The following is an 84,469-nucleotide window of genomic DNA, read 5'->3' as shown; positions in this document are numbered from 1 at the left end:
GCTTGACGCATCGGCAGTCGCCGCTTGAGAGATCGGCCGGTCGGCGTTCGCCACACCGGTTGAGCCGGAGCTGCAAGAGGGGAGCAGATGGTAGGATCGATCGATCCGAGGTGCGAGACAGTCCGTGGGACCCATTGGCCGAAGAAAGGTCGTGAGGCTGTTTGGAGCTCGCGTCGCGGAAACCATCTTGGCCAGCGGTCTAAAACACACCGCATCAACAGGCCGGACATATGGATGCAAGCGATCCGATCAGACCCTGAAGAACTCTTGTGGCACGGGGGCCGTCCACATATGGGTCCCGGCTCGGTGGCCGGGACGACCTGTTGAGAGATTCGTGCTTCGCTTTCGCCAGGACGACGAGAAAGAAAAACTACTCCTCCTTCTTCGTCTCTTTCGACATTCGCTCGAGGCGGTCCTGCATTTCCTTCATCTGACGGCGAAGGTCGTCGATATTGTCTTCAGGTGCCGGCTCAGGTGTCTTTTCCGGCTCGGCCGCAGCAGGAGTCCCGCTGCGCGGCGGCACGAACGGCTTGAACATCGAGAATGTCTGCTGAAACAATTCCATGTTGCGGCGAACATGTTCTTCCAGCGGCGCAAACGGCGTTCCGCTGAAGGTGTTTGTCAACTGCTTGCGGAATTTTTCCTGCTCGCGCGTCAGCGTGTCGATCGATTGTTCGAGATATTTCGGCACCACCATCTGCATGCTGTCGCCGTAGAATCGGATCAACTGCCGCAGGAAGGTGGTCGGCAGCAGGTTCTGGCCGGCCTTGTTTTCCTGTTCGAAAATGATCTGCGCCAGCACCGAGCGGGTGATGTCGTCGCCGGTTTTGGCGTCATAGACGAGGAAGTCCTCGCCCTCTTTCACCATCGCCGCGAGGTCCTCGAGCGTCACATAGGTGCTGGTACCGGTATTATAGAGCCGCCGGTTTGCATATTTCTTGATCGTGGTGGGTTGGTCTGATTTCGCCATGGGGCTCACACATGCACACCGAGGACAAGGAACCCGACGGCATCCGCGACGGGCTGACGAGCAACGCAACGCAGCAAAGTAAGCATTTTCAATGAGGTTCGGCTACCGTTTTGTGAGGCACGGTTAATTGCAAAGCATAGGCACTGCTCAGGAATGTGCCAATACCGTCATTCTGAATGCGCTGCCGCGTAACTTTCGTCCCATGACCGATTGACATGCCTCAACGACGTTAACAGGATGAGACGAGAGACTGGCCTGCCAATCCGGCGCCCGCCATCCAAGACCCTCAAGCCCAGGAGATGTCCATGTCAGACGATGTCGTCATCGTCAGCGCCGCCCGCACCCCGGTCGGAAGTTTCAACGGTGCGTTCGCCACCACGCCGGCCCACGATCTCGGCGCCGTCGCCATCAAGGCCGCGCTGGAGCGCGCGGGCATCGAACCAGGCCGCGTCTCCGAGGTGATCATGGGCCAGATCCTGACCGCGGCCCAGGGCCAGAACCCCGCCCGTCAGGCCTCGATCGCCGCCGGCATTCCGGTGGAGAGCCCGGCCTGGGGCGTCAATCAGCTGTGCGGCTCCGGCCTGCGCACCGTCGCGCTCGGCTATCAGGCGCTGCTCAATGGCGATTCCGAGATCGTCGTCGCCGGCGGCCAGGAATCCATGAGCATGGCCCCGCACGCGCAATATCTCCGCGGCGGCGTGAAGATGGGCGGTCTTGAGTTGGTCGACACCATGATCAAGGACGGCCTGTGGGATGCCTTCAACGGCTATCACATGGGAAATACCGCCGAGAACGTCGCCCGGCAGTATCAGATCACGCGCGCCCATCAGGACGAATTCGCCGTCCGGTCGCAGAACAAGGCCGAGGCCGCGCAGAAGGCCGGCAGGTTCAAGGACGAGATCGTCCCGGTCACCATCAAGACCCGCAAGGGCGACATCGTCGTCGACACCGACGAATATCCGCGCCACGGTGCGACGCTCGATGCGATGGCCAAGCTCAAGCCGGCGTTCGAGAAGGAAGGCACCGTCACCGCCGGCAGTGCGTCGGGCATCAATGACGGTGCGGCCGCGGTAGTGCTGATGAGCGCGAAGCAGGCAGCCAAGGAAGGCAAGAAGGTGCTGGCCCGTATCGTGTCGTGGGGCCAGGCCGGCGTGGATCCCAAGATTATGGGTACCGGACCGATCCCGGCGTCGCGCGCCGCGCTGAAGAAGGCCGGCTGGAACATCGCCGATCTCGATCTGATCGAGGCCAATGAAGCCTTCGCCGCACAGGCCTGCGCGGTCAACAAGGACCTCGGCTGGGATACCTCCAAGGTCAACGTCAATGGCGGCGCGATCGCGCTCGGCCATCCGGTCGGCGCCTCCGGGGCGCGCGTGCTGGTGACGTTGCTGCACGAGATGCAGAAGCGCGACGCCAAGAAAGGCCTCGCCACTTTGTGCATCGGCGGCGGTATGGGGATCGCGATGTGCATTGCACGCGACTAATTGCGCCGCTGCATGGCGCAAAGATCATCTCGCAACCGCAACGATTATTGCTAAATAAGAAGCGCCCGGCTAACGCCGGGCGTTTTATTCTTGATGTTCGTCAAACCGCCCGCTTTATTCGAAGCTATACAATTCGAAGCTACATAAAAATTGTAGTTCAAAAAAGCCAAGGGAAGGATTCGATATGGCACGTGTTGCATTGGTGACGGGGGGGACGCGGGGCATTGGCGCAGCGATCAGCAAAGCCCTGAAAGCTGCAGGCTACAAGGTTGCGGCTACCTACGCGGGCAATGATGCGGCGGCGGAAAGCTTCAAGGCCGAGACCGGCATCCCCGTCTATAAATGGGATGTCAGTTCGTTCGAGGCTTGCGTTGCGGGTGTCAAGAAGGTCGAGGCCGACCTTGGCCCGGTCGACGTGCTTGTCAACAATGCCGGTATCACCAAGGATACCGCCTTCCACAAGATGACGCTCGATCAGTGGAACGCCGTCATCAACACCAACCTCGGCTCGCTGTTCAACATGACCCGTCAGGTGATCGAAGGCATGCGCGCGCGCAAGTTCGGCCGCATCATCAATATCTCGTCGGTCAACGGCCAAAAAGGCCAGTTCGGTCAGGTGAATTACTCGGCGGCCAAGGCCGGCGATATCGGCTTCACCAAGGCGCTGGCGCTGGAGAATGCCAAGGGCGGCATCACCGTGAACGTAATCTGCCCCGGCTATATCAACACCGAAATGGTCCAGGCGGTACCGAAGGACGTTCTCGACAAGACCATCCTGCCGCAGATTCCGGTCAATCGGCTCGGCGAACCGCAGGAGATCGCGCGAAGCGTGGTGTTCCTCGCCGCCGACGACGCCGGCTTCATTACGGGATCGACGCTCACGGTGAACGGCGGCCAGTATCACGCGTGATTGTTGCTTTCTGTCATTGCGAAGAGCGCCTGAGACGAGCCATCCAGCAGTCGGTATGCCCGATGGATGGATTGCTTCGAGGAGCCGGTCATCGGGCGGCGGTTTTGCGCCGACCCGTTGGCTGGCAATGACGAACCAATGCCCCCCCGCACCGCCACGCTGATCGGACTGACCGCGATCCTGATGTGGTCGCTGCTCGCCGTGCTGACGGTGGCGACCGGAAAAATTCCCGCATTCCAACTGGCGGCGATGACGTTTGCGGTCGGCGCGCTGACGGGATTTCTGACATGGATCGGGCGCCCGAATGCGGTTCGGGCCGTGCGGCAGCCGCCACTGGCATGGATCGTCGGCGTCGGCGGGCTGTTCGGGTACCACGCGCTGTATTTCCTGGCGCTGCGCTTTGCGCCTCCGGCCGAAGCCGGCTTATTGAATTATCTCTGGCCGCTGTTGATCGTGCTGTTCTCGTCGCTGCTGCCGGGCGAACGGCTGGCGCCGCATCATATCATCGGGGCCGTGCTCGGGCTCGCCGGCACGGTGCTGTTGTTTGCAGGCAATAGCGGCGGCGGTTTCGCGCCCGGTCAGGTGCCCGGATTGATCGCGGCGTTCGTCGCGGCGTTCGTGTGGGCGGCTTATTCGGTGATGTCGCGCAAGCTCAAATCGATTCCGACCGATGCCGTGGCAGGCTTTTGCCTTGCGACCGCGGTGCTCGCCGCCATCGTGCATGGGACGATCGAGGTCACGGTCTGGCCGGATAGCGCGGCGCAGTGGCTCGCGATCCTTGCGCTCGGCATCGGACCCGTGGGGGCTGCATTTTACGCCTGGGATATCGGCATGAAGCGCGGCGACATCCGCGTGCTCGGTGCTGCGTCCTACGCGACGCCGCTGCTTTCGACCGCGTTCCTGATGATGGCGGGATTTGCCAAACCCAGCGTGAGCATCGCGGTCGCCGCCGTGCTGATCGCCGGCGGCGGCTTGATCGCGGCGAAGGATATGCTTCGGAAGAAATCTTCGTAGATAGCGGAGGCAAAGCGGAGCGTGCCCACCCCGCCGATCTACGAATTACTTGCCGGCGCCCATCCGTCAGGTGCCATTTCGAATTTGGCAAAATCAAAACCGGGTGCGACGGTGCAGCCCACCAGCGTCCAGTCCCCGGTGCTTTCGGCGGCCTGCCATGCCTGCGCGGGTACGATCGCCTGCGGCACTTCGCCCGCGGCGAGATCGGGACCGAGCCTGACGCTGTGCTGGCCGCTATCATCGGCGATTTGCAGGCTCAGCGCATGGCCTGCGTAATAATGCCAGATCTCCACCGCATCGATGCGATGCCAATGTGAGCGCTCATTGCGCGCCAGCAGGAAATAGATCGCAGTCGACAGCGCGCGTCCGTTGGCATCAAGCCGTGGGTCGCGAAACGTCTCGCGATAGTGCCCGCCTTCCGGATGCGGCTGCAATTCGAGCCGCGCGATGATCTCGGCGGCGGTCGACCCGAAACCCATCAGGATTTGTTCTTGCGTTCGCGCAATTCGCCGAACACTTCGTCGGCGCTCCTGCCTTTCATCCGTACGCTGGCCGCGACCGAGGGTTCGTCGGCGCGCAGGAACACATTGGCCTTCTTTTCTTCGCCAAGCAGCGTTGGGATCGTCGGCTTGTTGTCGGCGCGCAGCCGCTTGACTTCCTCGGCGCGCGCTTTCAGCGCGGCATTATCGGGCTCGATGGTAAGCGCGAATTTGACGTTGGCGGCGGTATATTCATGGCCGCAGTAGAGCTTGAAATCGTCGGGCAGGGCGCGCAGCTTGAGCAGCGAGTTCCACATCATTGGATAGGTTCCCTCGAACACGCGTCCGCATCCGATCGAGAACAGGGTGTCGGCGGCGAACAGCGCCTTCTCGCTGTCGAACACGTAGCTGATGTGGTCGAGGGTGTGGCCCGGTGTTTCCAGCACCCGCGCCAAAAGGCTCCCGACCTTGACGACGTCGCCTTGGCCGACGCGCAGGTCGACGTTTGCGATCTTTGCCGACTTATCGTGCGGCCCGACCACCCGACAGCCGTATTTCTGCTTCAGCTCGGCGATGCCGCCGACATGGTCGCCATGATGATGGGTGACTAGAATATCGGTCAGGGTCCAACCCTCCCGCTCCAGCGCGCTGATGATCGGCGCAGCTTCCGGCGCGTCGATCGAGGCGGTCGCCTTGGTCGCGGGGTCGTGAATCAGGTAGCCGACATTGTCGGTGAGGCAGGGGAACAGGCGAATTTCGGCGGCCATGATATCTCCGTGGTCAAGGCTAGGCGGCAGCCCCAGCAACGCGTCATATAGCTATGAAATATGGCGTTAACGCTTGATACGCAATGCGATATTCAGGGCCCATGGAAGCCTGTCAGCGTGTTACATTAAGCCCATGACCATCGATGTCATCGACCTCCGCGATTTTTATTCGCAGCGCCTCGGCATCGTGGCGCGGCGGCTGATCAATCGCGGCATTCACGCGCGCTGGCCGAGCGCGCAGGGTCAGCGGGTGCTCGGCCTCGGCTATCCTACGCCCTATCTCGGCTTGTTTCGCGAGGACTCGGAGCGCTGTATCGCCTTCATGCCGGCGGCGCAGGGCGTGCTGAAATGGCCGACCGCGCGGCCGACGCTTGCAACCCTGGTCGATGAATTTTCGCTGCCGCTGCCGGACGCGGCCGTCGACCGCATCCTCTTGGTTCATGCGCTGGAAATGTCGGACGATCCCGAAGGCTTGCTGCGCGAAGTGTGGCGGGTGCTGGCGCCGTCCGGCCGCGTGATGGCGGTTATCCCGAACCGGCGCGGGGTGTGGACGCGCACCGACACCACGCCGTTCGGTCACGGCCGGCCGTATTCGCGCTCACAGATCACGCAGCTGCTGCGGCAGACCTGGTTCACGCCGACGGGATGGGGGGAAGCACTGTTCATGCCGCCGGTCGCCGGCGGCTGGTTCCTGCGCTCCGCAATGGCGTGGGAGCGCGTCGGCGCGGCGTTGTCGCTGCCGTTCGCCGGCGTGCATATCGTGGAAGCTACCAAGCAGGTCTATCGTGCGATCCCCGCGCACCGCGAACGCACGCGGCTGATTCCGGCGCTGGAGCCGGCGCTGGTGCCCTCGCCCCTGCAGCGGGATGATGCTTCGTAGTTTGCAGTTTCATAGGGTGTGCAAAGGCGGGTGGGCAAAGGCGTTCTTGGGCCGTGCTCACTACTTTCGTCGATGACAATATCAACTCGGTGGGTGGGCACGCTTCGCTTTGCCCATCCCGGGCAGGTTACTCGTTCCCCGGATTGAAATCGTCGCTCGGCGCGGCCGGTGCGGCCATGCCTTCGGGACGCGGGCCATGCGGCCGGCGCCGACGCCGTGGGAAGCGCTCGCGCTCGCCGCCATTGCCCTCGAAGCCGGCCTGGCCGCCATTGATCTGTGGCTGCGGTCCGGTGATGAAGGACGGCAGGCGATCGACGCTAACGTTATCCGGGACTACCGGCTGGGGCTGGGGCTGGGGCTGCGGTTGAAACTGCGGCTGCGGGCGATGCTCGCGATGGTTGGAATGCTCGCGAGACTGATGCTGGTCGCGGGGGGGCTGGTAGGGTTGGCCGTCACGCTGACTGTTATCGCGCGGTACGAACGGCTGCGGCTGCGCCGGCACGAAGCCGGGCTCCTGACCGAAATTCGAAAAGCTTTCGCTGTCGTCGTCGCCGTCTTCCGTGGCCATTTCATTGTCGGTGCGCGGCTGCGGCTGGTTCTGACGGAACTGCTCCTGGGCGGCGGCGATCAGGCGGAAATAGTGTTCGGCATGCTGGTAGTAGTTCTCGGCGGCTACCGGGTCGCCGGAAGAGCGCGCGTCGCGCGCGAGCTGCACATACTTTTCCGCAACGTGGGATGCGGTGCCGCGGATCTTGATGTCGGGTCCGTTGGACTCAAACACCCGGGTCATCGGGTTCTGGCCGCGCCGGTTGTTGTTGTTATTGTTATTGTTATTGTTTCGGTTACGCATCCGCTTGTTGTTGTTCTGACCGTTTCTCATGTCTCGCCTTTATTCCAGCCCTGAAGTTACCAACTTTGAGTTTTCAGCCTTGAGTTACCAGCCTTGATGGTCGTCTTCGTAGTCACTTAATCCGATCCGGCACGCGTCACGCGCACCAAATCCCAGTGCAGTCCGAATCCACACAGATTTTGCCGTACCTCGCGGTCAACAAAGACGCGCTCCCCTACAGTCCAGCGGACGGCGCTGGCTGTACCAAATCATTCCGCCTGCCGAAACAAGCACAGGTTTTTCGCGTGATCTTTCAAGCGCAATATCAGGCTTTCGTTCGCTTTGCGGTCGGAAGCAGCTCAGCTCTCTATAGCCATCGCGCTCAACCAGACCTGCGTTCAGGAACCTTTCGCTCGGGGCGGGCTCTCGCTTTGAGACCTCTGGCCTCCACCCGTAGCATCTACGGGGCCACCAACCCTGCACCGACGTTGTGACGGGAACGTAGTCGCTCCGGGGGAATATTCCAAGTGGTTTTTTGCATTCTAATCCGGCTTTATGGGGGCATTTTTCGGCCCGCGACGGCGCGCCGGATACCGGCCAGATCGGCTTTGGGAGGCCGTTGAAGCTTCAGCCCCGCCGCCGTCATCAAACGTTCAATATCGCCGCTTTGGCCGTGCCCGACCTCCACGACGAGCGCGCCCCGCTGCGCAAGCAGCCGCGCGGCTTGTGCAATGAGGACGCGATAGGCGTCAAGTCCGTCCGCGCCGCCGTCCAGGGCCTGAAGCGGATCGTGATTGCGGACCTCGGTTGCGAGACCGGCGATCTCCGCCGAGCGGATATAGGGCGGGTTCGACACAACCAGATCGAATGGACCTGAAAGCGCCGCCGCATAGTTGCAGGCGACGAACGTCGCACGCGGCGCGAACCCCAAATGCGCGGCATTGCTGCTTGCCGTTTGTAACGCCGCCACGCTGATGTCGGTGCCGATTCCCTCCGCGTCAGGCAGTTCGGATAATAGCGCCAACAGAATCGCGCCTGAGCCGGTGCCGATGTCGACGACGCGTAACCGGCGAGCAGGATCAGGCTCGGCACGCAGCATTTCCAGAGCCAGCTCGACTACCGTTTCGGTATCAGGCCTCGGCACCAGCGTCGCGGCGGAGAGTTGCAATGACAGCCCCCAGAATTCCTTGAGCCCGAGAATGCGGGCGACCGGCTCGCCTGCAAGGCGGCGGCGCGCGAAATCTTCGAGGCGGATCGATTCATCTGATGTGAGAAGCCGGCGCGCCGCCGCGATCATGCCGGTAAGATCGAGACCCAGCACCGCGCCGACCAGCATCCGCGCGTCGAGTTCGGCGGAGTCGATGCCGTTCGATTTGAACCGCGCCGTGAGCGCTCGTCGCGCCGCTTCAACGGTTTGTCCGGCGAGGGATTCGGTCACGCGGTGTGCTCGCCACGAACGAGGCGCTTCAACAATTTCAGCGTCGTCCCTGCGAAAGCAGGGACCCATACGCCGTGACTTCTCGATTTAAGCGATGGAGGTTGGCACCTTCCGCAACAACGAGCGCCTGTGGTGATGGGTCCCTGCTTTCGCAGGGACGACGAGCGGGGATCGCTCACGCTGCGGCACCCTGGGCGGCGAGTTGGGCTGCCTGGTGCTCCGTCGTCAGCGCGTCGACCAGTTCGCCAAGCGCTTCGCCGGACATCACCTGCGGAAGCTTGTAGAGCGTCAGGTTGATGCGGTGATCGGTGACGCGACCTTGCGGAAAATTATAGGTGCGGATGCGCTCGGAGCGATCCCCGGATCCGACCTTTTCGCGGCGATCCGCCGAGCGTGCCGCATCGATGCGCTGACGCTCGGCGTCGTAGATGCGGGAGCGCAGGATGTTCATGGCCGACGCCCGGTTTTTGTGCTGCGAACGGCTGTCCTGCATATTCACCACGATGCCGGTCGGAATGTGGGTAATGCGGATCGCGGATTCCGTCTTGTTGACGTGCTGGCCGCCGGCGCCCTGCGAGCGCATGGTCTCGATCCGCAGATCATCGTTCTTGATCTCGACGTCGACGTCCTCGACCTCCGGCAGCACAGCGACCGTCGCTGCAGAGGTGTGGATGCGGCCTTGCGTTTCGGTGTCGGGCACGCGCTGCACCCGGTGCACGCCGGATTCGAACTTCAGTTTGGCGAACGCGCCGCGGCCCTTCACCTCGACGATGATTTCCTTGAAGCCGCCCATGGTGCCTTCGCTGGCGGAGATCACCTCGACCTTCCAGCCCTGCAAGCTCGCGAAGCGCTCGTACATCCGGAACAGGTCACCCGCAAAGAGTGAAGCCTCGTCGCCGCCGGTGCCGGCGCGGATTTCCAGCACCACGTTGCGCTCGTCCATGGCGTCCTTGGGCAACAGCGCCACGCGGATCTGCTGCGCCAGGTCGACGCCGCGCGCAGCGAGCGTTTCGCGCTCGGACTCCGCCATGCCGCGCATCTCCGGCTCGGTTGCGGGATCGGCGATCAGCGCATCGATATCCGCGATCTCCTTCTCGGTGGCGCGGTAGGCCTTGATGGCATCGATCAGCGGGTTGAGCTCGGAGAGTTCGCGGGTGATCCGCACGTAGTTCTCGGAGTTCACCTGGCCGAGCAACTCCGCCTCGAGCGAGGCATGGTGCGCCAGCAGAATATCAAGTTTGGCCTCAGGGAGCATCGACATGATTACGTCTCGAATTGCGAAGTGGGAGCGGGCGCTGTGCGGACAGAGCGCCGCTACAACGCCAGCCCCTCGGCTTCGGCAAATTCCGTCAGCTTCTGCCGGATCGACACGCTGCCGGACGGCGCGTCGAGCAGCGGCGCCATCATCGCTTCGGCTTTCTTGGCGTCGAGGTCGAGGATCATCGCCTTGACCGGCCCGTGCCCGGTCGCCGACAGCGATAGCGATCGGTAACCGAGTGCGATCAGCGCCAGGGCGCCAATCGGTTTTGACGCCATCTCGCCGCATAGCGAGGCGGATTTCTTCGCCGCACTGGCCTTCTGAACGATGTCGCGCAACGCCCTTAAAATGGGCGCCGACATGGTATCGAACCGTTCCGACACCTTGGCATTGCCGCGATCCACCGCAAACAGAAACTGAAACAGGTCGTTGGATCCGACCGAAAGAAAATCGACTTTTCTCAAGAGCTCGTCGAGCTGATAGAGCAGCGCCGGCACTTCAACCATGGTTCCGACGTCGATGCGTTCCGGCAGCGCATGGCCATGCTGACGCAGATAGGTCAGTTCGCGCTCGACCATCCCCTTGGCGGCATCGAATTCGGCAACTTCGGTAATCATCGGGAACATGATGCGCAACGCACGGCCGCCGCCGGCGCGCAGCAGCGCGCGGATCTGGCCGCGCAATAGCCCGGGCCGATCGAGGCCGAGCCGGATCGCGCGCCAGCCGAGCGCGGGATTTTCCTCGATCACGGTTTCCATATAGGGCAGCGCCTTGTCGCCGCCGATATCGAGCGTCCGGAAACACACGGGCTTGGAGCCGGCGGCATCCAGCACCGCGCGATAGAGCGCGAGTTGGTCGCTGGTGCGCGGCAGGCTCTGGCCGACCATGAACTGCAGTTCGGTCCGAAACAGGCCGATGCCGGCGCTGCCGGTGTCGTCGATATGCGGCAGATCGATGGCGAGGCCGGCATTGATCATCAGTTCGATCGGCTGGCCGTCCTTGGTCACGCAGGGCCTGTCGCGCAGCGCCGAATACTGCGCCTGCCGCCGAGCCCGAAATCGCACCCGTTCCGCATAGGCCGATTCGATTTCAGCGGATGGGCGGACGTAGATCGAGCCCGAGGTGCCATCAACGATGATGGCATCGCCGGGATCGGCAATGCCCGGCGCGTTCGGTACTTCGCCGACCGCAGGGATGCCGAGCGCGCGCGCCACGATCGAGACGTGGGAGTTGGCGGTGCCTTCCTCCAGCACCAGCCCGCGCAGGCGCTTGCGATCATAGTCGAGCAGCGCGGCGGGCCCCATCGCGCGCGCGATCAGGATGGCGTTGTCGGGCAGCTGCTCCCGGGAAGGCGCGTGGTCCTGCCCCACCAATTGCCGCATCAGCCGATGACCCAGGTCTTCGAGGTCGTGCAGGCGGTCGCGGAGATAGGGGTCGGTGGAACGCAGCATGCGCGCGCGGGTGTCCGACTGCACGCGCTCGACGGCGGCCTCCGCGGTGAGGCCGGTGGCAACCGCCTCGTGCAGCTTGTGCGACCAGCCGTGATCGTTGGCGAACATCCGGTAGGCTTCCAGCACGTCGCGGTGCTCGCCGCCGTCGGCGACGTCGCCGCGCTCCAGCATGCGGTCGAGGTCGCCGCGCAGTTTCGCCAACGCCATGTCGAGCCGTTTGAGCTCCTTGGGCAGGTCCTCGGCGATGTAATTGGTGATGACGACGCGCGGCTCGTGCAGCACCACATGGCCCAGCGCGATGCCGTCGGACAGGATCGCGCCGGTCTTGTGCAGCGAATGCCGCGCGGCGGGCTCGGCGCCGGGCTGCGCCAGCGAGGACAATTCGCCTGAGGCGATCATCTCCGCCAGCACCATCGCGGTGGTCTGCAGCGCCTCGACCTCTTCCTCGACATAGGTGCGCTTGGCGCGGTTCTGCACCACCAGAACGCCAAGCGTATTGCCGGCGCGCAGAATCGGAACGCCGAGGAATGAGTGATAGATTTCTTCGCCGGTCTCCGGGCGGAACGAGAACGCCGGATGGTTTTGCGCGTCGCTCAGGTTGAGCGGGGTCGCCTCGCTCGCCACCAAGCCGACCAGGCCCTCATGCGCGCTGAGGACGGTCCTGTGCACGGCATCGCGGTTAAGACCCTCGGTGGCGTAGAGTTCGAGCGTGTTATCGACGCGCAGCACATAGGTCGAGCAGACCTCTGCCACCATATTGGCAGCGATCAGCACCACGATCTTGTCCAATCGTTCCTGAGCGCTGACCTGCTCCGCCATGGTTTCGCGAAGCCGTCTCAGCAAGACGCGGGGGCCTCCCGACGCGCTCCGCATGTGCTGGTATCCTCCTCCGTGAAGCCAGCGTGCCGGGTGGCCGGCAGCTGGCGCTAAGCTCAAGAAAACCTACAATTTTATTCATTCGGCGCCGTCGCCAGCCCTGGTACGGGCCGAATCAGGATAGCCAAAACTGTGGCACAGTTTGCGGCAGCCCACCCATCAGGCCGTATAGCGAATCAGGGCTTGTTTTGCCAAGCAAAACGCCTGCCAGAGACGATAACGTCTCCGCCAGCCTGATGCTGCGGGTGCTAAGAAAAAATCTTTTTTAAACCTGATCGAGCCCATAGAGCGTGTGCAGCGTACGCACCGCCAGTTCGGTATAGGCGGCGTCGATCAGTACCGAAAATTTGATTTCGGAGGTGGTGATGGCGCGGATGTTGATATTGCGCCCGGCCAGCGCTGCAAACGCTTGCGCAGCCACACCGGCATGGCTGCGCATGCCGCTGCCGATCACCGAGACTTTCGCGACGTCGGTGGCGCTATCGAGCCGCGCATAGCCGATTCTGGCCTTGGCGCCGGTGATGGTATCGCGGGCGCGGGTGTAGTCCGAGGCCGGCACGGTGAAGGTGAGGTCGGTGGTGGCGCCGTCCTCCGAGACGTTCTGCACGATCATGTCGACGTTGATATTGGCGTCCGCCAACGGGCCGAAGATCGCGGCGGCGACGCCCGGCTTGTCCTGGATCTGGCGGACGGAAATCTGGGCTTCATCCTTGGAAAAGGCGATGCCGGTGACCACGTGGTTTTCCATGATTTCCTCCTCGCTGCAGATCAGCGTGCCCGGCGGCGTGCCGCGCGGATCGATGTCTTCGGGCTTGTCGAAGCTGGAACGGACGAACACCGGCATGTTGTGCACCATGCCGAGTTCCACGGAGCGCACCTGCAGCACCTTGGCACCCTGCGAGGCCAGTTCCAGCATGTCCTCGAACGCGATCTTGTCGAGCCTGCGCGCCTTCGGAACCACGCGCGGATCAGTAGTATAGACGCCGTCAACGTCGGTGTAGATATCACAGCGGTCGGCATGAATGGCAGCCGCAATCGCCACCGCCGAGGTGTCGGAACCACCGCGCCCGAGCGTGGTGATTCGCCCGGTGTGCGGATAGATGCCCTGGAAGCCGGCGACGACAGCGACTTCCTTGCGCTCCTTGAACCGGTTGATCAGCTCCGAGCCGTCGATCTCGAGAATCCGCGCCGAGGCGTGGGCGTCGCTGGTCCTGATCGGGATCTGCCAGCCCTGCCAGGAGCGCGCCTGAATGCCGAGCCCTTGCAGCACAATCGCCAGCAGCCCGGCGGTGATCTGTTCGCCGGAGGCCACCACGGCATCATATTCGCGCGCATCATGCATCGGCGAGGCGTCGCGGCACCATTCCACCAGTTCATTGGTCTTGCCGGCCATCGCGGACACCACCACGGCGACGTCATGGCCGGCATCGACCTCGCGCTTTACATGCCGCGCGACGTTGCGGATACGGTCGATATTGGCGACGGATGTGCCGCCGAATTTCATCACGAGGCGGCCCATGACGACTGGTGCATTCCCTGACAGGTTAAGTAATGTGGCCCACACCGAAACGGGAAGCGTGCGGGCCAAAAGGCGCGTATACATAGCGGCGCCGTTTCGGGCAAGCAACCGGCTTCCCGGCTATCCCCCACGCGTTGCGGGACTGTGCGGTGTTGGCGGTGTTGGGTAGTTGAGGCTGAATGTATGGGGCGCTATATCGACGACATCCTGCAGCCCGGCGAGAAGGTGCTGTATTCGACCAACGCACACTGGATATTTTACTTGCCGGCGATTGCGGCCTGGATCGTGGCCATCCTCCTGTTCATCCTGTCGCGGTTAACCACCACCGAGGGTGTCGTCCTGTTGTGCCTGTCGGCCGCGGCGGTGGTCGCGATCGTGGCGCTTTACTGGACCGCGAAGGCCTGGTTCCACCGCTGGACCACCGAGACCGACGTCACCAATCTGCGCGTTGTCCACAAGACCGGGTTCATCAAGCGCCGCACCTTCGAAATGAGTCTCGACAAGGTCGAGAGCGTCGATGTCAACCAGAGCATTCTCGGCCGCATCCTCAACTACGGCGATGTGACCATCCTCGGCGTCGGCGAGGGCAAGGAAACCATCCGCACCATTGCCTCGCCGCTCGATTTCCGCAACTACATCACCGCGCGATAGGAGCGGCGCGCAATCCATGGCCATGCAGCAAAATTCTTCCGCAAACTTTTCTGGTGCCCCGGCGTCCACGGTCGACCCCGCTGAGGTCGCGAAGTTCTCGAAACTGTCGGACGAATGGTGGGACCCCCATGGCAAGATGGCGCCGCTGCACAAGATCAATCCGCTGCGCCTGACCTATATTCGTGACGCCGCCTGCCGCAAGTTCGAGCGCAACGTCAAAAGCCTGAATTGCCTTTCCGGCCTGCGCATCCTCGATATCGGCTGCGGCGCCGGCCTGTTGTGCGAGCCGTTCACGCGGCTCGGCGCGCAGGTGATCGGCATCGATCCCTCCGCCAGCAATATCGCGGCGGCGCGGCTGCATGCCGACAAGGGGCACCTGTCGATCGACTATCGCTGCACCACCGTCGAGCAGATGGACGGGCGGGAACGCTTCGACGTTGTGCTGGCGATGGAAGTGATCGAGCACGTCACCGATGTCGGCATGTTCCTCAATCGCTGCGCCGCGATGCTGAAGCCGGGCGGACTGATGGTGATCTCGACGATCAACCGCAATTGGAAGAGCTTTGCGCTCGCCATCGTCGGCGCGGAATATGTCTTGCGCTGGCTGCCGCGCGGCACCCATCAATGGGACAAGTTCGTTACCCCCGACGAACTTGCGCATCATCTGCACAACAACGAGCTCGCCATCACCGAACAGGCCGGCGTGGTCTACAGCCCGTTCGCGGACCACTGGAGCCTCTCCGCCGACATGGACGTGAACTACATGGTGGTGGCGGAGGGGGTCTAACTAAATTGACTCTCGTCGTCTTTGCGAACGCATGGACCCATAACCACCAATGTCGATGATGAAAGAGAAGGCCTTTGCCTGGGTGCCCCGAACGTCGGCCGCGGCGTAGGGGTCCCTGCGTTCGCAGGGACGACGATGGGGTGGATGTCGCATGCAATAACTTAGGTTGACCGCTTGGGACGCGCCCGGCACGGTGCCGCCGATCTCACCCGCCAGCCGATTCCCCACACATGTTCACCCTCGCCACGCTCTGGATTCCCTTCACCATCGTCGCGGCGCTGGGGCAGGTGGCGCGCAACGCCATGCAGCGGCAATTGACGGGACCGCTCGGCACCTGGGGCGCCACCAATATCCGGTTCCTGTTCGGCTTTCCGTTCTCGCTGATTTTCCTCGCTGTGGTGATTGCCGTGACCGGTGATGCCTTGCCCTGGCCCACGGCCGCGTTCTGGCCGTGGCTGCTGCTCGGCGCGCTCAGCCAGATCGTCGCCACCGGCTTGATGCTGCTCGCGATGAACGACCGCTCGTTCGTGGTGACGACGGCGTATCTGAAGACCGAAGCGATCCAGACCGCGATGTTCGGCTTTGTGTTCCTCGGTGACCATCTGACAGTGCTGAAGGTGATTGCGATCCTGATCGCGACCATCGGCGTGGTCATCACCGCGTTGCGGCCGGGAGGAGAAAAAAGCTTCGCCGAACTGAAGCCGACCATGATCGGCCTGGTCGCCGCGGCGGCCTTCGCGCTGTCCGCGGTCGGTTTTCGCGGCGCGATCATCACGGTGCCGGGTGTGTCGTTCGTGACGGCGGCGTCCTACACGCTGGTGTTCGGGCTGTTCGTGCAGACGCTGGTGCTGACGGTCTATCTGCTGGCGCGTGCGCCGGATGTGCTCAGGAAAATTCTCGGGATGTGGAAGCCCTCAATGTTCGCGGGCTTCATGGGCGCGTTCGCCTCGCAGTTCTGGTTTTTGGCGTTTGCGCTCACCGCCGCCGCCAATGTCCGCACGCTGGCGCTGGTCGAGGTGCTGTTCGCGCAAGGCGTGGCGTATTATTCGTTCAAGCAGTCGCTGTCGGCGCGCGAACTTTCCGGCATCGCGCTGATCGTGGTCGGTGTCGCGCTGCTGGTGGCGGTCTAGCGCTTGATGACAATGAGCACGGCACCCGCGGCGATCAGCGCGATTCCGAGCCAGCCGTTGAGCGAGGGCCGCTCACCGAGAAACACGACGCCGAACAGCGCCACCAGCACGACACTGAATTTGTCGATCGGCGCCACCAGCGTTGCCGGGCCGAGCTTCAGCGCGCGAAAATAGCACAGCCACGACGCGCCGGTGGCGAGCCCGGAAAGCACCAGAAAGATCCAGCTCTTTGATGAGATCGGTCCGGGACGGGTGAATTGGCCGGTCGTGAAGAGAATCAGTGACAAACTGATCAGCACGATGATGGTGCGAATGAAGGTCGCGAGGTCGGGATTGATATCCTCGACGCCGGCCTTCGCGAAGATCGCGGTCAGCGCCGCAAACACCGCCGATAAAACGGCCCAGAGTTGCCATGACGACAACGTTACCGGGTTCATGCATTGTCCTTTGAATAAACACGAGCCGTCATGGCGAGGGGCGAGGCGACGAAGCAACCGCGGTCTTCGGGAAGTCTATGGATCGCTTCGCGGAGCCTGTCATCGGGCGCGCATTCGCTTAACCGATTGGTTCGCGATGACGTGGATGCTTCCCGCTAATTTCGGTCCTCCGGCAGTACCGGCAGCGGCGATACTTCGACGCCTTCCTCGATCAAAGAGCGCGCTTCGTCCGGCGAAGCCTCACCGTAAATCGGGCGATGCTCGATATCGCCGTAATGCATCTTGCGGGCCTCGTTGGGAAAGCGCTCGCCGACATTGTCGGCGTTCTGGACGATATGATCGCGCAGTTCCTTGAGCTTGGCGCGCAGCTCGCGCTCCTGCGCCATCATCAGCGGCGTCGACGCGGGTGCGGCGACTTCCGCAGGTGCGGCAGGTGCCGGCACCGCGCTCTCGCGCCCCTTCTTGCTCACGATCTGCGGGGCCATGATGGCCTTTTCCACCTTGACCGAGCCGCAGGCCGGACACGTCACCAGCTTGCGCTTGATCTGGGAATCGTAGGTCGATGAGGATTGAAACCAGCTTTCGAACGCATGGCCGTGGTCGCAGCGTAGCGAATACCGGATCATGCCGATCCCCGCACCAGATGCAGATGTTCGGGGCCGGCCTTGGGATCGGCAACGCTGAAGCGCCGGCCGTGCTGCAGGGACGGCACCGCCCTGCGCGCGGTCTCGACCTTGGCGGGGTCGATCTTCGCCATGAAAACGCCGGGCTCGACGCCGCCTTCGGCGAGCACGACACCCCAGGGGTCGATGATCAGCGAATGCCCATAGGTCTCGCGCTTGTTCTCGTGCATGCCTGCTTGCGCTGCGGCGAACACGAAGCAGCCGGTCTCGATGGCGCGGGCGCGCAGCAGCGTGTGCCAATGCGCCTCGCCGGTCTTTCGCGTGAAGGCGGAAGGCACGGTCAGGAACGACGCGCCACTCTCGGCGAGCGCGCGATACAGCGCCGGAAAGCGCAAATCGTAGCAGATCGTCAGTCCGATGCGGCCCCACGGCAGGTCGGCGATAACGGCGGATTCGCCCGGCTGATAGTTGGCGGATTCGCGGTAGCTCTCGCCGTCGGGCAGATCGATATCGAACATATGGATCTTGTCGTAGCTTGCGATCACCGCGCCATCCGGTCCAATCAGGAACGAACGGTTGACGGCTTTCTCGGGCGAAGCGCGCAACGCCAGCGAGCCGATATGAAGGTGGATTTTCAGTTCCGCCGCGAGCGCGCGATAGGCTTTCAGCGAAACGTCGTCCTCCTCGGCGGCGAGATGTTCGAACAGCGCCTTGCGGTTAAGCTGCATCATGTTGCTCACCTCGGGGGTAAGCACATACTCGGCGCCTTGGGCTGCGGCTTCGCGAATAAGCTTTGTTCCCTGCGCAAGACTTGGCTCGGGCAATAGCCCGGTGCGCATCTGCACCATGGCGGCGGTGAAGGTGAGGTCGGCGCTCATGAATTGGCCTTTTCGCCCGCGAGCAACGAATCGAGCTTGCCTGCGCGGTCGAGCGCGTAGAGCTCGTCACAACCGCCGACATGGGCCTCGCCGATAAAAATCTGCGGAAAGGTCGAGCCCGGGCCGGCGCGATCCCACATTTCTTGGCGAAGCGCGGGATCAGTGGCGACGTCGAATTCGGTGAAGGCGGCTTTCTTGCGCATCAGCAACGACTTGGCAGCGCTGCAATAGCCGCAGCCCGGGCGGGTGTAGATTTTGATAGCAGCGGTCATGACGCGCTCTGTTGTACGAAGATACCCGATTATATGGGTCCTTTATGGGTGTCCACAACCCGGGCAAACACCAGCACGTCGACGTGAGCTGCCTTGGCGCGCAATAGCGCCCGCGCGCAGGCATCGACGGTGGCGCCGGAGGTCAGGACATCATCGATCAGAACCACGCGGCGGCCCTGAATCTCGGACTGCCGGTCCGGCGCAACCTTGAACGCGCCCTGCACGTTGGTCGCGCGCTGCATCCGGGACAGGCCGATTTGCTGCTGGGTCGGCCTGACGCGCCGGAGCACTTCCGATACCACCTTCACGTCGCTTTGCCGCTCGATCGAACGCGCCAATGCGCCGGATTGGTTGTAGCGGCGGCTCCAGCCGCGCCGCCAGTGCAGCGGCACCGGCACCAGCACGTCAGCGTCGTCAAGCAGCTCGCGTCCGGCCCGCGCCATCCAGCGGCCCATGGCGGGGGCCAAATCGGTGCGGTCGTGGTATTTCAGCGCATGTACCAACGTGCGCGCGACGTCATCATAGCGCACCGCGGCGCGGGCGCGCGCATAGGCCGGCGGATCGGCGATCGCTTCCATCGACAACAGCCCGGGACCGGGATCGTAGACAAAGGGAATGCCGAGCCTGGGGCAAAACGGCGGGGCGATGAACGACAGCTTTGCCCAGCACTCCGCGCAGACGCCTTCGCCGTCGACGGGTTCGCGGCAGGCGACGCAGAGCGTCGGCAGCGCGATGTCAAGCGCAAGCCGCGCGGCATGCACCCAGGCGCCGCGGCAGGCGTTCAGCGCGCCGCGCAAGTGGCCGGAGATGGAACGGGACGGTGATGCCTCGGCGCCCATGTGCGGAGGCTAACGCCGGCTTGCGCAGTGCTCAAGCTGGGATTGCCAGATATGCCGAGCTACGGGGTTAGCTCCCGGATACTCATCTCCGTGCGACGCGCAGGTGAGAGCCCGGCCGGTAGGCGAGCCGGCTGTGGCCCGCGCAGTAGGGCAGGCCTTCGACCGGCGTGTTGCCGCAAAAACAGAAATCCGCGGCGCCCGGGGTGCTGATCGGCCAGCGGCATCGCTCGTCGCTCAACTCGAGCAACGAGCAGCAATGTCCGTTGTGGATCGGCCCGTCGTCGGCCGTCGCCCGGCGTAGGTGATATTGGCGACTTGGCACCGTTCTCGAGCGGTGTCCCTTGACGGCAACCTTTCGCGCCGGGCGGCGTGCATCGCCGGGTTCGTCGCGCGTCAGATTGAGGCGGGAGAGCTTGCCGATCACGGCGTTTCGGCTCACCCCGATATCGCCGGCAATTTCGCGGCAGGACAGCCCGGCTTCAAAGCGGCTTTTCAGGAGTTCGACGCGTTCGGCAGTCCAGGTGGGTTCGTTGGCGAGCATGTTGATGGCCCCAAAGCTGCGAGTAATGACTCCGAATCCGCTGGCCTTGTTGTCGTCCGAACCGCCGCGCTTCCTTTATGGCGTCTTGCCATTGTCGCGGATCGCAAGCAGCCCGTCCTTGATGGCGAGCCGAATGCCTTCCTCGATCAGGGTCCTTGCGACGCCGGGAACGCTGGTGCCGTGGGTGCCCTGTCTCACCAGCTTTTCCAGGTAGGTGATGGTAGAGAGCGCCAACGTAATCGGAACCCGGTCGGTTTCGGCTTTTTCTGTGGCCATGCCCAAAATCTAGTCCTTAACCGATGTACTGAAAAGTACCTTTTTAGAGTCTATTTGGATTCATTCCAGCGAATTAGGAATTTTGTCCGCAGTTCTTGCGCACGTCGCGTGCGGCGCTCAAGAGCGCTGGATTGCCAGATATTGGGGGATCGGCGTACCAAGCCGGGCATGGCCAAGAGCAGCGAAAATACCGCCGCGCCCATCCTGTTCGACCGCGCCTTGCTGCGGATGCGGCAGGCGCGCGCGTTGCGCTCTGGGCCTGCCACCTTCCTGCTCGACCGCGTGGTCGAAGACATGGAAGATCGGTTGCACGCGGTCTTACGGAATTTTGCTGACGTCGCGGACATCGGGACGCCGGGGGAAGTACTGCGACAGCCGGCGCGCGATCGTTTCAAGTCCCTGGTCCACATAGGCCTGGAAAAATTCGAGCAAGAGACACTTCCATTTCAGCCGGAATCGCTGGACCTCGTTCTCTCCGCGCTCGCGTTTCAGTTCGTCAACGATCTGCCCGGCGTGCTGGCGCAGATCCGCCGCGTGCTGAAACCCGACGGACTGCTGCTGGCGGCGATGATCGGTGGCGACACATTGACGGAGTTGCGGCAATCATTCGCGTCAGCGGAAGCCGAATGCGAAGGCGGGATCTCGCCCCGCGTCGCGCCATTTGCCGATCTGCGCGACGTCGGGGCGTTACTGCAGCGCGCGGGCTTCGCACTGCCGGTCACCGACGTCGATCGCATCGTGGTGCGCTACGACAGCGCATTCGCGCTGATGCAGGATCTGCGGCGCATGGGCGCGACCAACATTCTGGTGGAGCGGCGGCGAACACCGACTCGCCGCGCCACCATGCTGCGGATGGCGCAGATCTACGGCGAACGCTTTGCCGATCCCGATGGCCGCATCCGCGCCACCTTCGACGTGATCTGGCTGTCCGGCTGGACGCCGCATGCGAGCCAGCAGCAACCGCTGAAGCCGGGTTCGGCGAAAGCGAGCCTGGCGGAAGCGGTGAGGGGGAAGCGCGACTGATTGTGTCCGGAGGCGGCATGCGTTGATCAGTCGTCATTGCCGGGCTTGACCCGGCAATCCATCCGTTTGGCAAGATTCTGACGAAGATGGATGGATGCGCGGGTCAAGCCCACGCATGACGACACGCGGGTGTCGCGCGCCCTACCTCACGACAACAAATCAATCAAATGCGGGATCAACGGAATGTCCGCCGCCGGCATCGGGTAGTCGCGTAATTTGTTGGCACGAACCCAGGCCAGCCTCTGGGCTTCGCGCGCGATCACCTCGCCGTCCCAGCGCCGGCAGATGTAGAGCGGCATCAACAGATGAAAATCATCGTATGCGTGGCTCGCAAAGGTGAGCGGCGCGAGGCAGGCCTCGCTCACGGTGATGCCGATTTCCTCATGCAGTTCGCGGATCAGCGTCTGTTCCGGCCGCTCGCCAGGCTCGACTTTGCCGCCGGGAAATTCCCATAACCCTGCGAGCGGTTTGCCATCCGGCCGCTGCGCGATCAGCACCCGCTTGTCGGCGTCAACCAGCGCGCAGGCGACCACGAGGGTGAGTTTCACGACCGGTAGTCGCCGTTGATCGCGACGTATTCCTTGGTGAGATCGCAGGTCAGCACGCGGTCGCGGCCCTTGCCCAGGCCCAGCGCGATCTTGATCTGGATCTTCGGATTCTTCATCGCCGCCGAGACTTCCGCCTCGTCATAGGACGGATCGCGCGCGCCACGGCTGGCGACGCGGATGCCGTTGAACGAGATCGCGAGCTTGTCGCGGTTGGCGGGCTCACCGGCCTTGCCGACCGCCATCACCACGCGGCCCCAATTGGCGTCCTCGCCGGCGATCGCGGTCTTCACCAGCGGCGAATTCGCCACCGACATCGCGATCCTGCGCGCCGATGCTTTCGACGTCGCGCCGTCGACGATGATCTCGACCAGCTTGCGCGCGCCTTCGCCGTCCCGCGCCACCTGCTCGGCGAGGTCGGCGAGCACGGCGCGGAATGCTTTGGTGAAGGCCTTCAGGCGCGGATCGCTGGCACGGCTGATTTTCGGCGCGCCGTTGGCGGCCGCCGCGCCGGTGGCGAAGGCGAGCAACGTATCTGATGTAGACGTGTCGCCGTCGATGGTGACGGCATTGAAGGTATCTTCGACGCCGCTTTTGAGCAGCGACTGCAGCGCGCCCGCCGCGATCGGCGCATCGGTGAACACGAACGCCAGCATGGTCGCCATGTCGGGCGCGATCATTCCGGCGCCCTTGGCCATGCCATTGATCGTGACTTTTGCCTTGCCGAGCTTCACCGTTGATGTCGCGACCTTGGAAAAAGTGTCGGTGGTCATGATGGCTTTGGCTGCACCCATCCATTCACCCGGCGCGGCGCGCTCCGCCAGCGCACCCAGCACGCCGTTGAATTTGGTGGCGTCGAGCGGTTCGCCGATGACCCCGGTGGAAGCGAGAAACACCTCGTTTGGGCTGCACGCGAGCGCCTTGGCGGCAATCGACGCGGTCAGCGCGGTTGCCTGGCGCCCGGTCTTGCCGGTGAAGGCATTGGCGTTGCCGGAATTCACCACCAGCGCGCGGGCCCGACCGCGTTTCAGCTTGGCGCGGCACCACTCCACCGGCGCGGACGGGCACTTCGATTGAGTGAAGACGCCGGCGACCGTGGTCCCCTTGTCCATCACCGCGAGCAGCACGTCGGTGCGGCCCTGATAGCGGATGCCCGCAGCCGCCGCGGCGAGCTTCACGCCCGAAATCATGGGCATGTCGGGGACATCGGTCGGGGCGAGCGGGGAAACGGCGGTGGACATGGATGCTTCCGGCTTCGAGGCAAAGGAAGCGCTCTCTATCACCTCAATCGTCAGGACGGGAGAGGGGGCGCGACGTAATCACCACCCATGGGTCGTCCCCGCGAAAGCGGGGACCCATAGCCACCGGCATCGTTGATAGTAGCAGGTATCTGCCACACCGCTCAAACGCGAGGCGTGCCGTATGGGTCCCGGCGTTCGCCGGGACGACGCAGTCTTACTTCTTGGCAGGCGCCATCTTGGATTCAGCGGGCTTCGCGGCTTCCGGCTTGGCTTCGGTCTTTGCCGTGTCTTCCGGCTTGTCCATGCGCTCGACCTTCGCGACTTCGCGCAGCTTCGCCACGTAGTCCGCCTGCGCTTTGCGTGTCACATAGGTCTCGATCTGTCCCTTGACCTGCTCGAATTCCGGGGCCTTGCGGTTGCGCTTTTCCTCGACCTTGATGATGTGCCAGCCGAACTGCGACTTCACGGGATCGGAAATCTTGCCGGGCTCCAGCGCGAAGGCGACAGCCGAGAATTCCGGCACCATCTGGTCCTTGGTGAAGAAACCGAGATCGCCGCCATCCGACGCGCCCGGATCCTTGGATTTCTTCTTGGCGAGCTCGGCAAAATCGGCGCCCTTCTTGAGTTCGTCCTCGATCGCCTTGGCCTCGGCCTCGGTCTCGACCAGGATATGGCGGGCGTGAACTTCCTGTTCGCCGGTAATCTGCTTGGATGCCTCCTCATAGACCTTCTTCATGGCGTCGTCGGTGGTCGCGGCCTTCCCTTCGGTCGCCAGCAGGCTGTCCATCAATAGCCGGTTGCGGGTAAATGCCAGCCGCTTTTTGAAGTCCTCGTTGTTTTCGATTTTCTTGTCCTCGGCGGCCTTGGCGACGATCTTCATGTCGATCAGGAACGCCAACACGTTTTCCTTCTTGGTCGCCGGATCCATCTGCGCGAGGCTGGGGCCGAGCTCCTCCTCGGCGAGTGTGACGTCGCTCTGGCGGATCTCCGCGCCGTTAACCTTGGCCAGCACGGGGTTAGCGTCTTGGGCGCGCAGCGAGGGAGCGGCGAGCAGAGCGACCGCGAGACAGCCCGTCACGGCGGCGGAGGCGAGGCCAAGGCGCAGGCCGGTTTTCGTTTCCGGGAACGAGGTGGTCATGGAAAATCCTTATCCAAAGATGGGGCTGTTTGGGGCGGCCGGACACTCGCCCAATCATGTGGCCTTGGCAACGCGAAAAGGGTGTCAAAATGATGAAATCCTTGACAGCTTCGCGCCGTTGACAAGCCTCTGGCCCAGCCATATCTCTGCCAATCCGGGTCAATGGTGATAGCGCGTATTGGCTGCGTTTTTGGCCATTGAACCCTGGATTGCTGAATTCCCACTCATTTGGCGGATGCTCCCCAAATCGGGGCCAGTGCCGCGACGCGTCACGATGAGTTGATAGGCAACCGGGTAGACCATTTCACGGCTGCAACGCCGAACCGCAGAAACAGGAATTTGGCATGATCGGCGCGCTCGCCCGCAAGTTTTTCGGCTCCGCCAATGATCGGCGGATCAAGGGATATCAATCCCGCATCGACGCCATCAACGCGCTAGAGCCGGAAGTCGCCGCGCTGTCGGACGAAGCGCTGAAAGCGCGTACCGCCGAATTCCGCAAACAAGTCGCCGACGGCAAGACACTCGACGACATTCTGATTCCAGCCTTCGCCACCGTGCGCGAGGCCGCCAAGCGCACCCTCGGCCAGCGGCATTTTGACGTGCAGCTGATCGGCGGCATGGTGCTGCACGAGGGCGACATCGCCGAGATGAAGACCGGTGAAGGCAAGACGCTGGTTGCGACGCTTGCGGTCTACCTCAACGCGCTGGCCGGCAAGGGCGTCCACGTCGTCACCGTCAACGATTACCTCGCCCGGCGCGACTCCGAATGGATGGGGCAGATCTACAACTTTCTCGGCCTCACCGTCGGTGTGATCGTCCATGGCCTCGACGATGCCGAGCGCAAGCAAGCCTATTCCCGCGACATCACCTACGGCACCAACAACGAATACGGCTTCGACTATTTGCGCGACAACATGAAGTACCGGCTGGAGGACATGGTCCAGCGCGGCCACTCCTACGCCATCGTCGACGAGGTCGACTCGATCCTGATCGACGAGGCGCGCACGCCGCTGATCATCTCCGGACCGCTCGACGATCGCTCGGAATTCTACAACACCATCGACACGTTCTTTCCGAAGCTCGACAAGACCGACTACGAAGTCGACGAGAAGCAGCGCACGGTGACACTGACCGAAGCCGGTATGGAAAAGATCGAAACGCTGTTGCGCGACGCCGGTCAGCTCAAGGGCGATTCACTCTACGACGTCGAGAACGTCTCGGTCGTTCACCACATCAATCAGGCGCTGCGCGCGCACACGCTGTTCCAGCGCGACAAGGACTACATCGTCCGCGGCGGCGAAGTGATCATCATCGACGAATTCACCGGCCGCATGATGCCGGGTCGACGCTATTCGGAAGGCCTGCACCAGGCGCTGGAAGCCAAAGAGCATCAGCCGGTGCAGCCGGAAAACCAGACGCTGGCCTCGATCACGTTCCAGAATTATTTCCGGATGTACGAAAAGCTCTCCGGCATGACCGGCACCGCCGCGACCGAAGCCGACGAACTGTTCGATATCTACAAGCTGGAGGTTGTGGAAATCCCGACCAACGTGGCGGTGGCGCGGCTCGATGAAGACGACGAGGTCTATCGCACCCAGACCGAGAAATATGCCGCGATCCTGGCCGAGGTGGAGCGCGCCAATGCGCGGCTGCAGCCGGTGCTGGTCGGCACCGCGTCGATCGAGAAATCCGAAGTCTTGGCCGACTACCTGAAAAAGCACGGCTACAAGCAAATCGATTTCGGCAACGAAAACGCGATGGAGAAGCTTTACGCCGCGGCGCGTGCGGGCAAACCGGCAAAACTGTTCGCAGTATTGAACGCGCGCTTCCACGAGCAGGAAGCCTATATCGTGGCGGAAGCCGGCGTGCCCGGCGCGATCACCATTGCGACCAACATGGCGGGACGCGGCACCGACATCAAGCTCGGCGGCTCGCTCGAAATGCGGATCATGCACGAAACTGCCGGGATTACCGACGAGGCCGCGAAGGCCGCCAAGATCGAGCAGATCAAGGCCGACCTCGATCGCTTCCGCGAGATCGTGCTCAAGGCGGAAGATGTCGTCGAGCTCGAGCCTGCGAAGGGTGACAGGCTGGCAAAGACCGCGACCAAGCCGGGCGGGCTCTATATCATCGGATCGGAACGGCACGAATCGCGGCGTATCGACAACCAGCTGCGCGGCCGCTCCGGACGCCAGGGCGATCCCGGACGCTCGAAATTCTTCCTGTCGCTGGAAGACGATTTGATGCGGATTTTCGGGTCGGACCGGCTCGATAGCATGCTGACGCGGCTCGGGCTGAAGGAAGGCGAGGCCATCATCCATCCCTGGATCAACAAGGCGCTGGAGAAGGCGCAGCAGAAAGTCGAGGCTCGCAACTTCGACATCCGCAAGAATCTGTTGAAATACGACAACGTCCAGAACGATCAGCGCAAGGTGATCTTCGACCAGCGCGTCGATCTGATGAAGGACGAAAGCGTCGCCGAGACGGTGGCCGACATGCGCCGCGCCTTCGTCGAAGATGTCGTGACCAAGCACGTGCCGGAACACGCCTATGCCGAGCAGTGGGACGTCGCGGGCCTGAAGGAAGAATTGAAGCGCGTGCTCGACATCGACCTGCCGGTCGATGAGTGGGCCAAGGAAGAGGGCATCGCCGACGAGGAATTGCTGTCGCGCATCGAGCAGCGCGTCGATGAGCACATGGCGGCCAAGGTAGCGCAGTGGGGTCCCGACGTGATGCGTTACGTCGAAAAGACCATCCTGCTGCAGACGCTGGATCATCTGTGGCGCGAGCATCTGATCATGCTCGATCATCTGCGCCAGGTGATCGGCCTGCGCGGCTACGGCCAGCGCGATCCGCTGCAAGAATACAAGTCGGAAGCCTTCAGCCTGTTCGAGGCGATGATCGCGCATCTGCGCGAAGCGGTGACCGCGCAGCTGATGCGCGTCGAAATCATCCCGCCGGAGGATCAGCAGCCGGTACTGCCGGCCATGGAGGCCCACAAGTTCGATCCGAATACCGGCGAGGACGCGCTGGCGTTCGCCAATGCCTCGCTGGTGCCGGCCGCCACCGCCCACCGCGATCCCAAGAATCCGGCGAGCTGGGGCAAGGTCGGCCGCAACGAAGACTGTCCCTGCGGCTCAGGCAAGAAGTACAAGCACTGCCACGGCAAATATGCGTGAGCGGAGCGGGGCAGCTTCGTAGGGTTGGCTGAGCGAAGCGAGCGCGCTGTAGCGTTGAAAAGGCAGTAGGGCGGGCAAAGGCGCTCTTTGCGCCTTGCCCATCATTTGTTCGATGACAATATCAACCTGATTGGTGGGCACGCTTCGCTTTGCCGACCGTAAGGTCCCCTGCGTTGCGCTTACTTCACCGCCGAGAAGCGGCTCTCGAACGAGTGGGCCTGCATGATCGGCTGTGAGCCGGCGACCTGGCCGTCCTTCGCCGGCGAAGCAGCTGCCGTATCGGAGGGCGATGGATTCAGCGGCAGGCGGGCGGCCGCCTGTTTGGTTTCCGGCTTGCTATCCGCAGCCTTCGGGGTCGCCGCGGCGGCCTTCGACGTCGAGGCCTCGGGGCGCGGCGGCTCGTTCCGCTTGGCCTCGATCACTTTCGGCTTCGCCGGGCCGGGCTGCGCGCTCGCGGTGGTGTCGGCCGAGCCGCCAAACCCCATCTTGCGGGCGAGGCTGCTGAACAGTCCGTCGGACTGCGCGTTCGGCGCGGCGGACGCGACCCGCGTCGCGGGAGCGGGTGTTTCAGCCGGCGTCATCGAGGCCACAAGCGGCTCTTGCGGGGACGTAACGGGCCCTCGCGGCGGATTGACGTGGGATGGAATGGTGCCGGGCGCGCGGGAGAGAGAGGCCAGCGACAGGCCCTGACCTTCGCCGCCTTCCGACAGTCCGGTGCTGCCTTCCGGCAGTTTGGCGGCGAACACCCTGTTCATGCCGCCATCGATGCCGGTGTTCATGCGGGCGACCGGCGTTCCCTTTGCAATCAGCTTGGCGGTCTCGGCCTGATCCTGTTGCTGCTTTTCGCGCACCGCGTCGGCGATTTCATCCGGGACGACGTAAGCGGGGCATTTGGCTGAGGCGTCGAACACCAGATCGCGCTTGGCGTCCGGCGGCTTCGCGGCATCGAACACGTATTTCTTCTCGCAGAAATCGACCTTCGGCTCGTGCCGCGTCACCTCGAAATGATCGTAGCCTTCCTTGATCATTTTCCAGAACGGCATGTTCGGGTTGTTGCGATGCTTGGCCATGTTCACCGGCGTCATCCGGAACGGATAGGCCTGCAGCTGGAAGGCGCGCTGGCCGCCAAAAAAAGATTCCCGCCCAAGCGAATAGATTTCCGCGATCTGCTCATCGGTCATGGCGTAGCAGCCGCGCGACGAGCAGTCGCCGTGCACCATCAGCTGCGAGCCGGTGCGTCCCAGGGCCTTATCGAAGGCGTTCGGATAGCCGGTGTTGAAGGAGAGATAATAGGCCGATTGCGGGTTCATCTGCGCCGGCGAGATCGAATAAAAGCCCTCCGGGGCCTGGCGGTCGCCCTCGCGGACCTTGGGTCCGAGATCCCCCGACCAGCGGCAAATCGGATAGGTTTTCAAGAGCGCAAAGCGGCCGGCGCGGTCCTGCTTCCAGACCTCGAGTTCGGCTTCCTGCTTGAACAGCCGGACCAGGATCGGCGATTGCAGGTCCATGTCCTTGACCGTCATGTCGGCGACGAGTTTCACCGGGACGGGCTGGTTGGCCTTGGCGTTATTGGCGAGCGAGATATCGTCGCCCTTGCAGCCGGCCAACAGCGCAGCTGCCGCGAGCGCGACTGACGTGATGAGCGCGCGGACCACCGAGCGATAGGTCAATGCAAAGCTCCACACCCACCGGGCAATTTTCGCACCCCGATCATAGCGTTCATGCCCTGAAGCCATTGACTAAAATACTACCCTTTGGCCCCCGGGGTCGCAAGCCGATCAAGGCATCGCGGCGCCGTCCGGGATAGGCATGGCCAAAAGGGGTTAAATAACGGTGTCGGGGCCTAATTGGGGCCGAAACGGCGGATTGGTGAAAAAGTCGGGGGTTGACGGTTGGGCTGCCATTTTGGCGGTCGTTTTCCGCAAAAATGCAGATTCAACCCAGCTTTCGGCCGATATCGAGGAATTTCTGCCGCCGCTGCTTGCGAACCGCATCGGGATCGAGATTGCGCAGGTCGTCCAGGGCTTGCGCGATGGCATCGCCGGTCGTCGCGATCATGGCAGCGGAATCGCGATGCGCGCCGCCGGAAGGCTCCCTCAGAATGAAATCGATCACCCCAAAACGCAGCATATCCTGCGCCGTGATTTTCATGCTGGTGGCGGCTTCCTGGGCCTTGGTGCCGTCACGCCACAGGATCGAGGACGCCGCCTCCGGCGAGATCACGCTGTAGATCGCGTGCTCGAACATCAGCACGCGGTTTGCGGTGGTGATCGCGATGGCACCGCCGGACATGCCCTCACCGGTGATGATCGCAACATTGGGCACGCCGAGCGATAGACAAGCGTCGGTGGAGCGCGCGATCGCTTCGGCCTGTCCGCGTTCTTCGGCCCCTATGCCCGGATAGGCGCCGGCGGAATCCACGATTGACAGCACGGGAATGCCAAACCGGTCCGCCATCTCCATCAGGCGAACCGCCTTGCGATAGCCCTCGGGACGCGCCATGCCGAAATTGTGCTTGATGCGGGATTCGGTGGTGGCGCCCTTTTCCTGGCCGATCACGCAGATGCTCTCGCCGCGGAAGCGGCCGAACCCGCCCATCAGCGCCTCGTCCTCGCCGAACTTGCGGTCGCCCGCCAGCGGCGTGAACTCAGTGATCAGCGCGTTGATGAAATCGCTGAAATGCGGCCGCTGCGGATGGCGGGCCACCAACGTTTTCTGCCACGGCGTCAGGCCGGCATACAGCTCGCTCAGCGCCTGCGCAGCCTTCTCCTCGATGCGCGAAATCTCATCGCCGATGTCGCTGCCGGTCGCCGCCAGCGCGCGCAGTTCATCGACTTTAGATTCGAGTTCGGCGACGGGTTTTTCGAAATCGAGGTAGGAGCGCATGTGATCCGGCATCAAATCAATATAGGTGCGAACGCCTTATGGCGAAGCGGATTTCGGTTCGGCTGAAGAAGCTACGCCATTTCAGTTATTTAGCGCGCATTCGGACCGTTTGGCCGTTTGAACGCTAAAGGGTCGCGGGCGGGACGAGGCTCTTTCAGGTGAGAAGCCGCCGAAGTCAAGGCGGCACCAAAACTCCTTACTTTTCAGCCAGCGGGTGCAGGTCGCGTACCAGGCTTTTCAGGCGTTCCTCGACCACATGGGTGTAGATCTGCGTGGTCGAGATATCGGTATGGCCCAGCAGCGTCTGCACAATCCGCAGATCGGCTCCGTTGTGCAGGAGATGGCTGGCGAAGGCATGGCGCAGCACGTGCGGGCTGACCAGCCGCGGCGCCAGGCCGGCTGCTGCCGCGAGTTCCTTCAACTCGCGCGCAAAATGCTGCCGCGTCAGATGTCCGCTCTCGCCGAACGAGGGAAACAGCCATTTCGAGCTTGCCGCGTTTTTCTGAGCGTCGGGCTTGAGCGCCTCTATCGCTGCGATGTAGTCGGCCATCGCCTGCCGTGAGGCCTCGTTGAGCGGCACCAGGCGTTCCTTGTCGCCCTTGCCGCGCACCACGATCATGCGGGCGTCGCGCCGCGCCGCCGAGCGCGGCAGCGCCACCAGTTCCGAGACCCGTAAGCCCGTCGCGTAGAGTACTTCCAGCAGGCAATATAACCGCATCGCGCGAAGCCGCTGCAGCTTCAATGTTTCCGGCGCTTCGCTAAGCGCCTTGGCGCGGGTCAGCAGACGATCGACATCGGATATCGACAGCACCTTCGGCAGGCCGCGGCCGCGCTTCGGCCCCGACAGGATCGCCGCCGGATCGTCGCCGCGAATCCGCTCGTTGAGCAGGAAGCGAAACAGGTGCCGCATCGCCGACAGCCGGCGCGCCACGCTCGAGGACTTGAAGCCGCGGGCGTCAAGATCGGCGAGATAATCCCGCAGCGCCTGGGTTTCGACGCCGGCAAATCCTCGGCCGGCAGAGGCAAGAAATTCGGAAAAATCCGTGAGGTCGCGACGATAGGCGTCGAGCGTGTTGGCGCCGGCGCCTTGTTCCGCCGCGAGCATGTCGAGGAACAGGTTGATCAGTTTGGCATCTGAGGTGTTGGAGCGCATCCGCCGACCCTAGCGCCTATTTCTTGAGGAACTTGTCTGCGGGGATGGTAACGATCATTTCCCGCGACTTCGGGTTAACGAAATTCGCCAGCACGAAAATCACGCCATAGACGATGACGCCAATGACCGCGACGACCGTCAGAAAGCGGAACAGGCTGGGCATCAGCGAGCCTCAGGCGACAAATTAAGCATTGAAATCATCGGGGATAGCCGGGCTTGACTACCAACATGTTCGCCCCGGCGTTGCAAGAGTCTCTGGCAACGATGTCGGCGGCGGTAGTATAGGTGGCGTGGAACGCCGCAATCCGCGGGCAACTGAGCTATTTGGATGACTGAAACTGCCTCACCGGCCACATCCCGAGACGCCGCGATCGCCTCCGTGCTGGGAACGCGTTCGGTCGTGCTGGTGGGCATGATGGGCGCCGGCAAGTCCACCATCGGGCGGCGGCTGTCCTCGCGACTGCGGCTGCCGTTTTTCGACGCCGATACCGAGATCGAGGCCGCCGCCGGCATGTCGATACCGGACATTTTCGAGACCCATGGCGAGGCACATTTCAGGGATGGCGAGGCGCGGGTGATCGCGCGGCTGCTCGACAGCGGCCCGGCCGTGCTCGCCACCGGTGGCGGTGCCTTCCTGCGCGAGGAGACCCGCGGCAATATCCGGAGCAAGGCGGTCTCGATATGGCTCAAGGCGGATGCGGATATCATCATGCGCCGGGTGAAGCGCCGTGCCGACCGTCCGCTGCTGCAGACCGCCGATCCCGCCGCGACCATCGGGCGCCTGATCGCGGAACGCGAGCCGGTCTATCAGCACGCCGATATTACGATCTGGTCGCGCGACGTGCCGCACGAAAAGATCGTCGATGAGTGTATCGACGCCCTGCACGCCCGGCTGTGCGGCAACAGTACAGATGCAACGTCGGACAGCGTGGGCGTAACACCATGACCGTGCCCTTGAAACATTCTGATCCGGTCATTGTCGATGTTGCGCTCGGCGAGCGCGCCTATGACATCGTCATCGGCCGCGATGTGCTGCAATCGCTGGGCGCCCGCGTCGCCGCATTGCGGCCCGGCGCGCGCACCGCCATCGTTACCGATCGCAACGTCGCAAGGCATTGGCTGGAGAAAACCGAGGCCTCGCTGGCGCAGGCCGGCATTGCCACATCGCGCATCGTCGTCGATGAAGGCGAGGGCTCGAAAACCTATGATGGTTTGGAGCAGGTCAGCGAAGCGCTGATCGCGGCGAAGATCGAGCGCAACGATCTGGTGGTCGCGCTCGGCGGCGGCGTGGTCGGCGACCTCGCGGGCTTCGCGGCGGCGATCCTGCGCCGCGGCGTCGATTTCGTGCAGGTGCCGACCTCACTGTTGGCGCAGGTGGATTCGTCCGTCGGCGGCAAGACCGGAATCAATTCGCCGCAAGGAAAAAATCTGCTCGGCGCGTTTCACCAGCCCCTTCTGGTGGTTGCCGACACCGCGGTGCTCGACACGTTGTCGCCGCGGCAGTTTCGCGCCGGTTACGCCGAAGTCGCCAAGTATGGCGTGCTCGGCGACGAAGCGTTCTTCGCCTGGCTCGAGGCCAACCACGCCGACATTTTCTCAGGCGGCGCCGGCCGCGAACACGCCATCGCGACTTCTTGCCGCGCCAAGGCGGCGATCGTGGCGCGCGACGAGCGCGAGACCGGGGAGCGTGCGCTGCTCAATCTCGGTCATACCTTCGGCCACGCGCTGGAGGCCGCGACCGGGTTTTCCGACCGCCTGTTCCATGGTGAAGGTGTTGCGGTCGGCATGGTGCTGGCGGCGGAATTTTCAGCGCAGCTCGGGATGATCGCACAATCCGACGCGGCGCGGGTTCGACACCATCTTGCCGAGGTCGGTCTGCCGACCCATTTGCAGGATATCGCAGGATTTGCGCAAGAGGGGCTTGCGGATGCCGACGCATTGATGGCGCTGATGGCACAGGACAAGAAGGTCAAGCGCGGCCGCCTCACCTTCATCCTGCTTGAGGCAGTCGGACGCGCCGTGATTGCTAACGATGTCGAGCCTTCGCTGGTTCGCGATTTTCTGGCCGAAAGACTTGCGCATAAACCTTGAACTTCAGCTGATCGTACCCGGATTGATTGAAACGCCATGGATTGGTTGAGCTTCGTCATCGTCGCAGCATGCCTGCCGGTCTCGGCTTTCTTGTCGGCGCCCCGAACCCCGGAGCATCAGGAAAAGCGGATGTAGGCTTTCCGCAAAGGACGAAGCTCCAGCATAGAAATTGGCGCACGGATCGGGTTTCAGCGCGACCGAACTGACTCTGGCCACCATGGGACCGCAATGACCGAGACCATCGTCAATCTGCTGATTGCAATCTTCCTCCTCGCCGCTAACGCATTCTACGTTGCCGCGGAGTTCGCGCTGGTGAAGAGCAGGGGCTTTCGCATCAACGCGATGGCGCAGCAGAATCGCTTCGGCGCGCGCCGCCTGCAGCAAATGCTCGGGAACATTGAAGCGTATCTCGCGTGTTGCCAGCTGGGCATCACTATGGCCTCGCTCGGCCTCGGTTGGGTTGGCGAACCGACAGTTTCGGCGCTACTGAAGCCGGTTTTGACCCCGCTCGGGATGTCTGACTCGGCCCTTCATTTCACATCGTTCTTGGTCGGTTTCCTTGTGTTCTCCTCGCTGCATATTGTTATCGGAGAACAAGTACCGAAGACCCTGGCAATCCGGGAACCGGTGCCCGTCTCGCAATGGATCGCATATCCTCTCTATGTCTCCTTCCTTCTCTTTTACCCATTGAACTGGATGCTCAATGCAGCGTCCCGCGCGATCCTGCGGGGGCTCGGCGTCAGGGAGAACTCGCAACAGGAAATCCTGACCGATCTCGAGATCAGGGGGCTGGTGGAGGTATCGGCCGAGCATGGCGAGATGGAAGAGGGCGAGGCGGAATACATCCAGAACGTATTCCGCTTTGGCGAGTTGCAGGTTTCCGACGTGATGGTTCATCGCACCGAGATGGTGATGCTGAACGCCGATCTTCCGCCGGAAGAGCTGGTGAGCGAGGTGCTGGCGACCGAATACACAAGGATCCCGCTCTGGCGCGATAAGCCCGAAAACATCATCGGCGTGCTGCACGCCAAGGATCTGCTGCGCGCGATTCGCGCCGCCGAAGGCGATACATCGAGAATCGATGTCTCGGCTATCGCGCTGCCGCCATGGTTCGTGCCGGAGATGCGCCCGGTTTCCGAACAGCTGAAAGCCTTCCGCCGCCGCAAGACCCACTTCGCGCTGGTGGTCGACGAATACGGCGAAGTCGAAGGCATGGTGACGCTGGAGGACATTCTGGAAGAGATCGTCGGCGACATTTCCGACGAGCACGACGTGGTGGTGGCCGGCGTCCGCACGCAGCCCGACGGCTCGGTGGTGGTCGACGGCTCGGTGCCGATCCGCGACCTCAATCGCGCGATGAACTGGCACCTTCCCGATGAAGAAGCGACCACGGTCGCCGGCCTCGTGATTCACGAAGCGCGCTCGATTCCGGAACGCGGTCAGAGCTTCACGTTCCACGGCTTCCGGTTTCGCGTGCTGCGCCGCGAGCGCAACCGGATCACCGCGCTGCGGATCGTCGCGGTGCCGCGCGAGGCCGAGTTCGAGGAGACAAAGCCGAAGCGGGCCGGCACCGCGTTTTGAAATGCTGCAGTGTCCAGGTCGTCATCGTGCGCCAACGGGTCGCGTGAATGCGTGCCGATGACCGGCTGCAGCGGACGATCCGGTACCCTGTGCGGTCTGCGCTCCGGCCGTGAACCCTGGGATTATCGGATTCCCCCGCTTGCGCAGGGCATGACGGCCAAAACGGGGTGGGAAACTCAGCCAGCTTCCCCGGGGGCATGCGCCTTGATCGCCAGCGCGTGCACCGAGCCGGCGAGTTCCCCGGCGAGAGTTGCATTAATCATGCGGTGGCGTTCGATCCGGCTCTTCCCCTGGAATGCCGGCGATACGATATAGACCCTGAAATGCGTTTCGCCGCCCGGCCTGTGGCCGGCATGGCCCTCATGCAGATGTGATTCATCTGACACGTCGAGGCTTTCGGGAGCGAAAGCTTCACGCAACTTGTTTGTGATAATGTCTCTGGTGTTCATGGCGGCGGCAATACGTCCGTGGTCGGCCATTCGTCAATGGCGCATCGAGAGTGAGGTATTCGCAATGTCAAGACTTGAAGCTTTTCGCATTGCGTTGTCATAGTCAGCTATGCCGATTGATTCATCAAAATTCTTCGATTCCATTCGCATCAAGCCCAACAAGCTGAGCGCGAAGCAGCAGGCGCAGGCGCGCGAAGCCTCCGCGATGTGCGAATGGCCGGACTGCAAGAACAAGGGGCCGCACCGCGCGCCCAAGGGCCGGACCAACGACAAGGAGTACTGGCACTTCTGCATCAATCACGTCCGCGAATACAACCAGTCCTACAATTTCTTCTCCGGCATGAATGCGGATGCCGTGGCGCGTTACCAGAAGGATGCGCTGACCGGCCATCGTCCGACCTGGAAGATGGGCGCCAATACCAGCGCCAAGAGAGGCAAGGGCAGCCCCGAGGCCGACCTGGAAGGCGCCTCCGATCCATTCAGCATGTTCAGCGAACTCAATGGCCGCGGCCGCTGGCGCCCAGGCCCGGGTGCCGAAGCCAAGGTCGAAACCCGGAAAGTGTTCAACGCCGAGCGCAAGGCGCTGCAGGTGATGGGGCTCAGTGTGGAGGCGACGCTTGAGGACGTCAAGGCGAAGTACAAGGCGCTGGTGAAGCAGCATCATCCCGACGCCAATGGTGGCGACCGCTCCACCGAAGACCGCCTGATCGAGATCATCAAGGCGTATAACTATCTCAAGACCGTGGTGCGCGGCGCGAGCTGAAGTCCCTCACGTCTTCTTCCCGGCATCGGCCGGACGACGGTGGAAAGAGCTATCAGTCATTCTTACGAACCGGCTTCGCCGCGGACTCGATCGTGCTTCTGCCGCGCCTGCGGCGGATCGCCCAGGTCGCCAGCGTGACAATCAACGCGCCCCCGATCACTGACAGCATCCAGTAATGCTTGCCGACCCCGGTATGGTGCGGAATCCCGGCGTATTGGTGCAGAGCGGTTATCGCAAGAACCCCCGGCAGCACATGCGCCGGCGCCCACAGCAGGATCGCCGGGATGTTAACGGCGTAGAAGCGCGGCGGCGGCATCCCGAGCGCGCCTGCCGTAACCGGCACAAAGGCACGAATGGGCGGCACGAAACGCCCAAAGAATACCGCCAGCGCGCCCCAGCGATTGAAGAACGCTTCGCTCTGCGCGATCAGGCGTGGGTAATTTGCCAGCGGCCAGGTGCTGAGGATTTCGCGCTGGGCGCGATGTCCGATCCAGAACGCCGATCCGTCGCCGAGCAGCGCGCCGGCGCTCGCCGCCGCCAGCACCCATTCAAGCCGCAAATCGCCGCCGGGCACCAGCGCGCTCAGCGCAAGGATGATTGTCGAGCCGGGAATCACCGCGCCTACGACCGGAACGGCTTCCAGCAAGGCGGCGAGAAATAGCACGAGATAGCCGAGCCACGCATGTGCCGAGACGAATGCAATCAATGGATCGAGGAAAGAGGCCACAAAATTCCCGTGCTGGCATTGCTGTCTGGTGCAGACCGGACCTAACATAGCTACTGACGAGGCTGGAAAGTAGCGTCGAAGCCGCAGGGAATCGGGGGCGCGCCAGATGGAGCGGGCGAAAGTACGGCATGATTCGCAGGGCAGCCTTCCAAAAACCGCGGCCAGTGCCTATCTTGATGATAACGCAGTGGAACTTTGATTGGGCGGCGGGCTTCTGCCAGCCGGTGCTCTCTGATAGGTTCGCTTAAGCCCCCATCCGCAGCCATATCGCAAATCTGGTTTCGGGAGCCGCCCGAGACCTCGGAGGATTGATGACGACCGCCGCCATGACCAAAGTGCAAGATCCTGCCGGAGTGCCCGCCGGTTTGCCGGATATGAAGGTGTCGGTCCGGCAGGTATTCGGTATCGACAGCGACCTCGAGGTTCCGGCCTATTCCGGGGTCGATCCGCACGTGCCCGATGTCGATGCGGATTACCGGTTCGATCGCGCCACCACGCTCGCCATTCTCGCCGGCTTCGCCAAGAACCGCCGCGTCATGGTCACGGGCTATCACGGCACCGGCAAGTCGACCCACATCGAGCAGGTTGCGGCGCGGCTGAACTGGCCGTGCGTGCGCGTCAATCTCGACAGCCACATCAGCCGCATCGATCTGGTGGGAAAGGATTCCATCGTCGTCAGGGACGGCAAGCAGGTCACGGAATTCCGCGACGGCATTCTGCCCTGGGCGCTGCAGCACAATATCGCGTTGGTGTTCGACGAATACGACGCCGGCCGACCTGATGTGATGTTCGTGATCCAGCGTGTGCTGGAGGTTTCCGGCCGCCTGACGCTGCTCGACCAGAACAAGGTGATCAAGCCGCATCCGGCGTTCCGGCTGTTCTCCACCGCCAACACGGTCGGCCTCGGCGATACCTCCGGGCTCTATCACGGCACCCAGCAGATCAACCAGGGTCAGATGGACCGCTGGTCGATCGTCACCACGCTGAACTATCTCGCCCATGACGAGGAAGTCGAGATCGTGCTCGCCAAGGCGCACCATTATCGCACGCAAGAAGGCCGCGACATCGTCAACAAGATGGTGCGGCTCGCCGATCTCACCCGCAACGCGTTTGCCAATGGCGACTTGTCGACGGTGATGAGCCCGCGCACGGTGATCACCTGGGCGGAGAACGCCGAGATCTTCGGCGACATCGGCTTTGCGTTCCGCGTCACCTTCCTCAACAAGTGCGACGAACTGGAACGGCCGCTGGTCGCTGAATTCTATCAGCGCTGCTTCAACGCGGAGCTCGCGGAGTCGTCGGTGAACGTGGCGCTTTCGTAAGCGTCGTCCCGGCGAACGCCGGGACCCACACGCCGGGAAGTTGATAGGGCCACGATGACGACGTCGAACACCAAATTCCGCACCGGATCGAAGGAAGCGCCGACCGAGCCGTTCAAGCGCGCAGTGACCGCCTGCCTGCGCGCGATCGCGAAAAGGCCGGAGCTTGAAGTGACGTTCGCGGCCGAACGCCCCGGCCTGTCGCCGGGCAAGGCGCGGCTGCCGGAGCCGGCGCGCAAGATGACGCGGCGAGATGCGGCGATCGTGCGCGGCCACGCCGATTCGGTTGCGCTGAAACTCGCCTGCCACGATCCGAAAGTTCACCGCAAGTTGATGCCGGGAAATCCGCAGGCGCGCGGCGTGTTCGAGGCGGTCGAGCAGGCCCGGGTCGAGGCGCTCGGTTCGCGGCGCATGGCCGGCGTCGCGAAAAACCTCACCGCGATGCTCGACGATCACTTCCATCGCGGCAAGTTCGACGAGATCACCGACCGCGCCGATGCGCCCTTGTCGGACGCGCTGGCGATGCTGGTGCGCGAGCGCCTGACCGGGCTCGCGCCACCGGCAGCCGCCCGCAAGATGGTCGACCTGTGGCGTCCGCTGCTGGAAGACAAGATCGGGACCCGGCTCGACCGGCTGGATCGGCTGGCCGAGGATCAGGTGAGATTCGGCGACGCGGTGCATGATCTGTTGTCCGCGCTCGAGCTGGGCGACGACCGCAATGCCGAGGCCGATGAAGACGAAAACCAGGACGACAACCGCGACGGCGAGAACGACCAGTCCGGTGCTGAAGGCTCGCCTGACAGCGACGCGGCGCAGGAAATGAGTGCCGACCAGGCGCAGGCCTCGACCGACGAAATATCGGAAAGCGCGATGGAGAGCGCGCAGGCCTCCACCAGCGACACCTTCGACGACGGCGAACTCGGCGACGACGAGACGCCGGGCGAGGCGACGCGGCCGAATGCGCGCGGCGCCAACGAGCCGCGCGGGCCGGAATATCATGCCTTCGCGCCGAAATTCGACGAGGTGATCGCGGCGGAAGATCTTTGCGACCACGACGAGCTGGAGCGCCTGCGCAGCTATCTCGACAAGCAGCTCGCGCATCTGCAAGGCATTGTCGCGCGGCTGGCCAACCGCTTGCAGCGCCGGTTGATGGCGCAGCAAAACCGCGCCTGGGAGTTCGATCTCGAGGAAGGCATTCTCGATCCGGCGCGGCTGTCGCGCGTGGTGACTGATCCCTATCACCCGCTGTCGTTCATGCACGAGAAGGAGGCCACCTTCCGCGATACCGTGGTGACGCTGCTTCTGGACAATTCCGGCTCGATGCGCGGGCGACCGATTACGGTTGCCGCCACCTGCGCCGATATTCTGGCGCGGACGCTGGAGCGCTGCGGCGTCAAGGTGGAAATCCTCGGCTTCACCACGCGGGCGTGGAAGGGCGGGCAATCTCGCGAGGCGTGGCTTGCCGCGGGCAAGCCGGCGAATCCCGGCCGTCTCAACGACCTGCGCCACATCATCTACAAGTCCGCCGACGCGCCGTGGCGGCGGTCGCGCAAGAATCTCGGGCTGATGATGCGCGAGGGCCTGCTCAAGGAAAATATCGACGGCGAGGCGCTCGACTGGGCGCACAAGCGGTTGCTCGGGCGCTCCGAGCAGCGCAAGATCCTGATGATGATTTCCGACGGCGCGCCGGTCGATGACTCCACGCTGTCGGTCAATCCCGGCAATTACCTGGAGCGCCACCTGCGCCACATCATCGAGGAAATCGAGACCCGCTCGCCGGTCGAGCTGATCGCGATCGGCATCGGTCACGACGTCACGCGCTACTATCGCCGCGCGGTCACGATCGTCGACGCCGAAGAACTCGGCGGCGCCATCACCGAGAAGCTCGCCGAGCTGTTCAGCGAGACCCACGGCGCGCCGCCTGCCGCGTCCGGCCGCCGACGCAGGCTGCATTCCTAAAGTATTTTTGCCTAGAGCATTTTTGAAAACCAAATGACCGACAGCGGCCACGGATTACCTCACCCTGAGGAGCGGCGTCTTCGCCGCGTCTCGAAGGATGAGCGGCGTGGCCTCGCGGTTCGCGACGGCGCAAGCGCGCCTGCTCACCATGAGGAATGAGCCGCCGCATCTCAGCCGCAGGAATTTCCTGAAATCCACGGCGGCGGGACTTTCGGCGATGGCGCTGCCGGATATCGCGCGGGCGCAGCTTGCAACCCAGGCGCCGCCGAAGACGATCCCGTCGGACGAATTCTCGGCCGCCGTGCCGGTCTCGATCGAGGTCAATGCCCGGCCGATTCCCTCCTTTGAGCCGCGCGACCGCGCGCAGGTGCGGTTCGGGTCGCTGGAATATCGCAGCGGCCTGGTTCTGACCTCGCGCTTTCCGGGCTTCGGCGGCCTGTCCGGATTGCGGCTCGACGCCAAAGGCGAGCGCTTCATCTCGATCAGCGACAAGGGCAGCTGGTTCACCGGCCGCATCCGCTATCAGGGACGCGAGATGACCGGGCTTGACGACGTCGAGGCCGCCCCCTTGCTCGGGCCCGACGGCAAGCCGATCATCGCGCGCGGCTGGTACGATTCCGAATCGATCGCGCTCGACGGTTCGCTGGTCTATATTGGCCTTGAGCGCGTCAATCAGGTGCTTCGCTTCGACTTCAGCAAGGGCTTTACGCGCTCGCGCGGCGAGGTGATCCCGGTGCCGCCGGCGTTGCGCAAGCTGCCGCGCAACAAGGGCATTGAGGCGCTGGTGATGGTGCCCAAGGGCCTGCCGCTCGCCGGCACGCTGGTCGCGCTTTCGGAGCGCGGCCTCGATGCCAACGGCAACCTGATCGGATTTCTGATCGGCGGTCCATCGCCCGGTGAGTTCAGTATCCGCCGCAGCAAAAATTTCGACATCAGCGACGCGGTGCTGCTGCCCTCGGGCGAACTCCTGGTGCTGGAGCGGAAGTTTTCGTGGGTCTCGGGCGTCGGCATCCGCATCCGAAGCATCCCGCTCAGATCGCTGGCGCCGGGTGCCGTGGTCGATGGCGCCGCGATCTTCGATGCGGATTTGGGCCACGAGATCGACAACATGGAAGGCATCGACGCGCACATTACGCCGGAGGGCGATACCGTGCTGACGTTGGTTTCCGACGACAATTTCTCGATGCTCCAGCGCACGCTCTTGCTGCAGTTCACGGTGGTGGAATAGCTTGTCGTCCCGGCCAGGCCAACGGGTCCGGCCTTCGGCCGGCCCACGGCGCCGCCATCGCATCGTTGCTCGATATCGGCGAAATTCGCTGACCCGGGAGTTGGTAATCGCCGCAGCGGCACATAAATTATTCCGACCGCGAGCTTCCCTCCCACCCGGAAATCCCCATGAGCGCCCTGTTTTCTCCGATCAAGCTGCGCGGCCTCGCGCTCCCCAACCGCATCATGGTGGCGCCGATGTGCCAGTATTCGGCCGAGAACGGCGAGGCCAATGACTGGCACTTCGTGCATATCGGCAATCTCGCGCTGTCGGGGGCGGCGATGTTCTGCATCGAGGCGACGGCGGTAGAGGCGATCGGCCGCATCACGCCGGGCTGCCTCGGGTTGTGGAACGACGCTACCGAAGCGGCGCTGAAGCCGATCATGGCGTCGGTGCGTAAGCGCGCCAGGATCGCGGTCGCGATGCAGCTCGCCCACGCCGGCCGCAAGGCATCCAGTCACCGGCCGTGGGAGGGCGGACAGCTGATCCCAACCTCCGAGGGCGGCTGGCAGCCGGAGGGGCCTTCCGCGGTGCCGCACAAGGAGGGCGAGGCTGCTCCGCTGGCGCTCGATACGCTGGGGCTGGCGCGCGTGGCAGAGGCTTTCGTCGCGGCGGCGAAACGCGCCGACCGGCTCGGCATCGACGCCCTCGAGCTGCACTGCGCGCACGGCTATCTCCTGCACCAGTTTCTGTCGCCGATCTCCAACAAGCGCACCGACCAATATGGCGGGAGCCTGCAGAACCGCATGCGCTTCCCGCTGGAAGTGTTCGATGCGATCCGGGCGGTGTTTCCGGATCATAAGCCCGTCGGCATCAAGGTGTCCGCGACCGACTGGGTCGAGGGCGGCTGGGACCTTCGGCAAGCCATAGAATTTGCTCAGGAGCTGAAAAAGCGCGGCGTCGACTGGATCGACGCATCGTCCGGCGGCGTGTCGCCGCTGCAGAAGATTCCGCTTGGCCCCGGCTATCAGGTGCCGTTCGCGAAAGCGATCAAGGAGGCAACCGGTGTCGCCACCATGGCGGTCGGCCTGATCACCGAGGCGCGGCACGCCGAAGACATCATTGCATCCGGCAAGGCCGACATGGTCGCGCTGGCGCGCGCCATGCTCTACGATCCGCGCTGGGGCTGGCACGCCGCGGCCGAACTCGGCGGCGAGGTCGAGGCCCCGCCGCAATATTGGCGCTCGCAGCCCTCGACGCAAAAGGCGCTGTTCGGCGCGACCACGTTCGGGACAAGGTGAGGGGCTACTCCGATCGTTATTGCGAGGAGCGTCGATCAGGCCTTTTTCGCCATCTGCGCAATCGTGTCGATCGCCGCTCCACACCCAGTCGTCATACCCCGCGAAAGCGGGGTATCCAGTACGCCGCGGCCTTTCGATTCCTTCACTGACGCCTCTGGAATACTGGGTCACCCGCTGGAGCCTGTCATCGGGCGGCGCTATGCGCCGACCCGGTGGCGGGTGACGACAGCTGGAAGCGGGGCTAGGCGCCGGGAACAGGCGGCTAGCGACCATACGCCCCGGTTTTCGGCCCTTGTCCGGATGGCGCGTTTGCTGGATCATGTGGCATCTTGCATACACTTAGTTGCATACCCTAAAGACATTCGCTGCCTACTTCATTCCGAGTCAGCCACCCGGAATCGTGCGGCAAAAAGAACAGGCGCCGCCCACGAGCGGACGTGATACCCGGGAGGAAAATGCCGTGAAGCCAAGTGTCGTTAAGCCAAGAATCGTGAAGCCAACAGTCATTCGGTACGCCCTGTTTACAGTTCTGGCGGGCATTGCCGTCATGGCCGGCCAGGCCCAGGCTCAAGCCGAAGCATGGCCGCAGAAGCCGATCACCTTCGTGGTGCCGTTCGCGGCCGGCGGCGGCACCGATGCCTTTGCCCGCCCGCTCGCGGCCCAGCTCGACACCCAGCTCGGAAAGCGCGTGCTGATCGAAAATCGCGCCGGCGCCGGCGGCACGGTGGGCGCCTCGATGGCGTCCAAGGCCGCTCCGGACGGCTACACCTTCTTTGTCGGCGCGGCGCATCACGCCATTGCGCCGTCGCTCTATCCCAACCTCGACTACGACTTCGAGAAGGATTTTGTCGCGGTGGCGCTGATCGCGCGGCCGCCGCAGGTGGTCGTGGTCAATCCCGACAAGGTCGCCGCCAAGACCCTGGCCGAGTTCATCGCCTACGCCCGCGCCAACCCGGGCAAATTGAACTACGGCTCCGCCGGTGCCGGCACCACGCATCATCTCGCCGGCGAGCTGTTCAAGATCCTCACCAAGACCAACATCCAGCACGTCCCCTATCGCGGCGCCGGGCCCGCGATGCAGGACCTCATCGCCGGCCACGTGCCGGTCGTGTTCGACGGGCTCGGCTCGTCGGCGGCGCCGGTCAGGGCCGGGCAGTTGCGCGCGCTCGCGGTCGCCGCGCCCAAGCGGGTGGCGGCGTTCCCCGATCTTCCCACCGCGGCGGAAGCCGGCCTGCCCGGTTATGAAGTGTCGACCTGGTACGGCCTGTTCGCACCGAAGAACACGCCGCCGGAGATCGTCGAACGCATGATCAAGGAAATGCAGACGGCCTTGCAGACGGCCATGATCAAGGAAACCTGGGAGCGCAACGGCTCCGACGTCCCCAACGTGACGGGCCCCGCGTTCGCGACCATGGTGTCCGCGGAAGTCACGCGCTGGCGCAAGGTCGTGAACGAGGCAGTCGTGAAGCTGGATTAGGGTGCGTAAACCGCTGGCACGCGGCATGGGGCAAAACCAAGCTGTCGTTCCGGCGAACGCCGGGACCCATACCCACCGGCGTTTGTGGTCGCAAAGGCAGCTAGCTCCATCTTCTAACCATTGAGGCCGCGGCGTATGGGTCCCGGCGTTCGCCGGGACGACGTGAAGATGATGCCGCCTGACATCCGCGCGGGCTTTTTTCATTCAACCGAACTCCATCCAGTCAGGTCGGTGCGCCGCCCAATGTCCGATTGGGGGCCACCATGAGCGTTTACAGAACCTCATCACCTCATCCCTGCGTAACGGCTTCGCCGTTATCGCTGGAGGAGCGCGCCCTTGCGCGCGTCTCGAAGGATGGCCGCGAGTCCCTGCGTTGCGTCCATCCTTCGAGACGCTTGCTTCGCAAGCTCCTCTCAGGATGAGGTCTGAAACCTGCCGTCCCGGTTTATGACGGCCGTCAACTCCGGCTCGGCGTTAAGGATTTATTAGGATTCGTCATCGCACTTGAAGCGGGGCGCGTATCTGAAGAAGCCTGGCGGGCCGAACCCATGACTAAGCCTGATATCCTGGATCGTAACATCGAGGCGCTGAAGGAATTGCAGCGGGTCGCTTGGCGGCAGCTCGCGGACCCCTCGGTCACCCCTGTCGCGCGCCGCGAACTGCTGGACCAGATCAGGCAAAGCGGCGCCGATTTGCGGCACTGCCTGGAGATGACGTCCGAGCGGGCCCGCTTCCGGGCGCGGGCGATGGCGGATGGCTTCGGCAAGTCTAGACTTCGGTTCCTCGGCTAGAGCAAGCAGCCCTCGGCTTTGTCAGGGGTTCGCTGACGTCACTGGATCGCTTCGTCGCTTCCGCTCCTCGCAATGACGAAAAGAGCGATCCAATGTTGTTGACTGCATTTCGAATAGTTGTCTGACACGACATTCGGGTCGCGGCGAAGCGCGATCAGGATTTTTTCGCCATCTGGGCCAGCGCGTGCATCGCCGCGATATAGCCGTAAGGTCCCAATCCGCAGATCACGCCTGATGCGACCGACGAAATCTTGGAATGCCGGTGATATTCGTCGCGCGCGTGGATATTGGAAATGTGCACTTCGAGCACCGGCCCCTCGAACGCCTTGATGGCATCGAGGATCGCGATCGAGGTGAAGGAATAGCCGGCCGGGTTGATGATGATGGCGTCCGCGCTCTGCCGTGCCGACTGGATCAGGTCGACCAACTCGCCTTCATGGTTCGACTGATGAAAGGAAAGCGTGAGCCCGAGTTGCGCCGCCTGCTGCTCGCAGCCTTCCCTGATCTGCGCCAGCGTGGTCGTCCCGTAGATATGCGGCTCCCGCACTCCCAGAAGATTGAGGTTCGGACCGTTCAGGATCATCAGTCGCTTCATGGGTGTTTCCTCGCTGTTGGGTGGGTCGCCGCGTACCGAGCGTAGCCCGGATGGAGCCAACGGGTCGCGCGAAATGCGCGCCCGATGACAGGCTCCGCGCAATCCGGGAAGAAGTGCGCGGCGCAATCCGGGAAGCGAAATGAGGGTTGGGCTTGCGAGCCTAATCGCTCGCCGTCGTCCCCGCCTAGTGCGCAATTGCGCACGGGACGCGGGGACCCATACGCCGCGGCCTCGCAGTTTTGGCGCGGTGGCTAACGGCTTCTGCTCCAACAAACGATGGTGGTTATGGGTCCCCGCGTTCGCGGGGACGACGGATGGATGGCGCTGTCATTGCGAGCGCAAGCGAAGCAATCCATAGTTACCGCGAACAGAAGCTGGATTGCTTCGTCGCTTCCGCTCCTCGCAATGACGTCAATGCCAGACACAGCTTCGCGATCTCGCCGCGCATCCACGCGAGTTTTGCCGTCAACGTCGCGCCTTCGAAATCAGATGGCGCAGGGAATGCCGGGCGCCCGGTGCGCCCGCAGCCCGTGTGCAATGGTAGTAAGCACACGGTAGTCACCACGGTCACGCCGGAAATCACCCGGCATTCCCTGCGCAATGGTTTTAACGGCGTATTTCGTGCTCTCCCCGGCGACGAATTCGTCTTGTCACCGTCATCCGCGGATGAAGGCTTGTCTGCGCCCGGTCGGGCCGACTTCGCCTCCGCGGATTTAACACCAGCAACGGGTGCCAGGACCACACGGCTTAACCGTCCGCGTCAGCGCCGTTCGTCAGCTCGCCGTTTGATCGCTCACGGGCTCATCACCCGCCCTGCGATTACTTTGCGCGCCCAACGCTGCCGCGTCCACCGCATCCCGCGCCCTACGTCCGTGACGATCGCGAAACGCCCCTCTGAGGGCGCGAGACGGCCAGGGTTCTAGATGTGATTTGGGTGAAACGGGAAGCGGAATATTTTTGCAAACGGGGCTGGACAGGAAATTGGCAGATCGGCCTGATTTGCCCGTCAGGCAATCACGTGGCTCGCTGACGCTATGCGCGCTTACCGCATCCCGCCCGTGGCGAACTGCCATGCTGACGCGGAACTCGCAGGCCTTCTACATTGCGCGCGCCGACTATCCGGACTTTGAAAACGACAGGATCACCTCGCGGCGCATGCGTCCGTCCAAGGCCTCAGGCCCATTGCGAGTTGACGGTGGAGGAAGATAACGACGATTGGCCGGAAGAGTGCGTGCACGTCTACTCTCGATCGTAAGTCCCGACCGCTCCGCAACAGCCGATACAATTTTAGCGTTCGCAATGAACGTGCCACGAACAGTGTTTTCGCCGACTACGTACACGGCCTTACCTCCAGGACAAAGTACACGCGCCGCCTCTTCCACGGAGCTGCGCATATCCTCGATATAGTGAGCAAGTATCGCTTCGTTGCGCGCAGAAAGCTTAGGGCTAAGCTTCAAGTCGGCTATAATTTCTCGAATGTCTTTGTTCTCGTAGGCATCCTGATCGCCGCTTTCAGTGCCAACACTTCCAGTCCGAATGCCGCCCAACTCTCCAACTGTATAGCCCATCCAAACCAACGAAAATTTGCTGCATCGCATGTAGTCGATCGCGTTCAGGTACGGGGGCGATGTTAAAACGAGATCAAAAGTCGCGAGCCTTGCGCGCAGAGAAAGGATAGGTCCGATACTGCTCAAGCGCGTCAGAATTTGTTGCGCTAGACGGCCGCATGTCGCTCTCGCACGCGCGCTCTCAAAGTTTCGGGAATTAAGCCTATTCCTCTAGAGACCTTGTATTTCATCTCGCCCCTATTTCCGGCGAGGTCGTATTGCGCGCGCGGCGGCCGCGAAACGCTTACCCAAGCATTTTCGCTTTCTTGAAAACCCACTATGGTATGTAGGTCGGCAAAAGATAGCGTGACAAGGCCGTCGGTTCCGCACACGAACACCACAAATGAATCGGGAAATTTGTGCTCCAGGTCGAGAAGGTCGGCCGCTTGATCGATATTGAACGAGAATCGCCATGGCGACATTCTCTTTGAAGAATGTTTGACATAAACGCCAACTCTGCCGTTCACCACGAAGGCGTTGATGCGCCCTTCGCGCACAAACGGCCGAAACGAAATCGAGTAGTCACTCTCTATAGCCAGCCGTCGGAGGACGGCGCCTTGGTAAAATTCGTAATCATCCAGCATTTTTTACATTCTTCACAAAGCTGATGTTGCCGTTGAACTTGTAGATCACTCGTGCTTTGCCTTTGTCATTGAAGAAAACCTTGAAATGGTGCACGGCGTCTGGAAACTCGCGTCTGACCTGTCCGAATAGGCCCTTGGTTCGTTCGATCTTGACTTTGTCGGCGTCCTTCATGTTCTCGATGGTACTGGAAGGGTGAAACGCTATAGAGCTGGGTCCATTGGGAAGGATGCGCTGGACATAGCGGATTAAATAGTCAGGCAGAGAGTCGCTTCCGATCAGGGTCTGCAATCGCTTAAGGCAAGCGAGCGGGTCGTTACTTTCATTGATTATCTGTTCAACCTCAGGAGAATAATCGAAAATCGGAAAAGACATCTCACCCTTGTCCAGCAGCACATTTGCTTTGTCGATGCTACTGGATGCCACGGCCGCAATGCGTTGATCTGCGAGCCAGACGGGAGATCCTTTCTTCGTTTTAATTGCCTCGAGGGCAAGCTTGTGAAAAACGAAGCAACGTTGCCAGTCAAGGTACAATTGTTCGGGAATCGTCAGCTCAAAATGAGAAAGATGCTTTCTACGCGACCCAAACATACGTGCGCGCTGGACATACGTATCTTGTTGTATCTTGTGTTTCGAGTCCCGAGTGAAGAACATGGAGAGCAAGTTATCGAACGTGACTCCGCGCGAAACTATATTGCCGCCAATAATGAACGTGAACATGGCTGCCGGTGAGGTAGCCGACTTAAAATCGACGTTCTTATCCCTTTCGCTGTTCATTATGATCGTCGTGGTCTGATCGCAGTTTCTGACGATATAACCAAGTATTCGGCCGGCCTGCTCAGCTCCGTAGAGATTGGCTGCAATCTTATCGAGTTCGTGCGTGTACGCCAATGTAGATGCCGTCGTGACTTATCAGCTGCTTGATAAGCGCATTGATGCGGGTAACGTCCCCTTTGTTGATCAGCGCGTTGGGCGTAGCAAAATCGGCCTCGTCGTCAATGATGACCTTTTTTCGAACCTTCTCCAATTTTTGGTTCAGCTTGGTGAGGTCGCTTGCGTTCTTCTTGCAAAAGACGACGTGAAACCCAGTAGAAAAGGAATAATCGGGGTCGATGACGTCGGAGAAATTGCGGGCCGCTGGCGAGAGGTTAGATCGCTGAAAGCGATCCAGGTTTTGCTGGAGCAATTGTACGCTATCGTTAAGCAGGTGAATGATAACGCGGTGTCCGTCGTCAAGCAGCTTGGCGGTAAGACAGATCATCATTTCGGTCTTTCCGCTTTGCGGTTCGCCGTAAATAACGAAGGAGTTTGTCCCCGCTTGCAAAGTCTCGCCCGCACTCGAAACCGCGGCTTCGATGCACGACGTCTGTTTGTCGAGTTTCTTGAGGCGATTTAGCTGAGTTTGATACCGGTCACGCTGGGCAGCGATTTCCCTTAGTTTGCTGACGTTGACGGCCAACAAGTCCCCCTTAGTTGAATTCCTCGTTGACGCGATCATAGCGAGTATTCGATCGCCAGCAAGATCGTCGGTCATGCTTATTCACCGGCAGGAGTTTCGCCAATCGTACCGTTTGGTGAAGAGGAATCGAACCACCGTATGAGGAGGCTCTAGTCCTTCGAAGTCGGCTATGTCCGATTTGAATCAAAGCGGACCTGCAGACGAATTAAAAAACAGCCGGGTCGAAAGACCCGGCTGTTCAAAATTTCCGTGCGAATGTCGTTGCCAGATCAGCTTCGCTGAATCAGCCCGCCTTCTTCTCCGGCGCCGCCGCGGCTCGCTTCTTCTCGATCGCGCGCTTCAGATCGAGCGCGCGGGGCGAGAGTTCGGTGGCCTTGGCTTTCAGCATGAAGGCATCGAAGCCGCCGCGGTGGTCGACGCTCTTGATGGCGTTGGTCGAAACGCGCAGGCGCACGTTGCGGCCCAGCGCGTCGGAAATGAAGGTGACGTTGCACAGGTTCGGCAGGAACCGGCGCTTGGTCTTGATATTGGAGTGGCTCACCTTGTGGCCCACTTGCGGGCCTTTGGCCGTCAGTTCGCAGCGCCGCGACATCTTACGAAATCCTCTTCATCCCCGGGATCGGTCCATCGGGGGTTCAAAATCACGTGCATCCTAGGGAGCGACGGACGTATAGGGGCAGAGCGGCAGGGCGTCAAGGTTTTGCGACCAGAGCACCTTTCCGCAAGGTCCGGAAAAATGCCCTCAATCAACGGTTTTGAGCGTATTCCGACCCGCAAAGCCGGTTCCCGCCCCGATCAACGTCGAGGGCCTGCTGGTGCGGAACACGCGCGCCGCACGGATCGCGGAAAAGCCGGTTTCGCGGGGCGTTCCGGCCCCTCCCGCCATCGCCCCTGCGCCCATCATATGCCCATCATATAAAGGGCGTATTCGCCGCCGACATCAGAGCTTGCGCGCTTATACCGGCGTAAGTTACGGATTTGCTTAAAAGGCGCGCGGTTTTCAGGGCGCGCGTTCTTTTGGCAAAACCGGTCTTTTGACAAAACCGGTGCTTTAACAAAGCCGGTGCCCCCGGACCAAGTCCGAGGGCATGCTTTTGCGGAATACGCGTTGTTTGCGGGATATGTTTGCCTAGATGACACGCTATACGCGCGCAACGCAGGACCGCCGATCCGTGACCACGCTCCGCTTCATCTCGTCCCGGCTTGCCCAAGCGGGGTTCGGAGGCCTGTGCGCCGGCGCTTTCGTGCTGCTCGCGCCGGAGGCCGGCTTCGCGCAGGGCAGGCTGGATGCGCATTATGAGGCGACGCTGGCGGGCATCCCCGTCGGCAAGGGCGCCTGGACCATCGATATATCGGACGATCAGTTTTCGGCGTCGGCCTCCGGCGGCACCTCGGGACTTTTGAAAGCGTTCGCCGGCGGCTCCGGCACCGGCGCCGCCCAGGGCCGCGTCGTCAACGGCGCGCCGGTGGCGACGAATTATTCCGCAAGCACGACGGCCTCGAAGAAAACCGAAGCCATCCGCATGGTCCTGGCGAACGGCACCATCAAGGAATTCGCGATCGAGCCGGAACCACCGGTCGACGCCAACCGCGTTCCCGTCACCGAGGCGCATCGCCGCGGCGTCTTCGACCCGATGACGGGATCGATGCTGCGGGTGCCGGGCACCGCGGATCCGCTCAGCCCCGAGGCCTGCCGCACCGCCACGGCGATCTTCGACGGCCGCATGCGCTACGATCTCAAGCTCGACTTCAAGCGCATGGAAACCGTGAAGGCGGAAAAGGGCTATCATGGCCCGGCGGTGGTCTGCGCGGTGTATTTCTCGCCGGTCGCCGGCTACATCCCAGATCGCCCGGTGATCAAATACCTTGCCGCCCAGCGCAGCATCGAAATCGCCTTTGTGCCGGTCGCGGGCACCCGCATCCTGGTGCCGTTCTGGCTGAAAATCCCGACGCCGCTCGGCCCCGCGATGCTGGAGGCCACGCAATTCATCACGCAGGCGATGCCGCCGCGTGTCGCCAAGACGCAATGACAAAATGACAAGACGCAATGATTGCTGGAACGGAGATTTTATTTGCGCGTCGTCCCCGCCGAAGAGCGGGGACCCATAAACACAGGCGTCAATTGTTGAAGCAAGCGTCAGCCACTTGACCCTACCGATAGGTTACGCGGTATGGGTCCCGGCGCGCGCTCGCACCGGACAGCGCAAGTGCGCTGCCGGGGGCTCGCTTGGCCAGGAGGACGAGGGCTTGGTGAAACTAAGCGGGAAGGCGGCGATGAATCCTGTTGACTCCTTGGGCTTTCTGATTCGACTCCGAGGTCGCGCCACGGTTAAGGATTTCACCGATAAACCGTCTCTTGTCGAGCCGCGCCAAACTTGATCTAGTGCCGCCACAAAGCGTCAACGCGAGATGTTGCGGTGAACGAAGCCGGAGAGCATGGGAGTCACCGATTCGGGCGCGATTCGTTCCGGACTCGTTCCAGAGCTTAAGCCGCGACCTTACATGCGTCGCATTGTGAAACACAGTCGGCGTGAAACACAGTCGGCGTGAAACACAGTCGGCGCAAATGGTGCCAAACGACAAATGAGTTGAGGGTTTTCCCGTCATTGCGAGGAGCGAAGCGACGAAGCAATCCATTCTTGCTAGTTGCCCAATGGATTGCTTCGTGGAGCTTGTCATCGGGCGTTGGCTCGCAATGACGAAAGGCGCCAACAATAAAAGAAACACCCGTAAATATGGCTTTCTCTTCTTCGTTCGCCAACGAACGGGCTCCCGGCTCAGGCGTTACCGCCGTGCTCGGGCCGACCAATACCGGCAAGACCCATCTCGCGATCGAGCGGATGCTCGCGCATTCCTCCGGGGTGATCGGTCTGCCGCTGCGGCTGTTGGCGCGCGAGGTCTACAACAAGATCGCCGCCCGCGCGGGTGCGGATTCCGTCGCGCTGATTACCGGCGAAGAAAAGATAAAACCGCCGAAGCCGCGGTTCTGGGTCTCCACCGTGGAGGCGATGCCCAGGGATCTCGACGTGTCGTTTCTCGCCGTCGATGAAATCCAGATCGCGGCTGATCTGGAGCGCGGCCACGTCTTCACCGATCGCATCCTGCATCGGCGCGGCCGCGACGAAACGCTGCTGCTCGGCGCCGCCACCATGCGTCCGATCATCGAGCGATTATTGCCCGGCGCCAACATCGTCACGCGGCCGCGGCTGTCGCAACTTGAATTCGCCGGCGACCGCAAGATCACCCGCCAGCCGCGGCGCACCGCGATCGTCGCGTTTTCGGCCGATGAGGTCTATGCGATCGCGGAGTTGATCCGCCGCCAGCATGGCGGCGCGGCGGTAGTGCTGGGATCGCTGTCGCCGCGCACCCGCAACGCCCAGGTGGCGATGTTCCAGTCCGGCGACGTCGATTATCTGGTTGCGACCGATGCGGTGGGCATGGGGCTCAATCTCGACGTCGATCACGTCGCGTTCGCCTCCGACCGCAAATACGACGGCTATCAGTTTCGCCGCCTCAACCCGGCCGAATTCGCGCAGATTGCCGGCCGCGCCGGGCGTGCCACCCGCGACGGCACCTTCGGCACCACCGGCCGCTGCGCGCCGTTCGAGCCCGAACTGGTCAATGCGCTGCAAAATCACACCTTCGACAGCGTGAAAGTCCTGCAATGGCGCAATTCGAAGCTGGATTTTTCCTCGCTCGGCGCGCTGCAGGTCTCGCTGGCGCTGACGCCTGGCCACGAATCGCTCACCCGCGCGCCGATCGCGGAAGATTTGCGCGTGCTTGATCACGCCGCGCGCGACGCCGATGTGCGCGAGATGGCGCATGGCGCGGCCGCGGTCGAACGGCTGTGGGACGCCTGCCAGATTCCGGATTACCGCAAGATTGCGCCTGCGGCGCATGCCGAGCTGGTGACCACGCTGTTCGGGTTTCTCATGCGCAAGGGCTGGATTCCCGACGCATGGTTTGCCGCCCAGGTCGAGCAGGCGGACCGCAGCGACGGCGATATCGACACGCTATCGAGCCGGATCGCCCAAATCCGCACCTGGACGTTCGTGGCCAATCGCCCGGACTGGCTGGCCGATCCCGAGCATTGGCAGGGAATCGCGCGAGAAGTTGAAAATAAATTGTCGGATGCGCTCCATGAACGGCTCACGGAGCGTTTCGTTGATCGCCGTACCAGTGTATTGATGCGCCGTTTGCGGGAAAACACGATGTTGAATACGGAAATCGGCAAGACCGGCGAAGTGATCGTAGAAGGCCATGTAATCGGCCGGCTCGACGGATTCACCTTTGCACCCGACGCGGCGGAGGCCGGCTCCGACGCCAAGGCGTTGCAGGCGACCGCGCAAAAAGCGCTCGCCGGCGAAATCGACGCGCGCGCCGAGAAACTGTCCGCCGCACCCGACGAGCAGTTCGTGCTGGCCTCCGACGGCACGCTGCGCTGGACCGGCGATGCCGTCGCAAAGCTGGTTGCCTCCGACGACGTGCTGCGTCCGCGCATCCGCATCATCTCCGACGAGCGCCTGAACGGCGCGCCGCGCGAGGCGGTGCAGACGCGGCTCGAGCTGTGGCTGAAGACGCATATCGAAAAGCTGCTGAGCCCGCTGTTCGATCTGGCCAAGGCCGAAGACATCACCGGGATCGCGCGCGGCATCGCGTTTCAGCTGATCGAGGCGCTCGGGGTGATCGAGCGTTCCAGGATCGCGGCCGAGATGAAGGATCTCGACCAGCCGTCGCGGGCCTTGCTGCGCAAATACGGCGTCCGCTTCGGCGCCTACCACATCTACCTTCCGGCGCTGCTGAAGCCGGCGGCGCGCGCGCTGGCCTCGCTGCTGTGGGCGCAGAAGCAGGACAATGTCGACATGTCGGCGCTATCGGGGGCGCAGCATCTTGCCGGCAGCGGCCGCACCTCGTTCCCGGTCGACAAGCTGCTCGAGCGCGACGCCTATCGCGTGCTGGGCTATCGGCAATGCGGTGAACGCGCGGTGCGGGTCGATATTCTCGAGCGCCTCGCCGATCTGATTCGTCCGGCTTTGGCATGGCGCGAAACCTCGCCCGGCGAAAAGCCTGCCGGCGCGTTCGACGGCCGCGGCTTCACGGTCACCCAGGCGATGACCTCGCTGACCGGTTCGGCCGGCGAGGACTTTGCCTCGATCCTGCGTGCGATCGGCTATCGCATGGAGCGTCGTCCGCCGCCGCCGCCGAAACCGGCGCCGGTCGTGGTTGAAACGGCTGTGGAGGAAGCGCCGGCGGAAGCTGCGTCGGAAACGCTGTCGGAGGCGGCAGCGGTGGAGGCCGCAGGTGCGACCGCGAACGTGGTTGCCGCCGATACGCCGGTTGCGGCCGATAACGATAATGTCGCGGGCGCTACCGCCGCTGCTCCGTCCGCTTCCGACGCTACCACACCCGCGCCAGCGCCCTCGGTGACGTTGTTGCCGGAGGTCGAATTTTCACCGCCGACAACGGCCGATGAACCGGCCGCGGTGGAAGCCGAATCTGCCGAAGTCCCGCCGGAGCCGGTGGCTTCGGGAGAGACTCCAGCGCCCGAAGCGCCGCAGCCACAGATCAGCTCTGAAGCAACAGCAGAGACGGTCGTCGCCAGCGACGCCGCAGTGGCGGATGCGGACGCCGCGACGGCCGCGCCCGAAGCGGTGGCGGCGCCCGAATTGGTCGAGGTCTGGCGGCCCGGCGGCCGGCCGGAAGAGCGCCGGCCGCGTCATGATCGCAGCCGTCATCGCCATCACGAGCGTGCGAAGGAAGGCGAGGCGCCTGCCGCTGCCGGGGAGGCCGGCGACGCCGCAAAGCACGAGCGGCACCGGCGCGGACGGCGCGAGCGCAACAATGAATTCCGCAAACCCCGCACCGATGCGCCGGCCGAAGGCGTGACGGCCGCCGCCGCCGATGGCGCGCCGGTTCGCGAAGTGCGCGAGGACAAGGGTCGTCCGCCGCGCGAGCGTTTTCAGGGCAGGGACAAGGGCAGGGAAGACAAGCACAAGGGCAAGTTCGGGGGCGGGCGCGACAAGGGCGGACGCGACAAGCGCCCCGATGGCGGGCCCTCGCACCGGCAGTTCGCGACCAGCGCACCGCCGCGCGAACGCGACCGTCCGATCGACCCCAACTCGCCGTTTGCCAAGCTGGCGGCGCTCAAGGAGCAGCTTACCGCCAACCGCAAGGATCGCTAACAAGGATCGCTGGAGCGTTTCCAGGCGAAAGGGTGCCGGTTCGCGTCAAGAGAACGAGCAAAATACCGATTGGTTTGTAGTGGTGTGGCTTGGAGCGCCAGCGTCTCGATAAATGGTTGTGGCACGCGCGGGTGGTCAAGGCCCGCACCAGCGCCGCCGCGCTGGTCGAGGCCGGACATGTCCGTATCAATGGCGTGCGCGAGATGACGCCCGGCCACACCGTGAAGGCCGGCGACGTGCTGACGATCGGGCTCGACCGCACCGTGCGCGTCCTCAAGGTGGTCGGGTTCGCGCAGCGGCGAGGGGACGCCTCGGCGGCGCGCGTGCTCTATGACGATTTGCAGAATGACGATTTGCAGAACCGGCAAGAGTAACTATTTGCTTTCAGGCGAATTGCAGGAATGCTGAAAACGCCGCGTCGAAGCCCGCAGCTTCCCTTGCGGCTGCGGAGTTCCTGCGCTACGCCAGCCACACAAAATTGATCCGTTCCGGAGCCCTGGATGACTTACGTCGTCACTGAAGCCTGCATCAAATGCAAATATACCGACTGCGTTGAAGTTTGCCCTGTGGACTGTTTCTACGAGGGTGACAACATGCTGGTCATCCATCCGGACGAATGCATCGACTGCGGCGTGTGCGAACCGGAGTGTCCCGCCGACGCCATCAAGCCGGACACCGAGCCCGGTCTGGAAAAGTGGCTGGAGGTAAATACCGAATACGCCAAGAGTTGGCCCAACATCACCCAGAAAAAGGAATCTCCGCCCGACGCGAAAGATTTCGAGGGCATGGAAGGCAAGTTCGAGAAATATTTTTCCCCGGCACCCGGCACCGGCGACTAACCGAATACTGGCTACAACTTAACCCTAATCGCGCTGATATCGCCGAAACGGCCCCTAGAGCGTCCAGAACGGGCGTAAATCATTGATTTTTGCGGAAAATGTGCTATATTAGGCACATTATTAGCCGAACCCGTCAGCCCGCTTATGGCCCCTATGGGTTCCCGTGAAAACATCGAACAGGGGCGTGGCAGTTTCCGCGCGCAGGCTGTGTCACAGAAAACGCGTAAAAAGAGTGCTTCCAAGACGTCCAAGAAAGCCGCCGCGGCCCGCCGCAGCGCGACCAAGAGCCGTGCCCGGAGTTCTCTAAAGGATACCCGGGCCGCCACCAAGGCCTCGGCTGCAAAATCCTCAAAAAACAAAAGAAGCGCAATGCCAAACAAGACTGCAAAAACTGCCGTGAAAGCGACTGCTTCGAAAGCCCCCGCTTCGAAGGCCCCCGCTGCAAAGGCCCCTGTTTCGAAGGTTGCTTCCTCCAAAATTGCCGCAAAAACCATCGCCAAGGCGGCCGTCAAGCCGGCCGCGCACAAGCCCGCCGCAAAGCCGGTGGCGGCTGCGCCGCGCGTCGAGGAGCCGAAGAAGGTTTTGACCCAGCGCCAAGGCTTCAAGACCAACGAATTCGTGGTTTATCCCGCGCACGGCGTTGGCCAGATTCTGGCCATCGAGGACCAGGAGATCGCCGGCGCCAAGCTTGAATTGTTCGTGATCAGCTTCATGAAAGACAAGATGACGCTGCGGGTGCCGACCGCCAAGGTCGCCAATGTCGGCATGCGCAAGCTGTCGGAGCCCGCTTTGGTCAAGCGCGCGCTGGAGACCCTGAAAGGCCGCGCCCGCGTCAAGCGCACGATGTGGTCGCGCCGGGCCCAGGAATATGAAGCCAAGATCAATTCCGGAGACATTGTCGCGATCGCCGAAGTGGTGCGCGATCTCTATCGCTCGGAATCGCAGCCCGAACAGTCCTACAGCGAACGTCAGCTCTACGAGGCGGCGCTCGATCGCCTGTCGCGGGAAATCGCCGTCGTGCAGCATGTGACCGAAACCGAGGCGGTCAAGGAAGTCGAAGGCCAGCTCGCCAAGAGCCCGCGCCGCGGCGCCAAGGCCGAGGCCGTCGAGGCCGATGGTGATGCTGCCGATGCAGACGCCGATGGCGACGATGCCGCCGTCGCGGATGAGGCCGCGTAAACAGCCTCGCAAGATCGCCAATCAATCAAAGCCCGGTCCGAACGACCGGGCTTTTTATTTGCGTGATTTATCAACACGTCGTCCCGGCCAAGTGAGCCAACGGGTCGGCGCAAAGCGCCGCCCGATGACAGGCCCCGCGAACGCCGAGCCGGGAACCATACGCCGTGTACTCTCGGGAGGCCGCTGGAGCTAGACTAGCCAGCGGCTGCGGACTCTCGAGAGGCCAAGTAGGTTGCGTTAGTTCTTGGCCTAGCGTCCAGCAGGCAATTTGCCATTGAGCGCACAAATCGCGATTGGCGGATATCGGTACGAAAACCAAGGAAAAAGTCACACGGAATGACCGGCTTAAACGGGCGAAGCACCAAATCGATGCTCCCCAAGCCTTCAATGCACATTGGGTTTACAAGGCCGACTCCAACGCCTGCGCTAACCATAGATAAAAGGGTCATGCACATTGGAGTTTCAGCGACAACGTTAAATTTGTACCCGCCCCCTTCCATAAGATCTGCGACAGCACGCCGCATCTTGGCGGCCGGTGTATGGGCAATATACTCCACGTTATGAAGGTCAGCCGGAGTAATGATGTCCTTCGTTGCCAGCTTATGTTGCGGTGACATGGCACACATAGCAGCGTCGCCTGAAAAAGGCTGATACTCGATCCCAGAAAAATCTATTTCCTTTGGTGCCACGCCAATGTCGACTTGGCGGGTTGCCACAGCCGTCCAGACCTCCGCGGTCGACATCAACTGCGCAGCGACGGAAACATCGGGATGTATCCGGCGGAAGGCGGTGACCGCTCGCGACACTATCGGTAACCCGATGCCTGGCATATTTGCGATTCGGACGATTCCTGCTCCGCGTTCACGGATCTGAGAAGCAGAGTGCTTCAATACTTCCAGACCGACAAATGTGCGCTCAACGTCAGCGTAAAAGATGCGGCATTCTGGCGTGGGGTCCAATCGTCCACGACTTCGATCGAATAGCGAAAATCCGATCGTTTTCTCCAGCTCCGAAATTAACCGACTGACAGCAGGCTGCGTGACTCCCAGGATTCCAGCCGCGCTAGACGCCGAGCCGGATTTCATGATTGCCCGAAATGCTTCGACCTGACGAATCTGCATGAGCACGCTACCTGGTGGACATTCATGAGCACTCTATAAGGGCTAGTAATACGGGTGCGTAAACTACTGATTTGAATTTCCAGCAGAGCACATGCAAGCTTTGCCCGGCCAGAAAAAAAACGTCAACGAAAAACAGCGGTACCAGCGTGTCAGGTATGCAAACGAACGACATTAGAGACATTAGAGGAGGCTGAAGTGGCAGACCAAGATCCGCCAGACGGGTCACAACACCCCCCCGCGACCTCTTGAATCATCGACAGCTTTGTCACGCAGGGGAATGATACATTTGGCGGGCGTAACAGCGTCATTGGCGAGTGTGCCTTTGGCGATGGCACAATCAAGTAAGCCGGCGGCAGTCCCGGCACCTGCGTCGGATGTCGTTAGCTTCATCATCAATGGCGAGCCAAGAGAGCTCAGCCTGGATCCAAGGCAATCGCTGCTAGACGTCCTTCGGGAAAGGCTGGACCTCACCGGCACGAAGAAAGGCTGTAACCAAGGTGCATGCGGTGCCTGCACAATTCTGGTCAATGGCAAGCGGATCCTTGCCTGTTTGACACTCGCCTCCATGTATAGTGGAGCCCGCATAGAAACGATTGAAGGGCTCGAAAAAGACGGCGAGCTGCACCCCTTGCAGCGCGCCTTTATTGAACATGACGGTCTGCAGTGCGGCTTTTGCACATCGGGACAGATCATGTCCGGACTCGGCTGCATCTCCGAAGGGCACGCCTCCTCACCGCAGGAAATCCAGTACTGGATGAGTGGCAACATTTGCCGTTGCGGGGCCTACCCGGGCATCGTCGCTGCTGTCGCTGACGCAGCGCGGAGGACCTGAACATGCTCCCGTTTTCGCTCGAGCGAGCAAATAGCATCGAAGCCGCCATAGCCGTCGCGGCCTCTGGCGGGCGTTTTATTGCCGGGGGAACGACGCTTGTTGATCTGATGCGCGACGAGGTCGAACGTCCTGCCCGACTGATTGATATCAACTCGCTGCCGTTAGAAGGCATTCGCGTCGAAGGGCAGGAGTTGGTCATCGGCGCTCTTGCCCGGATGTCTGAAGTCGCGGCCAATGCCGATGTACGACGGCATCACCCGCTCATTGCAGAAAGCTTGATCGAAGGCGCGTCGCCGCAGATCCGCAATTTGGCATCAATGGGCGGAAACCTACTTCAACGCGCGCGCTGTCCGTATTTCCGTATGCTTGACGCTCCATGCAACAAGCGCACGCCCAACTCGGGCTGCTCAGCTCTTCATGGCTTGAATGCCGGCAGCGCGATTCTGGGCACCAGTGACTATTGCGTAGCAACACACCCGTCGGATGTGGCGGTAGCGCTGGTTGCACTTGAGGCAACGATGCGAGTCCGAGGCCCGAAGAGTGAACGAACCTTCCCTGTGGAACAACTGTTTCGCTTGCCAAATGATACGCCCCATTTGGAGCATACGATTCTTCCGAGTGAACTGATCATGGACATTCGAGTCCCCATCGGTCCGCGCGGTCAGAATGCAAGGTATCTCAAGGTTCGCGATCGAGCTTCCTATGAATTTGCCTTGGTTTCTGCGGCTGTTGCACTCACGCAGGAAAACGGATTGCTCAAGCATGTTCGAATAGCCGTGGGAGGGGTCGGGACCAAGCCTTGGCGGTTGCAATCCTGCGAAGCCGCGCTTATCGGGAAGAAGCTGGATCGTGAATCAATCGAGCAAGCCGCGCAGTTGTCGCTGAGAGGGACACGTCCGCTAGAACACAATCACTACAAGGTAGACCTCCTCCCTCGAACAATCGTTCGCGCTCTCGAAATGGCCGGAGGGCTTTCGTGACTACCGGTATGATTGGAAATCCAGTTCTCCGCGTCGATGGACGAGCAAAAGTTACTGGAGCCGCGCGGTACGCCGCTGACTTCAATCAGAAGAACCAATTGTACGCAGTCATAGTTGGGGCGACCGTCGGCCTCGGGCGTGTTACCGCAATCGACGTCGCTTCGGTGAGCCGCATGCCTGGTGTCGTTGCGGTGATCAGTCACCTCAATGCACCAAAGTTAGCCTACGGCACTCACAAGGGCTCTATTGATCCCGCTGTTGGTGAGAGGCTGCATGTTCTGCAAGACAATCAGGTCCGTTTCTTTGGACAGCCAATCGCCGTCGTTGTCGCTGAGTCTTTGGACATCGCTGAAAGAGCCGCTGCGGAGCTCAAGGTTAGCTACTCCCGGCAGCAACCAGTGATTGATCCAAAGGATCCGAAGGCGCAGCAAGTTACCCCGGACCCTCGTGGTCGCGTTCATGCAGACCGATCACGCGGCAACGCTGATGCCGCAGTTGCAAGCGCGCCAGTTAAAATCGATGAACGCTATGACACGGCTCGCGAAAATCACAATCCGATGGAGCCTCACGCAACGATCGCTGCATGGAACGGCAATCGGCTGACGCTTTGGAGCAAGAGCCAGTTCGTCGTGAACGAGCAAGCTGAGATTGCCGCGATCTTTGGCATCCCTGTACAGCAGGTTCAGGTCGTTTGTCCCTTTATAGGAGGTGCATTCGGGACCAGTCTTAGAACCTGGCCACACGTCACCTTGGCCGCGATAGCCGCTCGGCATGTAGGGCGCCCCGTAAAGCTCGTTCTGTCACGTAAACAGATGTTTTTCACGACGGGCCATCGACCCCGAACATTGCAGCGTGTCGCGTTGGGCGCCACCTCAGATGGCAAGCTGGTAAGCCTGATCCAGGAAGCAAACGGCGAAACGAGCCGCTATGAGCAGTTCGTGGAGGCAGTTACTTCAGCTACTAACTATATGGTCTCCTGTCCGAACGTGAGCACCCGCTACCGACTCTCGCCTCTCGATACCAGCACCCCGACATACATGAGAGGTCCAGGGGAGGCGACCAATATGTTTGCGCTCGAATGCGCGCTGGACGAGCTTTCTTATAAGTTGGGCATCGATCCAATTGAGCTACGCCGGAGGAACGAGCCTACGGTTGACGAGGAAACGCAGAAGCCATTTTCAAGCCGTTCGTTGATGCACTGCTATACGGAAGGTGCTGAACGGTTTGGGTGGGCGCGGCGCGATCCCAAACCGCGCTCGATGCGAGACGGTAGACTACTCATAGGCTATGGAGTCGCGTCCGCCACCTATCCAGTATTCTACGCGCCGGCCAACGCGCTAGCTCGGTTGTTGCCGAGCGGAATTGTGGAAGTTGAAGCTGCAGCAAGCGATATGGGTCCTGGCACCTACACGTCCATGACGCAGGTCGCAGCCGAAACCCTCGGTCTACCCATGGATCAAGTTCGATTTCGCCTTGGCTATTCAGTCTATCCAGCAACGCCACCTCATGGTGGTTCGATGACCATGGCCTCGGTCGGGTCGGCTGTTCGGGCGGCATGCATAGAACTCCGCCGGCTTGCTGAAGGAGCCGCGGTCGCCGCCCCCCAATCGCCAGTCTTCAAAGCCTCGGTTGAACAGCTTGAGTGGAAGCAGGATCGGGTGTACCGCCGCGAGAATGCTGGATCAGGCATCTCTTATCGAGAGATTGGAAACAGAGCGGGGAAGCCGATTGAAGCACAGGGTTCTTCCGATCACGATCCTGAATTGCCGAAGCGATACTCGATGCATGCCTTCGGCGCAGCATTTATTGAAGTCGCGGTCGACCCAGACGTCGGCACGATCAGAGTACGTCGAACTGTTGGGGTATATGGAGCGGGTCGGATTATCAATCCGTTCCTGGCACGCAGCCAATGCATCGGCGGCATTGTGGGCGGAATTGGCATGGCGCTCATGGAGAGCACGGCTTTAGACCCCCGCGACGGACGTATCGTCAACGCGCATATGGCCGACTACGTAGTCCCGGTTAATCTCGATATCTCGAACATTGATGTATCGTTCGTCGAGGAGAATGATCCCCACGTCAATCCCCTGGGGGTAAAGGGACTCGGCGAAATCGCTATTGTTGGCATCGCGCCTGCGATCGCGAATGCTGTGTATCATGCAACGGGCAAGCGAATCAGAACGCTCCCCATCCGGATAGAAAATATGCTGAGCCACTAGCTCATGCTTCAATCCCGCTCGGGCAGACAGGGAAATGCGTGATCGGCGAAACTGCATCGCGCGCTCATAACTTGGCCGAAGTCGAGGCGACTTTTGCCAGCGCAGAACGAAAGGGCTTCCGTCTGGCCGTCCTTGGCCGAACGGTTGCTCTGATCCCGATTGGCGTTATCCACCCTCTGGGATACCAGCACCCAAACAACATCTATATTGCGGCGATAATCCTAGCTGCGATCGCGGTTGGTTTGGCTCCTCTGGGATTAGTTGGTACCCGGTACGAACGCGTCAGTCGCTATGCCTTCTTCAGCTTTGATATGGCTGCGCTTAGCGCGATTTTGGCGCTGGTCCCTATCAGCAGCGGCGGTAATGTCCCTCAGAATCTGGTGTTCTCGACTAGTCGCGGCGAGTATTTTTTTGTCATCCTGGCCATTTCCACTCTGGCGCTATCGCCGTTCCTAGTCCTCTGGACAGGACTTTGTGGCGTCGTTGGACTTGCTGCTGCGACATTTTGGATCGCCGCCGGCATGGATCACATTTTCACCTTTGGTGACCTTCCTATTGCTCCTTCCCGGGACGCCTTCCTTGGCACCGTGCTGAATCCGGACTTCCTCGGCGTCTCTGTTCGGATCAACGAGGGGGTAAATATTGCCTTAGTTAGCGGCATCGTAGCTCTGGCGGTATACCGTTTTCGTAACGTCGTGCGTGACAATGCGATAGCGGAGATTCAGCGGATTCGGCTCAGGAATCTGTTCGGCCGCTTTGTGCCCGCCCAGATTATCGAGCAACTTATCATTGCAGGCCAAGTGAACCCGCAGACACGTGAGGCGAGTATAATTTTTGCCGACATCGAAGGTTTCACCCGCCTGTCCGAGACGCTGACGCCCGAACAGGTCGTCAAACTCTTGAACAGCTTTTTCGGCGAGGCTTCGCGCATCATTGATGGCAACGGGGGCGTCGTCATCAATTACGTTGGAGATGCCATCATTGCGGCATTCAACGCGCCCCTTCCCTCGGAAGACTACTCTGCAAAAGCGGTTCAAACAGCCCGCATGCTGCTCAACTTGGTCGCGTCACGTGAGTTCGAAGGCCATCGCCTATCTTTGCGTGTTGGAATCGCCACGGGCCAGGTCGCGGCCGGCAATGTTGGCGCTGCAGAGCGACAGACCTATACCCTTTATAGTGATACTGTGAATTTATCACAGCGGCTTGAGCGGATGAACAAGGAGCTCGGGACATCTTGCCTTATCTGCGGCGATACTTACGAGGCGATGAATCTAGATGAGACGGATCTTGTTTCGATAGGGACAGTCCAAGTCCGCGGGCGTCAGCAAACTGTTCAGGTTTTTAAACTGTCCCGGTAGCTAATCGGACGCCGCCACCCTGACCAGCGAAAGACTGGCTCTTGCAGATCAAGCTCTACGCGCTCGCGCTTTTTGGAAGCGTAATAAACACCCTTTGGAAGGAGGCCCGTCCAGGCCCAATCTTTATGCTAGACTAGAGACCTTCTGCAACCATGAACGCCGGGTGTTGAGTCCCGGCGTTCGCCGGGACGACGACGGTGGGCTGATCGACCACTCTCTACCGGCGCACTTCCTCTACCGACGCACTTCGCTTGATGACGGTTCGCGTCAATCCACCACGATCTTCACGCGGTCGCGCGCTTTCACCTGCGCATGGGCATCGAGGCCGTTCAGGATGCGAAAGCGCTCCGCCGGGCGGTCGACGCCGGACATGCGGTGTGACAGCGATTCCACGGTGTCGCCGGGTTGCACGGTGATGACCTTGATGCGCAGCGGCCGAGCCGCCTGAGTTTCCTCGAGCGTCAACCGGCGAAACGAATTCACGGTTTCGCGCGCGTTGCGATCGCTCTCGGTGGTCTTCTGTCTGGCGGCGAAGATGAAGCGGTAGACGTCGCTGCCGAAACGCAGCGCATAGACCCTGAATTGCCACTGATCGCCGTGGGCGGTCGCGGACGCCGCCGGAAAACCGTTGATCGCCAGATCTTCGGTGGAAGCCTTGTCGACGCCTTCCATCCAGCCGGAATTGAGATATTCACCGAGCGTCTGCTCCGACGGAACCCGCACGACATCGAACCGCATCGCTTGCGCGCCGCCGTCGCGTACGCCGATCACGGCCTGAGCGGTATTGTCCAGCGTGAAGGTTTCCGGGGCGGCGAAGGTGAAGCCGAGCTTGGGATGCAGGAAGCGGCGGCCGCGAACGAATCCTTCGCTCGGATCCTCGCCGTAGACGATGTTGTCGATCGCGGCGAGATAGGTTTCGCGATCGCGTTCGCCTCCCTCCGGCGAGGTGTACTGCCTGGCGTTGTTCTGCGCGTTCTGCACCCGCTCGGGGGTTGCCGGGTGCGACGACAGAAAGTCCTGCGCGCGCGGATCGAGCTTGCTGGCCTTCAGCGCGGCATTGCGTTCCATCGATGTCAGGAAACGCGCGGCGCCGTAAGGATCGAAATGGGCGCGCGCCGAAATGCCGACTCCGATACCGTCGGCCTCGAACTCCTGCGCGCGCGAGAAGCTTGCCATCGTCAGCTTGGTTTTTGCGAGCGCAAGCGCGGTCAGGTCCGGATCGTTGCTCATGTCGGTCACGACCCGGGTGACGATGGTGGCCTGCCGCGCCTGGTCCTCGCGGATCGATGCATGCTTTGCCAGCACATGCGCCATCTCGTGCGACAGCACCGAGGATAGTTCCGACGTATCGCTGGCCAGCGCGATCAGGCCGCGCGTCACGTAAAGCTGGCCGGTGGGAAGCGCGAACGCGTTCACCGCGCCGGAATTGAGGATCGTCACTTTGTAGGCCTGATCGGGACGATCGGAAGCTGCGACCAATCGATTGACCGTCTTGCTGATCAGCGCCTCGAGCTTCGGATCATCGTAGGCTCCGCCATAGGAGGAGAGAATTCGCTCATGCTCGCGTTCGGCGGCAGGTGACGGCGCAACCGCGCGCGCCGGTTTGGCGGCGATTGCGGCCGGGGAAGCGGTCTGGAACCGGCCCATATCGCCGCAAGAGGCGAGGGCAAAGGCCGCGCACAGCAAGCTGGACGCAGCCCAAAGGCGGCGGCTCATCCTTCTCTCGCGCCGTCCCACAAACTTCGCCACCATCGGCACTCTTATAATTCGTTGAGCGAGCCAATTCTAATTTGTTCAGCGGGCTAATTCCCGGCGAGCAGCTCAATCTGCCCCACCCGGAGTACCTCGATTCGCGGGCCGCCCCGCGCCTCGACCCAGCCGCGGACGCGAATACGTCGATTTTCGAAAGATTTGAGCAAAATTCCGGCGGCCTCGAACGCCGGGATCATGCGTCTCGAAATAGTCACGGCAAAGCCTCGTGTCCAGTTCCGCCCGAAATTCAGGTAAGTCGTCGCCCCAGCCTGCCGCACAGACAAAACTTTGCCTTCGACAATCGTAAAGCGCCCAGTCTCGGCCAAAATATCGCCAGAACTTTCCGCGTTTTTTATGGCGGCGGGATCCGCCCAGGTTCCGCGTTTTGCCTGGCGCGCCTCTGCCTCGGCGTCTGTCAGGATCCGGACACAATCTTTGTTCGTCACGGAGGTGGAGACGAGCGCGTCGCCCTGCGCCAGCAGCAAGGCCTGAACCAGCGTTTCGGGCGCGCCGAGAAACACGAAAGCGGGCTGACGGCCGTAACGATCGGGCGTGTCGTCTTCGCCGCGCAATGCCACGTCGCGCCCTGCAATGATCGCCGACAGTGCCGATGTGCGATTGGCGTTTTCGGCAACCACCGGCTCGATGCCGGCGAGGCGGACCTCGCGGCCGTCCTGCAGGCGAAATGTTCGCGCGTCGATGATTGCGGCAACGCGGCCTTCACCCTGCGATGCGAAGGAACATCCCGCCGCATCCGCAGGAGTGGCTGCGGCCGCCCACAACATGAGGCTGGGCGGCAACACCAGCGCCAAAAATCCGCCGCAACGCGCTGCCGTTCTGGTCACCGGTTTCATGACGCTGCTCTGCAGCCGGGTAGCCGGCTGAATTCCTGTATGATTTCTGTGTATGCGACGTTCTGCTGCATCCGATCTGCGACAACACCACCGCCTCCGCCCTTTGACTTGGGCCCGCTCCCAAGCTTAAGTACCATCGTATGTCTGACGGGGGCTAGCCAATGAAGCGGGAGCGTCTGATTTTTGTTGTTCCTGGTTCTGCGGCGTTGCCGCAAGCGAGAGCAGAAGCGAGCGCCGCATGAACGCGTATTTCCGGCGGCAGCTTGCGGATTACGTCGAGTATCACCGTGATCCCTGGAATTGCGCGATGCACGTGTTCGGCATCGTATTTTTGTTCCTGGCCGCGGTTCTCCCACTCAGCTCGTGGCCGGTCGGCGCATTTGGCATTCAAACCAGCGCGGCGACCATCGCGGTCTTGCCGGTTCTGATCTACTGGTTCCTGCTTGATGCAGCCCTTGGAGCCGCGATCCTCGGTGTCGGCGTCTTGTTGCTTTCCGTCGCGGCGATGATCGTGAACCATTCGACTGCTGCCGCTATGTGGTCGATCACGGCCGTGTTGATTGTCATCGGCATCGTGTCGCAAGTTGTCGGGCACCAGGTGTTCGAACGTCGACAGCCGGCGTTGAGGGACAATCCCAGCCATTTGCTGCTCGGACCGATGTTTGTGATGGCGAAATTGTTCATCGCGCTCGGCTTCCGGCACGATCTTGCAGTTATTCTCCAGCAAGTTCCGCAAGCAGCGCCGCACGGCGCTTCGCTATACGCCGAGAAACACCAGGGCGAAGTGCACCCACACTCATGACACTGGTACTCGTCACGGGCGGCAGCGGCTTTATCGGACAGCACCTGGTTTCGGAGCTCGTCGCGCGAGACCGACAGGTGCGGGTTCTCGATCTCAAGCCGCCGGTCTGCGCCTTGCCGGAAGTGCACTATGTCAAAGGTTCGGTGCTGGATTCGGTCCTGGTGGATGATGCTCTGGACGGCGTCGATCAGGTCTATCACCTGGCCGGCCTGCCCGGTATGTGGATGCCGCGGAAGAATGATTTTCATGCCGTCAACTACGGCGGTACAGAGGTGGTGATTGCTGCGGCGCGCAAGCGCGGCATTGCTCGGTTCCTGCACTGCTCGACCGAATCGATTCTTTTCCGCGCCTCGCCGTCGCAAGATGCAGTTGCGGACGATGCGCTGCTGCCAGCGGACGGCATGCCGGGCCCCTATACGCGTTCGAAAATGCTTGCCGACCGGCTCGCCATGCAAGCTGCGGCATACGGTTTTCCGGTGGTCGTTGGCTGTCCCACCATGCCGATCGGGCCAAACGACCACAACCTCACGCCACCGACGGCGATGCTCCAACACTTCCTCGGCGGGCGTCTCAAATTGTATGTTGATTTCATCTTGAATCTCGTCGACGTGCGCGATGTCGCGGCCGGGCTGATCCTTGCCATGGAACGCGGGCAGGTTGGGCATCGCTACATTCTCGGCGGCGAAAGCATCCCGCTGAAGGACGTTCTCCGGCTTGTGGCCGCTGTCAGCGGCCGTCGTGGTCTGCTCATTCCGGTTCCCGGCCGTTTAGCGGAAGGGGCCGCCGCGATATTGGAGTTGATCGCCGATCACGTGACGCGCCGGCCTCCCTCCGGTACGGCCGAAGGTGTTCGTATCGCGTTGCGGGCAACTGCGTTATCGACCGAAAAAGCGCAGCGCGAGCTGGGCTACGCGCCCCGGGCCGTTGAGCCCGCATTGCGGGAGGCCATTGCCTACCTTCTTGGCGCCGGCGCCAATGGATTGAGTTCCGCTCCGAGCCCGGCTTATTCGACGGTATAGGACGAGCCACGGCTCTGGCGTTCGATCTAATTGCGTAATACTGTCCGCGAATGCTTCACGATCCCGGTCATTTGCTAGCTGTCGTCTGGAGTGGATGGACCGCCACGTGGCCCACCCAATTGTTGGCCATCATCTGGATTGCGTGGCTTATCAGCTGGGTCGTGGCGTCGTTCTGGTCCGGTCGAACGCAAAAGCACGTGATGACCTGGGACTCGCGTTCCTACCGCATTCCTATTCTCGCGGGAGCGGTGCTATTTACGCCCTGGACGGCGCAGGTCTTGGGCGAGAAGCCGCTCTGGCAGTTTGGCAACGCTGGTATCTACGTGCTTGCTGCGCTGACCTTGGCCGGGATCTCGTTCACGTGGTGGGCGCGAATTCATCTCGGGCGTTTTTGGTCGAACGCGATCACGCGCAAGGAAGACCATCGGGTTATTGATACCGGCCCATACGGACTTGTACGCCACCCGATCTATACAGGACTGATCGCGGGAATGCTGGCAACGGGTGTTGCGGTTGGAACCGTGACCGCAATGCTGGGTGCGGTGCTGATCTCGCTCGGCATGTGGCAGAAGGCGCGCATGGAGGAAGGTTTCCTCACCGACGAACTCGGCGCGGACGCATACGGGACCTATTGCCGCCGCGTCCCGATGCTCGTGCCGTTCCTGCCACCGCGCTAGATTAGTCCCTCTTTAGTCCGCCATCCCTCTAGCGCCCATCCCTCTAGCGCCGTAGGGCCGCCTGCGCCTTACCGCTTCGACGGCGACTGCGCGGAACTCGTGAGCAACGGCTCGAGGCGGCGCGGAACGATGACGCGTTGGCCAACCGTCAGCGGTGCACTGTCCGACAGACGATTGATCTGGGTGAGCGCCCACAGCGGCACGCGGTTAAGCGTCGCGAGCGTTTGCAACGTATCGCCCGAACGGGCGAACAGCGGCTTGCCACTGTCCCACAGCTCGACCGGAGCGTCGGGGGGAACGACATAGCGAAGCGGTACCGCCTCGCCTTCGGCCTTCGCGGGTGTCGTCGCGATCTGCGTAATCGCGGTGACCAATTGTTCGTGGATGGAATCCATCTTGTCGATATTGATGTGGGTGACTTCCTCGTGCGCCGAAAGATCGAAGCTTGCGTAGTGGCCCTGATAACCTTGTTTCGCCACCACGTCGCCGCCACCCAACACGCTGTTCGACAGGAAAATGTTGATAAAACGCTCGACGTTGAGCGGCACGTTGGGGCTGACGTGAGCCGGATCGACGGTGACAACCAGGTTTACCGGGATGTTCTCGTCCTGGAGCACCTCCGCGAACTTCAGGGCACAAAGCCCGCCCATCGAGTGGCCGATCAGGATGATCGGAGCCGGGTCGTCGCGGTAATCGCGAATAGCCTGCGCGGCAATAAGCCTACAAATCGTGAATTCGTAGACATCGGCCCTGATACCGGCCTGTTCGAGACGTTTGGTCAGACGGTCCATCCCGCGTGAAAAGATCGGACCGAGCGCGCCACGGAACAGATAGACGCGCCCCCGCGGCTGCGTCGCCTCCACCGTTCCGACAGGCGCGGCCGTTGCAGCGGCGGCCTCCCTCGACGTGGTGTTCGGGGCCGCCAGCGCGTGATCGAAGCCGGCCGAAAAGATGCAGGCGGAAAGCATCGCGCCGATCACAACGGTTGCAGCCTGAATCGGATTGATCATGCGCTTTCCGCTTGCACCTTCGACGCACAGGCACGCCAGGCCACGACGCCAGCGCGCGAATGCACATCACTGCGCCAGGACGCCTTATTGCGGAGGAATTGGTGGAATTTGCGGCGCGCCGGCGCCGGCCGGGCCACTCGGCAGGAGAATCAGTTGCGTACGGCCGCGGCAGCGCTCGTCCCGCTAGAACGCTGCCTGGCCGCCCTTGCTGCCGGCTGCTGCTTCGGCGCCCCGGGAGCCGCTTTCGGGCGGCTAAAGGCTGCCGCGGTGATGGCGCTGATCACCTTCTGCTGGATGATCTCGTTCTTGTCGATCGAGATGTGCCCGACACCAGGCACTGTCTGCACGTTGACATTCTCCAGCGTGCCCTGCAGTTGCTTGGTCTTCTCGACCGGAGTGCCGGCGCCATTGGCGATATAGAAGTTTATATAGCGCCCAACCCGGCCGTGCAGGCTGGTGCGAAAGACCGAATCCAGGCCTATCGCCAAGGTAACGGGGGCGCCGAGCTGGTCCAGGCGAGCGACCATGTCGGGCAGCGCCGTCGCACCGGAGGAATGCCCGACCAGAATGATGGTCCGCACCCGCCCGCTCCTGTATTCCGCCGCGGCCTGGTCTGCCAGCGATGACCAGGAGACGAAGTTGGCGACAGTGACAGGAATGCCTTGCTGTTCAAGCTTCGCCGCGATTTGATCCAGGCCTAACGAAAAAATGTTGAGCACGCCGCGGAGAAGATAAACGTGGGCCTCCGATGGGCGCGACGCGGGAGCCGCATTCGCCGTACCGGCAGCGATCGAAGGCACCAGGAGCAGGAGCGCTACAGCCGCCGCTTGCAGCCGACGCCGCGACGGCCGACCCAGGAAGGAAAGCCCGCCGACAAATTCCCTGTAGCCGCCAGATGGCTTCATTGGTCCTCCTCAAGGGCACTCCGGCCCGCAGCGTTGGCGGGACCGTAGCCCTCGCATGCTCGCACCTGCAACAAGGGCGCGATCGGGCCGACAAATTTGTTCACGCGGCGTGTCTCCGGCGCAACACCAATTTCGAGATTCTTCCATGTTTTTTGCTGAATGCGGCGGACGGAAGGCATACGATTTGTCCGCCGGGAGTTTGCTGCCGGCATTGCGCCCGGCTTGCGCATATTTTTTCTGATCGCATCGAGTTTGGAACCCTCCCGCGAGTTCTACCGCAAGCTTTTGCCGTTTCCGGCATGAAACCTGTGATCGACACCGACACGACTTATTGCTGCGTCGGCGGACGCAGGGCGGTCGTGATCGGCGCGCGGGCACCCAGGCATGCAGGGTCGCGCCTTCGAGTAAGATAGCGTCGGTCTGCACCACCTTCGCTTTGGCGTGCGCGGGCGCGCCGACGTCGATGAACTGCACGGCTTCATCTGCTCGCTCGCCGTGAAGATCGTTGGCGCGCCGCGAGAGGATCAATGGGCGCCGGGATATTGCTCGCTGCTGTCCGAGGATGGACGGAACGCGCGCGGCCGTGTCCAGGCATTGATCATTCCGCTTTGCGGAAAATGCGCGTGATGCAGAATCGCCGCAGAACTGCCGCGGCTTGCCGCTGCCTGACGCTTGCGGCATGATCGCGGCAACGCAAATAAAGCGCAAAGCAGCGGCATGCAGGGAGGTTTCTAATGAAACGGGTTCTGTCCGGTGTTCTCGCTTCAGTGCTGGTTTTGGCAGCCTCCGCGGCCGTTGCGCAAAGCAAGCCTCCGCTAAAGCTCGGTGGCATCCTCGACATGTCCGGTCTCTATGCCGACATCACCGGCCCGGGCAGCGAGACCGCCGCGAAGATGGCGGTCGAAGATTTCGGCGGCGAAGTGCTGGGCCGCAAGGTCGAGATCATCGCGGCCGATCATCTCAACAAGGCTGACCTTGCCGCCAACATCGCCCGCGACATGCTCGACAATCAGGGCGTCGAGATGATCTTCGACGTGGCGGCGTCCGCAACCGCGCTGGCCGCGGGCGAAATCGCGAAAGCGCGCAACAAGATCATGATGTTCAACGGTCCCGGATCGATCCGGCTGAGCAACGAAGCTTGCGGTCCCTACACCGTGCATTATGTGTTCGACACTTTCGCACAGGCCAACGTCACCGGTCTTGCAGCCGTCAGGCAGGGCCTCGACACCTGGTTCTTTCTTACCGCCGACTACGCGTTCGGACAGGATCTGGAAAAGGACACCGCCAATGTCGTGGTGAAGTCCGGCGGCAAGGTGCTGGGCAGCGTCAGGCATCCGCTCAACACGTCGGATTTTTCATCCTATTTGCTGCAGGCGCAAAGCTCGAAGGCCAAAGTGATCGGGCTCGCCAATGCCGGCGGCGACACCATCAATGCGATCAAGCAGGCAGCCGAGTTCGGCTTGACCAAAAGCGGCCAGAAGCTCTCGCCGCTGCTCGCATTCGTCACCGATATCGACAGCGTCGGCCTCGAAACCGCGCAGGGGCTGCTGCTCGCCGAAGCGTTCTATTGGGATCTCAATGACGACACCCGTGCTTTCTCCAAGCGCTTCATGGAGCGTGTCAAGCGGGTGCCAACCTCGGCACAGGCGGGGGTCTATTCGTCGGTCACGCATTATTTGAAAGCCGTGAAAGCCGCAGGCACCACCGACGCAGCGGCCGTCATGAAGATCATGAAGGAGACCCCGATCAACGACTTCTTCGCCAAGAACGGCAGGATCCGCGAAGACGGCCGTATGGTGCACGATATGTATCTGTTCGAGGTCAAGAAGCCGTCGGAATCCAAGGGGCGCTGGGACGATTACAAGCTGCTCGCGACCGTCCCCGGCAACGAGGCGTTCCAGTCGCTCGAATTGTCACGCTGTCCGCTGGTGAAGAAATGACGTGAGTGTGCGAGAGCGCGCAGTCAAGGAAACCGTCATTCCGGGTTCGATGCTTCGCATCGCCCCGGAATGACGACGCAACTGCTTCCTTGCTTCGCTCCTCGCAGCAACGAAAAACGAATAACAACGAAGGCAACAATCCATGAACGATATGGTCCTGCAAAAGCTCGATCGCGGACTGCTCACCATCACCATGAACCGTCCCGATCGGCGCAATGCGCTCAATCCGGACATGACGCGGGGTCTGGTCGAGGCGGCGCGGCGCGCGGCTGAGGACCACGAGGTCCGCGCCATCCTTCTCAAGGGCGCGGGCGGCACGTTCTGCGTCGGCGGTGATGTGAGATCGATGGCGGAGGGGCTGGCGCCGTTGCCGTTCGAAGCCAGGATGGCCAACCTTCGCCGCGGCATGGAAGTCTCGCGCATTCTTCACGAGATGCCGAAGCCTGTGGTGGCGCAGGTCGATGGCGCGGCCGCCGGCGCCGGCCTTTCGATCGCGCTGGCCTGCGATCTCCGCATCGCCTCCGCGTCTGCCAAGATTACCACTGCGTTTGCCAAGGTCGGTTTGTCCGGCGATTACGGCGGCACCTATTTCCTGACCCATTTGCTCGGCAGCGCCAAAGCACGCGAGCTTTATCTGACCTCGCCGGTGCTAACGGCGCAGGAAGCCTTCGCGCTTGGCATGGTGACGCGGGTCGTTCCCGACGCCGAGGTCGAAGCAGCCGCGCACGAGCTTGCGATGTCGCTGGCGCAAGGGCCCTCGGTGACGCTCGGCTACATCAAGCGCAACATCAACAACGCCGAGCATATGTCGCTGGAGGCCTGTTTCGACGCCGAAGCGATCCATCACTCGCGTTCAGGTGAGACCGCCGACCACAAGGAAGCCGCAAAGGCCTTCGTCGAAAAGCGCAAGCCCGTGTTCTCAGGCCATTGAGATGGCTAGCTATATGAGATTGCGGCAAATCTGCCTGGTGGCGCCGCATCTCGAGCCTGTTGTCGGAGATATCGCCGGGATCATGGGGCTGAACGTCTGCTATCGCGACGGCAATGTCGCGAAATATGGCCTGGAGAACGCGCTGCTGCCGGTCGATACCATCTTTTTGGAAGTGGTCGCGCCGCTGCAGCCCGGCACCGCGGCGGGGCGCTCTCTCAACAAGACCGGCGGCCGCGGCGGCTATATGGCGATTTTCTGCTGCGACGATCCCGACGAACGCGGCGAGCATGCCAGGAAGATGGGCGTGCGCGTTGCGAACGTCATCGATCACGCGCCCTATCATGGCGTGCAGCTGCATCCGCGCGATTGCCGCGCCGCGTTCATCGAATTCAACCACACAGACGGCAGCGACGAGGTTCTCGGTCCGTATCCGCCGGCTGGACCGGACTGGCAGCAATCGATCCGCAGCGACGTGACGCAAGCCTTGATCGGCGTGGAGATGCAAAGTCCGCAGCCGCGGGCCCTTGCCGAACACTGGGGCAAGATCATCGGGATTGCCCTGAGGGAGAGCAAAACCGGTGAGCCCGAGCTGGCGCTGCCCAATTGCAACTTCCGCTTTGTCCGCGGCGCCAGCGAGATCATCAGCGGCCTGATGTTTCGGGTCGGCGACATCCCGGCGGTGCGCGATTCCGCACGGGCAAGAGGCTATGCGGTGTCGGGCGATTCGTTTGATCTCGGCGGCGTTACCTTCCGCCTTGCCACGTGACTTTCGCGCTCGTTTTGTCGTCATTGCGAGGAGCGAAGCGACGAAGCAATCCATTGTTCCTTTATGCGGCCTTCCTTTACACGGCGATATGGATTGCTTCGCGGAGCCTGTCATCGGGCTCGCCGAAGGCGAGACCCGGTGGCTCGCAATGACGATCTCTCAAGGACCAAAGCAAGAATAAAAGGACGTCCCAAATGCCGCATCCGCTCGACAGTTTCTTTTCGCCCGAAAGCATTGCGCTGATCGGCGCATCGCGCGATCTGGAGAAGATCCCGGGCCGGCTGCTGTCGATGCTGCGCAGGAACGAATTTCCGGGCAGGATTTATCCGATCAATCCCAATTACGGCGATATCGACGGGCTGAAATGCTATCCCTCGATTGCCGATGTCGGACAGCCGATTGATCTCGCCATCGTCTGCATTCCGGCGCGCACGGTGCTCGGCGCGCTCGAGCAATGCGCCGCGGCGGGCGTCAAGAACGCGGTGATCATCTCGTCGGGATTTGCCGAAGAGGGCGGCGACAGCGCCGCGATGCAGGACACTATCGCGGCGCTGGCCAAGAAAACCGGCATGCGGATTTCCGGGCCCAATGCGGAAGGATTTTACAGCGAAGTCCAGCGCGTCGCCGCCACCTTCAGCCCCACCGTGGAGATCAAGCCGGAGGCGCCGCGGCTGATCGCGACCAGGCGGCGGATCGGCATTGTCGCGCAAAGCGGCGGCATCGGCTTTGCGATCTATCACCGCGCCAAAGCGCTCGGCATCGCGCTCAGTTATGTCGTCAGCGCCGGCAACGAATCCGATCTCGGCGCCGGTGAGTTCCTCGATTACATGGTGCAGGATTCCTCGACCGACGTGATCCTGCTGTTCATCGAGGGCATTCGCGACGTCGATAAATTTCTCGCCGCCGCCCGCCGCGCCGCGGAAACCGGAAAGCCCGTCATCGTCACCAAGGTGGGTCGCTCCGGCGCTGGCGAGCGCGCGGCGGCCTCGCACACCGCCAGCATGGCCGGTTGGTCTGCGGCCTATGACGCGGTGTTCGCCAAATACGGCTTTATTGTCTCCAACGATCTCGATGAGGCCGTCACCATCGCCGCTGTCCTGACGACTAGCCCGATGCCCAAAGGGGATCGCGTTGCCGTGCTCACAGTGTCGGGCGGCGCGGGCATCTGGGGCGCGGATACCGTCTCGATGCAGGGTCTGCAGGTGCCGGAATTGTCTGAAACGATCCAGGCGGAAATCCGCGCCCTGCTGCCGTCCTATGGCACGGCGCGCAACCCGATCGATGTCACCGCGCAAGGCGTGCACTCCGGCGGGTTGCAGAAGAGCATCGACCTGCTCTCCGTCTCGGACGACGTCGACGCCATTCTGGTGGTGCTGTCGCTGTCGAGCGACACGCGGATGCCGTTCAAGCAGGCGGAACTGAAACCGGTGATCGACGCGCAGCACAAGCCGGTCGTGTTTTACTCCTACACGCTGCCATCTGATTTCGCCCGCAAGGAGCTTGCGGCGTCGGGCGCCGTGGTGCTGTCGGGGTTGACCCATGTCGGCGTGGCCATGCGCCAGATGGTTCAGCGCGCCAGCTTCAAGCTTGCGCCGCCGGCCGGGATGTCGGCGGCCCCGCCGTGCGATGTCTCCGCGCATCTGAAATCCGCGAGGCTTTCCGAAGCCGACAGCAAGGCGCTGCTGCGCGAGGCCGGCATTGCATTGGCCGACGAGGTGCTGGTGACGGTAAAAAGCGCGCTGGACGATGCGATCGCCCGCACAGGCTTTCCGATTGCGATGAAAATCCAGTCACGCGATATCCCGCACAAGAGCGAAGTCGGTGGCGTGCGCGTCAACATTGCAACCAAGGGCGAGGTGTTCCTGGCGTACGGCGCCCTGCTGGAGAGCGCGCGCCGGCATCGGCCCGATGCCGCCATTCAGGGCGTCCTCGTCAGTCCGATGGCGAAAAAGGGCGTCGAGATCATCATCGGCACTATGCAGGATGCAACTTTCGGTCCGATGATCATGGTCGGGCTCGGCGGCATCACCACCGAATTGTTCAAAGACGTGATCTATCGGCCCGCGCCGGTGAGTGCGACGGAGGCCTCCGCCATGCTGGCCGAGCTCAAGGCCGCGCCGCTGCTCGGTGGCTTTCGGGGCGCCGCGAAGGCGGACATTCCGGCGCTGTCGCAATTGATTGCGCAAGTGTCCGTGCTGGCGACGGCCTATCGAGACCACATCTCGGAAATCGAGATCAATCCGGTGCTGGTGCATCCGGAAGGACAAGGCGTCACCATCGTCGACGCGCTGGTGGTGCCGAAGAGTCGCTAACCTCTCCACGGTCGTCCCGGCGAACGCCGGGACCCATAACCCCTGGCGTCGGTGATGAAGGAAGGTATCTGACACCGTGCCGAAACTTGAGTCCGCGCCGTATGGGTCCCGGCGTGCGCCGGGACGACGAGTAAAAACGATTGGCTCGCCTCACCGCCCCTTGAAATTCGCGACGCGGCGCTCTTCCGTGGCCTTGACGCCTTCCTTGAAGTCTTCCGTCGCGCGCAGGCGCGTTTGTTCGGCGAGCTCGTGGGTGGTCGCGGCCATCACGCGATCGGCAAGGCCGGCGCGCATGGTGGCGCGGGTCGAGAGCAGGCCGAGCGGCGAACACTCGGCAATTTCCTGCGCCAACTTCATAGCCTCCGCGCGCACCTGATCCTGCGGCACGCAGACATTGGCGAGGCCCATCTTGGTGGCTTCCTCGCCGGTCAGCCGGCGACTGGTGTAGAAAATCAGCTCGGCGTTGTTTTTTCCCACCAGCTCGGGAAGCGTAACCGTCAGCCCGAAGCCCGGATGAAAGCCGAGTTTTGTAAAATTGGCGGCGAACCGCGCCTCGGGGCAGGTGACGCGAAAATCCGCCGATACGGCAAGCCCCAGTCCGCCGCCGATGGCTGCGCCATGGACGGCCGCGACGATGGGCTTCTTGTTGCGGAAGATCCGTACCGCCTGGATATAGAGATGGCTGATCTGGCCGAGGCTGTCAGCGGGATCGGATTGTTCGCGCGCCTCTTTCTCCTGCCGGGCCGGATCGCTGAAATTGGCCCCGGCGCAGAACGCCTTGCCTTGCGCGGCGAGAACCGATGCGCGGACTTCGATATCGCTGTCGAATTCTTCCAGCGCATCGGCGATCTGGTTGATCAGGGAAATATCAAAGAAGTTCAGCGGCGGCCGCCGGATTTCAATGATGCCGACGTGCCCGACCTTTTCGACGCCGATGTCCGTAAACTTGCTCATGTATAGCCCTCGATTGTAAAGAGTTGGCGCAGTCCGCACCGCTCCTAGCGCAAGCCAAGCCCGCGCGCGATGATGCCGCGCAGTACCTCGGTGGTGCCGCCCTGGATCGTCAGCTTGGGCGCGGTCTTGATGGCAAACGACAGTTGATTTTCCAGCGTTTCGTGGTTCGACGCATCGGCATCGACGAATGCGGCGAGATCGCGAACCCGGTGCGGCAGCTGCTGCTCCCACACCGTGCCGATGTCCTTGACGATCGAGGCTTCCACGACGGGCTCTTTGCCCGCTTGCAGCATGCCCGCGACCGACACCGACATTCGCCGCATGGTGTGAAGCTGCGCGACCAGACGCCCGATGCCTTCGGCGCTGCGGGTATCGGGCTTTGATCCGACGGCGCGCACCAACTCGGTCAGCACGTAGTAGGTTTCCAGGAAGCGTTCCGGGCCGCTGCGCTCATAGGCGAGTTCGCTGGTGGCCTGCTTCCAGGCGCCGTCGATTTCGCCCAGCACATGATCGTCGGGCATGAAGGCGTCGGTGAACACCACCTCGTTGAATTCGAATTGCCCGGTGATCTGCCCGATCGGATTGACCTTGATGCCCGGCGTTTTCATGTCGACCAGAAACTGGGTCAGGCCGTGGCGGCGGTTCTCTTTGGTGGGCGGCGAGGTACGGAAAATCGCGATCATGTAGTCGGCGATGTGTGCCGACGACGTCCATATCTTGGAGCCGTTGATCAGCCAGCCGCCGTCGGTTTTGGTCGCCTTGGTCTTGGCCGCGAACAGATCGGAGCCGGAATTCGGCTCGCTCATGCCGATCGCGAAGCAGACTTCGCCGCGGCAGATGCGCGGCAGGATATCCATCTTGATGTGCTCGGGGGCATATTTCAAAAGCACCGGGCCGCTTTGCCGGTCGGCTACGAAAAAGCGCCGCGTCGGCGCGTTGGCGACGCGCATTTCCTCGGTCACCACATAGCGCTCGAGGAATGTGCGCTCGTGGCCGCCATATTTTTTCGGCCAGGTCATGCCGAGCCAGCCGCGTTCGCCGACCCGGCGGGAAAATTCCGGCGCGTCGGCATCTTCGCGATTGGGCTTGTGCGGATCGAAGGTGCCTGCGGCGATTTCCTCGGCAAGGAACGCGCGCACTTCCTGGCGCAGCTTTTCGCATTCGGGCGGCAGGCGGATCGGATCGAAACGGAGGGCTGCGGTCATTTCTTGGTCTCGACTTTCGCGCGGGCAGATTTTTGCCGGATGTCAGCGCGAGGCCACGAGCGGCCATAGCTCGTCGGCGCCGCGCGCGGCGACCATTTTGCCGAGCTCGACCGCCCAATAGCTCTCGGAGCCGAAATCGTCGCGCCATGCCAGCGCGCGAAGGGTATAGCGATGCAGGATGTGCTCGATCGTAAAGCCGATCGCGCCATGCACCTGGTGGGCGATCGCGGCGCCCTTTTCGGCGGCCTCCGAACAGCGGATCTTCGCAGACGCCGCTTCGAGGAAAACGGCATCGTCGAACGAGGTGCTGTTGGCAAGGGTATCGGCGGCCGAGGTCGCGGCCGTAAGCGCCGCCGCCGACTCGCCGGCGAGCTTTGCCAGATTGTGCTGCACCGCCTGGAATTTCGAGATCTTCTTTTCGAACGCGACGCGCTCGTTCGAGTAGCGCACGCTGATGTCGAGCATCGCCTCCAGCGCGCCGGCGATCTGCAGGCTGCGCGCCACCCCGCCCATCAGCATCAGCTGTGTCTGGTCGAAGTCCTTCGGCGCGGGCTTGATGGCGGCGGGCGCAACATTGCTGAACGTCACGGTGTCGCTGCCGTCGCCGGCGAGATTGAGACCGGCCTCGATCCGGCAGTTGGCCGTATCGACCAGCGCTATCGAGAGACCGTTGGCACCGCTCGCGAGCACGGCAATATGTTTTGAATCCTTGGCGAAGGGAACGCCGCGTGCGCGCCCGGACAGGGTACCATCGGCGCCAATCGCGATGCGGTCCTTCGGCGTCGCCGGCGCGACCGTCATCGCGCCTTCGGGCGAGGCGATCTTTGCGTGCGACAGCAGCCATCCCGCCAGCATGGTCTCGGCGAGCGGCACCGCAATCGCGAAACGCCCGGCCGCGCCCAATACGCTGAAACCCTCGGCCATGCTGGCGCCCGAGCCGCCGCAATCTTCAGGCACCCACGACAGCGGCAGGCCGGCTTCCGTCAGCGCCTGCCACAGCAGCGCTTTCCAATTGCCTTTCTTGTCGAGGTTGATGGTTTGCGCGTCGGCGAGATCCGTGAAGATCTTCTCCGCGGTCTCGGCGACAATGTTCTCACTCTCCGCCACAGCATTCCCCGTCTTGCGATTCCGCACACATCCTGCTTGCGCAATTTCGTCCATGCATGGGGTGCGATCTTTCTCGCACGGCATGATGAGGAAAAGCCGCTGCGATGACAAGCGCCGATGTCCGCAAGCGCCCCTGCAAGGCCGGCATGAAGGGATTAATTCCGCGCAACGGTTTTTGCCGATTTGCAGGCATTCCGAAGTTAGCTAAAGAGGGCGACACTGGCGGTGCTTGATAATCAAATGAGGGAATGCGGATGTCGAAGGATGGTTTGTGCGCGATTGTAACGGGCTCGGCCTCGGGTCTCGGGGCTGCAACCGCGGCGATTTTGGCCAAGGGCGGCGCACGCATCGTCGTCAACTATTCCTCCAGCCAGAAGGAAGCCGAACAGACTGCCGATCTTTGCCGCACGGCGGGCGGCGAGGTGGTGGTGGTCCAGGGCGACGTCTCGCGCGACGAGGATTGCAAGCGGATCGTCGCGGCGGCCGAACCGTGGGGGCATCTCGATGCGCTGATCAACAATGCCGGAATCACCAAGCATATGCCGCACGATAATCTGGATGGATTGTCGGCGGAGGATTTTCAGCGGCTGTTTGGCGTCAATACCATCGGCCCGTTTCAGATGGTGCGGGCGGCGCGAAGCCTGCTGGAAGCCGGCGCCAAGGCTGCAGGGCGGCCGTCCGCGGTCGTCAACGTGTCGTCGGTCGCCGGCATCAGCGGCGTCGGCTCCTCGATTGCGTACGCCGCCAGCAAGGGCGCGCTTAACACCATCACTTTTTCACTGGCGCGCGCGCTGGCGCCCTTGATCCGCGTCAACACCGTCTGTCCCGGCTATATCGACACGCCATGGTTCACCAAGGGTCGCGGCGAGGCCGGCGCCAGGCAGGTGCGCGATGCAGTGGTAGCGAAAGTGCCGCTCAAGGTCGCTTCAACCGCTGATGATATCGCCGCGCTGGTGTGTTTCCTCGCCACGCCGCAATCAAGCAACATGACCGGCGAACTGGTGCGCATGGATGCCGGGCTGCATCTCATCACATGAGACTTGTCATCACGTGAGACTTGCGCCGCTTCTATCTACTACCCGGATCGGAAATCACGCGGCTCGCCACCAGACGGTTCCAGATGAACAGCACCACCAACGCGCCGATGGTTGCGGTGATGAAGCCGGCGCCCTGGTCGGGACCGTAATGACCGATGGCCTGGCCGATGAAGGTCGCCAGAAATGCGCCGGCGATGCCGAGCACCGTGGTCAGGATGAATCCGGTGGGACTGTTGGGACCCGGCGATAGCACGCGCGCGATGATGCCCGCGACGAAGCCGACGATGATGACCCAGAGAATGCCGCCCATTGCTGTCCTCCTCTGAAAAACAGAATCTCAAAAAGCGGGTGCCGATGCCGCGGGGACGCGACATCGGCGGAACTCAAATCCGGCCCTATAGTTCGTCTTTGGTCGGCAGTCGTCCGTCGGGGGTCAGACGATCGATCACGTCCGGCAAATATTGGCTGAGGCCGTTGAGCAGTTCGTCGTGCGACAGGCCGGTTTGCGATGCCACTGCATCGATCTGATCGGCGCCCAAAGCGCGGCCGAGATCATTCGGCGAAATCTGCTTGTTCGGGCCCTTGCCGACCCATGAATCGGCGGTATCGCCCTGGCCGTTCTGCTGGAATTGCTTGAGCAAGTCGCCGAGCCCGCCGCTGATCACGCTTCCGGCGGCGCCGCCGGCGAGCAGGCCGCCCAATCCGCCCTTGAGGAGATCGCCAAGACCTCCACCCATTCCGGCGTCCATTCCACCGGGCAGGCCGGCATTGACGGTATTGTCCGGAGATGGCGCCGGCGCTGCTCCCGGTTGGCTGCCGCCGAGATGTTTGACCGCTTTGTAGGCGAGCAGGGCAAGGATCGCCATGGTGATCGGCGACATTCCCCCGCTGCTCTGCGCGTTAGGATCGCTCGGGCCGCGCGGGCCCTGCTGCATGCCGTTGAGTACATCGAGTAAACCCATTGTTCTCTCCTGGCGCGTGCCTGCCCCGCGCAAAGGATAAGGGTGGGCCATGACCGTTACAAGGCGCGGCCTTCGCGAACGACGGCGCGACCGCCCCTCGGTAGGCAGTGAAGGCGAAAGTCTGCTATCGAAGCTCGAAGTAACTGGATGGAATGGCGGAATGATTTCGAACAAGCCAATCGCCATAGCCGGCGCCGGCAGCATCGGCTGCTTTGTCGGCGGCATGCATGCTGTTGCCGGCCGCCGCGTCGCACTGCTGGCGCGTCCGCGCGTGATCCAGGAAATTGAAAAGAACGGGCTGCGGCTGACGAGTTTTGAAGGCTTCGATCAACGGATAGCGGCGCAGCACCTGGCGCTGTCCGAAGACCCCCGGATACTTGGCGATGTCGGCACGGTACTCGTCACCGTAAAGAGCGCGGATACGCCTGAGATCGCGGAGGCCATTGCAAAGCATGCTCCCGCGGACGCCATCGTCGTCAGTCTGCAGAACGGCGTCGGCAATATCGCCGTGTTGCGCCAACGATTGCCGGGGCGGCGGGTGCTCGCCGGAATGGTGCCGTTCAATGCGATCGCGTTGGGTGGCGGACGATTTCATCGCGCCACCTCGGGCGATATCGTTATCGAGCAGGATGATGCCGCCACAGCGGATCAGCTTTCGGTGCCGGGCCTGAAAATGCGCCCCTCGCGCAACATCGACGGCGTGCAATGGGGCAAGCTATTGGTCAATCTCAACAACGCGCTCAACGCGCTGGCCGATCTGCCGCTGCGCCGGCAACTGATGCAGCGCGCATGGCGCAGGCTGTTCGCCGAACAGATGGCGGAGGGGCTCGCGGCGATCAAGGCGGAGGGCATCAACCCGGTGTCGTCGACGCCGGTGCCGGCACGCTTGACGCCGCATCTGCTGCGGCTGCCTGATACTGTATTCGCTCTGCTGCTCGGAAGTACGATGAAAATCGATCCCGAGGCCCGCTCATCGATGTGGGAAGACCTGCAGCGCGGCCGTCGCACCGAAATCGACCATCTGCAAGGCGTCATTACCGAGATCGCCGACCGGCACGGGCTGCAGGTCCCGCTCTCGCGCCGCGTCGTCACGCTGATCAAGAGCGCGGAAGGGGCAGGCAAGGGCTCGCCCGGACTGACGCCGGAGCAGATCCGGCCGTAACGTCGCAAGTTGCGTCGAATGCCTTGAAATGGCGGCGATCGACGACGAATCTGGATCAAACGGCCGCGCACCTGCGGCCGCCGGGAGGAACGACATGAGACGAATGCTTGCGGCTTTTGCTTTTGCCGCTGTTGCGGCGCTCGGCGGCAGGACTTTGATCGCGCCTGCGAATGCCGCGCCGCCGACCGTGACGCCGTCGCCGGGATATGACGCGAGACTGCAGGAGCAGCGGGCCGCGCGAGCCATGCATGAGCCGGTCGTGCGCTATCCCAAACCGGTGTCCCGACGTCCCGTGAAGCGAATCCACCGCGCCCATTAAAGCAATAGCGATGCGATGCAGGATGAGGCTGTTTCTGCTCGCGCTCTCGTTTGTTGTGAGTTTTGCTGCTTCAACCGCGGCTGCGGACTATGCCAGCGAGAGCCGCTTCCACGCCGCCATTACGGGACCTGCGACTGCGCGTGCGTTGGGTGTTGTCGTCATGCCCGCGAAGGCGGGCATCCAGTCATCACTGTAGGTCCAGCCTGGCAGAGCCATCGCCCCACGGTAGTTCGGTGGTTACTGGATTCCCCGCCTGCGCGGGGAATGACGACGATAGTTGGCGGGACATAGCTCAGCTACCGGCGCTGATTGTTGTGAAAGGTATCTAACCAAGTGCCCTACCGATAGGGCACGGCTGATGGGGTGGACGGCCCCCTACGGCATCAGTGTGCCAGAATGAGGTTGTTGCAAATCTCAGACAAGGGAGCCGTCCGTGGACCAGATTATCCGCATTGGAATGGATACGTCGAAGCATATTTTTCAGCTGCATGGGGTCGATGCCGCGGAGCGGCCGGGGTTGCGCAAGCGGCTTCGGCGCAACGAGGTGTTGGTGTTTTTTGCCAAGCTGCCGCCGACGGTGATTGGAATGGAGGCGTGCGGCGCAGCGCATGACTGGGCGCGGAAGTTACGCAAGCTAGGCCATGAGGTGAAGCTGATGGCGCC

The 84,469-nt window shown here is 62.2% G+C and carries 81 protein-coding genes and 1 pseudogene; 42 read left to right on the top strand and 40 right to left on the bottom strand.

The window, feature by feature from the left end; translation table 11 throughout:
* Positions 1 to 370: 370 nt before the first annotated feature.
* On the bottom strand, positions 371 to 970 hold the full coding sequence (phaR, locus tag N554_RS0120070; protein WP_029585109.1) for a polyhydroxyalkanoate synthesis repressor PhaR: 600 nt from the start codon (positions 968 to 970) through the stop codon (positions 371 to 373).
* Positions 971 to 1,275: 305 nt separating this feature from the next.
* On the opposite strand from phaR, the gene N554_RS0120065 reads away from it, so the two are divergent.
* The 3 genes from N554_RS0120065 (at position 1,276) to N554_RS0120055 (ending at position 4,378) form a co-directional block, all read left to right on the top strand.
* The gene (locus N554_RS0120065) at positions 1,276 to 2,454 is read left to right on the top strand and encodes an acetyl-CoA C-acetyltransferase (protein ID WP_029585108.1); all 1,179 of its coding nucleotides are present in this window, start codon (positions 1,276 to 1,278) and stop codon (positions 2,452 to 2,454) included.
* A gap of 184 nt (positions 2,455 to 2,638) precedes the next feature.
* Positions 2,639 to 3,364 (top strand): acetoacetyl-CoA reductase, encoded by a 726-nt coding sequence (gene phbB / locus N554_RS0120060; protein ID WP_029585107.1) that lies wholly within the window; start codon positions 2,639 to 2,641, stop codon positions 3,362 to 3,364.
* A 138-nt stretch (positions 3,365 to 3,502) separates the two neighbouring features.
* On the top strand, positions 3,503 to 4,378 hold the full coding sequence (locus N554_RS0120055) for an aromatic amino acid exporter YddG (RefSeq protein ID WP_029585106.1): 876 nt from the start codon (positions 3,503 to 3,505) through the stop codon (positions 4,376 to 4,378).
* A 38-nt stretch (positions 4,379 to 4,416) separates the two neighbouring features.
* Here the strand turns inward: N554_RS0120055 and N554_RS0120050 are convergent, their stop codons facing one another.
* Both N554_RS0120050 and gloB read right to left on the bottom strand, forming a co-directional pair.
* Positions 4,417 to 4,857 (bottom strand): cupin domain-containing protein, encoded by a 441-nt coding sequence (locus N554_RS0120050; RefSeq protein ID WP_029585105.1) that lies wholly within the window; start codon positions 4,855 to 4,857, stop codon positions 4,417 to 4,419.
* Positions 4,857 to 5,624, bottom strand: coding sequence for a hydroxyacylglutathione hydrolase (gene gloB, locus N554_RS0120045; RefSeq protein ID WP_029585104.1), 768 nt, complete (start codon positions 5,622 to 5,624; stop codon positions 4,857 to 4,859). Before gloB ends, N554_RS0120050 begins: the two co-directional genes overlap by 1 nt.
* Positions 5,625 to 5,757: 133 nt before the next feature.
* Between gloB and N554_RS0120040 the strand changes: the two genes are divergently transcribed.
* A complete protein-coding gene (locus N554_RS0120040) occupies positions 5,758 to 6,504 on the top strand; it encodes a class I SAM-dependent methyltransferase (RefSeq protein ID WP_029585103.1) in 747 nt (248 codons plus the stop codon).
* Positions 6,505 to 6,631: 127 nt separating this feature from the next.
* Here the strand turns inward: N554_RS0120040 and N554_RS0120035 are convergent, their stop codons facing one another.
* The 5 genes from N554_RS0120035 to N554_RS0120015 all read right to left on the bottom strand — a co-directional run bounded on the left by N554_RS0120035 (position 6,632) and on the right by N554_RS0120015 (position 13,875).
* Complete coding sequence (locus tag N554_RS0120035; RefSeq protein ID WP_029585102.1) at positions 6,632 to 7,384, bottom strand: DUF4167 domain-containing protein; 753 nt, start codon at positions 7,382 to 7,384, stop codon at positions 6,632 to 6,634.
* A 502-nt stretch (positions 7,385 to 7,886) separates the two neighbouring features.
* Positions 7,887 to 8,771, bottom strand: coding sequence for a peptide chain release factor N(5)-glutamine methyltransferase (prmC, locus tag N554_RS0120030; protein WP_029585101.1), 885 nt, complete (start codon positions 8,769 to 8,771; stop codon positions 7,887 to 7,889).
* 175 nt (positions 8,772 to 8,946) lie between these two features.
* Positions 8,947 to 10,032 (bottom strand): peptide chain release factor 1, encoded by a 1,086-nt coding sequence (prfA, locus tag N554_RS0120025; protein ID WP_029585100.1) that lies wholly within the window; start codon positions 10,030 to 10,032, stop codon positions 8,947 to 8,949.
* Positions 10,033 to 10,085: 53 nt separating this feature from the next.
* A complete protein-coding gene (ptsP, locus tag N554_RS0120020; RefSeq protein ID WP_029585099.1) occupies positions 10,086 to 12,353 on the bottom strand; it encodes a phosphoenolpyruvate--protein phosphotransferase in 2,268 nt (755 codons plus the stop codon).
* A 268-nt stretch (positions 12,354 to 12,621) separates the two neighbouring features.
* On the bottom strand, positions 12,622 to 13,875 hold the full coding sequence (locus N554_RS0120015) for an aspartate kinase (RefSeq protein WP_029585098.1): 1,254 nt from the start codon (positions 13,873 to 13,875) through the stop codon (positions 12,622 to 12,624).
* Positions 13,876 to 14,058: 183 nt separating this feature from the next.
* Here N554_RS0120015 and N554_RS0120010 point away from each other — a divergent pair, with 183 nt between their 5' ends.
* The 3 genes from N554_RS0120010 (at position 14,059) to N554_RS0120000 (ending at position 16,443) form a co-directional block, all read left to right on the top strand.
* A complete protein-coding gene (locus tag N554_RS0120010; RefSeq protein WP_029585097.1) occupies positions 14,059 to 14,526 on the top strand; it encodes a PH domain-containing protein in 468 nt (155 codons plus the stop codon).
* A 16-nt stretch (positions 14,527 to 14,542) separates the two neighbouring features.
* Positions 14,543 to 15,313, top strand: a complete 771-nt coding sequence (gene ubiG, locus N554_RS0120005; RefSeq protein ID WP_029585096.1) for a bifunctional 2-polyprenyl-6-hydroxyphenol methylase/3-demethylubiquinol 3-O-methyltransferase UbiG — start codon at positions 14,543 to 14,545, stop codon at positions 15,311 to 15,313.
* A gap of 230 nt (positions 15,314 to 15,543) precedes the next feature.
* Positions 15,544 to 16,443: an EamA family transporter gene (locus tag N554_RS0120000; RefSeq protein ID WP_029585095.1), complete on the top strand. Its 900-nt coding sequence runs from the start codon at positions 15,544 to 15,546 to the stop codon at positions 16,441 to 16,443.
* On the opposite strand, the gene N554_RS0119995 is transcribed toward N554_RS0120000, so the two are convergent.
* The 7 genes from N554_RS0119995 to N554_RS0119965 all read right to left on the bottom strand — a co-directional run bounded on the left by N554_RS0119995 (position 16,440) and on the right by N554_RS0119965 (position 20,309).
* Positions 16,440 to 16,880 carry an EamA family transporter gene (locus N554_RS0119995; RefSeq protein WP_029585094.1) on the bottom strand — a complete coding sequence of 147 codons (441 nt, stop codon included), beginning with the start codon at positions 16,878 to 16,880 and terminating at the stop codon, positions 16,440 to 16,442. The two genes, N554_RS0120000 and N554_RS0119995, sit on opposite strands and share 4 nt — an antisense overlap.
* Positions 16,881 to 17,035: 155 nt before the next feature.
* A complete protein-coding gene (locus N554_RS0119990) occupies positions 17,036 to 17,506 on the bottom strand; it encodes a DUF1178 family protein (protein WP_029585093.1) in 471 nt (156 codons plus the stop codon).
* Positions 17,503 to 18,381 (bottom strand): carbon-nitrogen hydrolase family protein, encoded by an 879-nt coding sequence (locus N554_RS0119985; RefSeq protein ID WP_029585092.1) that lies wholly within the window; start codon positions 18,379 to 18,381, stop codon positions 17,503 to 17,505. Before N554_RS0119985 ends, N554_RS0119990 begins: the two co-directional genes overlap by 4 nt.
* Positions 18,378 to 18,653: a glutaredoxin 3 gene (grxC, locus tag N554_RS0119980; RefSeq protein WP_029585091.1), complete on the bottom strand. Its 276-nt coding sequence runs from the start codon at positions 18,651 to 18,653 to the stop codon at positions 18,378 to 18,380. The genes N554_RS0119985 and grxC overlap by 4 nt, the downstream gene beginning before the upstream one ends.
* Positions 18,654 to 18,682: 29 nt before the next feature.
* Positions 18,683 to 19,492, bottom strand: coding sequence for a ComF family protein (locus N554_RS0119975; RefSeq protein WP_029585090.1), 810 nt, complete (start codon positions 19,490 to 19,492; stop codon positions 18,683 to 18,685).
* Positions 19,493 to 19,574: 82 nt separating this feature from the next.
* Positions 19,575 to 20,033, bottom strand: a complete 459-nt coding sequence (locus tag N554_RS0119970; RefSeq protein WP_029585089.1) for a GcrA family cell cycle regulator — start codon at positions 20,031 to 20,033, stop codon at positions 19,575 to 19,577.
* A 75-nt stretch (positions 20,034 to 20,108) separates the two neighbouring features.
* On the bottom strand, positions 20,109 to 20,309 hold the full coding sequence (locus N554_RS0119965) for a hypothetical protein (RefSeq protein ID WP_029585088.1): 201 nt from the start codon (positions 20,307 to 20,309) through the stop codon (positions 20,109 to 20,111).
* 168 nt (positions 20,310 to 20,477) lie between these two features.
* Here N554_RS0119965 and N554_RS0119960 point away from each other — a divergent pair, with 168 nt between their 5' ends.
* On the top strand, positions 20,478 to 21,332 hold the full coding sequence (locus N554_RS0119960; protein ID WP_029585087.1) for a methyltransferase domain-containing protein: 855 nt from the start codon (positions 20,478 to 20,480) through the stop codon (positions 21,330 to 21,332).
* Positions 21,333 to 21,478: 146 nt separating this feature from the next.
* On the opposite strand, the gene N554_RS0119955 is transcribed toward N554_RS0119960, so the two are convergent.
* The 3 genes from N554_RS0119955 to N554_RS0119945 all read right to left on the bottom strand — a co-directional run bounded on the left by N554_RS0119955 (position 21,479) and on the right by N554_RS0119945 (position 24,256).
* Positions 21,479 to 21,880, bottom strand: coding sequence for a (deoxy)nucleoside triphosphate pyrophosphohydrolase (locus tag N554_RS0119955; RefSeq protein WP_029585086.1), 402 nt, complete (start codon positions 21,878 to 21,880; stop codon positions 21,479 to 21,481).
* Complete coding sequence (gene argJ, locus N554_RS0119950; protein WP_029585085.1) at positions 21,877 to 23,118, bottom strand: bifunctional glutamate N-acetyltransferase/amino-acid acetyltransferase ArgJ; 1,242 nt, start codon at positions 23,116 to 23,118, stop codon at positions 21,877 to 21,879. Before argJ ends, N554_RS0119955 begins: the two co-directional genes overlap by 4 nt.
* A 214-nt stretch (positions 23,119 to 23,332) precedes the next feature.
* On the bottom strand, positions 23,333 to 24,256 hold the full coding sequence (locus N554_RS0119945) for a peptidylprolyl isomerase (RefSeq protein WP_029585084.1): 924 nt from the start codon (positions 24,254 to 24,256) through the stop codon (positions 23,333 to 23,335).
* Positions 24,257 to 24,600: 344 nt separating this feature from the next.
* Between N554_RS0119945 and secA the strand changes: the two genes are divergently transcribed.
* Entirely contained in the window at positions 24,601 to 27,435 is a 2,835-nt protein-coding gene (gene secA / locus N554_RS0119940) for a preprotein translocase subunit SecA (protein WP_029585083.1), read from the top strand.
* A gap of 179 nt (positions 27,436 to 27,614) precedes the next feature.
* On the opposite strand, the gene N554_RS0119935 is transcribed toward secA, so the two are convergent.
* From N554_RS0119935 to N554_RS36155, 4 genes are all read right to left on the bottom strand, one after another.
* Positions 27,615 to 29,105, bottom strand: coding sequence for a L,D-transpeptidase family protein (locus tag N554_RS0119935; RefSeq protein ID WP_029585082.1), 1,491 nt, complete (start codon positions 29,103 to 29,105; stop codon positions 27,615 to 27,617).
* 265 nt (positions 29,106 to 29,370) lie between these two features.
* A complete protein-coding gene (locus N554_RS0119930; protein WP_029585081.1) occupies positions 29,371 to 30,333 on the bottom strand; it encodes an acetyl-CoA carboxylase carboxyltransferase subunit alpha in 963 nt (320 codons plus the stop codon).
* Between the two features lie 184 nt (positions 30,334 to 30,517).
* Positions 30,518 to 31,474: a site-specific tyrosine recombinase XerD gene (gene xerD / locus N554_RS0119925; RefSeq protein ID WP_029585080.1), complete on the bottom strand. Its 957-nt coding sequence runs from the start codon at positions 31,472 to 31,474 to the stop codon at positions 30,518 to 30,520.
* A 16-nt stretch (positions 31,475 to 31,490) separates the two neighbouring features.
* Positions 31,491 to 31,637, bottom strand: a complete 147-nt coding sequence (locus tag N554_RS36155) for a hypothetical protein (protein ID WP_036053701.1) — start codon at positions 31,635 to 31,637, stop codon at positions 31,491 to 31,493.
* Positions 31,638 to 31,802: 165 nt separating this feature from the next.
* Here N554_RS36155 and N554_RS0119915 point away from each other — a divergent pair, with 165 nt between their 5' ends.
* The 3 genes from N554_RS0119915 to N554_RS0119905 all read left to right on the top strand — a co-directional run bounded on the left by N554_RS0119915 (position 31,803) and on the right by N554_RS0119905 (position 35,146).
* Positions 31,803 to 32,420 (top strand): shikimate kinase, encoded by a 618-nt coding sequence (locus tag N554_RS0119915; RefSeq protein WP_029585079.1) that lies wholly within the window; start codon positions 31,803 to 31,805, stop codon positions 32,418 to 32,420.
* A complete protein-coding gene (gene aroB / locus N554_RS0119910) occupies positions 32,417 to 33,565 on the top strand; it encodes a 3-dehydroquinate synthase (RefSeq protein ID WP_029585078.1) in 1,149 nt (382 codons plus the stop codon). Before N554_RS0119915 ends, aroB begins: the two co-directional genes overlap by 4 nt.
* 228 nt (positions 33,566 to 33,793) lie before the next feature.
* Positions 33,794 to 35,146, top strand: a complete 1,353-nt coding sequence (locus N554_RS0119905) for a hemolysin family protein (RefSeq protein WP_029585077.1) — start codon at positions 33,794 to 33,796, stop codon at positions 35,144 to 35,146.
* A gap of 176 nt (positions 35,147 to 35,322) precedes the next feature.
* Here N554_RS0119905 and N554_RS0119900 read toward each other — a convergent pair whose 3' ends face one another.
* Positions 35,323 to 35,595, bottom strand: a complete 273-nt coding sequence (locus N554_RS0119900; protein ID WP_029585076.1) for a BolA family protein — start codon at positions 35,593 to 35,595, stop codon at positions 35,323 to 35,325.
* Positions 35,596 to 35,704: 109 nt separating this feature from the next.
* On the opposite strand from N554_RS0119900, the gene N554_RS0119895 reads away from it, so the two are divergent.
* Positions 35,705 to 36,358, top strand: coding sequence for a J domain-containing protein (locus N554_RS0119895; protein WP_029585075.1), 654 nt, complete (start codon positions 35,705 to 35,707; stop codon positions 36,356 to 36,358).
* Positions 36,359 to 36,410: 52 nt separating this feature from the next.
* On the opposite strand, the gene N554_RS0119890 is transcribed toward N554_RS0119895, so the two are convergent.
* Positions 36,411 to 37,085 carry a DedA family protein gene (locus tag N554_RS0119890; RefSeq protein ID WP_029585074.1) on the bottom strand — a complete coding sequence of 225 codons (675 nt, stop codon included), beginning with the start codon at positions 37,083 to 37,085 and terminating at the stop codon, positions 36,411 to 36,413.
* A gap of 311 nt (positions 37,086 to 37,396) precedes the next feature.
* Here N554_RS0119890 and cobS point away from each other — a divergent pair, with 311 nt between their 5' ends.
* The 6 genes from cobS to N554_RS36145 all read left to right on the top strand — a co-directional run bounded on the left by cobS (position 37,397) and on the right by N554_RS36145 (position 45,139).
* On the top strand, positions 37,397 to 38,407 hold the full coding sequence (gene cobS / locus N554_RS0119885; RefSeq protein WP_029585073.1) for a cobaltochelatase subunit CobS: 1,011 nt from the start codon (positions 37,397 to 37,399) through the stop codon (positions 38,405 to 38,407).
* Between the two features lie 54 nt (positions 38,408 to 38,461).
* A complete protein-coding gene (cobT, locus tag N554_RS0119880; RefSeq protein ID WP_029585072.1) occupies positions 38,462 to 40,363 on the top strand; it encodes a cobaltochelatase subunit CobT in 1,902 nt (633 codons plus the stop codon).
* Positions 40,364 to 40,511: 148 nt separating this feature from the next.
* Positions 40,512 to 41,591, top strand: a complete 1,080-nt coding sequence (locus tag N554_RS0119875; protein WP_029585071.1) for an esterase-like activity of phytase family protein — start codon at positions 40,512 to 40,514, stop codon at positions 41,589 to 41,591.
* Between the two features lie 167 nt (positions 41,592 to 41,758).
* Positions 41,759 to 42,871, top strand: coding sequence for an NADH:flavin oxidoreductase/NADH oxidase (locus N554_RS0119870; protein ID WP_029585070.1), 1,113 nt, complete (start codon positions 41,759 to 41,761; stop codon positions 42,869 to 42,871).
* 547 nt (positions 42,872 to 43,418) lie between these two features.
* Positions 43,419 to 44,348, top strand: a complete 930-nt coding sequence (locus N554_RS0119865) for a Bug family tripartite tricarboxylate transporter substrate binding protein (RefSeq protein WP_081851332.1) — start codon at positions 43,419 to 43,421, stop codon at positions 44,346 to 44,348.
* A gap of 548 nt (positions 44,349 to 44,896) precedes the next feature.
* Positions 44,897 to 45,139 (top strand): hypothetical protein, encoded by a 243-nt coding sequence (locus N554_RS36145; RefSeq protein ID WP_036053694.1) that lies wholly within the window; start codon positions 44,897 to 44,899, stop codon positions 45,137 to 45,139.
* A gap of 154 nt (positions 45,140 to 45,293) precedes the next feature.
* On the opposite strand, the gene aroQ is transcribed toward N554_RS36145, so the two are convergent.
* Entirely contained in the window at positions 45,294 to 45,734 is a 441-nt protein-coding gene (aroQ, locus tag N554_RS0119855) for a type II 3-dehydroquinate dehydratase (protein WP_029585068.1), read from the bottom strand.
* Positions 45,735 to 46,048: 314 nt separating this feature from the next.
* Between aroQ and N554_RS40140 the strand changes: the two genes are divergently transcribed.
* Positions 46,049 to 46,657, top strand: coding sequence for a hypothetical protein (locus N554_RS40140; RefSeq protein WP_156042005.1), 609 nt, complete (start codon positions 46,049 to 46,051; stop codon positions 46,655 to 46,657).
* A 192-nt stretch (positions 46,658 to 46,849) separates the two neighbouring features.
* Here N554_RS40140 and N554_RS0119850 read toward each other — a convergent pair whose 3' ends face one another.
* The 5 genes from N554_RS0119850 to rpmB all read right to left on the bottom strand — a co-directional run bounded on the left by N554_RS0119850 (position 46,850) and on the right by rpmB (position 49,974).
* Positions 46,850 to 47,302 (bottom strand): class I SAM-dependent methyltransferase, encoded by a 453-nt coding sequence (locus N554_RS0119850; RefSeq protein WP_051677596.1) that lies wholly within the window; start codon positions 47,300 to 47,302, stop codon positions 46,850 to 46,852.
* 146 nt (positions 47,303 to 47,448) lie between these two features.
* Complete coding sequence (locus tag N554_RS0119845) at positions 47,449 to 47,925, bottom strand: hypothetical protein (protein WP_029585066.1); 477 nt, start codon at positions 47,923 to 47,925, stop codon at positions 47,449 to 47,451.
* Positions 47,915 to 48,814, bottom strand: a complete 900-nt coding sequence (locus tag N554_RS42150; protein ID WP_051677595.1) for a Z1 domain-containing protein — start codon at positions 48,812 to 48,814, stop codon at positions 47,915 to 47,917. Before N554_RS42150 ends, N554_RS0119845 begins: the two co-directional genes overlap by 11 nt.
* Positions 48,789 to 49,457, bottom strand: a complete 669-nt coding sequence (locus tag N554_RS42145; RefSeq protein ID WP_051677594.1) for a DEAD/DEAH box helicase family protein — start codon at positions 49,455 to 49,457, stop codon at positions 48,789 to 48,791. Before N554_RS42145 ends, N554_RS42150 begins: the two co-directional genes overlap by 26 nt.
* Before the next feature lie 208 nt (positions 49,458 to 49,665).
* Entirely contained in the window at positions 49,666 to 49,974 is a 309-nt protein-coding gene (rpmB, locus tag N554_RS0119835) for a 50S ribosomal protein L28 (protein ID WP_029585065.1), read from the bottom strand.
* Between the two features lie 541 nt (positions 49,975 to 50,515).
* Between rpmB and N554_RS0119825 the strand changes: the two genes are divergently transcribed.
* The 5 genes from N554_RS0119825 to N554_RS38520 all read left to right on the top strand — a co-directional run bounded on the left by N554_RS0119825 (position 50,516) and on the right by N554_RS38520 (position 57,582).
* On the top strand, positions 50,516 to 51,412 hold the full coding sequence (locus tag N554_RS0119825; protein ID WP_081851331.1) for a DUF3108 domain-containing protein: 897 nt from the start codon (positions 50,516 to 50,518) through the stop codon (positions 51,410 to 51,412).
* A gap of 705 nt (positions 51,413 to 52,117) precedes the next feature.
* Positions 52,118 to 55,564: a helicase-related protein gene (locus tag N554_RS0119820; RefSeq protein ID WP_029585063.1), complete on the top strand. Its 3,447-nt coding sequence runs from the start codon at positions 52,118 to 52,120 to the stop codon at positions 55,562 to 55,564.
* A gap of 89 nt (positions 55,565 to 55,653) precedes the next feature.
* Positions 55,654 to 55,938 carry an RNA-binding S4 domain-containing protein gene (locus N554_RS0119815; protein ID WP_029585062.1) on the top strand — a complete coding sequence of 95 codons (285 nt, stop codon included), beginning with the start codon at positions 55,654 to 55,656 and terminating at the stop codon, positions 55,936 to 55,938.
* A 126-nt stretch (positions 55,939 to 56,064) separates the two neighbouring features.
* Entirely contained in the window at positions 56,065 to 56,403 is a 339-nt protein-coding gene (gene fdxA / locus N554_RS0119810) for a ferredoxin FdxA (protein ID WP_029585061.1), read from the top strand.
* A gap of 153 nt (positions 56,404 to 56,556) precedes the next feature.
* Positions 56,557 to 57,582: a CarD family transcriptional regulator gene (locus N554_RS38520; protein ID WP_081851330.1), complete on the top strand. Its 1,026-nt coding sequence runs from the start codon at positions 56,557 to 56,559 to the stop codon at positions 57,580 to 57,582.
* Positions 57,583 to 57,776: 194 nt separating this feature from the next.
* On the opposite strand, the gene N554_RS0119800 is transcribed toward N554_RS38520, so the two are convergent.
* A complete protein-coding gene (locus N554_RS0119800) occupies positions 57,777 to 58,703 on the bottom strand; it encodes a LysR family transcriptional regulator (RefSeq protein WP_051677593.1) in 927 nt (308 codons plus the stop codon).
* A gap of 277 nt (positions 58,704 to 58,980) precedes the next feature.
* Here N554_RS0119800 and N554_RS36130 point away from each other — a divergent pair, with 277 nt between their 5' ends.
* Genes N554_RS36130 through N554_RS0119780 form a run of 4 tightly spaced genes read left to right on the top strand, consistent with a single transcriptional unit; the run spans position 58,981 to position 64,092 of the window.
* Positions 58,981 to 59,535: a (2Fe-2S)-binding protein gene (locus N554_RS36130; protein WP_051677592.1), complete on the top strand. Its 555-nt coding sequence runs from the start codon at positions 58,981 to 58,983 to the stop codon at positions 59,533 to 59,535.
* Positions 59,536 to 59,537: 2 nt separating this feature from the next.
* Positions 59,538 to 60,515, top strand: a complete 978-nt coding sequence (locus tag N554_RS0119790) for an FAD binding domain-containing protein (RefSeq protein WP_029585057.1) — start codon at positions 59,538 to 59,540, stop codon at positions 60,513 to 60,515.
* 8 nt (positions 60,516 to 60,523) lie between these two features.
* Positions 60,524 to 62,734 carry a xanthine dehydrogenase family protein molybdopterin-binding subunit gene (locus tag N554_RS0119785; RefSeq protein WP_029585056.1) on the top strand — a complete coding sequence of 737 codons (2,211 nt, stop codon included), beginning with the start codon at positions 60,524 to 60,526 and terminating at the stop codon, positions 62,732 to 62,734.
* 38 nt (positions 62,735 to 62,772) lie between these two features.
* Positions 62,773 to 64,092: an adenylate/guanylate cyclase domain-containing protein gene (locus N554_RS0119780; RefSeq protein ID WP_245283656.1), complete on the top strand. Its 1,320-nt coding sequence runs from the start codon at positions 62,773 to 62,775 to the stop codon at positions 64,090 to 64,092.
* A gap of 267 nt (positions 64,093 to 64,359) precedes the next feature.
* Here N554_RS0119780 and N554_RS0119775 read toward each other — a convergent pair whose 3' ends face one another.
* Both N554_RS0119775 and N554_RS0119770 read right to left on the bottom strand, forming a co-directional pair.
* On the bottom strand, positions 64,360 to 65,808 hold the full coding sequence (locus tag N554_RS0119775; protein ID WP_029585054.1) for a M48 family metalloprotease: 1,449 nt from the start codon (positions 65,806 to 65,808) through the stop codon (positions 64,360 to 64,362).
* Positions 65,809 to 65,894: 86 nt separating this feature from the next.
* Complete coding sequence (locus N554_RS0119770; RefSeq protein WP_029585053.1) at positions 65,895 to 66,629, bottom strand: thermonuclease family protein; 735 nt, start codon at positions 66,627 to 66,629, stop codon at positions 65,895 to 65,897.
* A gap of 307 nt (positions 66,630 to 66,936) precedes the next feature.
* Between N554_RS0119770 and N554_RS0119765 the strand changes: the two genes are divergently transcribed.
* The 3 genes from N554_RS0119765 to N554_RS0119755 are packed head-to-tail and all read left to right on the top strand — an operon-like array spanning position 66,937 to position 69,196.
* The gene (locus tag N554_RS0119765; RefSeq protein ID WP_029585052.1) at positions 66,937 to 67,500 is read left to right on the top strand and encodes an Mpo1 family 2-hydroxy fatty acid dioxygenase; all 564 of its coding nucleotides are present in this window, start codon (positions 66,937 to 66,939) and stop codon (positions 67,498 to 67,500) included.
* The gene (locus N554_RS0119760; RefSeq protein ID WP_051677591.1) at positions 67,497 to 68,519 is read left to right on the top strand and encodes an NAD-dependent epimerase/dehydratase family protein; all 1,023 of its coding nucleotides are present in this window, start codon (positions 67,497 to 67,499) and stop codon (positions 68,517 to 68,519) included. Before N554_RS0119765 ends, N554_RS0119760 begins: the two co-directional genes overlap by 4 nt.
* A gap of 50 nt (positions 68,520 to 68,569) precedes the next feature.
* On the top strand, positions 68,570 to 69,196 hold the full coding sequence (locus tag N554_RS0119755) for a methyltransferase family protein (RefSeq protein ID WP_029585050.1): 627 nt from the start codon (positions 68,570 to 68,572) through the stop codon (positions 69,194 to 69,196).
* Between the two features lie 68 nt (positions 69,197 to 69,264).
* On the opposite strand, the gene N554_RS0119750 is transcribed toward N554_RS0119755, so the two are convergent.
* Positions 69,265 to 70,176, bottom strand: a complete 912-nt coding sequence (locus N554_RS0119750) for a LysM peptidoglycan-binding domain-containing protein (RefSeq protein WP_245283654.1) — start codon at positions 70,174 to 70,176, stop codon at positions 69,265 to 69,267.
* A 179-nt stretch (positions 70,177 to 70,355) separates the two neighbouring features.
* Positions 70,356 to 71,111 carry a hypothetical protein gene (locus N554_RS0119740; RefSeq protein WP_029585048.1) on the bottom strand — a complete coding sequence of 252 codons (756 nt, stop codon included), beginning with the start codon at positions 71,109 to 71,111 and terminating at the stop codon, positions 70,356 to 70,358.
* A 734-nt stretch (positions 71,112 to 71,845) separates the two neighbouring features.
* On the opposite strand from N554_RS0119740, the gene N554_RS0119725 reads away from it, so the two are divergent.
* From N554_RS0119725 to N554_RS0119710, 4 genes are all read left to right on the top strand, one after another.
* On the top strand, positions 71,846 to 73,051 hold the full coding sequence (locus N554_RS0119725) for an ABC transporter substrate-binding protein (protein ID WP_029585045.1): 1,206 nt from the start codon (positions 71,846 to 71,848) through the stop codon (positions 73,049 to 73,051).
* A gap of 142 nt (positions 73,052 to 73,193) precedes the next feature.
* Entirely contained in the window at positions 73,194 to 73,982 is a 789-nt protein-coding gene (locus N554_RS0119720) for an enoyl-CoA hydratase (protein ID WP_029585044.1), read from the top strand.
* A gap of 1 nt (position 73,983) precedes the next feature.
* On the top strand, positions 73,984 to 74,748 hold the full coding sequence (locus N554_RS0119715; RefSeq protein ID WP_029585043.1) for a VOC family protein: 765 nt from the start codon (positions 73,984 to 73,986) through the stop codon (positions 74,746 to 74,748).
* Between the two features lie 194 nt (positions 74,749 to 74,942).
* Complete coding sequence (locus tag N554_RS0119710; RefSeq protein ID WP_029585042.1) at positions 74,943 to 77,060, top strand: acetate--CoA ligase family protein; 2,118 nt, start codon at positions 74,943 to 74,945, stop codon at positions 77,058 to 77,060.
* Positions 77,061 to 77,210: 150 nt separating this feature from the next.
* Here the strand turns inward: N554_RS0119710 and N554_RS0119705 are convergent, their stop codons facing one another.
* From N554_RS0119705 to N554_RS0119695, 3 genes are read right to left on the bottom strand one after another with little or no spacing between them, the layout of a single operon-like run.
* Positions 77,211 to 78,014: an enoyl-CoA hydratase/isomerase family protein gene (locus N554_RS0119705; protein WP_029585041.1), complete on the bottom strand. Its 804-nt coding sequence runs from the start codon at positions 78,012 to 78,014 to the stop codon at positions 77,211 to 77,213.
* Between the two features lie 44 nt (positions 78,015 to 78,058).
* Positions 78,059 to 79,219, bottom strand: coding sequence for an acyl-CoA dehydrogenase family protein (locus N554_RS0119700; RefSeq protein WP_029585040.1), 1,161 nt, complete (start codon positions 79,217 to 79,219; stop codon positions 78,059 to 78,061).
* Between the two features lie 42 nt (positions 79,220 to 79,261).
* Complete coding sequence (locus tag N554_RS0119695) at positions 79,262 to 80,326, bottom strand: acyl-CoA dehydrogenase family protein (RefSeq protein ID WP_029585039.1); 1,065 nt, start codon at positions 80,324 to 80,326, stop codon at positions 79,262 to 79,264.
* A 104-nt stretch (positions 80,327 to 80,430) separates the two neighbouring features.
* Here N554_RS0119695 and N554_RS42725 point away from each other — a divergent pair, with 104 nt between their 5' ends.
* Together N554_RS42725 and N554_RS0119690 are read left to right on the top strand one after the other, a co-directional pair.
* On the top strand, positions 80,431 to 80,559 hold the full coding sequence (locus N554_RS42725; RefSeq protein WP_256378746.1) for a hypothetical protein: 129 nt from the start codon (positions 80,431 to 80,433) through the stop codon (positions 80,557 to 80,559).
* A gap of 21 nt (positions 80,560 to 80,580) precedes the next feature.
* A complete protein-coding gene (locus N554_RS0119690; RefSeq protein WP_029585038.1) occupies positions 80,581 to 81,363 on the top strand; it encodes an SDR family NAD(P)-dependent oxidoreductase in 783 nt (260 codons plus the stop codon).
* Between the two features lie 31 nt (positions 81,364 to 81,394).
* Here the strand turns inward: N554_RS0119690 and N554_RS0119685 are convergent, their stop codons facing one another.
* Positions 81,395 to 81,673, bottom strand: a complete 279-nt coding sequence (locus tag N554_RS0119685; protein WP_029585037.1) for a GlsB/YeaQ/YmgE family stress response membrane protein — start codon at positions 81,671 to 81,673, stop codon at positions 81,395 to 81,397.
* Between the two features lie 85 nt (positions 81,674 to 81,758).
* Positions 81,759 to 82,325, bottom strand: a complete 567-nt coding sequence (locus tag N554_RS0119680) for a YidB family protein (protein ID WP_029585036.1) — start codon at positions 82,323 to 82,325, stop codon at positions 81,759 to 81,761.
* A gap of 160 nt (positions 82,326 to 82,485) precedes the next feature.
* Between N554_RS0119680 and N554_RS0119675 the strand changes: the two genes are divergently transcribed.
* From N554_RS0119675 to N554_RS0119660, 4 genes and pseudogenes are all read left to right on the top strand, one after another.
* The gene (locus tag N554_RS0119675; RefSeq protein ID WP_029585035.1) at positions 82,486 to 83,487 is read left to right on the top strand and encodes a 2-dehydropantoate 2-reductase; all 1,002 of its coding nucleotides are present in this window, start codon (positions 82,486 to 82,488) and stop codon (positions 83,485 to 83,487) included.
* Positions 83,488 to 83,581: 94 nt separating this feature from the next.
* Positions 83,582 to 83,806 carry a hypothetical protein gene (locus N554_RS36125; protein ID WP_081851335.1) on the top strand — a complete coding sequence of 75 codons (225 nt, stop codon included), beginning with the start codon at positions 83,582 to 83,584 and terminating at the stop codon, positions 83,804 to 83,806.
* A gap of 22 nt (positions 83,807 to 83,828) precedes the next feature.
* Complete coding sequence (locus tag N554_RS36120) at positions 83,829 to 84,002, top strand: hypothetical protein (RefSeq protein ID WP_156042003.1); 174 nt, start codon at positions 83,829 to 83,831, stop codon at positions 84,000 to 84,002.
* 237 nt (positions 84,003 to 84,239) lie between these two features.
* Positions 84,240 to 84,469: pseudogene (locus tag N554_RS0119660) on the top strand (IS110 family transposase); the annotation flags it as partial.

This window comes from Bradyrhizobium sp. URHD0069 (genome assembly GCF_000701345.1).
Lineage (GTDB): Bacteria > Pseudomonadota > Alphaproteobacteria > Rhizobiales > Xanthobacteraceae > Bradyrhizobium.
Note: the sequence above shows the minus strand (reverse complement) of the source record. Positions and strands in the feature narration are given on the sequence as shown.

Bases quoted from the DNA above. Each gene is read 5' to 3' on its own strand.
- phaR (WP_029585109.1), bottom strand. From the start codon at position 970: ATGGCGAAATCAGACCAACCCACCACGATCAAGAAATATGCAAACCGG.
- N554_RS0120065 (WP_029585108.1), top strand. From the start codon at position 1,276: ATGTCAGACGATGTCGTCATCGTCAGCGCCGCCCGCACCCCGGTCGGA.
- phbB (WP_029585107.1), top strand. From the start codon at position 2,639: ATGGCACGTGTTGCATTGGTGACGGGGGGGACGCGGGGCATTGGCGCA.
- N554_RS0120055 (WP_029585106.1), top strand. From the start codon at position 3,503: ATGCCCCCCCGCACCGCCACGCTGATCGGACTGACCGCGATCCTGATG.
- N554_RS0120050 (WP_029585105.1), bottom strand. From the start codon at position 4,857: ATGGGTTTCGGGTCGACCGCCGCCGAGATCATCGCGCGGCTCGAATTG.
- gloB (WP_029585104.1), bottom strand. From the start codon at position 5,624: ATGGCCGCCGAAATTCGCCTGTTCCCCTGCCTCACCGACAATGTCGGC.
- N554_RS0120040 (WP_029585103.1), top strand. From the start codon at position 5,758: ATGACCATCGATGTCATCGACCTCCGCGATTTTTATTCGCAGCGCCTC.
- N554_RS0120035 (WP_029585102.1), bottom strand. From the start codon at position 7,384: ATGAGAAACGGTCAGAACAACAACAAGCGGATGCGTAACCGAAACAAT.
- prfA (WP_029585100.1), bottom strand. From the start codon at position 10,032: ATGTCGATGCTCCCTGAGGCCAAACTTGATATTCTGCTGGCGCACCAT.
- ptsP (WP_029585099.1), bottom strand. From the start codon at position 12,353: ATGCGGAGCGCGTCGGGAGGCCCCCGCGTCTTGCTGAGACGGCTTCGC.
- N554_RS0120015 (WP_029585098.1), bottom strand. From the start codon at position 13,875: ATGGGCCGCCTCGTGATGAAATTCGGCGGCACATCCGTCGCCAATATC.
- N554_RS0120010 (WP_029585097.1), top strand. From the start codon at position 14,059: ATGGGGCGCTATATCGACGACATCCTGCAGCCCGGCGAGAAGGTGCTG.
- ubiG (WP_029585096.1), top strand. From the start codon at position 14,543: ATGGCCATGCAGCAAAATTCTTCCGCAAACTTTTCTGGTGCCCCGGCG.
- N554_RS0120000 (WP_029585095.1), top strand. From the start codon at position 15,544: ATGTTCACCCTCGCCACGCTCTGGATTCCCTTCACCATCGTCGCGGCG.
- N554_RS0119995 (WP_029585094.1), bottom strand. From the start codon at position 16,880: ATGAACCCGGTAACGTTGTCGTCATGGCAACTCTGGGCCGTTTTATCG.
- N554_RS0119990 (WP_029585093.1), bottom strand. From the start codon at position 17,506: ATGATCCGGTATTCGCTACGCTGCGACCACGGCCATGCGTTCGAAAGC.
- N554_RS0119985 (WP_029585092.1), bottom strand. From the start codon at position 18,381: ATGAGCGCCGACCTCACCTTCACCGCCGCCATGGTGCAGATGCGCACC.
- grxC (WP_029585091.1), bottom strand. From the start codon at position 18,653: ATGACCGCTGCTATCAAAATCTACACCCGCCCGGGCTGCGGCTATTGC.
- N554_RS0119975 (WP_029585090.1), bottom strand. From the start codon at position 19,492: ATGGGCGCCGAGGCATCACCGTCCCGTTCCATCTCCGGCCACTTGCGC.
- N554_RS0119970 (WP_029585089.1), bottom strand. From the start codon at position 20,033: ATGCTCGCCAACGAACCCACCTGGACTGCCGAACGCGTCGAACTCCTG.
- N554_RS0119965 (WP_029585088.1), bottom strand. From the start codon at position 20,309: ATGGCCACAGAAAAAGCCGAAACCGACCGGGTTCCGATTACGTTGGCG.
- N554_RS0119960 (WP_029585087.1), top strand. From the start codon at position 20,478: ATGGCCAAGAGCAGCGAAAATACCGCCGCGCCCATCCTGTTCGACCGC.
- argJ (WP_029585085.1), bottom strand. From the start codon at position 23,118: ATGTCCACCGCCGTTTCCCCGCTCGCCCCGACCGATGTCCCCGACATG.
- N554_RS0119945 (WP_029585084.1), bottom strand. From the start codon at position 24,256: ATGACCACCTCGTTCCCGGAAACGAAAACCGGCCTGCGCCTTGGCCTC.
- secA (WP_029585083.1), top strand. From the start codon at position 24,601: ATGATCGGCGCGCTCGCCCGCAAGTTTTTCGGCTCCGCCAATGATCGG.
- N554_RS0119930 (WP_029585081.1), bottom strand. From the start codon at position 30,333: ATGCCGGATCACATGCGCTCCTACCTCGATTTCGAAAAACCCGTCGCC.
- xerD (WP_029585080.1), bottom strand. From the start codon at position 31,474: ATGCGCTCCAACACCTCAGATGCCAAACTGATCAACCTGTTCCTCGAC.
- N554_RS36155 (WP_036053701.1), bottom strand. From the start codon at position 31,637: ATGCCCAGCCTGTTCCGCTTTCTGACGGTCGTCGCGGTCATTGGCGTC.
- N554_RS0119915 (WP_029585079.1), top strand. From the start codon at position 31,803: ATGACTGAAACTGCCTCACCGGCCACATCCCGAGACGCCGCGATCGCC.
- aroB (WP_029585078.1), top strand. From the start codon at position 32,417: ATGACCGTGCCCTTGAAACATTCTGATCCGGTCATTGTCGATGTTGCG.
- N554_RS0119905 (WP_029585077.1), top strand. From the start codon at position 33,794: ATGACCGAGACCATCGTCAATCTGCTGATTGCAATCTTCCTCCTCGCC.
- N554_RS0119900 (WP_029585076.1), bottom strand. From the start codon at position 35,595: ATGAACACCAGAGACATTATCACAAACAAGTTGCGTGAAGCTTTCGCT.
- N554_RS0119895 (WP_029585075.1), top strand. From the start codon at position 35,705: ATGCCGATTGATTCATCAAAATTCTTCGATTCCATTCGCATCAAGCCC.
- cobS (WP_029585073.1), top strand. From the start codon at position 37,397: ATGACGACCGCCGCCATGACCAAAGTGCAAGATCCTGCCGGAGTGCCC.
- cobT (WP_029585072.1), top strand. From the start codon at position 38,462: ATGACGACGTCGAACACCAAATTCCGCACCGGATCGAAGGAAGCGCCG.
- N554_RS0119875 (WP_029585071.1), top strand. From the start codon at position 40,512: ATGAGGAATGAGCCGCCGCATCTCAGCCGCAGGAATTTCCTGAAATCC.
- N554_RS0119870 (WP_029585070.1), top strand. From the start codon at position 41,759: ATGAGCGCCCTGTTTTCTCCGATCAAGCTGCGCGGCCTCGCGCTCCCC.
- N554_RS0119865 (WP_081851332.1), top strand. From the start codon at position 43,419: ATGGCCGGCCAGGCCCAGGCTCAAGCCGAAGCATGGCCGCAGAAGCCG.
- N554_RS36145 (WP_036053694.1), top strand. From the start codon at position 44,897: ATGACTAAGCCTGATATCCTGGATCGTAACATCGAGGCGCTGAAGGAA.
- aroQ (WP_029585068.1), bottom strand. From the start codon at position 45,734: ATGAAGCGACTGATGATCCTGAACGGTCCGAACCTCAATCTTCTGGGA.
- N554_RS40140 (WP_156042005.1), top strand. From the start codon at position 46,049: ATGGATGGCGCTGTCATTGCGAGCGCAAGCGAAGCAATCCATAGTTAC.
- N554_RS0119850 (WP_051677596.1), bottom strand. From the start codon at position 47,302: ATGGGCTATACAGTTGGAGAGTTGGGCGGCATTCGGACTGGAAGTGTT.
- N554_RS0119845 (WP_029585066.1), bottom strand. From the start codon at position 47,925: ATGCTGGATGATTACGAATTTTACCAAGGCGCCGTCCTCCGACGGCTG.
- N554_RS42145 (WP_051677594.1), bottom strand. From the start codon at position 49,457: ATGACCGACGATCTTGCTGGCGATCGAATACTCGCTATGATCGCGTCA.
- rpmB (WP_029585065.1), bottom strand. From the start codon at position 49,974: ATGTCGCGGCGCTGCGAACTGACGGCCAAAGGCCCGCAAGTGGGCCAC.
- N554_RS0119825 (WP_081851331.1), top strand. From the start codon at position 50,516: ATGACACGCTATACGCGCGCAACGCAGGACCGCCGATCCGTGACCACG.
- N554_RS0119820 (WP_029585063.1), top strand. From the start codon at position 52,118: ATGGCTTTCTCTTCTTCGTTCGCCAACGAACGGGCTCCCGGCTCAGGC.
- fdxA (WP_029585061.1), top strand. From the start codon at position 56,065: ATGACTTACGTCGTCACTGAAGCCTGCATCAAATGCAAATATACCGAC.
- N554_RS38520 (WP_081851330.1), top strand. From the start codon at position 56,557: ATGGGTTCCCGTGAAAACATCGAACAGGGGCGTGGCAGTTTCCGCGCG.
- N554_RS0119800 (WP_051677593.1), bottom strand. From the start codon at position 58,703: ATGCAGATTCGTCAGGTCGAAGCATTTCGGGCAATCATGAAATCCGGC.
- N554_RS36130 (WP_051677592.1), top strand. From the start codon at position 58,981: ATGATACATTTGGCGGGCGTAACAGCGTCATTGGCGAGTGTGCCTTTG.
- N554_RS0119790 (WP_029585057.1), top strand. From the start codon at position 59,538: ATGCTCCCGTTTTCGCTCGAGCGAGCAAATAGCATCGAAGCCGCCATA.
- N554_RS0119785 (WP_029585056.1), top strand. From the start codon at position 60,524: ATGATTGGAAATCCAGTTCTCCGCGTCGATGGACGAGCAAAAGTTACT.
- N554_RS0119775 (WP_029585054.1), bottom strand. From the start codon at position 65,808: ATGAGCCGCCGCCTTTGGGCTGCGTCCAGCTTGCTGTGCGCGGCCTTT.
- N554_RS0119770 (WP_029585053.1), bottom strand. From the start codon at position 66,629: ATGTTGTGGGCGGCCGCAGCCACTCCTGCGGATGCGGCGGGATGTTCC.
- N554_RS0119765 (WP_029585052.1), top strand. From the start codon at position 66,937: ATGAACGCGTATTTCCGGCGGCAGCTTGCGGATTACGTCGAGTATCAC.
- N554_RS0119760 (WP_051677591.1), top strand. From the start codon at position 67,497: ATGACACTGGTACTCGTCACGGGCGGCAGCGGCTTTATCGGACAGCAC.
- N554_RS0119755 (WP_029585050.1), top strand. From the start codon at position 68,570: ATGCTTCACGATCCCGGTCATTTGCTAGCTGTCGTCTGGAGTGGATGG.
- N554_RS0119740 (WP_029585048.1), bottom strand. From the start codon at position 71,111: ATGAAGCCATCTGGCGGCTACAGGGAATTTGTCGGCGGGCTTTCCTTC.
- N554_RS0119725 (WP_029585045.1), top strand. From the start codon at position 71,846: ATGAAACGGGTTCTGTCCGGTGTTCTCGCTTCAGTGCTGGTTTTGGCA.
- N554_RS0119720 (WP_029585044.1), top strand. From the start codon at position 73,194: ATGAACGATATGGTCCTGCAAAAGCTCGATCGCGGACTGCTCACCATC.
- N554_RS0119715 (WP_029585043.1), top strand. From the start codon at position 73,984: ATGGCTAGCTATATGAGATTGCGGCAAATCTGCCTGGTGGCGCCGCAT.
- N554_RS0119710 (WP_029585042.1), top strand. From the start codon at position 74,943: ATGCCGCATCCGCTCGACAGTTTCTTTTCGCCCGAAAGCATTGCGCTG.
- N554_RS0119705 (WP_029585041.1), bottom strand. From the start codon at position 78,014: ATGAGCAAGTTTACGGACATCGGCGTCGAAAAGGTCGGGCACGTCGGC.
- N554_RS0119700 (WP_029585040.1), bottom strand. From the start codon at position 79,219: ATGACCGCAGCCCTCCGTTTCGATCCGATCCGCCTGCCGCCCGAATGC.
- N554_RS42725 (WP_256378746.1), top strand. From the start codon at position 80,431: ATGACAAGCGCCGATGTCCGCAAGCGCCCCTGCAAGGCCGGCATGAAG.
- N554_RS0119690 (WP_029585038.1), top strand. From the start codon at position 80,581: ATGTCGAAGGATGGTTTGTGCGCGATTGTAACGGGCTCGGCCTCGGGT.
- N554_RS0119685 (WP_029585037.1), bottom strand. From the start codon at position 81,673: ATGGGCGGCATTCTCTGGGTCATCATCGTCGGCTTCGTCGCGGGCATC.
- N554_RS0119680 (WP_029585036.1), bottom strand. From the start codon at position 82,325: ATGGGTTTACTCGATGTACTCAACGGCATGCAGCAGGGCCCGCGCGGC.
- N554_RS0119675 (WP_029585035.1), top strand. From the start codon at position 82,486: ATGATTTCGAACAAGCCAATCGCCATAGCCGGCGCCGGCAGCATCGGC.
- N554_RS36125 (WP_081851335.1), top strand. From the start codon at position 83,582: ATGAGACGAATGCTTGCGGCTTTTGCTTTTGCCGCTGTTGCGGCGCTC.
- N554_RS36120 (WP_156042003.1), top strand. From the start codon at position 83,829: ATGAGGCTGTTTCTGCTCGCGCTCTCGTTTGTTGTGAGTTTTGCTGCT.